Source organism: Burkholderia aenigmatica (assembly GCF_902499175.1).
Classification (GTDB): Bacteria; Pseudomonadota; Gammaproteobacteria; order Burkholderiales; family Burkholderiaceae; genus Burkholderia; species Burkholderia aenigmatica.
This window is the reverse complement of sequence record NZ_CABVQC010000030.1, coordinates 1-92,970: the sequence shown is the minus strand read 5'-3', so window position 1 is coordinate 92,970 and position 92,970 is coordinate 1. Positions and strand designations below refer to the sequence as shown.

Here is a 92,970-nt window from a genome sequence, read left to right as displayed (position 1 = left end):
GGCGGCTGCGCGCGGCCGCCGCGCATCGTGCATTCGTCGCGCGGCGGCTGAGCCCGGGCGGCGCGGCCGACCTGCTCGCAATGAGCGTTTTCGTCGATGCGCTCGAAGCCGACAGGGAGGCGCGATGACGCTGGCCATCCTCTGTTCGGGGCAGGGCGCGCAGCGCGCGGACATGTTCGATCTCACCGGCACCGCGCCGCAGGCCGACGCGCTGTTCGCGCACGCCGGCCGGCGCCTCGGCGACGATCCGCGAACGTGGGTCCGCCAGGCCGGGCCGGACGCACTGCGCGAAAACCGTGCCGCGCAGATCCTCTGCACCGTCCAGGCGCTCGCGGCCGCCGCGCTGCTCGATGCGGTGTGGCCGCGCCGGCGCTGCGTCGCCGGCTACAGCGTCGGCGAAGTTGCGTCGTGGAGCGTGGCGGGGATGATTGAACCGGAAGCCGCGCTCGACCTGGCCGATGCGCGTGCGCGTGCGATGGATGACGCGAGCGGCGGCGACGAGCGAATGGTGTTCGTGCGCGGCCTGACGCGCGCGCAGCTCGCGCGGTTGTGCGACGGCCGCGACGCGGCGATCGCGATCGCGAACCCCGGCGACGCGTTCGTGGTCGCGGGGCGGCAGGCCGATGTCGATGCGGTGGCCGACGACGCGTCGCGCGCCGGCGCGCTGCGCGTCGCACCCGTCTGCGTGCGGATCGCGTCGCACACGCGCCGGCTCGCCGCGGCCGTGCCGGTGTTTCGCGCGTCGCTCGCCGCGACGCAGGTGCGGCGGCCGCTGCCGGGCACGCGGCTGTTTTCGGGGATCGACGGTGCATCGGTGCTCGACGTCGACGCGGGCCTCGACAAGCTTGCGCGGCAGATCGCGGAGCCGGTCGAGTGGGCAGCCTGTCTTGCCGCCTGCGTGGAGGCCGGTGCGACCGCGTTCCTCGAGCTCGGCCCCGGCCGCGCGCTGGCCGAGATGGCCGGTGGCGCGTATCCGGCGCTGCCGGCGCGCAGCCTCGCGGATTTCCGCTCCGTCGACGGCGTGGCGAGCTGGCTCGCACGCGTCGCGGCGGGCTGATCGGCGGCGTGAAAAAGGGCCTGTAACCCGTTCGCCGGGCACCGGTTTTGCGCTGTGTGTTGCGCCGGCGCAGCAGGATCGCAACCGGCGCTTGCCACCCGAATTGGCGTCGCTACAATGGCGCCCGCCATGAGACCCGCCGCCTTCCTTCTCGCCGCGCTTTGCTGCGCGCCGAGCGCCCATGCCGCCCAGATTCCGTCCGATGCCGCAGCGGTCGGCACATACTTTTCGTATGACAATGCCGCGGCCGACGCGACCGTCGACCTCATCGGGCAGGCGCAGCGCCGCGTGCTGCTGGCCGGCTATACGCACGTGCCGCCGGCGGTTGCGAGCGCGCTGCGCGCGGCCCGCTCGCGCGGGATCGAGGTGCGCGTCGTGCTCGTGCGCTCGCCGCGCGCGGGCAGGTACAGCGGCGCGGGCTATCTGAAATCGTCGGGTATCGACGTGGCGATCGATTCGCGGCACGGCGACCCTGCGCCGCGCTTCGTGATCGTCGACGACAGCGTCGCGCTGACGACGCTGTCCGAAGGCGCAACCGCGCATGCGGAAACGGTGAACGTGTTCCAGCGTGCGCCCGAGCTTGCGCAATCCTATGCACAGTCGTTCTGGCGGCTGTACCGGCAGGCCGGCGGCCTCTGACCCTTTCCTTCGGCGCCGCGCGCGCCGGTGTGACCCTGCTTGCATCGGCGCGGCCGATGAACCATGCTCGTTGACAGGCGCCGACGCGGGTTTCGCGCATCCGGCGCAACGGCAGGGAGCCGATCGTGTTCGAGTGTTTTGCCGATCGCGCCGACGCGGGCTGCCAGCTGGCCGGCGCATTGCGCGATTACGCGGGGCGTGGCGATGTCGTCGTGCTTGCATTGCCGCGCGGCGGCGTGCCCGTCGCGTATCCGGTCGCGTGCGCGCTGCATGCGCCGCTCGACGTGCTGGTCGTGCGCAAGCTCGGCGTGCCGTACGATCCCGAGCTCGCGATGGGTGCGATCGCGACGGGTGGCGCGATTCATCTGCAGCGTTCGGTGCTCCGCTCGATGAACGTGTCCAGCGAGCAGCTCGCCGATGTGATCGCGCGCGAGACGGCCGAACTGCATCGCCGCGAAGCGCTGTATCGCGGTGCCGCGGCGCCGCTGCCGGTCGAAGGGCGCATCGCGATCGTCATCGACGATGGTGTCGCGACCGGCGCGTCGATGCGTGTCGCGCTGCAGGCGTTGCGCGAGCGTCATCCGGCGCGGATCATCGCGGCTGCCCCGGTCGCGCCGGCGGGCACACGGCATGCGTTCGACGATCTGGCCGACGCGTTCGTCACGGTGACGCTGCCGCTGCCGTTCTTCGGGATCAGCCAGTTCTACGCGCGCTTCGAGCAGACGAGCGACGACGAGGTACGCGCATTGCTCGGCGCCGCCCGGCTCTGACGCGGTATCACGTCCGCCTGAGGCGGCGTGGGCGAGGGCGGTGGGTTTCGGCCCACGCGAACACGCGCTGCAGCATCGGATGGACGTCCCCGTGCCAGCGCGCTCCCGTAAACAGCCCGTAGTGATCGCAGTCGTCGATGTCGATGCGGTAGCGCTCGTCGTCGGCGAGGCCGCTGCACAGGTCGAGCGCCGCATGCGTCTGGCCTGCGCCCGTGACCTTGTCGCATGCGCCTTCGACGGTTAGCAGCGCGATGCGGCGCAGCGCGGCCGGCTCGACGCGCTGGCCGCCCACGTCCCACGTGCCGTGCGCGAGGCTCATGCGCTGGAACACGATGTCGACCGTATCGAGGAAATACTCGGCCGGCATGTCGAGCAGCGCCGTGTATTCGAGCAGCGCCCGCCGCGCACCGGCGAGCCCGGCCATGTCGAAGCGCGACGCGGCTAGCGCGTAGGCCTCGATCAGCGTCAGGAAGCGCTGCGGGTACACGAGCGCGATCTCACCCTGCTGCAGATAGGTCGGAAATACGCGACGGCCGTGCCCTGCGAAGCCGGGCGGCACGATGTCGATCAGGTGGCGGTGGCACCAGTCGAGCGAGTGGGCGGCGGCGGCGGTGCCGAGCGCACTCGGATTCCGGCGCGCGTCGAGCGGGCCGCCGATCAGCGTGACGCTCGCGGGTGGTGCGAGGCCGCGAGCGGCGCGCAGGGCGAGCGCGCCGAGCACCGGCACGGTCGCCTGGCACACGGCGACGACGTGCAGCGGCCGGTCGTCGTGCGCGAGCCCGTCGACGAAGCCGTCGAGCATCGCGACGTACTCGTCGAGCCCGAAGCAGCCCGATGCGAGCGGCACGTCGCGTGCATTGCGCCAGTCGGTCACGCAGACGTCGCCGTCCGCGAGCAGCGTCTCGACGGTTTCCCGCATCATCACGGCCGCGTGCCCGGCGAGCGGCGCGCACAGCAGCACCGTGCGTCGCGGATCGGCGCGCGTGAAGCGCCGCAGGTCGCAGAACGGCGTGCGCGCGACGACGTGCTCGCCGACGGACGGCCAGTCGATGTCGAAGCGCGGGGGGCCGTCCGGCGGCCCGAGCAGCGGCTCGAACAGGTCGTCGTAGCATGACGACGCGGCATGCGGCAGCGTGGCCGCGGGCCACGCGTCGAACGCGTGCCGCGTCGCCGCGCGCCAGGCGCGCATCCATTCCCGCTGCTGCTCGACGAGGGCATACCACATGGCGAACCTTGGGGCGGAAGGGGCGTGAACTTGCATTATGGTCACTGTGGCCGGACAACGTGAGCCCCGCGCGCGGTCGGCAGATGCGTATCAAGCGCACGAGCGCGCTAGGCGAAGCCACACGACGCTGCTACAGTCGTCGATCCCATTCCCCTCAAGCGGAGCGTTTGCGATGAAGCTGATCGGCATGCTGGATTCCCCGTTCGTGCGTCGTGTCGCCATTTCGGCGAAGCTGCTCGACCTCCCGTTCGAACACGAGTCGCTCTCGGTGTTCCGTCATTTCGAGCAGTTCCGGGCGATCAACCCGGTCGTCAAGGCGCCGACGCTCGTGACCGGCGACGGTGCGACGCTGATCGACTCGTCGCTGATCGTCGACTATCTCGATCACCTGGTCGCGCCCGAGCGGCGCCTGCTGCCCGATGCCGCCGATGCGCGGCTGCGCGCGCTCGTGCCGGTCGGCTTTGCGCTGGCGGCCGCCGAGAAGACCGTGCAGGTGGTCTACGAGCAGGCGTTGCGTCCGGCCGACAAGCAGCACGCGCCGTGGCTCGAGCGCGTGCTGAGCCAGATCGAGGGCGCATACGGCGCACTGGAACCGCTCGTCGCGGCCGCGAACGGCTGGTTCGGCGGTGCGCGCCTGCTGCAGTCCGACGTGACGGTCGCGGTGGCATGGCGCTTCACGCAGTTCATGGCGGCCGATTACCCGGTGCTCGCGCGGATCGATCCGGCCCGTTATCCGGCACTGGCCGCGCATTCGGCGCGGGCGGAAGCGCTGCCGGCGTTCGTCGAAACGCCGCTCGTCTAGGTGTCGCGGCGGCGCGCGACGCGGCCCCGTGCCGTTGCCCGCCGCCCGCTCGGCCTTGTCCGGCAAGCCTTTGCCGATTGTTCGCAGCGGCCGACAAGTGACTTCGCATTCGTGCTGTTTATCCGGAAGCGGCCAGTCCCTAGAATCCACTCCATCGAATCATGCCTTGCCTGATGGAGCCGATGATGAAAGCCCTGATCGAATCGAGCCTGTACCACCCGTCCGTCGTGTTGCCGCTTGCCGCGCTGACGCAGTTGATGGTCGAGCGCGATTTCAATCTCAGTCAGGTCGGGCTGATCGTCGCGGCGCGCGGTGCGCAGGCAGCCGTGTCGCGCTCGCGCGCACTGATTTTCTGCCGCCACTGCGAAGCGCAGGCATGACGGTGCGCGCGTCGCATGGATGAAAAAAAGCCCGGCCGGCGCAAGCCGGTCGGGCGGATCGGGTTCGATCGGGCCCCGGCTTCGGCCGGGGCTTTTTCATGGGTGACGCTCAGGCGCGTGCCGGCGACACGACACCGTACATGTCCGATTCGTCGTCCTCGCGCATCTGGCGCACGAGCTGGTGGGCTTCGCGGCGCGTCGCGACCGCCGGCGGCGAGCCCTTCAGCGGCTGGCGTGCGGTTTCGGCGAGCGCGACGACCGACACGATGCCGATCACGGCGGCGCCCATCATGTAGTACGCGGGCATCATCAGGTTGTGCGTGACCTCGACGAGCCACGCGGTGACGAGCGGCGTCGTGCCGCCGAACAGCGACACCGACACGTTGAAGCCGATCGCGAGCGCGCCGTAGCGGATCTCGGTCGGGAACAGCGCCGGCAGCGCCGACGGCATCACGCCGGTAAAGCACGACAGCAGCACGCCGAGGATCAGCAGGCCGCCGAACACCGACGCGGTGGTGCCCGCATGGATCAGCATCATCGACGGGATCGACAGCGCGAGCAGCCCGACACAGCCGGCGAGCATCACGGGCTTGCGGCCGATCCGGTCGGACAGGCGGCCGGCGGCGAGCGTCAGCGGCATCATCAGCACCATCACGATCAGCACGAGCACGAGGCTGTGCGATTCGTCGAAGTGCAGCGTCGACGACATGAAACTCGGCAGGTACGACAGCACCATGTAGTCGGTCACGTTGAAGATCAGCACGAGGCCGACGCACAGCAGAAGGGCACGCCAGTTGCGCATCAGCGTTTCGCGGAAGCGCGCCTTTGGCACGGCCTTGTCCTGCGCTTCGCGCTCTTCGGCCTGGCGCTTGAACGCGGGCGTTTCCTCGAGCTTCATCCGGATGTAGAGACCGATCAGGCCGAGCGGGCCGGCGATCAGGAACGGCACGCGCCAGCCCCACGACAGCAGCGCTTCCTGCGACAGCGACGCGGTGAGCAGCGCGACGACGCCGGCCCCCATCACGTAACCGATCAGCGTGCCGAACTCGAGGAAGCTGCCCATGAAGCCGCGGCGCTTGTCGGTCGAGAATTCGGCGATGAAGGTGGCTGCGCCACCGTATTCGCCGCCGGTCGAGAAGCCCTGCACCAGACGCGCGACGAGCAGCAGCACGGGCGCCATGATGCCGATCGACGCGTAGTTGGGGATCAGGCCGATCGCAAAGGTGCCGACGGCCATCATGATCATCGTGGCGGCGAGCACGCGCTGGCGGCCGATGCGGTCGCCGAGCGGGCCGAACACCATGCCGCCGAGCGGGCGCACGAGGAACGCGGCTGCGAACGTGCCGAAGGTCGCGAGCAACTGCGCGGACGGGCTGCTCGACGGGAAGAACACCTTGCCGAGCGTGACGGCGATGTAGCTGTAGACGCCGAAGTCGAACCATTCCATCGCGTTGCCGATGGCCATCGCGCTGACGGCGCGCTTGAGGAGGCTCTGGTCGACGACGGTTATGTCGTCCGCGACGAGCGGAGCTTCGCCGGACGACGAAGCGGAGGAGGAAGCAGCGGTCGGGCTGACGTGTGTTGCGGTCAAGGTCATGCACTCCTTTGACTGCGCCGAACGGGCGGGCCGTCCGACACGGTTTGCCGGCGAGCGCGGTGTCGTGTGCTGCGCGTCGGGGCAAACCTTTAAGCACTTACTGCACAACAGGCGGTAAAGGGCCGAAAGGGGCTGCTTCGACGCGGGCCCGATGGGCCGTCGCGACAGTGCGCTCATGAAGAATGGGCCGCGTGATGCTGGCGGCAGATGCCGGTGCGGACGATGTCCGGCGTTCCGGCAAGCGCCCCGAAGGGGCAACGAAACGAGAAAAGCGGGCCTGTCGGGCGGGCTTTCCTGTGGATGCAATTTCGGTCGAAGGGCCGGCCCGCAACGCGCGGACGGACTTCTCTCGAAATCGAATAGACAGAGATTGAATGTTGAAACAGGCGACATGATAGCACGATGACGGATGATCGTGCAAATTGCCGGGAAACGCCCGTCTGGCGGGGGATCCGGCTAGGGCGGCTCGGGTATGATCGGCGGCGCGCGGCGGGGCCGTGCAGCCCCCGGTGACGGGGGGCGAATTCACGAGGAACCGGATGACCGAACTGATGAGGATCGCGGCGCTGTTCGCCGCCACCGCGCTGGCCGAAATCGTCGGCTGTTACCTGCCGTGGCTCGTGCTGAAGGCGGGCCGGCCGGTGTGGCTGCTGGTGCCGGCCGCGCTGTCGCTCGCGCTGTTCGCGTGGCTGCTGACGCTGCACCCGAGTGCGGCGGGGCGCACCTATGCCGCGTACGGCGGCGTGTATATCGCGGTGGCGCTGGTCTGGCTGCGGGTGGTCGACGGCGTCGCGCTGACCCGCTGGGACGTGGCCGGCGCTGCGCTCGCGCTCGGCGGCATGGCGGTCATCGCGCTGCAGCCGCGCGCGTGAGCGCGGCCGCGGCGCGTGCCGCGTGCCGTGTGGGTCAAGCCGTTTCGGCGGCGCCCGCGTCGGCGGACTTGCGCCATATGCAGGTACCCTTGACCGACTTGTCGAGTTCGTCGAGTTGTGTCTGGTGCGCGGCGAGCTCGTCGTCGCTGGCCGCCACCACCGGCAGGTCGAGCGACGCCAGCGCGACACGCTGACCGTTGGCGCCGCCGCCGTGGGCCGCTTCGTCGTCGAGCATGTCGATCACGAGGCTGTCCTGGCCGCGCGTCATCGCGAGGTACACCTCGGCGAGCAGTTCCGAGTCGAGCAGTGCGCCGTGCAGCGTACGGTGCGCATTGCTGATGCCGAAGCGGTCGCACAGCGCGTCGAGCGAGTTGCGCTTGCCGGGGAACATCTGCTTGGCCTGCACCAGCGTGTCGATCACGCCGCCGCACTGCTCGGTGAACGGCGGCAGGTCGAGCCGCGCGAATTCGGCGTCGAGGAAGCCAAGGTCGAACGGCGCGTTGTGGATGATCAGCTCGGCGTCCTTCACGAAGTCGCGGATCTGGTCGGCGACTTCCGCGAATTTCGGCTTGTCGCTGAGGAATTCGGTCGTGAGCCCGTGCACCGCCAGCGCGCCCGGATCGCTGTCGCGCTCGGGGTTCACGTAGAAGTGCAGGTTGTTGCCGGTGAGCCGCCGGTTCAGCAGCTCGACGCAGCCGATTTCGATGAGGCGGTCGCCCGTGCGGGCGTTCAGGCCGGTGGTTTCGGTATCGAGAATGATCTGGCGCATGTCGGGAAAAACGTAAAAAACAGGGGGCGGCCCGCGTTCAGGCCGTGAGCGATTCGACGCCGCGATTCGCGAGCGCATCCGCGCGCTCGTTTTCGGGATGGCCCGCGTGGCCCTTGACCCAGCGCCACTCGACTTCGTGCTGCGCGACGAGCGCGTCGAGCCGCTTCCACAGGTCGGCGTTCTTCACGGGCGTCTTCGCCGCGGTGACCCAGCCTTTCTTCTTCCAGCCGTGGATCCACTCGCTGATGCCTTTCTGCACGTATTGCGAATCGGTATGCACGATCACCTGGCACGGCCGCTTCAGCGCTTCGAGCGCGGCGATCACGCCCATCAGCTCCATGCGGTTGTTGGTCGTGTTCGGCTCGCCGCCGAACAGCTCCTTCTCCTTGTCGCCGTAGCGCATCAGTGCGCCCCAGCCGCCGGGGCCGGGGTTGCCCTTGCAGGCGCCGTCGGTATAGATGTCGATGGTATCGGTAGTCATGAATGTTCTTGATGAGTGGTCGGGGAGGCCGCCGGCGTCAGGCCCGGTGCGAGCACGGGCTTCTTCATCCGGATCTGGCCGACGAGGCGCATGCCACGCACGCGCTTGACGGCCGTCACCATGTAGACGGCGCCGAAGATCGGCCACCAGCGGTCGCCGGCGGCCTCCATGAAGCCGTAGCGGGCCAGCCACTTGTCGGTGACGAGCGGCGGCCGGTAGCAGCCGAAGCGGCCGCGTTCGAGGTCGAAGCCGAGCAGCTTGATCCAGTCCTTGAGCCGGATGAACGCGATCTGGTCGCGCGTGGCCGGCACGAACGGACGGTTCGCCATGCGCCCGAACGATTGCCGCATGCCCCACAGGCTGAGCGAATTGAAGCCGGTGATCACGAGCTGGCCTTCCGGCATCAGCACGCGCTCGGCCTCGCGCAGCAGGCGGTGCGGGTCGGACGTGAATTCTAGCGTGTGCGGCATCACGATCAGGTCGACGCTCTGCGACTCGAACGGCAGGTCGAGCAGGTCGCACCAGGTCGTGCTGCGGTCGGCGGGCGCGTGCTCGGGCGCATGCGCTTCGCGCGCCCACGGATACTGGTACGGCGCGCTCGCGCCGCTCGCCGGATCGAGCACGAGGCCGCGATACGGCATGCGGTTCTCGCGCAGCGCGTCGAGCTGCGGCAGGCCGAGCTGCAGCGCGTGGAACCCGAAGACGTCGGACACGATCCGGTCGAGCTGCGCCTGTTCCCAGCCCAGCACGTAGCGGCCGGGCGGTGAGTCGGTCCAGGCGGGCCAGTCTATAATTTGACGGTCAGACATAACGATGATTGCGCGCCCATGAACGAGCTGGAATACGTGCCGGTTCCGGCATTCGATGACAACTATATCTGGCTCGTCTCGGACGGCCGCGATGCGATCGCCGTCGATCCGGGTGAAGCCGCGCCGGTGCGCCGGGTTCTTGCCGAACGAGGCTGGCGGTTGACCGCTATTTTACTCACGCACCATCACGCCGACCACGTCGGCGGTGTCGCGGCGCTGCGCGATAGCCAACCGGACGATGTGCCGCTGCCCGTTTACGGCCCGGCCGCCGAGGCGATCGGCGTGGTCACGCAGCCGCTCGAAGGCGGTGCGCGCGTGACGCTCGACGCGCCCGCCGCGACGTTCGACGTGCTCGACGTGCCGGGCCATACGCGCGGCCACATCGCGTATTTCCAGGCGGCCGGGCAGGGCAACGCGGCGCCGCACGTGTTCTGCGGCGACACACTGTTCTCGTGCGGCTGCGGCCGTCTGTTCGAAGGCACGCCCGCGCAGATGCTCGCGTCGCTCGACGCGCTCGCGGCACTGCCGGGCGACACGCACGTGCATTGCGCACACGAATACACGCTGTCGAACATCCGCTTCGCGCTCGCATGCGAGCCCGGCAATGCGGCGCTCGCCGCGTGGCGCGACGACGCGCAGGCGCGGCGTGCGCGCGGCGTGCCGACCCTGCCCACTACGATCGCGCATGAGCGTGCCGTTAACCCGTTCATGCGTGCGGACAGCGATGCGATCCGCGCGACGCTCGAGGCCGAACTGCACGAAACGGTGCCGGATCGTCTGACGGCGTTCACGCTGATGCGCGAGTGGAAAAACCGGTTCCGATGACGATTTTCGGAGGACTCCAAAGCTCAAGCGGTATCTGTAAAAATTGCTCCAAATGTAGGATTTCGCTGAGTTTTCGGTGTTTTTATTGACGTGAAGCACGCACTTCCGTAGTATCGCCTGCAATTTCCAGCCGTCGGAAGCAGAGATTTTCATGCGACTTATATTGAGTGCGATGGTGGTTCTGCTGCTCGCCGCTTGTGCGAGCCAGGCCCCTGTCGCCAACAACGCCGCCGATTCGCAGGCGACGTCCAACTACCTCCGTAAATCAGCCACCGCCAAAGAAACTGTCGACGTCGACAAGCAATCCGTCGGCGACCTGACCAGTGCAGACTCCGATCTCTGGGGTCGCATCCGCCGCGGTTTCCAGATGCCCGACCTGCAGACCGACCTCGTCGACATGCAGACCACGTGGTACACGCAGCGCCCGGATTACGTGCAGCGCATGACCGAGCGCTCGCAGAAGTACCTGTACCACATCGTCGAGGAGCTCGAAGCGCGTCACATGCCGACCGAGCTCGCGCTGCTGCCGTTCATCGAGTCCGCGTACAACCCGCAGGCGCTGTCGGTCGCGAAGGCGGCCGGCATGTGGCAGTTCATGCCCGGCACGGGCCGCACGTACAACCTGAAACGCAACATGTGGCAGGACGAGCGCCGCGACGTGCTCGCGTCGACGAGCGCCGCGCTCGACTACCTGTCGCGCCTGCATGACATGTTCGGCGACTGGTATCTCGCGCTGGCCGCGTACAACTGGGGCGAGGGCAACGTGCAGCGCGCGATCGCGCGCAACCAGGCGGCCGGCCTGCCGACCGACTACCTGAGCCTGCGGATGCCGAACGAGACGCGCAACTACGTGCCGAAGCTGCAGGCGGTGAAGAACATCATCGCGAATCCGCAGCAGTATGGCCTGACGCTGCCGGACATCCCGAACCACCCGTATTTCGTGACGGTCACGACGTCGCGCGACATCGACGTGGCGGTGGCCGCGAAGCTCGCGAACCTGTCGCTCGACGAATTCCGCTCGCTGAACCCGTCGTTCTCGAAGCCGGTGATCCTTGGCGCGACCGAGCCGCAGATCCTGCTGCCGTTCGACAACGCGTCTGCGTTCGAGAAGAACCTGAAGGCCTACAACGGTCAGCTTTCGTCGTGGACCACCTATACGGTCAGCGAACGTGCGCGTCCGGCCGCGATCGCCGAGAAGATCGGTGTGGACGCCGATACGCTGATGTCGATCAACAAGATCCCGGCCGGCATGCGCCTGAAGCCGGGCTCGACGATCGTCGTGCCGCGCGGCGATGACGACGACGAAGACATCAGCGCGGACGTCGCCGAAAACGGCGCGCTCGCGATGGAACCCGACGTACCCGATACGCGCAAGATGTTGATCCGCGTGCGCCGCAAGCAGTCGATGGCGGCGATCGCCGGCCGCTACGGCGTGTCGGTCGGCCAGCTCAAGGCGTGGAACCGCACGCACCGCGATCTCGTGATGCCGGGCCAGGCGCTCGTGCTGCACGTGCCGGTCGGCCGTTCGGTGCCGGCGGAACCCGGCCCGGAGCGGATCGCGACGTCGGCCGCCGGTGCGCACATCGAGCGCGCGAGCCTGGCGGTAGGCGGCAAGTCGCACGGCGCGAAGCGCGGCGCGGCGAAGCCGGCGGCCAAATCGGCGAAGGCGGCCCCGGCCAAGGCCGCTGCGCACAAGGGCAAGAAGAAGTAACGCAGCCGCGAACGCATCGTGCGGCCGGCCTGGTTCGCACGATTGCGCTATCATCCGACGAAATGCGACGAAACGCCGTCACCGAGGTGACGGCGTTTTTGTTTGTGCGCGGCGCGGGGGCGCTGCTTCGAATGCCTTCATATAACAAGGGGAAGTGATGTCGTCGGTGCAGGTGAGGGTGCTCGCGCTGTTTTCGGTCGGGTATTTCGTGTCGTACGTGTTTCGCGGCGTCAATCTGGGCTTCGCGCCGTTCGTCACGCACGAGCTCGGGTTGTCGGCCGCCGATCTCGGCCTGCTGACCAGTCTCTATTTCCTCGGCTTCGCGGGCGCGCAGATCCCGGCCGGCGTGATGCTCGACCACTTCGGCTCGCGCCGCGTGACAGCTGGCATGCTGCTGTTCGCGGCCGCTGGCGCGGCCGTGTTCGGCGCCGCGCACAACCTCGGCACGATGATGGTCGGCCGGCTGCTGATCGGCGTCGGTGTATCGGTGTGCCTCGGCGCGGCGTTCAAGGCGCTCGCGCAGCATTTCCCGGTCGGCCGGCTGCCGCTCGTCAACGGCCTCGTGATGGCCGTTGGCGGCCTCGGCGGCGTGATGGTCGGCTCGCCGCTGACCTGGCTGCTCGGCTGGACGAGCTGGCGCGCGATCTGTTTCGGTCTCGCGGTGCTGACGGTGATCGTCGCGGCATCGATCGGCTTGGGCGCGCCGGAAGCGAAGCAGGTGCGCCATCAGGGCGGGCTCGTGAGCCAGTTCAAGGGCACGTGGCATATCCTGAGCAGCCGCGCGTTCTGGAAGATCTCGTCGTTCTCCGTCGTCACGCAGGGCGTGTTCTACGCGATGCAGTCGCTGTGGGTCGGGCCGTACCTGCGCGATGTCGCGGGGTTCGATGCGCCGCATGCCGCGCGCCTCGTGTCGGTGCTCGGCTTCGCGATGATGGCCGGCTGCGTCGGCTTCGGCGCCGCGGCGCGGGTGCTCGAGCGGCGCGGCGTGTCCGTGTACGCGTTCTGCGGCGTCGGCATGGCGCTGTTCGTCGCGACGCAGGCCGCGATCGTCGCGGGCGTGCCGTTGCCGCCGGCCGTGCTGTGGGCGGCATACGGAATGTTCGGCGGTGTCGGCATCCTGACCTACGCGGTGATGGCCGGGCATTTCCCCGCTCATCTGATCGGCCGCGCGAACACGACGCTCACGCTCGTGATCTTCCTGCTGATCTTTGCGTTCCAGATCGGCGTCGGCGCGGTGCTGTCGCACTGGCCCGCGTTCGACGGCCGCTATCCGGCCGCCGCGCACTTCACCGCGTGGGGCGTGCTGCTCGCGCTGCAGCTCGCGAGCGCGGTCTGGTACGTCTGGCCCGCGCGCGGCGCTGGTCAAGCACACTGATCCGGCGGTACGCTGGCGGGTAGGGCGGCCGCGGAAACGGGGCCGCAGCGCGTTGCGTCGCGCCGCCGGGCATGGTGAGCGCGCGATCGGACGGCCAAATCGATTGAAGATAGGGCCATTTTCAGGCTATAATTTGAAAGTTTGTGCTGATCAACCTCGCACCCTAGCGCCTACCTCATTCATCCCGTTCATCCGCCGCACGCCGCCAGCCGGGCGATGCCGTGAAGCCTCGTGCGCCATGCGCCGGGTTCGCGTCTCGACAAAGCAGGCCGCGTCCAGCAAGCGACCGCGCGCGCCCACGCAGCGCGGCGCTCGCGCGGCAGGGTAAACAGGTCGGCAGCAGGGTGTTCCCCAAGGAGCCTCCCGTGTTGCCGTCTTTTACTCCCGCCTTGCTTGCACTCGCCGACGGCACGGTCTTTCGTGGTTATTCGATCGGGGCCGAAGGCCACACGATCGGCGAAGTCGTGTTCAATACCGCGATCACCGGCTATCAGGAAATCCTGACTGATCCGAGCTACTCGCGCCAGATCGTCACGCTCACCTACCCGCATATCGGCAACGTCGGCGTCAACGCCGAAGACGTCGAAGCCACGAAAGTCCATGCCGCCGGCCTGATCATCCGTGATCTGCCCGCGCTCGCCTCGAACTTCCGCATGGACCGCACGCTCGGCGACTACCTGCGCGACGAAGGCGTCGTCGCGATCGCCGGCATCGATACCCGCAAGCTGACCCGCATCCTGCGCGACAAGGGCGCGCAGAACGGCTGCATCCTGACGGGCTCGGACGACGAAGCGAAGGCGATCGAGCTCGCGCGTTCGTTCCCGGGTCTCGCAGGCATGGATCTCGCGAAGGTCGTGTCGACCACCAAGCCGTTCGAGTGGAAGCAGACCGAGTGGAAGCTCGGCAGCGGCTACGGGATGCAGGAAGCGCCGAAGTACCGCGTCGTCGCGTACGATTTCGGCGTCAAGTACAACATCCTGCGCATGCTCGCGGAACGCGGCTGCCACGTGACGGTGCTGCCGGCACAGGCGAGCGCGGAAGACGCGCTCGCGCTGAATCCGGACGGCATCTTCCTGTCGAACGGCCCTGGCGATCCGGAGCCGTGCGACTACGCGATCGCGGCCACGAAGCAGTTCATCGAGCGCGGCGTGCCGACCTTCGGCATCTGCCTCGGCCACCAGATCATGGGCCTCGCGGTCGGCGCGAAGACGCTGAAGATGAAGACGGGCCACCACGGCGCGAACCACCCGGTGAAGGATCTCGGCGACGGTCGCGTGGTGATCACGTCGCAGAACCACGGTTTCGCGGTCGATGCGGATTCGCTGCCGGCCAACGCGCGCGTCACGCACGTGTCGCTGTTCGACGGCACGCTGCAGGGCTTCGAGCTGACCGACAAGCCGGCATTCTGCTTCCAGGGCCACCCGGAAGCGTCGCCCGGCCCGCACGACATCGGCTATCTGTTCGACCGTTTCACCGCGCTGATGGACGCGGCGAAGCAGCGCAACGCTTAACGTCACCGACGCAACTGAAGGACGGGAGATTCACATCATGTTCGGCCACGCACTCGGCATCACGGATATCTGGACCTACGTGTTCGGCGTGATCTTCATCATCCTGCTGCCGGGGCCGAACTCGATGTACGTGCTGTCGCTCGCGGCGCAGCGCGGCGTGAAGGCCGGCTATCGCGCGGCCTGCGGCGTGTTCGTCGGCGACACGGTGCTGATGGTGCTGTCCGCCGCCGGCGTCGCGTCGCTGCTGAAGGCGAACCCGCTGCTGTTCTCCGTCGTCAAGTACGGTGGCGCCGCGTATCTGCTCTACATCGGCACCGGCATGCTGCGCAGCGCGTGGCGGAAGCTGCGCGCGCCGGCGAATGCGCCGGCCGATGCGCCGCCCGCGGTGGACGGCGAGCGGCCGTTCCGCAAGGCGCTGATCGTGAGCCTGCTGAATCCGAAGGCGATCCTGTTCTTCATCTCGTTCTTCATCCAGTTCGTCGACCCGGCATTCCCGCATCCTGCGCTGTCGTTCGTCGTGCTCGGGGCGATCGCGCAATGCGCGAGCTTCCTGTACCTGAGCACGCTGATCTTCGCGGGTGCGCGGCTTGCCGAGCACTTCCGCCGCCGCCGCAAGCTTGCAGCAGGCGCGGCGAGCAGCGTGGGCGGCCTGTTCATCGGTTTCTCGGTGAAGCTTGCGCTCGCCACGATGAGCTGAGCGCAGCCGGCCGACCCACGACAACGATTACTTATTGAATTCACCAGCCATGCCAAAACGCACAGACATCAAGAGCATCCTCATCATCGGCGCCGGCCCGATCATCATCGGCCAGGCGTGCGAGTTCGACTATTCGGGCGCGCAGGCTTGCAAGGCGTTGCGTGAGGAGGGCTACAAGGTCGTTCTCGTCAACAGCAACCCGGCGACGATCATGACCGACCCGAACACGGCCGACGTGACCTACATCGAGCCGATCACGTGGGAAGTCGTCGCGCGCATCATCGAGAAGGAGCGCCCGGACGCGATCCTGCCGACGATGGGCGGCCAGACCGCGCTGAACTGCGCGCTCGACCTGCACCACCACGGCGTGCTCGAGAAGTTCGGCGTCGAACTGATCGGTGCGTCGCCGGAAGCGATCGACAAGGCGGAAGATCGCCAGAAGTTCAAGGACGCGATGACCAAGATCGGTCTCGGTTCCGCGAAGTCGGGCGTCGCGCACTCGATGGAAGAGGCGACCCAGGTGCACGCCGAGATCATGGCGCTCACCGGCGGCAGCGGCTACCCGGTCGTGATCCGTCCGTCGTTCACGCTCGGCGGCTCGGGCGGCGGAATTGCATACAACCGCGAAGAATTCGAAGAGATCTGCAGGCGCGGCCTGGATCTGTCGCCCACGCGCGAGCTGCTGATCGAAGAGTCGCTGCTCGGCTGGAAGGAATACGAGATGGAAGTCGTGCGCGACCGCGCCGACAACTGCATCATCGTCTGCTCGATCGAGAACCTCGACCCGATGGGCGTGCACACCGGTGACTCGATCACGGTCGCACCGGCACAGACGCTCACCGACAAGGAATACCAGATCCTGCGTAACGCATCGCTCGCGGTGCTGCGCGAGATCGGCGTCGACACGGGCGGTTCGAACGTGCAGTTCTCGATCAACCCGAAGGACGGCCGCATGGTCGTCATCGAAATGAACCCGCGCGTGTCGCGTTCGTCGGCGCTTGCATCGAAGGCCACCGGCTTCCCGATCGCGAAGGTCGCGGCGAAGCTGGCCGTCGGCTACACGCTCGACGAGCTGAAGAACGAAATCACCGGCGGCCAGACGCCGGCATCGTTCGAGCCGACGATCGACTACGTCGTCACGAAGATCCCGCGCTTCGCATTCGAGAAATTCCGCGAAGCCGATTCGCGCCTGACCACGCAGATGAAGTCGGTCGGCGAAGTGATGGCGATCGGCCGCACGTTCCAGGAATCGTTCCAGAAGGCGCTGCGCGGCCTCGAAGTCGGTGTCGACGGTCTCGACGAGAAGTCGACCAACCGCGACGAGATCGCGATCGAGATCCACGAGCCGGGCCCGGACCGTATCTGGTATGTCGGCGATGCGTTCCGTATCGGCATGACGGCCGAGGAAATCTTCGCGGAAACCGCGATCGATCCGTGGTTCCTCGAGCAGATCGAGCAGATCGTCCTGAAGGAAAAGGCGCTCGGCGGCCGCACGCTCGCATCGCTGACGTTCGACGAGCTGCGCTACCTGAAGCAGAGCGGCTTCTCCGACCGCCGCCTCGCGAAGCTGCTCGGCGCGACGGCGGAAGACGTCCGCAAGCGCCGCGTCGAACTCAACGTGCGCCCGGTCTACAAGCGCGTCGATACCTGCGCGGCCGAGTTCGCGACGAAAACCGCGTACATGTACTCGACCTACGAGGACGAGTGCGAGGCGCAGCCGACCACCAACAAGAAGATCATGGTGCTGGGCGGCGGCCCGAACCGGATCGGCCAGGGCATCGAGTTCGACTACTGCTGCGTGCACGCGGCGCTCGCGATGCGCGAGGACGGCTACGAAACGATCATGGTCAACTGCAACCCGGAAACGGTGTCGACCGACTATGACACGTCCGACCGCCTGTACTTCGAGCCGCTGACGCTGGAAGACGTGCTCGAGATCGTCGACAAGGAAAAGCCGGTCGGCGTGATCGTCCAGTACGGCGGCCAGACGCCGCTGAAGCTCGCACTCGACCTCGAGGCGCACGGTGTGCCGATCGTCGGCACGTCGCCGGACATGATCGACGCGGCCGAAGACCGCGAACGCTTCCAGAAGCTGCTGCAGGACCTCGGCCTGCGCCAGCCGCCGAACCGCACCGCACGCGCCGAAGACGAAGCGCTCGCGCTCGCGGAAGAGATCGGCTATCCGCTGGTCGTGCGCCCGTCGTACGTGCTGGGTGGCCGCGCGATGGAAATCGTCCACGAGCCGCGCGACCTCGAGCGCTACATGCGCGAGGCCGTGAAGGTGTCGAACGATTCGCCGGTGCTGCTCGACCGCTTCCTGAACGACGCGATCGAGTGCGACGTCGACTGCATCTGCGACGGCGAAGCCGTGTTCATCGGCGGCGTGATGGAGCACATCGAGCAGGCGGGCGTCCACTCGGGCGACTCGGCATGCTCGCTGCCGCCGTACTCGCTGTCGAAGGAAACCGTGGCCGAGCTGAAGCGCCAGACGGGCGCGATGGCGAAGGCGCTGAACGTGGTCGGCCTGATGAACGTGCAGTTCGCGATCCAGCAGGTGCCGCAGGCAGACGGTTCGAAGCAGGACGTCATCTACGTGCTGGAAGTGAACCCGCGCGCATCGCGCACGGTGCCGTACGTGTCGAAGGCAACCAGCCTGCCGCTCGCGAAGATCGCGGCGCGCGCGATGGTCGGCCAGAAGCTCGCGCAGCAGGGCGTGACGAAGGAAGTCGAGCCGCCGTACTTCAGCGTGAAGGAAGCGGTGTTCCCGTTCGTCAAGTTCCCGACCGTCGATCCGGTCCTCGGGCCTGAAATGCGTTCGACCGGCGAAGTGATGGGTGTCGGCCAGACGTTCGGCGAAGCGCTGTTCAAGTCGCAGCTCGCGGCCGGTTCGCGCCTGCCGGAGTCGGGCACGGTGCTGCTGACCGTGATGGACGCCGACAAGCCGAAGGCCGTCGAAGTCGCGCGCATGCTGCACGACCTCGGCTACCCGATCGTCGCAACCAAGGGCACGGCTGCCGCGATCGAAGCGGCCGGCGTGCCGGTGAAGGTCGTGAACAAGGTGAAGGACGGCCGTCCGCACATCGTCGACATGATCAAGAACGGCGAGATCGCGCTCGTGTTCACGACGGTCGACGAAACGCGCCAGGCGATCGCCGATTCGCGTTCGATCCGCATGAGCGCGCAGGCGCACAAGGTCACGTACTACACGACGATGTCGGGCGCGCGCGCGGCGGTTGAAGGCTTGCGCTACCTGAAGGATCTGGAAGTCTATGATTTACAAGGTCTTCACGCTCGCCTAAACTAAGCAGTCAGTTACCTGTCGAAGCAACACGTGCCGCGATTAGGCGGTGTTTCCAGTGCATCGGAAACGCGCTTAATCGCGGTGATTTTTTTTATAGCCGTTTTTAGCGATTGAGCCGTTTATGAGCACCATTCCGTTGACAAAGCGTGGCGCAGTGCAACTGCGCGATGAATTGCAGCGCCTCAAGTCGGTCGAGCGGCCGGCCGTGATCAACGCGATCGCGGAGGCCCGCGCACAGGGCGACCTGTCCGAAAACGCCGAATACGATGCCGCGAAGGAAAAGCAGGGCTTCATCGAGGGTCGTATCGCGGAACTCGAATCGAAGCTGTCGGCCGCACAGGTCATCGATCCCGCCGGGCTCGACGCCGACGGCCGAGTGGTCTTTGCCGCAACGGTTGAACTTGAGGATCTCGAGTCGGGCGACACCGTCAAGTACCAGATCGTCGGCGACGACGAAGCCGATATCGATCACGGCCTGATCTCGGTCAGCTCGCCGATCGCTCGCGCGCTGATCGGCAAGTCCGAAGGCGACGTCGCGGCCGTGCAGGCACCGAGCGGCGTGCGCGAGTACGAAATCATCTCGGTCAGCTACATCTGAAGCGGGGCGACGTGATGCCGCATCGCGTGTTCCGTCTGCTGTCGGCCGTGTGGGTCGGCAGCCTGCTGACGATCGGGTATGCGGTCGCGCCCGTGCTGTTCAAGACGCTGGAGCGGATGACGGCCGGTTCGGTCGCCGCCCAGCTGTTCCGTATCGAGGCGATCCTCGGTGTCGTGTGCGGCGTGCTGCTGCTCGCCTTGTCGAACCAGCAGGTGCGGCGCGGCAGCAGCGAATATCGCCGCGTGCGCTGGGTCGTCGCCGCGATGGTCGTGTGTGTGCTGGTCGGGTATTTCGCGCTGCAGCCGTTCATGAACGCGCTGCGGGTGGCCGCGATGGATGCGGGCACCGATATCGCGAACTCGCCGTATGCGAGCCGCTTCGGGATGCTGCACGGCGTCTCGAGCGTGTTCTATCTCGTCGAGAGCGTGCTGGGGCTGATGCTGATCTGGCGTCTGCCGGCGCGCGACGCCTGACGCGAGTGCCGCGCAGGCCCGGTCGATGCCGGGCCCGCGGGCAGGGCGGTGGCACGGGCAGCCGTGCCGTGCCGATGCTTACTTGTCCTGGAACGGACGCTTCGTGCTGGCCTGGCGCTTCTTGGCGCGCTTCACGTTACCGCCTGCCGTCACGCGCTCGTTGCCGCGCACGACGACCTTCGTCGGCTTCGGGCGACGCACGGGGCTTGCGTTCGGCGACACCTTGACGACCTTGACGGTGCGCGGTGCACGGCCCTTCTTGTCGTCGACGGCTTCGGCCGCGCTCGGCAGCGTGCCGGCACGACGGCCGCGGGCCGGGGCCGCTGCGGCGGCTTCGGGCTTCCAGATCACCAGCAGCTTGCCGATGTGCTGGATCGGCGCCGCGCTCAGGCGATCGCAGATCTCGTCGTAGATCGCGATACGCTCGTCGCGCTCGTCGCCGAACACGCGGATCTTGATCAGCTGGTGCGCGTCGAGGTGCACCTTGATTTCCTTCAGCACGGCGTCGGTCAGCCCTTCGGCGCCGATCAGCACGACGGGCTTGAGCGCATGGGCCTGGGAGCGCAGCGCGGAGCGCTCGGCGGGAGAAAGCGAAAGGGCGGGCATGGAAATGTCGAAATCTAAATAAGGGCGCGCTGACTGAATAGCGATCGCGGGAAGTTACCGCGTCAGCCGTGCGCCGAAACCACGTAAAATCGCGGCGTGGGCCCGAAAAGGGGCCGCAGCCGCGCGAAGAAGACGCGTATTATCCGCTAAAAGCGCGGCTTCACGAAGCAATTGGCAGCAATCTCTCTCTCGAATGGCAAAAAACCGCTTTAACCAGCACTGGCTGCACGACCACATCAACGACCCCTACGTCAAAATGGCGCAGCGGGAGGGCTATCGCGCGCGCGCCGCGTACAAGCTGAAGGAAATCGACGAGCAGGACAAGCTGATCCGTCCGGGCCAGGTGATCGTCGACCTCGGCGCGACGCCGGGCAGCTGGAGCCAGTATGCCCGCAACAAGCTCGCGCAGGGCAAGAAGCGTGACGCGGAACGCGAAGGCGGCATCGACGGCACGATCGTGGCGCTCGACATCCTGCCGATGGAGCCGATCGCCGACGTCCACTTCCTGCAGGGCGACTTCCGCGAGGACGAAGTCCTTCACCAGCTCGAGGAAGTGCTCGAAGGGCGCGACGTAGACCTTGTTATTTCCGACATGGCCCCCAACCTCTCTGGCGTGGCCTCGGCGGACGCGGCGCGCATCGAGCATCTGTGCGATCTGGCGCTCGAATTCGCGCAGAATCATCTGAAGCCGGACGGTGCGCTGCTCGTGAAATGTTTTCACGGCAGCGGCTACAGCCAGATCGTCGAGAAATTCAAACAGCAGTTTAAGACCGTCGCGCCGCGCAAGCCGAAGGCGTCCCGCGACAAATCGTCCGAAACGTTCATTTTGGGTCGGCATCTGAAACGTCCGCGCTGATGCGCAACGGGGTGCCGCAAACGGGCTCCGGCCCTTGCCAGACAAGCGAAGCGCTATCGCGGCGGTTGTCAATGCTTATGGCGAGGGTGGTCGGACTGGATTAGAATGACCGAGGGGCGCCGCAAGGAAAATGTAGGCGCTCGTCTACGAGTGAAGGAGTGGTGCTTTGAACAACAATATGTTTTCGAAGGCAGCGGTGTGGCTGGTGATCGCACTGGTGCTGTTTACGGTGTTCAAGCAGTTCGACAAGCCCCGCGTCCAGGAAGGCGTGTCCTATTCGCAGTTCATGGACGACGCCAAGAACGGCAAGGTCAAGAACGTCATCGTTCAGGGGCGCAACCTCACCGTCACTCCGGCTGATGGCCAGAAATACCAGATCGTGTCGCCCGGCGATATCTGGATGGTTGGCGATCTGATGAAGTACGGCGTGCAGGTCAGCGGCAAGGCCGATGACGAGCCGAACGCGCTGATGTCCGCGCTGTACTACCTCGGGCCGACGATCCTGATCATCGTGTTCTGGTTCTACATGATGCGGCAGATGCAGGGAGGCGGCAAAGGCGGCGCATTCTCGTTCGGCAAATCGCGAGCGCGGCTGATCGACGAGAACAACAACGCGGTGAACTTCTCCGACGTCGCGGGCTGCGACGAAGCAAAGGAAGAAGTGTCCGAGCTCGTCGACTTCCTGCGCGATCCGCAGAAATTCCAGAAGCTGGGCGGTCGCATTCCGCGCGGCGTGCTGCTCGTCGGCCCTCCGGGTACCGGCAAGACGCTGCTGGCCCGTGCGATCGCGGGTGAAGCGAAGGTGCCGTTCTTCAGCATCTCCGGTTCGGACTTCGTCGAAATGTTCGTCGGTGTTGGCGCGGCTCGTGTGCGCGACATGTTCGAACAGGCGAAGAAGCATGCACCGTGCATCGTGTTCATCGACGAAATCGACGCGGTCGGTCGCCATCGCGGCGCCGGCATGGGCGGCGGTAACGACGAACGCGAACAGACGCTGAACCAGATGCTCGTCGAGATGGACGGCTTCGAGGCGAACTCGGGCGTGATCGTGATCGCGGCAACCAACCGTTCCGACGTGCTCGACAAGGCGCTGCTGCGTCCGGGCCGTTTCGACCGCCAGGTCTACGTCGGTCTGCCGGATATCCGCGGCCGCGAACAGATCATGCGCGTGCACCTGCGCAAGGTACCGATCGCGAACGACGTCGATGCGGCAGTCATCGCGCGCGGCACGCCGGGCTTCTCGGGCGCCGATCTCGCGAACCTCGTGAACGAGGCCGCACTGTTCGCCGCACGCCGTGGCAAGCGCATCGTCGAGATGCAGGATTTCGAAGACGCGAAGGACAAGATCTTCATGGGTCCGGAGCGCAAGTCGGCCGTGATTCGCGAGGAAGCGAAGCGTGCGACCGCTTATCACGAGTCGGGCCACGCGGTGATCGCGAAGCTGCTGCCGAAGGCCGACCCGGTGCACAAGGTCACGATCATCCCGCGCGGTCGCGCGCTGGGTGTCACGTGGCAGCTGCCGGAGCATGACAACGAAACGTACTCGAAGGACTACCTGATGGACCGCCTCGCGATCCTGTTCGGTGGCCGGGTGGCGGAAGAGCTGTTCATGAACCTCGTCAGCACTGGCGCATCGGACGACTTCAACAAGGCAACGCAGACGGCACGCGCGATGGTGGCCCGTTTCGGCATGACCGACGCCCTCGGGCCGATGGTCTACGTCGACGACGAGAACGATGCATCGCCGTTCGGCCGTGGCTTCACGCGCACGATCTCGGAAGCGACGCAGCAGAAGGTCGATTCGGAAATCCGTCGCGTGCTCGACGAACAGTACGGCCTTGCGCGCCGCCTGCTCGAAGAGAACCGCGACAAGGTCGAAGCGATGACCGCCGCGCTGATGGAGTGGGAGACGATCGATGCCGATCAGATCAACGACATCATGGAGGGCCGTCCGCCGCGCTCCCCGAAGAGCTCGCCGGCTGTCGGCGGCGATTCGTCGGGCGGTGGCAGCAGCGCCGAGGTGAAGCCCGGCAACGCGCCGGCACCTGCTTCGCCGGCGGCATAATCTCCGCTTTAGCGCTTTAGCGCCGTTCACGGGCTGGTGTGGCTTCACACCGGCCCGTTTTGCATTCATTCACGCCAGTTGCTCGTGTCCGATTCCGCTGTTTCCCCGTTCACTCCTGCGCCACTCCAGTGCGGCCGCTTCGAACTGACGTTCGAACGCCCGCTCGTGATGGGCATCCTCAACGCCACGCCTGATTCATTCTCCGACGGCGGCCGCTTCCTCGCGCGCGACGATGCGCTGCGCCAGGCCGAGCGGATGATTGCTGAAGGCGTCGACCTCCTCGATATCGGCGGCGAATCGACGCGCCCCGGCGCGCCGCCCGTGCCGCTCGACGAGGAACTCGCGCGCGTGATCCCGCTCGTCGAAGCGCTGCGGCCGCTGAACGTGCCGCTGTCGATCGATACCTACAAGCCGGCCGTGATGCGCGCGGCGCTTGCCGCCGGCGCCGACCTGATCAACGACATCTGGGGGTTCCGCCAGCCAGGGGCGATCGACGCGGTGCGCGAGGGCAACTGCGGGTTGTGTGCGATGCATATGCTGGGCGAGCCACAGACGATGCAGGTCGGTGAACCCGATTACGGCGACGTCGTGGCCGACGTGCGCGATTTTCTCGCCGCGCGCGCGCAGGCGCTGCGCGACGCGGGGATTGCGCCGGAGCGGATCTGCGTCGATCCCGGGTTCGGGTTCGGCAAGGCGGTCGTCGACGACAACTATGCGCTGCTGGCCGCGTTGCCGGACACGGCGCCCGCGCGGCCCGACGGGCGCGCGTATCCGATCCTAGCGGGCATGTCGCGCAAGTCGATGCTCGGCGCGGTGATCGGCGGCAAGCCGCCGATGGAGCGCGTCGCGGCGAGCGTGGCGGCTGCATTGTGCGCGGTCGAGCGCGGGGCGGCGATCGTGCGCGTGCACGACGTCGCGGCGACGGTCGATGCGCTGAAAATCTGGAATACCGTGCGCGAAGTCGCACGGCAACGATAAGTCAGAAAACGAAGGAGGAAGGACCCCATGGGACGTCGATATTTCGGCACGGACGGCATTCGCGGCACGGTGGGCGACGCACCCATCACACCGGATTTCGTGTTGCGTCTCGGCTACGCGGCCGGCAAGGTACTGGCCAGCTCGGCCGAGGTCGCGGCAGGCTCGCGCCCGACCGTGCTGATCGGCAAGGACACGCGCGTGTCGGGCTACATGCTCGAAGCCGCGCTCGAGGCCGGGTTCTCGGCGGCGGGCGTCGACGTGATGCTGGCCGGCCCGATGCCGACGCCGGGCGTCGCGTACCTGACGCGCGCGCTGCGCTTGTCGGCGGGCGTGGTGATCAGCGCATCGCACAACCCGTATCACGACAACGGGATCAAGTTTTTCTCCGCCGACGGCAACAAGCTGCCGGACGACACCGAAGCCGCGATCGAAGCGTGGCTCGACAAGCCGCTCGAATGCGCGTCGTCCGACGGTCTTGGCAAGGCGCGCCGCCTTGACGATGCGGCCGGCCGCTACATCGAGTTCTGCAAGAGCACGTTCCCGGCCGCGTTCAACCTGCGCGGGCTGAAGCTCGTGATCGACTGCGCGCACGGTGCCGCGTACCAGATCGCGCCGCACGTGTTCCACGAACTCGGCGCGGACGTGATCCCGATCGGCGTCGCGCCGAACGGTTTCAACATCAACGACGGTGTCGGTGCGACCGCTCCGGACGCGCTGGTGCGCGCGGTGCGCGCGAACCACGCCGATCTCGGCATTGCGCTCGACGGCGATGCGGATCGCCTGCAGGTCGTCGACGCGACCGGCCGGCTGTACAACGGCGACGAACTGCTCTACGTGCTGGTGAAGGACCGGATCGCAACCGACGGCAAGGTCGAAGGCGCGGTCGGCACGCTGATGACGAATCTCGCCGTCGAAGTCGCGCTGCAGCGCGAGGGCGTGAAGTTCGTCCGTGCGGCGGTCGGTGATCGCTACGTGCTCGAGCAGTTGCGCGAGCATGGCTGGCAGCTCGGTGCGGAAGGTTCGGGCCACATCCTGTCGCTCGACCGGCACTCGACCGGCGACGGCATCGTGTCGGCGCTGCTCGTGCTGGCCGCGCTCAAGCGCAGCGGCGAGACGCTCGCGCAGATGCTCGACGGCGTCACGCTGTTCCCGCAGAAGCTGATCAACGTGCGGATGAAGCCGGGCGCTGACTGGAAGGGCAGCACGTCGATTCGCGCCGCGATCGATGCAGCCGAAGCTGCGCTGGCCGGCAGCGGCCGCGTGCTGATCCGTGCATCGGGCACGGAGCCCGTGTTGCGCGTGATGGTCGAAGCGCAGCAGGCGGCCGATGCGGTCCGCCATGCGGAGGCGATTGCCGACGCGGTGCGTGCTGCGACAACCTGACGCACCGGCCCGGCGCGGGGGCGGTCAAGCGTCCGCGCCGGGCAAACCGGCGAACCTGTATGCGGCGCCTTCGGGGCGCCGCGATTTCTTCAGACGCAAAGGTTTGCGATACCTATAAGAAGGGGGCCTCGACCACCGCACGCCGCGGTCGAAAAATCGTCGGACCCCTGGTATCGGGCGAGCCACGAGCGGAGGCTTTTCGTCCTGCGGATGCTGCGCTACCATCCGCTCGCCCCCATGCGAAACGGGCCGTCATCCCGTCCCTTCCTGGCCGGCAATTCTTGCCGCCAGCGCCGCTCCGGCGCCGTCCGGGCGCCGCGCGCGCCGCACCTGCTACTCCCTTTCAACCAGTCATGTTACTGTCACGCCAGTTTCATCGATTGTCACATTACCGTCATGAGGAGCCCCTAACCTTCGCGGTGCCGTAGTCATCCGCTCACACACTGGAGGTCTCATGAAATTGATGCAAACCGCGATTGCCGGCCTGGCTGGCGCGCTTTTCGCCGTCGCCGCTCACGCTGCCGACATCACGGGCGCAGGCAGCACGTTCGCGATGCCGATCTATACGAAATGGGCTGCTGACTACCAGCAGACCGGCGGCGCGAAGGTCAACTACCAAGGTATCGGTTCGTCGGGCGGCCTGAAGCAGATCGTCGCGAAGACGGTCGATTTTGCCGGTTCGGACGCTCCGCTGAAGGATGACGAGCTCGCAAAGGAAGGCCTGTTCCAGTTCCCGACGGTGGTCGGCGGCGTGGTGCCGGTCGTCAACGTGCCGGGCGTGAAGGCTGGCGAACTGACGCTGTCGGGCCCGGTGCTCGGCGACATCTACCTCGGCAAGATCAAGAAGTGGAACGATCCGGCGATCGCCGCACTGAACCCGAAGGTCAAGCTGCCGGACACGGACATCGCCGTGGTTCGCCGCGCTGACGGTTCGGGCACCAGCTTCATCTGGACGAACTACCTGTCGAAGGTCAACGACGAGTGGAAGTCGAAGGTCGGCGAAGGCACGACGGTCAACTGGCCGACGGGCACGGGCGGCAAGGGCAACGACGGCGTCGCAGCGTTCGTGCAACGTCTGCCGGGCGCAGTCGGCTACGTCGAATGGGCGTACGCGAAGAAGAACAACATGGTCTACACGGCCCTGAAGAACTCGACGGGCGCAGTGGTCGAGCCGAAGACGGAAACGTTCAAGGCCGCTGCTGCTGGCGCGAACTGGTCGAAGTCGTTCTACCAGATCCTGACGAACCAGCCGGGCAAGGAAGCATGGCCGGTCGTCGGCGCGACGTTCGTGCTGCTGCACGCAAAGCAGGACAAGCCGGAGCAGGGCGCGGAAACGCTGAAGTTCTTCAGCTGGGCGTTCAAGAACGGCGAGAAGGCTGCTGACAGCCTCGACTACATCTCGCTGCCGCCGGCGGTCGAGACGGAAATCCGCAAGCAGTGGAAGGCCAAGGTGACGGACGCTTCGGGCAAGTCGGTCGCCGCCGAGTAAGCATTGCAGCGGTTCGCTGCCCGGCCGTGCCGGTCGGGCAGTGTGTGCGGTAAAGCCGGACGTTACGGCGTCCGGCAATCAAAAGCAGGCACCCATGTCTGATATTTCCTATACGTCCTCACGGTCCGCCGACGTTGGCCAGCAACGCGCGCCGAGCCGCCTCGGGGATGTCGTATTCGGCGGTCTTGCACGGCTGGCCGCCATCGTGACCCTGCTGCTGCTCGGCGGGATCATCGTTTCCCTGATCATTGCGTCGATGCCGACCATCGAGAAGTTCGGCCTCGGCTTCCTGTGGCAATCCGAGTGGGATCCCAACTCGGACATCTACGGCGCGCTCGTGCCGATCTACGGCACGATCGTGACGTCGATCATCGCGCTCGTCATCGCGGTGCCGGTCAGCTTCGGCATCGCACTGTTCCTCACCGAGCTGTCGCCCGTGTGGCTGCGCCGCCCGCTCGGCATCGCGATCGAGCTGCTCGCCGCGATTCCGTCGATCGTCTACGGCATGTGGGGCCTGCTCGTGTTCGCGCCGATCTTCGCGGAGTATTTCCAGAAGCCGATCGGCCGCCTGTTCAAGGACGTGTGGATTCTCGGCCCGCTGACCGCCGGCCCGCCAATCGGTATCGGCATCCTCGCCGCGGGCGTGATCCTCGCGATCATGATCATCCCGTACATCGCGTCGGTGATGCGTGACGTGTTCGAAGTCACGCCCGTGCTGCTGAAGGAATCGGCGTACGGCATCGGCTGCACGACCTGGGAAGTGATGTGGAAGGTCGTGCTGCCTTATACGAAGACCGGCGTGATCGGCGGCGTGATGCTCGGCCTCGGCCGCGCGCTGGGCGAGACGATGGCCGTGACCTTCGTGATCGGCAACACGAACCTGCTCGACAGCGTGTCGCTGTTCGCGCCGGGCAACAGCATCACGTCGGCGCTCGCGAACGAATTCGCGGAAGCGCAGCCGGGCCTGCATACGTCGGCGCTGATGGAACTGGGCCTGATCCTGTTCGTGATCACGTTCATCGTGCTGACCATCTCCAAACTGCTGCTGCTTCGTCTCGAGAAGGGAGAGGGCAAGAAATGAGCGAGCCCATCATGAATTTCCCGGGGCCGGACGGCGCCGTGCTCGACGCGATGCGCAACCGCCTGCAGCGCAAGCGCAAGGCCGTCAACGCGATCGCGCTGACCGCGTCGCTCGGCGCGATGGCTTTCGGCCTGCTGTGGCTCGTGTGGATTCTCTACACGACGGTGCATCTCGGCATCGGTGGCCTGTCGTTGCAGCTGTTCACGGAATCGACGCCGGCCCCGAACACGGAAGGCGGCGGTCTCGCGAACGCAATCGTCGGCAGCCTGCTGCTGTGCGGCTTCGGTACGCTGGTCGGCACGCCGATCGGTATCCTCGCGGGTGTCTATCTCGCCGAATACGGCCAGAAGAACCTGCTGGCGAGCACGATCCGCTTCATCAACGACATCCTGCTGTCCGCGCCGTCGATCGTTATCGGCCTGTTCGTGTACGCGATCGTCGTCGCGAAGTCGGGGCGCTTCTCGGGCTGGGCCGGCGTGATCGCGCTCGCGCTGCTGCAGATTCCGATCGTGATCCGCACGACCGAGAACATGCTGAAGCTCGTGCCGAACGCGCTGCGCGAAGCGGCCTTCGCGCTCGGCACGCCGAAGTGGCGCATGGTGCTGAAGATCACGCTGCGCGCGTCGGTCGGCGGGATCATCACGGGCGTGCTGCTCGCAGTCGCGCGGATCGCCGGCGAAACGGCGCCGCTGCTGTTCACCGCGCTGTCGAACCAGTTCTTCTCGTGGGACATGAGCCAGCCGATGGCGAACCTGCCCGTCACGATCTACAAGTTCGCGATGAGCCCGTTCGCCGAATGGCAGTCGCTCGCATGGGCGGGCGTGTTCCTGATTACGCTCGGGGTGCTCGGACTCAACGTCCTGGCGCGTTCGATCTTCTCGAAAAAGTAACGGCGGAGCAATCCGATGAATATGGCAGAAAGCCACCTGAATCCCGTCGAGCGCACCGCTGCGCCCGCCGGCACGCACGATGCGGCACACGGCCGTCCGCTCGAGCCGCTGAACGCGAAGATCGAGGTCAACAACCTCAACTTCTTCTACAACAAGTTCCATGCGCTGAAGAACATCAACCTGAGCATTCCCGAAGGGAAGGTGACGGCGTTCATCGGTCCGTCGGGCTGCGGCAAGTCGACGCTGCTGCGCACGTTCAACAAGATGTTCGCGCTCTATCCGGAGCAGCGCGCCGAAGGCGAAATCCTGATGGACGGCGAGAACCTGCTGACGACGAAGCGCGACATCTCGCTGCTGCGCGCGCGGATCGGCATGGTGTTCCAGAAGCCGACCCCGTTCCCGATGTCGATCTACGACAACATCGCGTTCGGCGTGAAGATGTTCGAAAAGCTCACGCGCTCGGAAATGGACGACCGCGTCGAGTGGGCGCTCACGAAGGCCGCGCTGTGGAACGAAGTGAAGGACAAGCTGAACCAGAGCGGCTACGGCCTCTCGGGCGGCCAGCAGCAGCGTCTGTGCATCGCGCGCGGCATCGCGATCCGCCCGGAAGTGCTGCTGCTCGACGAGCCGTGCTCGGCGCTCGACCCGATCTCGACCGGCCGCATCGAAGAGCTGATCGCGGAGCTGAAGAGCGACTACACGGTCGTGATCGTCACGCACAACATGCAGCAGGCCGCACGCTGCTCGGATTTCACGGCCTACATGTACCTGGGCGAGCTGATCGAATTCGGCGAGACCGAAAAGATCTTCATCAAGCCGGTGCGCAAGGAAACGGAAGACTACATCACCGGCCGCTTCGGCTGATGACGGAGAACAACAGCCATGTCGGATAAACATCTGTCGAGCCAGTTCGACGCGGACCTGAATGCCGTGTCGTCGAAGGTGCTGGAAATGGGCGGGCTCGTCGAGTCGCAGATCGTCGGCGCGATGCACGCACTGAACGAATTCGATCGCGATGCGGCCGAGAAGGTGATCACGAACGAAGAAGTCCTGAACGCGATGGAAGTCGACATCGACCAGGAATGCGGCAACATCATCGCGCGGAGGCAGCCTGCCGCGCGTGACCTGCGTCTTTTGATGTCGATTTCGAAAACGATTACGAACCTCGAGCGCGCAGGCGACGAGGCGGAGAAGATCGCGAAGCGCGTGCGCCGCCTGGTCGACGAGCCGGCCGCGCGTACGGTCAACATCGCCGAGATCAAGGTGTCGGGCGAAATGGCCGTGACGATCCTGCGCCGCGCGCTCGACGCGTTTGCGCGTCTCGATACGGTGGCCGCCGCGCAGATCGTCAAGGACGACAAGGAAATCGACCTGGAATTCCGTGCATTCGTGCGCAAGCTCGTGTCGTACATGCAGGAAGATCCGCGCACGATCTCGGTCGGCCTCGAATACCTGTTCATCGCGAAGGCGATCGAGCGGATCGGCGACCACGCGAAGAACATCGCCGAGTTCATCATCTACATCGTGAAGGGCACGGACGTGCGGCACCAGCCGCGCGACACGCTTGATCGCGAAGCCAACAGTTAATCGACTCCGTACAGGGGAAAAAAGAGGTGCCGATGCCCAGCAACATTCTCGTCGTTGAAGATGAGCCCGCGATTTCCGAACTGATCTCGGTGAATCTCCAGCACGCCGGTCACTGCCCGATTCGGGCGTACAACGCCGAACAGGCGCAGAACCTGATCAGCGACGTGCTGCCCGATCTCGTGCTGCTCGACTGGATGCTGCCGGGCAAGTCCGGTATCGCGTTTGCGCGCGACCTGCGCAACAACGAACGGACCAAGCACATCCCGATCATCATGCTGACTGCACGCGGCGACGAGCAGGACAAGGTGCTCGGCCTCGAGATCGGCGCGGACGACTACGTGACGAAGCCGTTTTCGCCGAAGGAGCTGATGGCGCGGATCAAGGCCGTGCTGCGCCGCCGCGCGCCGCAGCTGACCGAGGACGTCGTGTCGATCAACGGCCTGCGCCTCGACCCGGCCACGCATCGCGTCGCCGCGCACGGGGAAGGCAACGAGATCAAGCTCGATCTCGGTCCGACCGAGTTCCGTCTGCTGCATTTCTTCATGACGCATCCGGAGCGCGTGCACAGCCGCACGCAATTGCTCGACCAGGTGTGGGGCGACCACGTGTTCGTCGAGGAGCGCACCGTCGACGTGCACATCAAACGATTGCGCGCGGCCTTGAAACCGGCCGGCTGCGATGCGATGATCGAGACCGTGCGCGGCAGCGGCTACCGGCTCGCCAAGCACGCGTAACGTATCCACGCATGCTGTGTGCCACGGCATGCCGTTCATTCTTTCGGGCGCTGAATCATGAACATCATCTGGGCGCGCTTTCTGGTGTCGCTCGTGCTGCTCGTGCTGATCGGCGTATTGGTCGGCGTTTTTGCCGGCCCGACCGCGGGCCTCGTGTTCGTCGTCGTGATGCTGGTCGCGCAGGGCTTTTTCAGCACCTTTCATACGCAGCGTCTGTGGCGCCTGCTCGATGCACCGGTCTATGGCGAGGTGCCGAGCGCGCCGGGCATCTGGGGCGAGATCTACTATCGTCTGCACAAACTCGCGAAGCAGTGGCACGCGCAGGTGCGGCAGGTCGAGCAGCAGCATTCGCGGTTCATCCAGGCGATCCAGGCGTCGCCGAACGGGGTCGCGATGCTCGACGACCATGACCAGATCGAGTGGTGCAATGCGATCGCCGAGGTTCATTTTGGCCTCGACGCGAAGCGCGACCTGCGCCAGCACATCACCAACCTGGTACGCCATCCCGATTTCGTCCGCTATCTGAACGCGCAGCATTACGACGAGACACTCGTGATGCACGGCATGGGCGACGCGCGGCAGAACGTGCTCGCCGTGCAGGTGTTTCCGTACGGCGAGAATCGCAAGCTGCTGCTCACGCAGGACATCACGGAGCTCGAGCGTACCGATGCAATGCGGCGTGACTTCGTCGCGAACGTGTCGCACGAGTTGAAGACGCCGCTTACCGTGCTGTCGGGTTTCCTCGAGACGATGCGCGAGCTGCCGCTGAACGAGGAAGACCGTGCGCGCTATCTCGAGATGATGGAGCAGCAGGCATCGCGGATGCGGCACATCGTCACCGACCTGCTGGTGCTCGCGAAGCTCGAGGGCGAGAGCAAGCCGCCGCTCGATCGCGCGATCGACATGCGCGCCGTGTTCGACCATCTGAAGGAGGACGCGCAGACGCTGTCGAACGGGCATCACGATATCGTGTTCTCGATCGACGAGACGCTCGGTGTCACCGGTGCGCAGACGGAACTGTTCAGCGCGTTCGCGAATCTCGTCACCAACGCGATCCGCTATACGCCGGACGGCGGCAAGATCGTCGCGACGTGGCGGCGCGAAGGCGCGCAGGGCGTGTTTTCCGTCACGGACAGCGGCTTCGGCATCCCGGCCGCCGACCTGCCGCGGCTTACCGAACGCTTCTACCGCGTCGACCGCAGCCGTTCGCGCGACACGGGCGGCACGGGGCTCGGGCTTGCGATCGTCAAGCACGTGCTGCAGCGGCACGACGCGCACCTGTACGTGCAGAGCGAGGAAGGGCGCGGCAGCACGTTCACCGCGCGGTTCCCGGGCTCGCGCATCATCGCGATCCGGCCGGCCGCGTACGAGGCATGAGCGCGTAACGGTATCCGTCGCTCGTTCGGCGAGCGGCGGCCTGCTGGCTCCACCATGAAAAAACGCAGCCCGCGGGCTGCGTTTTTTCATGGCGATGCGGCGCGCGACTCGCGTCGCGCTGCGGGTTCAGGAGCAGAACTTCCCGAGCAACCCGAGTTGCGCGTTGCGGATCGTCTTGCCGGCGCGGCGCCGGCGGTAGTGGCCGTCGCTGTGCATCAGCCACGCCGACTGGTTGTCGCCGAGGCATACCGACAGGCCTTCGGCGATCACGCGCCGCTTGAGCTTCCGATCGCGAATCGGGAACGCGACTTCGACGCGGCGGAACAGGTTGCGGTCCATCCAGTCGGCGCTCGACAGATAGACGTCCTCGGCGCCGTTCGCGTGGAAATAGTAGATCCGGTGGTGCTCGAGGAAGCGGCCGACGATCGAGCGCACGGTGATGTTTTCCGATAGCCCCGGTACGCCGGGCTTCAGCGCGCAGACACCGCGTACGATCAGGTCGACCTTGACGCCGGCCTGCGACGCTTCGTACAGCGCGGCGATCACCGTCGGCTCCAGCAGCGCGTTCATCTTTGCGACGACGCGCGCGCGTTTGCCAGCGCGTGCATTGTCGATCTCCGCGCGGATCGCGTCGATGATGCGCGGATGCAGCGTGAACGGCGACTGCCACAGCTCGTGCAGCGTGAGTTCGCCGCCGATGCCGGTCAGTTGCTGGAAGACGTGATGGACGTCTTCGCAGATCTTCTGGTCGGCCGTCATCAGCCCGAAGTCGGTGTAGAGGCGTGCCGTGCGCGGGTGGTAGTTGCCGGTGCCGAGGTGCACGTAGCGGCGCAGCGACGCCTTGCCGGCCTGCACGACGCGTCGCACGATCAGCATCATCTTCGCGTGGCACTTGTGGCCGACCACGCCGTACACGACATGCGCGCCGACGGCTTCGAGCTGCGACGCCCAGTTGATGTTGGTTTCCTCGTCGAAGCGCGCGAGCAACTCGACGACGACGGTCACTTCCTTGCCGTTGCGCGCCGCTTCCATCAGCGCATCCATCAGCGGCGAATCGGTGCCGGTGCGGTAGATCGTCTGCTTGATCGCGACGACGCTCGGATCCTTCGCGGCCTGCTGCAGCAGTTCGAGCACCGGCTGGAAGCTCTCGTACGGGTGGTGCAGCAGGATGTCGCCGTTGTCGATCGCGTCGAACATCGTCGGCGCGTTCGTGATCGCAGACGGGGTCGATGCGGTGAACGGCGTGAACTTCAGGTCGGGGCGGTCGACGAGATCGGGAATCTGCATCAGTCGCACGAGGTTCACCGATCCGGCCACGCGATAGCAGTCCTTCTCGCCGAGTTCGCTTTCCACGAGCAGGCGTCGCACGATGTGCGGCGGCGTGTCGGCCGACACCTCGAGGCGCACCGCGTTGCCGAGGTGGCGCGCGGGCAGTTCGCCCTGCAGCGCGACGCGCAGGTTCGTGATTTCGTCTTCGTCGACGAACAGCTCGCTGTTGCGCGTGATGCGGAACTGGTTGCAGCTCTTCACGACGAGTTGCGGGAAGAGTTCGCCGACGAAGCGCTGCATGAACGAGCTGAGCAGCACGAAGCCGTGCTCGAAGCCCGACAGCGCGTGCGGCATGCGCACGACGCGCGGCAGTGCGCGCGGTGCCTGCACGATGCCCATCACGGCCTGGCGGCCGAATGCGTCGCGGCCTTCGAGCTCGACGACGAAGTTCAGGCTCTTGTTCAGCACGCGCGGGAACGGGTGGGCGGGATCGAGGCCGATCGGCGTCAGCACGGGCAGCAGCTCGTCGAGGAAGTAGCGCCGCGCCCATTCGAGCTGCTCGTCGTTCCACGTGTCGCTCGCATGGAAGTAGATGCCTTCCTGTTCGAGCGCGGGCAGCACGGTTTCGTGCAGCATCGTGTACTGTCGGTGGACGAGCCGCTGCGCGCGTTCGACGACGAGATCGTAAGCATGTTGTAACGACATGCCGTCGGGCGTCAGCGCGCCGGGGTTGTCGCGGATCTGCTCCTGCAGGCCGGCCATCCGGACTTCGAAGAATTCGTCGAGGTTGCTGCTGGTGATGCAGATGAAGCGGAGGCGCTCGAGCAGCGGGACTTGAGGATCGGCTGCCTGGGCCAGCACGCGCTCGTTGAAGCCGAGGATGCCGAGTTCACGATTGAGAAGCGGGTAACGGACGGACATCGGCAGAGTAGGGGGTGATTCGGGCGATGATTCGAAAGGACGCTCGGAAACTCTCACGGTACGATGACGTGCTGATGACGGTAGTGTATTTATATCGGGAAATTCTACGCTGTAACCGTTTCGTCTCATAAATGTTTCGACGATATGCAAACGAGCAGTGTGCATGCCCGTGAAGCGTGGCAATGGCAAGCGTTCCACGCTTAAAATGTCGCCTTTGATTGATCGCCCATGGCTGTCGCACCGGCCGCCGTGGGAGAACGCGCACGGAGCCCCCTTCTGATGGTTACAACCCCCCACTTGCTGGCTGCCGTGGATCTCGGCTCGAACAGCTTCCGGCTGATCGTCGGTCGCGTCGAGGAAACGTCGGCGGGCAGCCAGATCTATCCCGTCGACGCGCTGCGCGAGCCCGTCCGGCTGGCCGCCGGCCTGTCGAGCGACAAGATGCTCGATCGGGCGTCGCAGGAGCGTGGCTGGGAGGCGCTCAAGCGGTTCGGCGAGCGCTTGCGCGATTTCCATCCCGACCATGTGCGCGCGGTGGCGACCAACACGCTGCGTGTCGCGAAGAACGCGGGCGAATTTCTCGGCGAGGCCGAAGCAGCGCTCGGTTTCCCGATCGAAGTGATTGCGGGCCGCGAAGAAGCGCGCCTGATCTATGCGGGCGCCGCGCACTCGGTGCCGGCGAGCGCCGGCAAGCGGCTCGTCGTCGACATCGGCGGCGGCTCGACCGAATTCATCATCGGCTCGCACTACACGCCGATCGTGATGGAGAGTCTCTATATCGGCTGCGTGAGCCACAGCCGCACCTTCTTCCCTGCCGGCAACGTCGACGAATACACGATGCGGCAGGCCGAACTCGCGGCCAAGCGCGAGATCCAGATCATCTCGAGCGAGTACAAGAAGGCCGGGTGGGATCAGGCGATCGGCTCGTCCGGCACCGCGCGCGCGCTCGCGGAGCTGGTCGAGGCAAACGGCTTCAACGATCCGGGCATTACGCACGGCATTTCACGCGGCGGTCTCGAGCGCCTCAAGCGTGCGCTGATCAAGTCGGAGAACGTCAACCGGCTGAAGCTGATCGCACTGAAGCCCGACCGCGTGCCGGTGCTCGCGGGTGGCCTCGCGATCATGCTCGCGGTGTTCGAGGAACTCGGTGTCGATTACGTCGATACGACCGACGGCGCGTTGCGCCTCGGTGTGCTGTACGACCTGCTCGGCCGGACGCAGCACGAGGACATGCGGGCGGTGACCGTCGAGGGCTTCACGCGCCGCTACGGTGTCGATCGCGCGCAGGCCGAGCGGATCGGCGCGCTGGCAGTGCGTTTCTACGACGAGCTCGAGGAAGCCGACGACGAAGCACGCGAGGAAGGGCGGATGTTCCTCGGCTGGTCGGCCGCATTGCACGAGATCGGCCTGTCGATCTCGCACAGCGCGTATCACAAGCACTCGTCCTATATCGCGAGCAACGCGGACATGCCGGGTTTTTCGCGCACCGACCAGGCGCGCCTCGCCGCGCTCGTGCTCGGTCATGCAGGCAAGCTCGGCAAGCTGTCGCAGGCGCGCGAGGTCGAGTGGCCGCTGCTGTTCTGCCTGCGGCTCGCTGCGCTGCTGTGCCGGCGCCGAACCGATGCAGGGCTGCCGGACATTTCCGTTTCGCAGATGAAGAAGGGCGGCTATGAAGTGCGCCTGCCGAGCGCGTGGGTCGAGCAGAACCCGCTGACCGACTACAGCCTCAGCCAGGAGGCAGCCGAGTGGGAGAAGGTCGGTATCCCGTATCGCGTGGTGTATACCGGCGCGTAAAAGGTCGAGAGCGGGGCCGGGAGGGGCCGGGCAGCAGGATGGCTTGCTGCCCCACCGGATAGCCGCTCGATCGTCCTGGCGGCCGCTCAGTCCGACGAGCAGACGATCGCGGTCAGGAACGGAAACGCCTGCCTGACGGTCGCGTCGCTGCCTGCCTTGCGCACGGCTTCCTCCACCGCGCTCTTCGTGCCGCGCACCACGACACCGTAGGCCCAGTCGCCGATCGGCGTGCCGTCGCCCGTGCGGAAGATCGGGTCGTTCGCCTGGTAACCGAGTACGACATACACGCCGAAGCCGTACGCGGTCAGCGAGTGGCTCGTGCGGAATGCATTGACCGAGTTCGATTCGACGTGCATCGGCTCAGACTGGATGTCGCCGGCGGCGAGCAGCGGCGCGACGAACTTGTGGCCGGTCGAATGGCAGTCGAGCGCGTCGTCGAGCGCCTTGGCCGACGCGGAGCCGCAGGTTGCCAGTGCGAGCAGCGATGCGCAGAGGGCGGTCTTGAGAATGTTGTTTTTCATGCGCGGATGCAGGTTGTCCACGCGCATTATCGCGTGTTCCGGTGAGCGCCGTGTGCGAGCTGCGGGTGGCTCGTTGGCCGTATGCCGTCGGCAAACCGACGGGCCGACCAGGCGGGCGCTCGATGATTTCCAACCTGTCTTTCCACGAACCTGACCGACGATGAAGTTATCCCGACTTGCCGCATGCGCATTGATCCTGGCCATGACCTCGGTGACTGCGGCGCATGCGCGAGATCTCGACAAGCGTGACCCCGACCGCGCGCAGATCCTGGCAGCCGTCCATCGGCTGAACGACCGCGATCCGAACCTGAAGGACTATCGCTATGTCGTCGTCGATCTGCTGAAAGACCGTGACGCCGCGTTCTTGTGCGTTGCATTGGCGGAAAAGGACGGCGGCTTGATATTGACGGACGACCAGGCCGGGATCATGACGTTCGCGCTGGAAAACCGTCACCCGCAATGGGTGGCGATCAATCTTGGCGGTGTCGGATTTGCTGCCGGCGCGAGGCCCGTGCAATCGGATTGCGTGGTGGACGGCCGTACCGTGAATACGCGGGCCGATATCGATGCCGCATTGAAAGCGAAAGGCCGCAAGCCGTTTGCTTCGCGCTGACCGTCGAAAAGTGTTCGCCGAAGGGGGCGTTGTAGCGTCGACGCCCCAATGGATCCCTACAATGGATTGAGGCGAGGCGGGAATCCCGATCGGCGTTTCAAGGGCCCGGAAATGGAAAAGGGGCTACGGCGTTAACCGTAACCCCTTGATTCCTTTGGTCGGAGCGATAGGATTCGAACCTACGACCCTCTGATCCCAAATCAGATGCGCTACCAGGCTGCGCTACGCTCCGACGAGCCAAAGAGTATAGCGTTGAATGAATGATCAGGTCAATCCCGATATGCGGGTAAATGCCGCGGCGGCGAACCGGCCGAATTTGCGACAATTCGCACGGTAATCGGTCGGCCCGGACGCATGGGCGCGGGCCGCTCGCCGAAGCAAGGAGAACATCATGATGAACCTGATCCTGTGGCGCCACGCCGAAGCCGAAGACTACGCGACGAGCGATCTCGCGCGCCAGTTGACCGTTCGTGGCCGCAAGGACGCGCAGGCGATGGCCAAATGGCTGCGTGGCCGGCTCGAGACGAATACCGTGATCCTCGCGAGCCCGGCGGCCCGCACCGTGCAGACCGTCGAGGCACTGACCGACCAGTACCGGACGGTCGACGCGCTCGCGCCGGGCGGCAGTGTCGACGACGTGCTGGCGGCGGCCGGCTGGCCGGAAGGCATCGCGCCGACGGTCGTGATCGTCGGGCATCAGCCGACGCTCGGCAGCGTCGCCGCGCAACTGATCGCCGGCGGCGACGACAGCTGGAGCGTCAAGAAGGGCGGAATCGTGTGGCTCGCGAGCCGCACGCGCGACGGCAGCCGGCAGGCCGTGCTGCGGGCGGTATTGACGCCCGACCTGGTGTGAGGCCCGCCTGAAGCGCTTTGTAGGGATTCATCATACGGTTTCGCAAGCTTTCTGCTAAAGTCAATTCGGCGACACGTCATTGAAAGGACATGGTCGTGCCACATAACGGTCACGGCCGATTACTACATTGGCGGGCATGTCGTCCTATTCCTTACGACCAGGAAAGCCTAATGCGAGAACTGCCGACGCCTACGCTCCCTTTTGCCTCGCTGCCCCTCGACACGTCGCGGCGCCACCTGCCGCGCGCTGCTGAAACCGTCACATCGGAGTATCGCCTGCGCGCCGCGTGGGCGCGTACGGAAGACGAATTGCGCGAAGCCCAGCGCCTGCGTTACAGCGTGTTCGCCGAAGAGATGGGCGCGCAGGTCAGCGGCCCCTCCGGTCTCGACGTCGATCCGTTCGATGCGTACTGCGACCACCTGCTGGTTCGCGATCTCGATACGTTGAAAGTCGTCGGCACGTACCGCGTACTGCCGCCGCACCAGGCCGCGCGGGTCGGCCGCCTGTATGCCGAAGGCGAATTCGACCTGTCGCGCCTCACGCACCTGCGCGGCAAGATGGTTGAGGTCGGCCGCTCGTGCGTGCACAGCGACTACCGCAGCGGCGCCGTCATCATGGCGCTGTGGGGTGGCCTTGGCGCATACATGATGCAGAACGGCTACGAGACGATGCTCGGCTGCGCGAGCGTGTCGATGGCCGACGGTGGCCACTATGCGGCGAATCTGTACCAGTCGCTGTCGGCAGGCTCGCTGACGGCGCCCGAGTATCGCGCGTTCCCGCACACGGCCCTGCCGGTCGACGAACTGCAGACGGGCACCGTCGTGGCGCCGCCGCCGCTGATCAAGGGTTACCTGCGTCTCGGCGCGAAGATCTGCGGTGCACCGGCCTGGGATCCCGATTTCAACTGCGCGGATTTCCTGACGCTGTTCCGACTCTCCGACATCAACGCGCGCTACGCCCGCCACTTCCTGGGCTGAGCCGTCTGAACCGCATCGCGCCCGTCCGGGCGCGCGCAAGCGAACGCCGTCGCGTGGCACGAGCCGCGCGGCGGCGTTTGTCCATCTGATCGATGTGTGTGAGTCGGACCCTGTTAATTTCGGCGATACGCAATCACCGGCGTGCCGCGAAAGGCACGTTCGCGAACGGCCCGGAGTAGGGCCGGACGGCAGCGGCGCGCTTAGTGCTTGCGCCGCCAGTCGAGCAGGTGGTGTTCGGCCATCCAGTGGTGGATCATCCCTTCGCCGTCATGGCTGCGCTTGTATTCGCGCGACTCGAAGAACGACAGGGCGACGAGCACCATCAGACCGACGAACAGGCCGATCAGGCCGGCAATTTCTTCAGACGACATGGCAGCCTCCTTTCCACGGCACAGCGCCATGCGTACATAGTAGGACATGCGCGGCACGACTCCGAAGCAGGATTTCCGCTAGACTCGGCGCGGTCCCGGCGTGCGATGGGCACGCCGCTTTCCGGAGCCCTACCCGATGACCCGTTTCATGCTGGCCGTGCTGGCCGCATCTTTTCTCGCCGCCTGTACCAGCGATCCGCATCAGGCCCGTCGCGGCCATCCGCCGGAAGATCCGGCCGACTACCATGGCGTGCCGACCGACATGACGCCGCCGTCGATGCTCGACGCGCCGCCGCCGAAACCCGTGCAGTAACGGCCGTTTCGGCCCGCTGTCAGGCGCGGACCGCGGGCACGTCGGTGCCGATGTGCCGCAACAGTCCCGGAAGGTAGCGCGCCAGCGTTGCGCCGCGTGCGGCCATGAACAGCAGCAGCGCGAACCAGAGGCCGTGATTGCCGAATGTGCCGACGGCAGCGAGTGTGGCCACGACGAAGATCGAGAATGACGCGACCATGGCGCGCATCAGCGATTGCGTCTGCGTGGCGCCGATGAAGACGCCGTCGAGCAGGAAGCCCCAGACCGACACGATCGGCGAAATCGCGGCCCACGGCAGGTAGCGCAGCGCAACGTCGCGGATCTCGGTCTGGTCGGTCAGGCGCGCGATGATCCAGCCGCCGGCGGCCCAGTACACGAGCGCGAACAGCAGCGCGCCGAGCGCCGACCAGAACAGCGTGACGCGCACGGCCTGCCGGAAGGCGCGGCGGTCGCGCGCGCCGGCCGCCGCACCGACGAGTGCCTCGGCCGCATGCGCGAAGCCGTCGAGGCCGTACGCCATGAACGTCTGGAAATTCAGCAGCAGCGCGTTTGCCGCGAGCGTTGCATCGCCCTGTTTTGCACCGAGGTGCGCGAACCAGCCGAATGCGCCGAGCAGGCACAGCGTGCGCAGGAAGATGTCGCGATTGAGCGCGATCAGCCGCTTGAGCGCGACGCGGTCGGCGAGCGCACGCGCGACGATCGGGGCGAGGCCGCGCGGCCGCAACCGCCACAGGATCCATGCACCGAGCGCGAAGCCGCATGCGTCCGCGGTGGCGGTCGCCGCGCCGATGCCGGCGATGCCCCAGCCGAAGCCGTAGACGTAGAGCAGCACGGCGCCGATGTTCACTGCGTTGATGAACACCTGCGAGACGAGCGCGAGCCGCACGCGCTGCATGCCGAGCAGGTAGCCGAGCACGACGTAGTTCGCGAGCGCGAACGGCGCGCTCCAGATCCGCGCGTGACTGTAGGCAAGCGCCGTCGCGCGGACGGCATCGCTGCCGCCGAGCGCGGACAGCGCAAATGACAGCAGCGGCACCTGCAGCGCAAGCACCGCGACGCCGAGCGCGGACGCGACGATCAACGCGCGCAGCAGGTTCAGGCGGATCCCGGCGGCATCGCCGGCACCATGCGCCTGCGCGACGAGGCCGGTCGTCCCCATCCGCAGGAAACCGAACCCCCAGAACACGAAATTGAAGAACAGCCCGCCGAGCGCAACGCCGCCGAGGTATTGCGCGCCGTCGAGGTGGCCGGCGACGGCCGTGTCGACGGCACCGAGGATCGGCTGGGTCAGGTTCGCGAGGACGATCGGGAATGCGAGCGCGAGGACGCGCCGGTGCGTGACAGTGGCCGAGGCGGCCGAGCCCGTGCCGGCGCCGTGCGGTAACGCGGATTCGGACATGGCGGACGCGTCAGGCGCGTTCCTGCACGCAGACCCACGGCGAGACGACGACCGCCCACAGCTCCGGATTGCGCGTCGCATAGTCGGCGGCGGTTTCGGCCGGCATGCGCGCGACGAGGCCCGACGACAGCCAGCGCGTGACCTGTTCGGCATCGTCGTCGGCAACCGCTTCCGCGACGCTGACGAGATCGAGGTCGCGTGCAACGGACAGCAGCTTGCCCTGCGCGAAGAAGCGCTCGAGATCGCACCAGTCGATCTTGGCGGTTTCGCCGAGGAGTTTGGCGTAGAGCGGGCTGTGCGACGCGCCCGCGTCGGAGTGGTGATCAGAGGACATCGTTTTCTTGGAAAGACTGCGTGGTGGCGCCACTATAAACCATCCGGCCGGGCGGGCGGCGCGGGTGGCGGCCGGCTTATGCGTCGCGCAGCGCGCGGCGCACGATCTTGCCGGTTGCGGTCATCGGCAGGCTGTCGACGAACGCGATCGCGCGCGGATACTCGTGCGCGGCGAGGCGCGTGCGCACGTGCGCCTGCAGCGCCTGCACGAGCGCATCGTCGCCGGTGTGGCCGGGATTCAGCACGACGAATGCCTTGACGATCTCGGTGCGCGTCGCGTCGGGCACGCCGACGACGGCCGCCATCCGCACCGCCGGATGCGTGAGCAGGCAGTCCTCGATCGGGCCCGGGCCGATCCGGTAGCCGGCGCTCGTGATCACGTCGTCGTCGCGGCCGACGAAGCGCACGAAACCGTCGGCGTCGATCATGCCCGTATCGCCGGTGAGCAGGTAGTCGCCCGCGAACTTGTCGCGCGTCGCGTCGGCGTTGCGCCAGTATTCGAGGAACATCACCGGGTCGGGGTGGCGCACCGCGATGCGCCCTTCGACGCCGGGCGGCAGCGGCGTGCCGTCCGCGTCGACGATCGCGACCGCATGGCCGGGCACGGCCTTGCCGATGGCGCCCGGCTGCGCATCGAACAGCGCCGCGCACGACGACAGCACCATGTTGCACTCGGTTTGCCCGTAGAACTCGTTGATCGTCACGCCGAGTGCGTCGCGCCCCCAGGCCGTCAGCTCGGTGCCGAGCGACTCACCGCCGCTCGCGACCGATTTCAGCGACAGCGCGTAGCGTTCGCGCGGTGCCTCGACGGTGCGCATCAGCTTCAGCGCGGTGGGCGGCAGGAACGCGTGGGTGACGCCGTGCCGTGCCATCAGTGCGAACGCCGCGTCGCCGTCGAATTTCTCGAAGCGGCGGGCGAGCACGGGCACGCCGTGATGCCATGACGGCAGCAGCACGTCGAGCAGGCCGCCGATCCATGCCCAGTCGGCGGGTGTCCAGAACAGGCGCGCATCGCGCGGGAAGCACTGCTGCGACATCTCCACGCCCGGCAGGTGGCCCAGCAGCACACGATGCGCGTGCAGCGCGCCTTTCGGCTTGCCCGTCGTGCCGGACGTATAGATGATGACCGCGGGATCGTCGGCAGCCGTATCGGCCGGCACGAAGTCGGGCGTTTCGGCGGCGAGCGCCGTGTCGTAGCGCAGCACGCCCGGCGTGTCGGGCGCATCGTCGCCGATGCAGTAGACGGCATGCAATGTCGGCAGCTGTGCGCGCAGCGGCGCGATTTTCGCGTAGCCGGCCGCGTCGGTGACGAGCGCGGCCGCCTCGCTGTTCGCGAGCCGGTATTCGAGCGCATCGACGCCGAATAACGTGAAGAGTGGCACCGCGATCGCGCCGAGCTTGTAGGCGGCGAGGTGCGCGATGGCCGTTTCGGGCCCCTGCGCGAGAAAGATGCCGATGCGGTCGCCACGTCGCAGGCCGGCGCGCACAAAGCTGTTCGCGAGCCGGTTAGAAGCATTCCTCAGGTCGTCGAACGTGAGGCGGGAAACGTCGCCTTGCGCCGTTTCGTGGATCAGCGCGAGGCGTCCGCTGCCGTCGGCCCATTTGTCGCAGACGTCCACGCCGATGTTGTAGCGCGCCGGAACGTCCCATGCGAAGCGGGAGAGCAGGTCGTCGTAGCGGTCGGTGGCGGGCAGCATCGCGTTGTCTCCTGTGCGGCGAGCGTGGTGTCGGGCGGAAGGCTTACATCAGGGTTTCACGCAGGCGAATCCACAATGACGTCTGAGGGCATGGAATCTTCGTACTCGTCCAGTAGCACTTGGCTCAGTGCACGATTCCACAATGACGCATAAGATCACGAAAAAACAGTGTGTGACCATGGATTTGCTTCTGATAGCTGCGGGGTTCAGCCTGATCGGGATCGGCCTGCTGGTAGCGTTTGCGCGTCACGTCGATCCGTTGTCCGGCCGTTTCACCGGACGTCTGCGCAAGCGCTGACACCATCTTTCCCGATGTTTGCCGCGACGGCACGCGATGCGCGCCGGCATCGCGTGTCGCCTATCGGGCGCTCAGCGCGCCGGCAGGTAGCGTGACGGGTCGATCGATCGGCCGCCGTAGCGCACCTCGAAATGCAGCGCGACGCGATCGCTGTCGCTGTTGCCCATCTCGGCGATCGACTGCCCCTGCGTGACCGACTGGCCTTCCTTCACCAGCAGCGCGCGGTTGTGCGCGTAGGCGGTCAGGTAATCGGCGTTGTGCTTGAGGATGATCAGGTTGCCGTAGCCGCGCAGCCCGTTACCCGCATAGACCACCACGCCCGGCGCCGCCGCGACCACCGGCGTGCCCGGCGAGTTCGCGATGTCGATGCCCTTCGATTTCGAGCCGTCGAACGTGCGAACCACGTTGCCGGCTGCCGGCCAGATCAGCGCGATGCTCGTGGCCGGCTTGACGGCCGACTCAACCGGCGCGGAAGGCGCGGGGCGGGCCCGGCCGGCGCTGCCGGTACCGGTGGTCGACGGCGTCGATGTGGTGGTCGTGCCGGGCGCCGGCGCGACGCGCAGCACCTGGCCGACTTCGATCGCATCGGGGTTCGTCATCTGGTTCCAGCGCACGATGTTCGATACCGACGTACGGTTGTCGCGCGCGATCTTGTAGAGCGTATCGCCGCGCTCGACGCGATAGAACCCGGGGCCGACAGGCGCGGAGCCGCACGCGACGAGCAGGGCGGCGCAGGCGGCTGCGAAGAGTCGCTTCGTTGTTGTTCCGAACATTGAACCTCGCAAAACCCTGCCGCTCGTGACGCGGCAGGCAACACAAAACGTCCGATTTTAACGGGTTCGACCCGCGCACCGCAGTTTGGGCCGTTGCCGGGGCCGTCGCGCGCCGGTTCGGCGCGCTGCGTATTGACGTCTCGGCGGGCGTGTCAGCCGGCGAGCGGGAGGACGCGAATCCTCAGCGTGGCCGTTTCGGTCGCGCCCGGCGCGAGCATACGCAGCCCGAGGCCGTTGTGGATCGCATCCGGCAGCCCGAGCCACGGTTCGACACAATAGAAGTCCGAATCCGGCTTTTCGGTCCAGGTCGTGACCGCGTACCACGGGATCGAGCCCGGCACGTCGAGCGCGATCTCGATCGTGCGGCGGCGGCCCGGCATCACGATGCGCACCGGCGTGGCCGCCGCGCCGTCGAGGCAGTGGAAGCGGTCGAGAATGTCCGGGTTGTCGAGGCGATAGCGGGCTTCGCCCGGTTCGGGCGTACTGATCGAACCGTCCGGGAGCTGCGCGCAACGATGGGTCGGCGGCAGTTCGAGCGTGGTTTCGGCGCGTTCGCCGTGCGGCAGCGCGAAATAGAAATGGTGGCCGGCGTAGTAGGGCAGCGGCGTGTCGCCGCGATTGGTCGTCGTCAGGGCGACTTCGAGCGTGTGCGAGTCGGCCAGCCGGTAGGTCGTTTCGAACCGGAAATCGAACGGGTAGCTCGCCCGCAGCGCGTCGGTCGCGTCGAGCGTCATCGACACCGCGGCGCCATCGGCCGACGGTTGCGCGGCGAACGGCAGGTCGCGCGCAAAGCCGTGCATCGGCAGGTCGCGCACCACGCCGGTGGCGTCGCGCCAGCGGCCGAGTTCACCGTCGACGCGGTGACGGCCGAGGAACGGGAACAGCAGCGGGTTGCCGCCGCGCACGCGCGCGAGATTGCTCCAGTCGGCAGTTTCCGGCCAGAAGATCACCGGTTCGCCGTCGACATGCCAGGACAGCAGGCGGCCGCCGAATTGCGGAGCGACCCTGACGAGCGATGGGCCGGCGTGAAGTTCGTGAATCTCGTGTTGCTGGAAGGTCGGCATGGCGAATCGGGGTGGGCGGGTGGACGGGAACGGCGCGCTCCATTATCGGGCCGTGGCGGCTCGGGGAAAACCCTTCTCGGGAAATCGCGAGTTTTTAAGACTGTCAACGGTCGGGATAATGCCTCTAAACCGGTGAGGTTGCCGGGTCATGACACTTCGTGGAGGGGGCCATGGATCTGGCAATGGCAATGGGTATCGCACTGTTCGGCATGTTCACCGGCAGCACGGTATTATTTTTCTATCAGCTCGGCCGCTGACGGCAATTCCTGCCGAAGTCGAAAGGCCCGCCATGCAAATGGCGGGCTTTTTGCTTTCTGTGTGCTTACAAATTGCAAGCGTTTGTGTGCATTGCCGCAATACCCTGCCAAATGCCTTGGCGCGGTAATCCTGGCTCGGCATAATCGGGGCGCGTTTTTTCGGACGCGCATCGCGTCGTCCGCTTTTCTCCCCGCTTAATCTTCACTAAAAGGATCGACGCGTGAGTCTCTGGTTTCTGGTATTCCTGAGCGTCCTGCAGGGCGTCACCGAACTCTTTCCCGTCAGCAGCCTTGGCCATACGCTGCTCGTGCCGGCACTGTTCGGCATGCACATCGACAAGCACGCACCGCAACTGCTGCCGTTCCTCGTTGCGCTGCACCTCGGTACCGCGCTGGCGCTGCTGTGGTATTTCCGCGCGCGCTGGATCGCGCTGATCAGCGGCTTCTTCGCGCAGCTCGGCGGCCGCAAGAACGACGACGGGCACCTGATGTGGGCGCTCATCATCGGTACGATCCCGACCGGTATCGTCGGGCTGCTCCTCGAGAAGCGCATCGAACGCGTGTTCCACGACCTGCGGATCGTCGCGATCGCGCTGATCGTGAACGGCGTGTTGCTGTGGCTCGGCGATCGCATCCAGCGCAGCCGCGCGCATCAGGCGCCCGAGAAGATGACGTTCAAGCAGGCGTTCTTCGTGGGTCTCGCGCAGATCGGCGCGCTGATTCCGGGTTTCTCGCGCAGCGGGCTGACGATGATCGCCGGCAATGCCGCGGGGCTGACCGCGGAGAAGGCCGCGGAATTCTCGTTCCTGCTCGGTACGCCGATCATTTTCGCGGCGGGGGTGCTCGAGCTGCCGAAGCTGTTCCATGCACGCGACCAGCTCGCCGATGCGCTGCTCGGCGGCGTGCTGACGGCGATCGCCGCGTACCTGAGCGTGCGGTTCCTGATGCGCTATTTCGAAGGGCGTGGCCGGCTGGCTTCGTTCGGCGTGTATTGCGTGATCGCCGGCGTGTTCTGCCTCGGCTGGTTCATGATGCATCCGCAGCCGGTTTGATGTCGCTGCGGTCCATCTCGCGTGATGTGACGCGATGATCGGGTATAATTTCGGGCTCGGCTTCATGCCGGGCCCGTTTTGTTTCGGGGCTTCGAGGTGGGTGGTTCTGCTGCCGCTTGAAGTCTTGTGTCAAATTCGGCCCGCGCCGGCCGTGTCTTTTCTCCCCGACCGCCCTTAGCTCAGTTGGATAGAGCAACGGCCTTCTAAGCCGTAGGTCACTGGTTCGAATCCAGTAGGGCGGGCCAACTGGATCCCTCGAAGACCGTCACCGGTCCGCCCCAAGCTTCCCAACCCCCTCACTCAACCGTCACCGATTTCGCCAGATTCCTCGGCTTGTCGATATCCGCACCGCGCAAACATGCCGCGTGATACGCGAGCAGCTGCAACGGCACGACATGCAGGATCGGCGACAACAACCCGTAGTAATCGGGCATCCGCAGCACCGACACACCTTCGCTGTTGTCGATCCGCGTATCGGCATCGGCGAACACGTAAAGCTGCCCGCCGCGCGCGCGCACTTCCTGCATGTTCGACTTCAGCTTCTCGAGCAGCGCATCGTTCGGCGCGATCGTCGCAACGGGCATCGTGTGCGTCACGAGCGCGAGCGGCCCGTGCTTCAGCTCGCCCGCGGGATACGCTTCCGCGTGGATATACGAAATCTCCTTCAGCTTCAGCGCACCTTCGAGTGCGATCGGGTAGTGCAGCCCGCGCCCGAGAAACAGCGCGTTCTCGTGCTGCGAGAATTCCGCCGCCCAGCGCTCGATCTGCGGCTCGAGCCCGAGCACGTCCTCGAGTGCGCCAGGCAGCCGCCGCAGTTGCATCGTATAGCGCGCAAGCTGCGCATCGTCGACGTAGCCTCGCAGCCGCCCGAGCGTGACCGCGAGTATGAACAGCGCGACGAGCTGCGTCGTAAACGCCTTGGTCGACGCGACGCCGATTTCCGGGCCGGCCCGCGTCAGGAAGCGCAGGCCGGTCTGCCGCATCATCGCGCTGGTCGGCACGTTGCAGATCGCCAGCGTGTCGATATGGCCGAGGGCCTGTGCATACTTGAGCGCGGCGAGCGTGTCGGCGGTCTCGCCGGATTGCGACACGCTCACCACCAGCGTATTCGGCATCGCGAGCGCGTCGCTGTAACGGTATTCGCTCGCGATCTCGACCTGTGCGGGCACGCGTGCGATCGTTTCGAGCCAGCGGCGCGCGGTCAGGCCGGAGTAGTGACTCGTGCCGCACGCGAGAATCAGCACGTTGTCGATCTGCTCGAACGCCCGCGCGGCGTCGGGGCCGAATACGGCCGGGGCGAACAGCCCCGCATCCGGGATGGTCGCGGCCACGGCCTGCGGCTGCTCGAAGATCTCCTTCTGCATGAAATGCCGGTACGGCCCGAGTTCGACGGCGGCCTGCGCGGAGGAGATGGTCTGTACCGCACGCTCGACCGGCGCGCCGCCGCGGTCGAGCACGCGCACGCCGCCCGGCGTCAACTCGACGATGTCGCCTTCCTCGAGAAAGATGAAGCGGTCGGTGATGCCGGCCAGCGCGAGCGCATCGGAGGCAAGAAAGCATTCGCCGTCCTTTACGCCAACGACGAGCGGCGAGCCGACCCGCGCGCCGATCAGCCGCTGCGGCTCGTGCTTGCTGAACACCGCGATCGCGTAGGCGCCGTGGAGCTGCGACGTTGCCGCGCGCACGGCGGCAAGCAAATCGCCGCGATACTGGCTGTGGATCAGGTGCGCGACGACCTCGGTGTCGGTCTGGCCATCGAATTCGTAGTGCGCGTCTGAAAGTTGCTTGCGCAACGTTTCGTGGTTTTCGATAATGCCGTTGTGGACGAGCGCGATTTCATCGCGCGAGAAGATCGGATGCGCGTTGCAGGTTGCCGGCGCGCCGTGCGTTGCCCAGCGCGTGTGCGCGATGCCGGTGCTGCCGGTCAGGCCGGCGGTACGCACGTGCGCGTCGAGGTCGGCGACCCGCGACACGCTGCGCTCGCGACGCGCCTGCCCGTCGACGACCGTCGCCACGCCGCATGAGTCGTAGCCGCGATATTCGAGACGACGCAAACCTTCAATCAGAATCGGGACGATGTCCCGTTGCGCGACCGCGCCGACGATGCCACACATGACACGTCTCCTTCCCTTGTAGTCATCATGGACCGCGCGCACCGTTGCGTCAGCGCGATGCGGTCGCCGTTGCCGCCGCCGTCGTGAATCCGCATCGAGCGGGGATGACGGGGGCGGCCATCCGTTTTTCGAATGCCAGATAAAGCGACTCCTCCAGTACGTTCCAGTGCGCGCCGTGCCGGTATGGCGCTGATCGCGCTTGCCAGCAGGCGACCGTGCCCCAATCGTTCATCTTGACCGCGACCAGCGCGATCAAACCCCACGGATAATCGGTGTCGGCGAGTTGCGGCCAGCTCTTGCCGTACTTCCTCATCCACTGCGCGTAGATCGTCTCGCCAGATTGTTCGGGAACCTGAATATCCGACAGAAGCGGGAGGATCTGCGCGATCTTCGCAGGATAAAAACTCGTGTCGCTGACCTGCTGCGTGCTGGCGCGAAAGCCGGATTCCGTGCCGCGCCAGAACACCTTCAGGATCGCGGATGCCAGCCGGTCGGCGCGCTGGCTCCAAGGGCCCGCGTGCGTGTAGTCGGCGCGCCGGACGTAGTACGCAGAGAGTGCCTGGAACGCGCTGTGTACCTCGACGTTGTCCATCAGCAACGCGACGTGCAGTGACGACGAGATCTGATAGACGCCGGAGGGTTTGTCGAGCAGCGTGTCCAGATGCAGGCCGGCCCGGTTCATGCTCAGCTCCCACGCGGCAGGCAAGCCGTCAGGTGGCGCAAAACGGGCGAGCAGTTCGATCCAGGTCGCCATCATTGCGTCGTCGGTTTCCGCATCGGCACATGCGCGGTAGCGGCTGTTCTTCACGCAGTAGCGCTCGAAACCGCCATCCGGACGCTGGCGCGGCAGCAACCATGCGATCCACGCGAGTGCAGCCTGACGGGCGTCGAGCTGCGCGTCGGACGCGGCGAGCAGCGCTTTCGCCGCGAAATACGGGTCGATGCCGACGCCGTTCTGGCGCACGGTGATCGCGCCGTCGGTACGCTGGTACATCCCGTTGAGCCGGAGTTCCGCGGCGCTCGCGTGCAGCGCGAAGCCACACGCGGCGATACAGCAGGCGACGTGCCACCGGCGGCACAGCGCGACGGTGGCCGCTATGCGCGCGCGTGAGGTCGGGCAAAGCGCGGGCCGGTTCATGGTCTTGGGCGCCTGCGCGGCGGTCCTGTTCAATCGTCGCCGGGCGCGGCGTTGGCCGCGTCGCACCTGGCGAGCGCGTCGACGTTGTGGCTCGGTTCACCGTGGCGCGGGTGAACCCGAGGCGGGTACCGATAGTTGCGTCCACGGGCCGGTTCTTTACAGCGGAGCCGGAACCAGGCTCGCGGATCGCGCGTAATTCAACAGGACACGTCGGCACGTTCGGCACGCAGGAGCGCTTGTCTGTCGCTCCAGGTGGACGCGTTGCATTTCGCCCCTGCTTCGTTGCTTGGGCGTCCCCGTTCGTCCGCTGTCGGGCGGGCGCTTCGGGGCACACCTGACTGTCATTAAGCAAGGCGTGAGCCATCGGCCGAGATGCCGCGCGCAGCAAGGGGCGGGGGTGGCGTCCGGATGCTTGGCGCGGACGGAGGCGGCGGATTTTGATTCATCGAAGAATCAGCGTGCACGGGCCGAATACCCGAGCGCGATCGGCGTCGCGGCCCGTAAGCGTCATGCGTCGAGCGAATTGTCTGCCGAACCTGTGCGACCTCGGCCGCACGACTATGCGCGGTGACGTGCATCGCGTCGTTCGTTGCGTGTGCATCGGCCGGAATGTCGCTGTGTTCCATGAGAGCGCATGCGTTGCATGGACCGGAATCTGATGCAACACGCCAGTTCCGGACCCGCGTTACACATTCGCAACATTTCCCACCCTCTTGATTCGTGCGACGTGAACGACGTTGCGTGCCGGGTAAATCCCTCGTGCATGACCGCGGCCGAGGGGGCGATGGCGCCGCCCGCTGCGCAGACAAAAGTGGCGGATCAAGGAAGCGCAACGCGCTTCGAGAGATGCGTGAGATGCGATGAGCGACGAACGCTCGACGTGGGGTCGCGATTCGTCGGACGACGTCGCCGAGGGAACCACGCGACTGCCCGGATAGGTGCCTGTATCGCGTGTATCCGGCGCTGCGACACGCGTAGCAGTTGTGAAACATTCCGTCGCGCGCTGCGTGTGCGCGGTGCGCGCAGTGTGAACCGCACACGGCTGCAGGGCGGCTGGTTTGAATATTGCTGTAGTGGTGTGGAAGGGAAGTGAACAACAGACGTGACGCCAGGCTCAGCGAGGAAAGACTCATGACGTGACTGATCAAGTGCAACGGGACGCCGGTAGTACGACGATTCGCGTGGCGTAGACCACGCGGACCGGGCGGCGCGCTCGCTCCGCGACATCGCAACGTGTCGATCGCGTGCGAGTACGGGAGGCGCCGCCTGAATACATGCTTCGCGCCACGGGCAGGGTCATTCAGCGCGAAATGGCTCAACGAGGATAACGATGAAGAAGATTTTGCTTGTGTTCGGGACTCGGCCGGAGGCCATCAAGATGGCGCCGCTGGTGCGTGCATTGAAAGCACAAGCGGGTGTCGACGCCAGGGTATGCGTGACCGCGCAGCACCGCGAAATGCTCGATCAGGTGCTGACGCTGTTCGACATCAAGCCCGACTACGATCTCAACGTGATGCGCCAAAGTCAGACCCTGACCGACGTGACGACGGGCATTCTGCAGGCGATCGGCATCGTCTTCGACGAATTGCGTCCGGACGTCGTGCTGGTACACGGCGATACGACGACCACGCTTGCGGTCAGTCTTGCGGCGTTCTACCGCTATCTGCCGGTCGGGCACGTGGAGGCCGGCTTGCGCAGCGGCGACATCTGGTCGCCGTGGCCTGAAGAGTTGAATCGCCGCGTGACCGACGCGGTGTCGTCGTGGCATTTCGCGCCGACCGGGCAGGCACGCGACAACCTGCTCAGCGAGGGCGTACCGGGCGGGGCGGTCGTGCTGACCGGCAATACCGTGATCGACGCGCTGCACGAGGTCAAGCGCATGCTCGATTGCACCGCGGCGCTGACGGAGCGGGTCGCGGGACAGTTTCCGTTTCTCGAACCGTCGCGGCGCGTGGTGCTGATCACCGGCCATCGTCGCGAAAGTTTCGGTGAGCCGTTCCAGAATTTCTGCGATGCGCTGTGTACGCTGGCGAACCGCTATCCCGATGCGCAGTTCGTCTATCCGCTGCACATGAATCCGAACGTGCGGGAGCCGGCGCGCGCACGGCTCGGCCATGTGGCGAATATCTACCTGATCGAGCCGCAGGAATATCTGTCGTTCGTATTCCTGATGTCGCGCGCGCATTTCATCATCACCGATTCGGGCGGCATTCAGGAAGAAGGGCCGGCACTGGGCAAGCCGGTGCTGGTCACGCGCGAGACGACGGAGCGGCCGGAAGCGATCCAGGCCGGTACCGCTCGGCTCGTCGGAACCAACCAGGAGCGGATCGTGTGGGAGGCCTCGCGCCTGTTCGACAGCGAGAGTGCGTACGGGGAAATGGCGCATGCGAGCAATCCGTACGGCGACGGTCATGCGAGCGAGCGGATCGTTCACGCGCTGATGCGTAATCCGGGGGCACCCACGAAGGCGACGAGCTTTTCGATGGGGACGTCGGAGATGCCGCTCAATCCGCTCACGCTAGGGTTGCAGGCGCTGAGGTCGCGCTGAACGTGCGGTTGCATGAAGCGCCTGCGCTCGGCTTCGACACCATGTGAAGCTGACGGTGTTTCGTTCATGATTCGTCAGGCCCGGCGGCGCGAGACGGATGATGCCGGACTTGATCGAGACGGTGCGTTTCGATCGCGCCTATCCGGCTTTCGCGTGCCGGAGCGCAGGTTGCGCAGAAGCTGGTGGACGACCGCGTCGTCGCGGTAGTCGGCGACATCAATTCGGGCGTGTCCATATTCGCGGGATGTTCCGCCCGGGCATGGTGCTCGACCCCTTGGGCACGCACCACATCCGTCGTGGCAGAGCGGCTACCTCACGCGCCCATCGCTCGCCGGGACCGACGTGCCAGTCGGTCCCGGCTGCATGATGCACGTCATGCGTCATCGATTCCCCTTCGACCTTTCCCCGTTTCGCCACGTCAGTGCTGCTACGCACCGTCTGCGCAAAACTGCCGCACATCAGTTAGAGTTGGAGCCCGGGCCATTCCGCATACGATTCCGGCTCCCCGGCGCGATGCAGACGCCGCCGGAGCTGAACATCGCACGCAGGTGCCGCGATTCGCGGCGCCGTTTCTGGCAGTCCCGACAGGGTTGCGTTGCCTGAATGACGGTTGGCATGGGGCAGAATCCGGGCGGGTGCGTGTCCGCTATCAATCCGGATCGCGTGTCCGATAGCCATCCTCGGCCAGCCGTACCGATAACGACGCATTGACTGCCGGTTCTGCCGGCGGAGCAGCCTACACGACGGCACCGGGCCGGCGCAGCAGAACGCACCCGCCGCCGTTCGAATCCCCACCGGGCACCCGTGGTGCGATGCGGGCGCCTCGACCAGGAGGTGAACGATGATCACGCTGACCGTCAACGGTAGCGAACAGCACTTCGACGGCAATCGCGACATGCCGTTGCTCTGGTATCTGCGCGATGTCCTCGGCCACACCGGCACGAAGTTCGGCTGCGGCATGGCACTGTGCGGTGCGTGCACCGTGCACCTCGACGGCGTCGCGATCCGGTCGTGCATCACGCCCGTCGCGGCCGCTGCCGGCAAGCGCGTGACGACGATCGAGGGCCTGTCGACCGATCTGACCCATCCGCTGCAGCAGGCCTGGCAGGAACTGAACGTCGCGCAGTGTGGCTACTGCCAGTCCGGGCAGATCATGCAGGCCGCGTCGCTGCTGAAGACGAATCCCCATCCGACCGACGCCGACATCGACGATGCGATGTCCGGCAATATCTGCCGCTGCGGCACCTACACGCGCATTCGCGCGGCGATCCGTCTGGCCGTGCGCCGCGGAGGTGCCGCATGAGCGCGCCCGAACTCTCCGTCCAAAACGAAAGCCGCCGTGCGCTGCTGCTCGGCTTCGCGTCCGGCGGGCTGCTGCTCGCGTTCGGCGTGCCGTCGCTCGTGCGCGCGGCCGTGCCGGTGCAGCCGCCCGTCAGCGCGAATCCGCAGTACGGCGGCGCGGGGATGCCGCACGGGTTGCGCGACGATCCGCACCTGTTCGTCGCGATCGCGCCGGATGGCACGGTCACCGTGACCTGCATCCGCTCCGAGATGGGGCAGGGCGTACGCACGAGCGTCGCGCTCGTGGTGGCGGACGAGCTGGGCGCGGATTGGGCGCGCGTGAAGGTCGCACAGGCCGTCGGCGACGAGCCGCGCTACGGCAACCAGAACACCGACGGATCGCGCAGCCTGCGCCAGAGCTTCGCCGCGCTGCGTCGCGCGGGCGCGGCCGCGCGCACGATGCTCGAACAGGCTGCCGCTGCTGCGTGGGGCGTCGATGCGCGTCAGGTCAAGGCGACGGTGCACGAGGTCGTCGACACGAAGAGCGGGCGCAAGCTTGGTTTCGGCGAACTGGCGGCGAAGGCAGCGGCGCTGCCGGCGCCGGATCCGGCATCGGTGGTGCTGAAGGCGCCGGCCGAATTCCGCTATATCGGCAAGGGCGAAACGGCGCTGATCGACGGGCGCGACATCGTCGGCGGCCGCGCGCATTACGGCATCGACACGCGGCTCGACGGGATGCTGTATGCGGTCGTCGCGCGACCGCCGGCCTACGGTGACACCGTGGCGTCGTTCGACGCGTCGGCAGCGGAGAAGCTGCCGGGTGTCGTCAAGGTCGTGCAGCTTGCGCCGACGCCGCTGCCGTCCGGTTTCCAGCCCCTTGGCGGCGTGGCCGTCGTCGCGCGCGATACGTGGACAGCGATCCAGGCGCGCGCGCAACTGAAGATCGACTGGAAGCGCGGGCTCAACGCGACCTACGACTCGACCGCGTATCGCAAGACCCTCGAAGCGGCGGCCGCGCAACCGGGCGACGTGATCCGCAACGACGGCGACGCGGCGGCGGCGCTGGCCGGCGCCGCGAAACGCGTGCGTGCGACGTACTACATTCCCCATCTCGCGCACGCGACGATGGAGCCGCCCGCGGCTGTCGCGCGCGTGGCGGACGGCCGCTGCGAAGTGTGGACCTGCACGCAGGCGCCGCAGACCACGCGCGACGAGATCGCGAAAGCGCTCGGGTTGCCGACGGAGCGCGTGACGGTCAACGTGACGCTGCTCGGCGGCGGTTTCGGCCGCAAGTCGAAGCCCGACTACGTGGTGGAGGCGGCATTGCTGTCGAAGGCGGTCGGCGCGCCCGTCAAGCTGACGTTCACGCGCGAGGACGACATCGCGCACGACTATTTTCATGCGGTGTCGCTCGAAGCGTTCGACGGCGGGATCGACGCGTCGGGGAACGTGGTCGCCTGGCAGCATCGCACGGTCGCGCCGTCGATCCAGTCGACGTTCAGGGCCGGCGTCGCGCACGAGCAGCCGGGCGAGCTCGCGCAGGGCATTGCGGACCTGCCGTTCGCGATTCCGAACGTTCGGATCGAGAATCCGGCCGCGGAAGCGCACACGCGGATCGGCTGGTTCCGCTCGGTCTACAACATCCCGCATGCGTTCGGCATCCAGAGCTTCGTGTCGGAGCTGGCGCACGCGGCCGGCCGCGACCCGAAGGATTTCCTGCTCGAACTGATCGGGCCCGCGCGGCGTTTCGAGCCGCACATCGCGGTGAAGAACGTGAACTACGGCGAGGATCCGGCGCTGTATCCGGTCGATACCGGGCGGCTGCGGCGCGTGGTCGAGACGGTCGCGCGCGAAGCCGGCTGGGGGCGCAAGCTTTCGAAGGGGCACGGGCTCGGGATCGCCGCGCATCGCAGCTTCGTGTCGTATACGGCGGCGGTGTGCGAGGTGCAGGTCGATGCCGACGGCAAGATCACGGTGCCGCGGGTCGACATCGCGATCGACTGCGGGCCGCAGGTCAATCCGGAGCGTGTACGCTCGCAGCTCGAGGGCGCGGTGGTGATGGGGCTCGGCATCGCGTTGCACGGCGAGATCACGTTCAAGGACGGCCATCCGGAGCAGAGCAACTTCAACGGCTTCCAGGTACTGAGAATGAACGAAGCGCCGCGCGAAATCCGCGTGCATCTCGTCGCGCCGGACGATTTTGCGACGCCGCTGGGCGGCGTGGGCGAGCCGGGCCTGCCGCCCGTCGCGCCGGCGCTGACCAATGCGATTTTCGCGGCGACCGGCACGCGCATCCGCAGCCTGCCGGTTGCCGATCAGCTCGCGAAGCCCCGGGCAGGGTGACACAATCCCCAGGCCGGGCCGCATCGTGCGGCCCGGTACGCATCCATCCTTGAACGAGGAGTGTCGACGTGGCCTCATCCGATGTCAGCGTGAAGCAGGCAGTTTCCCCCACCGAATGGGACGCGCGAGTCAACCTGGCGGCCGCTTACCGCCTCACCGCGCTGTTCGGCTGGGACGATCTCGTGTTCACCCATATTTCCGCGCGCGTGCCCGGCCCGGAGCATCATTTCCTGATCAACCCGTACGGGATGATGTTCGACGAGATCACCGCATCGTCGCTGGTGAAGGTGGATCTCGACGGCCGCAAGGTGTCCGAATCACCTTACCAGATCAACCCGGCCGGTTTCACCATTCACAGCGCGGTGCACGCGGCCCGCGACGACGCGCTGTGCGTGATGCATACGCATTCGATCAACGGCGTCGCGGTGTCGGCGCAGGAAGCGGGGCTGCTGCCGCTGTCGCAGCAGTCGCTCGGCGTGCTGGCATCGCTCGGCTATCACGACTACGAGGGCATTGCGCTCAACGAGGGCGAGAAAGCGCGCCTCGTGCGCGATCTCGGCGCCAACACGAACCTGATGCTGCGCAATCACGGCCTGCTGACCGTCGGCGCGACGCCGGCAGACGCGTTCGTCGCGATGTACTTCTTCGAAGCGGCCTGCATGATCCAGGTCCGCGCGCAGGCCGGCGGCTCGGCGTTGTTGCCGATCGGGCAGCCGATTCTCGACGGCATCAAGCAGCAGATCGCCGCAGTGACGCGCGGGATGGGCGCCGGGGCGCTCGTCTGGCCCGGCTTGCTGCGCCGGCTCGATCGACGCAATCCCGGTTACGCAGACTAGCGCATCCGTCGTTGTCGTTTTAGAACGACCGTGCTAAATTCCTGCCAGCCCTTGCAGTCACGGAACCCTTCATTCGGCTGACGAAGCCGGCCCCGGGAGGCAGCACGATGAGCTTGTTGATGTCGCGACGCGATCTCGCGTTCCTGCTGTATGACTGGCTCGACGCGGAAGCGCTCGTCGCGCTGCCGCGTTACGCCGAGCACAGTCGCGAGACGTTCGACGCGGTGCTCGATACCAGCGAGCGGATTGCGGAAGACCTGTTCGCGCCGCATGCGGCGCGTGGCGATCGCGAGGAGCCGCAGTTCGACGGCGAGCGCGTGACGCTGATCCCGGACGTCGAACCGGCGGTGCGCGCCTTTGCGGACGCCGGGTTGATCGCCGCGGGCCATGACGAAGCGCTCGGCGGCATGCGCTTGCCGAAGCTGGTCGAAGCCGCGTCGTTCCTGTTCTTCCAGGCCGCGAACATCGCGACGGCCGCCTATCCGTTCCTGACCGTTGCCAACGCGAACCTGCTCGTCGCGCACGGCAGCCCCGCGCAGATCGACGCGTTCGCGCGCCCGGAACTGGAAGGGCGCTACCTCGGCACCATGTGCCTGTCGGAACCGCAAGCCGGTTCGTCGCTGTCCGACATCGCGACGCGCGCGGATTTCGAAGGCGACTCGCCGCTCGGCCCGCGCTACCGGCTGACGGGCAACAAGATGTGGATCTCGGGCGGCGAACACGAGCTGACGGAGAACATCGTCCACCTCGTGCTCGCGAAGATTCCCGACGAACATGGCCGGCTGCTGCCCGGCACGCGCGGGATCTCGCTGTTCATCGTGCCCAAGTACCTGCCGGGCACCGACGGCGCCGCGCAGGGCGAGCACAACGACGTGGTGCTCGCCGGGCTGAACCACAAGATGGGTTACCGCGGCACCACCAACTGCCTGCTGAATTTCGGCGAAGGCACGCGTTACCGCCCGGAAGGGCGCGCTGGCGCGATCGGCTATCTGGTCGGCCAGGCGAACCACGGCCTCGCTTACATGTTCCACATGATGAACGAAGCGCGCATCGGTGTCGGCGCGGGCGCGGTGGCGCTCGGCTACACGGGTTATCTGCACGCGCTCGACTACGCGCGCAACCGGCCGCAAGGGCGCCCGCTCGGGCCGACGGGCAAGGATGCCGCCGCGCCGCAGGCGCCGATCGTCGAACATCCGGACGTGCGGCGCATGCTGCTCGCGCAGAAGGCCTATGTCGAAGGCGGTCTCGCGCTGATCCTGTATTGCGCGAAGCTGGTCGATGAAGCACGCGCGCACGACGACGCAGCCGTGCGCGCCCATGCCACGCGCCTGCTCGACATCCTGACGCCGATCGCGAAAAGCTGGCCGTCCCAGTGGTGTCTCGCGGCGAACGACCTCGCGATCCAGGTGCACGGCGGCTATGGCTACACGCGCGATTACGCGGTCGAGCGGCTCTACCGCGACAATCGGCTCAATCCGATTCACGAAGGCACGCACGGGATCCAGGCGCTCGACCTGCTGGGCCGCAAGGTCGCACAGGACGATGGTGCGTCGCTGCGCGCACTCGATGCGCGGATCAGCGCGACCGTCGAACGTGCGCGGACGCTCGATGACGGCCTGCGCGAGCACGCCGACGCGCTGGCGCGGCGCTGGGCACGGCTCGGCGATGTCACGCGACAGCTGAGCGCGATCGGCGATCCGCAGGCGCGGCTCGCGAACGCGAGTGTCTATCTGGAAGCGTTCGGCCATCTCGTCGTCGCGTGGCTGTGGCTCGACGTGACGCTTGCCGCGCACGGGAAAGCCGACGATTTCCACGACGGCAAGCGTGCGGCCGCCCGCTACTTCTTCAACTGGGAATTGCCGAAAGTGGATGCGCAGCTCGACCTGCTGGCGAGTGTCGACACGACGACGCTCGAGATGCGCGACGCGTGGTTCTGATCATTGCTTCACCGACAGTCCGGAATGCCGACGAGGTCGCGGATGCCGATTCCACCGGCTGTCGCGTACTCGTCGTGAACCGGCCGTGCGGGTGTGCCCCGCAGGCCGACCCGATGCCAGCCTACGCCGCACAAGGAGAGAGACGAACATGAAAGCCCTGTTGTGTACCGCATTCGGCCCGATCGACAGCTTGCGCATCGAGGACGTCGCGATTCCCGAGCCGGCCGCGGGCCAGGTCCGGGTTCAGGTGAAGGCCGCATCGCTCAATTTCCCCGATGCGCTGATCGTCCAGGGCTTGTATCAGGTGAAGCCGGCGCTGCCGTTTTCGCCGGGCGCGGAATTTGCCGGCGTGATCGACGCGGTGGGCGAGGGCGTGACTGCGTGGCAGCCCGGCGATTCGGTGGTCGCGTTCACCGGGCACGGCGGGTTCGCCCAACAGTGCGTGGCCGACGTGCACCAGATTGCCGCACTGCCGCCGGGCATGACCTTCGAGCAGGGCGCGGCGCTCGTGCTCGCGTACGGCACGTCGCTGCACGCATTGCAGCAGCGTGCGCGGCTGCAAGAAGGCGAGACGTTGCTCGTGCTGGGCGCGGCGGGCGGCGTTGGCCTCGCGGCGATCGAGATTGCGAAAGCGCTCGGCGCGCGCGTGATTGCGGCGGCGTCGAGTGCGGACAAGCTGGCACTGTGTCGTGAAGCGGGCGCCGACGAGACGATCGACTATTCGACCGAAGACTTGCGCCGCCGTGTGGACGAATTGACCGGCGGGCGCGGTGCCGACGTCGTCTACGATCCGGTGGGCGGCGCCTATAGCGAGGCGGCGTTGCGCGCGACCGCCTGGCACGGCCGGTTCCTCGTGGTCGGCTTCGCGGCCGGCGAGATCCCGAAGATCGCGCTGAACCTGGCGCTTCTCAAGGAGCGCGACATTCTCGGCGTGTTCTGGGGCGATGCGGTGCGCCGCGACCCGAAGCAGCACGTCGCGAACATGCGGCTCCTCGCCGAATGGTTCGCGGCCGGCAAGGTGCGACCCGCGATCACCGAGCGCGTGTCGCTGGCCGGTGCGGCCGACGCGATCGCGCGGATGGCGAACCGGCAGGTGAAGGGCAAGGTGGTGATCCTGCCGGACGCGTGATCGGGACCCGCGTGCGGCGGCGCAACGTGCGCCGCACGCGTCTTGCTGGCGCGCTGCATCGCGACACCCGTGCGGCTGCTACGCGATTCGGTTCAGTTCGTCGAAGCCCGCGACGAGCGCATCGAGCAGATGGCGTACGGCGGGCACCATCCCGCGCCGCGACGGGAAGATCGCGTGGACGAGCGCCGTCGGCGCAGACAGCGCTGGCATCAGGTGGATCAGCCGGCCGGCCTGAAGATCGGCATTCACCAGTTCGCGCGGCAACTCGGCGACGCCAATACCGTCGAGCGCGGCAAGCCGCAGGGTCGCCAGGTCGTCGGTGGCCAGCCGGGGCCGGTGGGTGAAGGACAGCGTGTGCCCGTCGGTGTCCGTCAGGTTCCACACGAACCGGTCGCCGCTGCCGGCCGTTGATACCGTCGGCCAGTCCTTCAGGCTGTCGATCGACTCGGGTGCCGGAAACCGCGCGGCCAGTGCCGGGCTCGCAACGAGAATCCGGTACGACAGCCCGAGCTGCCGGACCGCGAGATCGGTGTCCTCCAGCGGCGGAACCCTGACGCGGATCGCGAAATCCAGCCCTTCCTCGACCACGTCGACACGCCGGTTGGTCGCATCGAGTTGCACCTGAACCTGCGGATTGCTCTCGATGTATCGCGAGACGATCCCGGCGACACCCGAACTCAGCAATCCGACCGGGCAACTGATGCGCACCGTGCCCTGCGGCTGCGTGCGCGTGCGGTCGACGATGTCCTTCGCGGCCTTCGATTCCGCGACCAGCGCGACGCAATGCTGATGGAACTGTCGCCCGGTTTCCGTCAGCGACAGGCTGCGGCTCGTGCGATTGAGCAGCCGCACGCCGAGTTCTTCCTCCAGCGCACGAATGCGCCGGCTGAGCTTCGAGGTCTGCGCGCCGAGGCTGCGGGCGGCAGCCGTAAAGCTCCCGTGTTCAACCACTTCCGCGAACAGCCGGAGATCGTTCAGATCGGCGATGGGATTCATGGGGGGCGGCTCTGTCCGTTCAGATCGTTCTACTGGTGGCAATGATACGTTGCGATTCCGGAGATATGCGAGCGATCTTTGCGAAATTAGCATTCATCCAACGTTCGGTGTCGTGCAGAAACCGGCAAGGCACCGCCAGGCATCCGCCCGTCGTTCGGGCTGCAGGAAAAGGAGGAGGACATGTTGACGCATCGGCGCTGGGCATCACTGGACAACGCGAATCACGGCTGGCTGCGCGCGAAATTCCATTTCGCCGTGACGGCCGACGGCACGCCCGAGCATGCGCCGCTGGGCCCGCTGATCGTGTGGAACGACGACGAGATCGCCGTCGGCGGCGGGTTCCCGATGCACGGGCACCGCAACATGGAAATCATCACGTACGTGCGGCAGGGCGTGCTCGGGCATCGCGACACGCTCGGGTCCGAAGGCACGATCAGCACGGGCGACGTGCAGGTGATGAGCGCCGGCACCGGCATCCGGCATGCGGAATTCAACCGGGGCGACACGCCGCTGAAGCTGTACCAGATCTGGCTGTTGCCCCGTTCAAACGGCGGCGCGCCCGGGTGGGGCACGAAGCGGTTTCCGAAAGGCGACCGGTCCGGGCGTTTCGTCGTGCTGGCGAGCGGCCATGCCGGCGACGAAGGCGCGCTGCCGATCCGCGCCGACGCACGCGTGCTCGGTGCGACGCTGAAGGCGGGCGAGCAGGTCAGGCAGGCATTGGGGGCGACGCGCCGCGCGTATCTCGTCGCGGCATCGGGGCGCATCGAAGTGAACGGGGAACGCGTGGGGCCGCTCGACGGCGTCGCGATCACGAACGAGGCCGCGCTCGACATCGTCGCGGTCGAAGATTCCGAGCTGGTGATGGTGGACGCCGGCTGAATGCCTTTATTTATCAGTCCACCGAATCATTTATTTTCAGGAGTTCATCATGGATCGTTACAAGTATCTTCCGCTTCTCGGCCGCATTCTGATCGGCGCGCCGTTTCTGATGAGCGGGTTGAGCAAGCTCGCCGCACACGCGGCCACCGTCGGCTACATCGCTTCCGTCGGCCTGCCGGCGCCATCGCTCGCCTTCGTGGTCGCGGTGCTCGTCGAAGCGGGCGGCGGCCTGCTGCTGATGTCGGGTTACCGCGCCCGCCCCGTGGCGCTGGCGATGGCGCTGTTCAGCGTCGTGACCGCCGTGTTCTTCCACCACAACTTCGCCGACCAGAACCAGATGATTCACTTCCTGAAGAACGTGATGATGGCCGGCGGGCTGCTGCAGATCGCGTACTTCGGCGCGGGCGCGTTCAGCCTCGATGCGCGGAACGCCCGCACCGCGTTGCGTATCGCACCGGCTGCGTGAGCCGGGCCGGCCGGTGCGCGTCATCAAGGCGAACCGATCGCGCGCACCGCAAACAAGCCTCCCGGCCGAACGTCGTCGATTCCTCGCGACAAGCGCCCGTCGGAGTCAATCCTTCGGCAAGCGCAGCACGTCAAGCGCCTGCTGCGAATATTCGACCCAGAACCGCTCGTTCGCGATGCCGGCCTGCAGTACCAGATGCTGAAGGCGCTTCGTGCGCGAATCGGCGCCTTCCGAAAAATCGCGCGCCTCGATCCGCAGATACAGGTCGAGCTTCTCCTGGTGCAGCGCGATGCGCCGCCTGATTTCGTCCTCGAGGCCGGCCGGGCCGAGCACCGCTTCCGCGCGCAGGCGCACCATCAATGCTTCGCGCAGCGGCGTCGGATCTTCCGGTTAGGCGATCCAGCGCCGCAACTCCTTCTTGCCGGCCGGCAGGATCCGGTACGCGCGCTTGCGGCCGCGCCCCGATTCGGCCGGCAGCGATTCGACCCAGCCCGTTTCCTCGAGACGCCCCAGCTCGCGATAGATCTGCTGGTGTGTCGCCTGCCAGAAATAGCCGATCGAACGATCGAAGCGGTCGGCGAGTTCGGAGCCTGAACCCGGGCGTTCGGCAAGAGCGGTGAGGAGTGCGTGGGGCAGGGACATGTCGGATCGGAGGAGGCCGCGGAATGAATCGCATCTTGCCATATCGGGGCCACAGTACAAGATGACGGATGCGTTTATGCAACGGGTTGCATAAACGAAAGTGGTGAACTACTATCTGTGCAACTTGTTGCATAAAAATGGAGACACCCCATGACACCGCGTTATCCGCATCTGACGACCCCGCTCGAACTCGGCTTCACGTCGCTCAGGAACCGGGTGCTGATGGGGTCGATGCACGTCGGCCTCGAGGAAGCGCCGAACGGCTTCGAGCGGATGGCGGCGTTCTATGCCGAGCGCGCGCGAGGCGAAGCCGGCCTGATCGTCACGGGCGGATTCGCGCCGAACGAGCGCGGCCGTCCGGCGCCGGGCGGCGCGATGCTGACGACCGAGGCGGAAGCCGATCGTCACCGTGTCGTGACGCGCGCGGTGCACGCGGAGGGCGGCAAGATCGCGCTGCAGATCCTCCATTTCGGGCGCTACGCGTATCACCCGGCGCTCGCCGCGCCGAGCGCGCTGAAGGCGCCGATCAACCCGTTCACGCCGCATGCGCTGAGCAGCGATGAAGTCGACGAGACGATCGCCGATTTCGTCCGATGCGCGGCGCTCGCGCAGCATGCGGGTTACGACGGCGTCGAGATCATGGGGTCGGAGGGCTACCTGATCAACGAATTCATCGCCGCGCGCACGAACCATCGCGACGACGCATGGGGCGGTGCCTACGAGAACCGCATCCGTTTCCCGGTCGAGATCGTGCGGCGCGTGCGCGAGCAGGTCGGCACGAACTTCATCCTGATCTACCGGCTGTCGATGCTCGATCTCGTCGAAGGCGGCTCGACACTCGACGAGGTGATTCGGCTCGCGCAGGCGATCGAGTCGGCCGGTGCGACGATCATCAATACGGGCATCGGCTGGCACGAGGCGCGCATTCCGACCATCGCGACCAAGGTGCCGCGTGCCGCGTACGCGTGGGTCACGCGGCAGCTGATGGGCAAGGTCGGCATCCCGCTCGTCGCGACCAACCGGATCAATACGCCGGAAGTCGCCGAGCAACTGCTCGCCGATGGCTATTGCGACATGGTGTCGATGGCGCGGCCGTTTCTCGCCGACGCCGAATTCGTCCGCAAGGCGCGGGAAGGGCGGCCGGACGAAATCAACACGTGCATCGGCTGCAACCAGGCATGCCTCGACCATACGTTCAGCGGCAGGATCACGTCGTGCCTGGTGAATCCGCGCGCGTGCCATGAAACCGAGCTCGTGATTCGCCCCGCGCCGCAGCGCAAGCGGATCGCCGTGGTCGGCGCCGGGCCGGCGGGCCTCGGCTTCGCGGTCACCGCGGCCGAGCGCGGTCATGCGGTGACGCTGTACGAAGCCGGCGCCGAGATCGGCGGCCAGTTCAATATCGCGAAGAAGGTGCCCGGCAAGGAAGAATTCAACGAGACGCTGCGGTATTTCCGCCGGCAGATCGAACTGCGCGGCGTGACGCTCTACCTCAACACGCGCGCGACCGCCGAGATGCTGTTGCAAGGCGAATTCGACGAAGTGGTGATCGCGACGGGCATCGTGCCGCGTACGCCGCCGATCGACGGCGTCGGGCATGCGAAGACGCTTGGTTACCTCGACGTATTGCGCGACGACAAGGCGGTGGGCCGCAGCGTCGCGATCGTCGGCGCCGGCGGCATCGGTTTCGACGTTGCGGAATATCTCGTCCATCGCGCAGGCGGCGAACAGGTCGACGTGGACGGGTTCCTTGCCGAGTGGGGCGTCGACCGGTCGTATGCGAACGCAGGCGGCTTGCGCCATGCGCGGCCCGAGCCGGCGGCACGGCAAGTCCATCTGTTGCAGCGCAAGGCGTCGAAAGTCGGCGACGGGCTCGGCAAGACCACCGGATGGATCCACCGCACGGCACTGAAGGCGCGCGGCGTCGGGATGTCGTCGGCGGTGACCTACCGGCGCATCGACGACGAAGGCTTCCACGTGACGATCGACGGCGTCGAGCAGACGCTGCCGGTGGACAACGTCGTGATCTGCGCGGGGCAGGAGCCGTTGCGCGAACTGGCGGAGCAACTGGAGGCCGCCGGGCGCAAGGTTCACGTGATCGGCGGCGCGCACGAAGCCGCCGAGCTCGATGCGAAGCGTGCGATTCACCAGGGCACGACGCTTGCCGCCACGCTTTGAGACTGATTCGCTTCTTTTCCGCCCGACGAGACAGGAGACTTCGATGACGAACGCACCGCAGCACCTTCAACCCGCTGTCGCGCAATCGCTCGACAAGTGGCATGCGATGATCGAACACAAGGATTTTGGCGCACTGGAATCGATCGTCCATCCGGACGCCGTGTTCCGTTCGCCGATGGCGTTCAAGCCCTACGGGCCGGCGCCCGCGCTATTGCTGGCGCTGCGCACGGTGATCACGATCCTCGAGAAGTTCACCTATCACCGCCAGTTCGTCACCGACGACGGCAAGAGCGTGGTGCTGGAGTTCAGCGCGGCCATCGGCGACAAGGCGCTGAAGGGGATCGACATGATTCGCTTCGACGACGAAGGACGGATCGTCGAATTCGAGGTCATGATCCGGCCGTTCAATGCGCTGCAGGCGCTCGGCGCGGAGATGGGCGCACGGCTCGGGCAGCAGTTGCCGACGTTCAAGATCGGCGGCTGAGTGGGGCGATCGCGGGGCGGCGGCGGCCGCGCTCAGCGCGCGAGTTGCGCCCGCGCGAGCCGGCCCAGGCACCGGACGCCGTCCTCGATGCGTGCGTTCCACACATGCCCCGCGCTCAGGCGCAGGCAATGGCGAAAGCGCCGGCTGGCGGAGAAGATGTCGCCCGGCGCAAAGCAGACGCCCTGTTCGAGCGCGGCATCGAACAGCGCGCGTGAATCGAATCGCTTCGGCAGTTCGAGCCAGAGCACGAAACCGCCGGCCGGCCGGCTCACTTTCGTGTCGGCCGGAAAGCTGGCCTCGATCGTGCGCGTCATCCGCGCCAGGTTGTCCTCGAACACGCGCCGGATGCGGCGCAAATGCGCGTCGTATGCGCCGCTCGCGAGGAAGTCGGCCAGCGCGACCTGTGGCAACACCGGGCCGCACAGGCTGAGCGCAAGCTTGCGTTCCATCACCTGCTGAGTGCGAGCCCCCGCCGCGATCCAGCCGATCCGGTATCCCGGCGCGAGGCTCTTCGAGAACGAACTGCAGTAGATCGTATCGGCCTCGCTGTCGAGTGCGCTGAACGGCCTCGGCCGATCCCGCCCGAAGTGGATGTCGCCGTACACGTCGTCTTCGATCAGCGGCACCCGATGGCGTGCGAGCAGCGCAAGCAGCGCCCGTTTGTCGTCGTCGCTCATCGCGGAGCCGAGCGGATTGCCGAAGCTCGACGACAGCACGCAGGCGGCGATCGATTCCGATTCGAGCCGCTGCGCGAGCAGGCCGACGTCGACGCCGCGCAGCGGGTCGGTCGGCAACTCCAGCGCCTTCAGTCCCAGCGCCTCCAGCGTGTGAAGCAGACCGAAGTAGGTCGGCGATTCCACCGCGATCGTATCGCCGCGCGTTGCCACGGTATTCAGCGCGAGCGTCAACGCCTCGGTGCAGCCATTCGTGACGAGGATGTCGTCGGCGGACAGCGGGTGCCCGAAGCGCATGGCACGCCGCGCGATTTCGCGGCGCAGCGCCGGTTCGCCGTAAGGCGCGCAATACACGTTGTAGCGCGTGCCATGCTGGCGCGCCGCGCGAGCGAGGGCGAGATCGAGCCGCTTCGATTGCAGCAGCGCCGGATCGGGCACCGCACATCCGAGCGGCACGAGCGCCGAATTGGCCGCGTGTTCGAGCATCGCGGCGACGGCGCCGCTGATCGACACCGTCGATGCCTTTGCGCGCGAGCGCGATGCGCTCGGCAATGCAAGCGTGCCGCCGCGTGCGGCCGCGACGTAGAAGCCCGACTGCGGCCGCGATACGAGGATGCCGCGATCTTCGAGCAGGCGGTATGCCTGCAGCGCGGTGGAGACGCTGATGCGTTGCTGTTCGCTGACGGCACGCACGGACGGCAGCCGCGTGCCGGGTGCCAGCGTACCGTTCTCGATCATGCCGACGATGAGGTCGGCCAGCTGCCTGTAGCGGAATGACGTTTGCGTTTCCATGGGACACCAGCGACAGGGAAGTGTCTGATTATCGACCGTTCGACGAGCGTGCGTCACGCAGAATTGTGTTGATCCAATCGACAGAAAATTGTGGCTGTTATGGTTTTTGTGCGAACGCTACGATGGCGGTGTTTCGATCCATCGATCGGCCATTGCGAGGCTTGCCCATGCAGACGACCCAAGCGTATTCCAGTGAGTGGCGCGGACGATTTCCGCACAACGAAATCATCTCGCTGCTCGACGTGAACCGGACCTTCAACCTGGCGGAGAGCACGTCGCAAGACCTGACGGTCGGCGAGCTGCTGGATCTGGCCGGTGTCGAGGCGGTCCGTAACCTGAAGCTCGGCTACAGCCAGTCGGCGGGTGCTGCCGTGCTGCGCGACGCGATTGCCGATATCTGCCATGTGCCGGCTGAGCAAATCGTGACGACGCAAGGTACCGCGCTCGGGTTGTTTCTGCTGGCCTATGAAGTGTGCCGGCCCGGCGACGAGGCCGTGCTCGCGACGCCGTGCTTTCCGCCGAGCCGCGACTGCCTGGTCGGCGCCGGCGCGACGGTGCGTGAAGTGCGGTTGTCGTTCGAGAACGGCTACCGGCTGGACCTCGCGCAGTTCGACGCGCGCCTGTCGTCGAAGACGCGGCTGGTCAGCATCGCGTCCCCGCAGAATCCTGGCGGCGTTCAGGCATCGCGCGCCGAAATCGATGCATTGCTGGCGTTGATGGCGCAACGCTGTCCGGACGCGATACTGTTCATCGACGAGACCTATCGCGAAGCGACTTATGGCGAGACTGCCGTGGCTGCCAGTTTCGCGGGTGTCGATCCGCGCATCGTCACGGGTTCGTCGGTGTCGAAAGCGCTGGGCGCACCTGGTCTGCGCACGGGGTGGCTCACGGTGGCCGACGCGGGGCTTCGGGCGCGTCTGCTCGTCGCGAAGCTGAATACGGTGATCTCGGGTTCGGTGCTCGACGAGACGCTGGCCGCAACCGTGTTGCGCAACCGCGAGCACGTGCTCGCGCCACGCCGCCGGCTGCTTGCCGGCGCGCTCGATACACTGTCCGGCTGGTGCGAACGTGAAAGGCGACGTGTCGAGTGGGTGCGGCCGGACGCTGGCGCACTGTGCTGCGTGCGGTTGCGTCAGGAGGCTTTCGACGAGCAGGCAGTGTCGCGCTTCTGGCAGGTATTGCCTGACCACGACGTACAGCTCGCATCAGGCACGTGGTTTGGCGAAAGCAGCCGCGTGTTCAGGCTGGGGTTCGGCTATCTTCCGCCAGAGCGTTTCCAGCCGGCGTTGTCGGCGCTGTCGCAGGCGATGGATGCAGCGGTTGCATGAATCGGGCGCCCGGCGTCCGGGCGCGGCGAACATCATTGAACGTCAGGAGTGGAACCATGAAGGTAAGGATTGCGTACATCGAGGAGCCGCCGTTCTACTGGACGGCAGAAGACGGTACCGTGACCGGCGCGGATATCGAGCTGGCCGAGGTGGTGCTGCGCGCGATCGGCGTGACGGACATCGAATATCACCCGACGTCGTTCGATGCGCTGCTGCCGGGGGTGCAGGCCGGGCGCTGGGACATGAACGTGCCGATCTTCGTGACGGCCGAACGGGCGCGGCACGTGGCGTTCAGCGTCCCGGTGTGGGCGATCGGCGACGGCTTCGTGCTGCAGGCCGGCAACCCGAAGCGGCTGACGAGCTACGCGGCCGTCGCGGCCCGCAGCGATGCGCGGCTGGGGTGCGTGACGGACCAGGTGCAGATCGATTCGGCAAAGGCGGCCGGCGTGAGCGACGGCCAGATCGTCATCTTCAAGGATCAGGCCGACGCCGTGGCTGCGTTGCTGGCGGGGCAGGTCGACGCGTTCGCGAGCACCGCGATCGGGGCCCGCGCGGTCGCTGACACGGACGAGCGGCTGGCGGCCGTCTCGCACGAGCTTGGTGCGGGTGCAGCCGCGCCCGTTGGCGGATTTTCATTCAGCAAGAACAGCGACGCGCTCGTGCAGGCCGTGAATGCGAAGCTGCGCGAGTATTCGGCTCGGCCGATCATCGCGAGCGGACGGCGAAGTACGGCTTCACGCGCACGGAAATCGACGGCGTGGTGGAGAACGGCGGCGCGAAGTCGTAATGCCGCGCGCGGTGTCGACCGTCCGTACGGTCGACACCGCCTGCGTGATCACGCCGCCGAAGCCTGCGTCAACCGCTCGACGAACCAGTCGCAGACGACTGCGGTTCGCTCGGACGCGTGGTTGTAGATCGTGTGCTCTCCGTCCGGCCAGACCCTGAGCGTCGCATCGCCGGAGGTCGCCGCATCGAGAAACGGCTGCTGATCGTCGAGCCGGATCAGCGGATCTTCACCGCCGTGCAGCACCAGCAGCGGACACGTGATGCGGTCGCGCTCGGACGAGAAGCTCATCCGCGCGAAGTTCGCCGCGACCGCATCGGGATCGTCGTTGCCGAGCATCGCCGCGGCCTGTTCGACGAAGGTGCGGAACGGCAGCAGTGTCGGCGCCGCGAGTGCGCCATTCACGCAACAGGCGGCGATCCGGTGGTCGCTCGCAGTGGTCGAAGCGGCCCACAATCCGCCGATGCTGTTTCCCCAGATGCCGATCGGCCCGGGCACGCGATCGGCGACGTGATCGACGAAGCGCCGGTATGCGGCGCTCATGTCGACGTCGACGAAGATCCGCTGTTCGAGCCGCGTCTCGCCCTGGCCCGGCCCCTCGGCGAGCAGCGTCGCGAGGCCGCGCGCGGCGAGCGCGCGTGCGATCGGCCAGTACGCGAAGCCCCAGCCGCTCTGGCCGCCGAACACGATGACGGTGCCGCGTACGCGTTCGGTCGGCGGCCGGACCAGCCAGCCGATCAGGTGCGCATCGCCGAACGGTACTTCGACACGTTCGATGCGCTTGTCGGACCAGCGCGCGAGACCGTGCGACGCGTCGACGAGCCGCGCATAGAGGGCGCGCTTGCGCGGCACGTCGTGATTGAACGCCATCTGCGCAAACAGCAGGTTCGCGGTGGCCATCGCCTGCGCGTCGGCGGCTGTGACCAGGTGGCCGGCATCCGCGGCCTGGGTGGCGCGCGCGAGTTGCGCGTCGGCCAGCGCTTCGGCCGCGACATCCCATGGTTCGCCTGCCGACGTGCGCGCATGCAGCGCCGTTGCGTCGGCATAGTCCATCCCGCAGTCGAGCAAGCGCGTGACGGGCATCGCGCGTTGCAGGGACAGCGCGAACGGTGACAGTTCGGTCGTCATGCGTAGGTCTCCTTCACGATGCGTGGGTGACGGCGGCGGCTGCCGACGCGGCGGACGGCTCGCTCGACGCGGCGGACCCGTGCAGCTTGTCGCGAAGCGAATCGACGAGCGCGCCGAGGTTGCGCAGGTCGGCCACCGAACCGAACACGACGAAATCGGGCCGCGCGATATACGCGCCGATCCCGTGCGCCTGCATGAACGCTTGCTGCTCGCCGTCGAGATCGACCACCGCATCCGGTGCACTCACGTCGTCGGACAGCACGGCCACGTGGCAGCCGAGCCGCGCGAGGAACGCGCGCTGCGCGTCGTCGAGGTATCGGGAAGGGTGTTCGCGCGCGACGAGCTGGAATCCCCGGCCGACCACGTCGTCGAAACGGCCTTCGGCTGCGCCGCGGCGAACGCGCCCTTGCGGTGCGGGCGCGCCGGTCGTCGGCAGGCGCGTGCCGTCGGCTTCGTCGTGCACGATACCGTGCTCGATCTTCGGGAACGGCGGCATCGGCGGCATGTTGCCGGCGCGGAACGCCGCGTCGCGCTCGGCGACCTTGCGCGGATCGTCCTCGTTGACGACCTGCCCGAGAAACAGCGACATCTGCGTGATCGCGGTCACGTGCGGGCGGCGCTCGGTTTCAAACGTGTCGAGCAGGTCGGAGGAGGCGCGCCCGGTCAGCACCAGGTCGAGCTTCCACGCGAGGTTGAACCCGTCGCGCATGCCGGAGCACGCGCCTTGTCCCATGTACGGCATCATCGTGTGCGCCGCATCGCCGGCGAGCAGCACGCGGCCGTCGCGCCAGCGTTCCGCCATGCGCGTCTCGAACGTGTAGACGACGTGGCGCAGCAGCGTCAGGTCGTCCGGGCCGTAGCCGTAGTGGTCGTTGAGCCACTTCCAGCCGGCTTCTTCCGTTTCCCATTCGTCGGTCGATTCGTTCGGCAGCACGCGCAGCTCGAACCGTGTGCGCTTCGTGCCGATCGGCATGTGCATGTACGCGCGCGACGGATCGCAGTAGATCGTCGTGCGTGCGCAGCCGTCGCCGAGATCGCGCTTGTTCTCCGAATCGAGATTGAGCCAGCGCTCGTTGTAGCCGAAATCGGATCGTTCGATGCCGAGCGTGCGGCGCACGAAGCTGTTCGCGCCGTCGGCGCCGATCACGTAGCGGGCGCGGATGGCACGCGGCTTGCCGGTCCATTGCGCGTCCTGGCTGCCGCGCGACGGATGCGCGGTCAGCGTGACGCCGTCGTCGTCCTGCAGCAGCGTGTCGACTTCCCAGCCGCGCAGGATCGTCACGTTCGTGAAGGTGCTGGCGCGCGCGTCGATCGCGTCCTCGATGTCGGGCTGGTAGATCGAGATGTGCGCGGGATAGCCGCATGCGCGGCCGGTCCAGTTCAGTTCGAGCAGCAGGTCGCCGTTCGCGTCGCGGTAGTGATAGGTGTCGACGGCCTTCGCGTTGCGCAGCGCGTGATCGACGTCGGCGCTGGCCTGCACGATGCGCGCGGTTTCGCCGTCGATGTGCGTGAGGCGCGGCAGGCCGTAGGGCGTCGGCCAGCGTTCGAGGACGATCACGCGATGGCCGGCGCGGCCCAGCATCGATGCGGCGACGAGGCCGGTCGGGCCGTAGCCGACGATGGCGATGTCACAGTGTTCGACGGTGCTGTCGCCGTGCGCGCTCGATTCGGTATTCATATGGGATGTCTCCATGACGGGGTCGTTTGTTGGTGTGTCGTGCGGTCGGCTCAGCGCGCGGTCGAGCCGGGCAGGTTGCCGTCGAACGCGTCCTGCAGCAGCGCGCGCAGGCCGTCGCGTTCGATCGGGCGCGGGTTCCAGTACGGATTCGCGGCGGCGAGATCGGCGGCGCGATCGAGGTCGGCTTCCTGCATGCCGATCGCCTTCAATGAAACCGGCGCGCCGTTGTCGAGTGCCAGTGCGTAGAGGCCGCGTGCGGCGTCGTTCGTGCCGATCGCGCGGGCGATCCGCTGCATCGCATCCGGCGCGTGCGCGGCGTTGTACGCGAGCGCATGCGGCAGCACGACCGTATGGGTCGGCGCGTGCGGCAGGTTGAAGCTGCCGCCGAGCGTGTGACAGAGCTTGTGGTGCAGCGCCATGCCGACGTTGCCGAGCACCATGCCGCACAGCCACGCGCCGTAGAGCGCGTCGCTGCGTGCGCCGAGGTCGGCGGGGTCGCGCCGCACGCCGGGCAGGCCGCGCGCCAGTGCGCGAATGCCTTCTTCGGCGACGAGGCTCATCACCGGATTCGTGTTGTTCGCGTAGAGGCCTTCCGCCGCATGCGCGATCGCATTGAGGCCGCTCGTCACGGACAGCTCGACGGGCAGCGTGACGGTGAGCGCGGGATCGTAGATCACCGTTTTCGGCAACACGCGTGCGTCGGAGCCCGTGCGCTTGAGGCCGCCTTCGGTCAGGCCGTAGATCGGCGTCATTTCGCTGCCGGCGTAGGTCGTCGGGATCGCGAGGATCGGGAGGCTGCTTTCGAGCGCGATCGCCTTGCCGAGGCCGATCGTCGAGCCGCCGCCGATCGCGATCGCGCAATCCGCGTCGCACGACCTCGCGAACGCCTGCGCATCGCGGGCGATTTCGATCGGCACGTGCATCGTCGCCCGATCGTAGAGTCCGGCCGCGCGCGCACCGAGCCGCTCGACGATGCGTTGCGCGAGGTCGCGCTGTTCCGGCGTGCAGAGCACGATTGCGCGTTGCGCGCCCAGTTCCAGCACTTCGCGTTCGAGATGATCGAGGCTGCCCGCGCCGAAGATCACGCGGGCGGGACGTGCCTGGTAGATGAAGTTCATGTCGTCGTCACTCCGTTGCGTAATCGACCTGATGGCGCGCGATGCGCAGGCCCGTCAGTGCGTCGCGTACGCGTGTGTGTTCAGGATGCGTCGCGTAGACGTCGAGCGCTTCGCGCGACTCGAAGTCGGCGACGAGAATCAGGTCGCACGCGTAATCGGCCGCGCTGAAATCCGCGCCGACCTCGAGGTGCGTCATGCCCGGAATCCGGCCACGCAGGCTTTCGAAGGCGGTCTTGACGGTGGTGCGTGCCACCGCGCGCTCCGGTTCGGTTGCGCCCGCAACGTTCCACATCACGACGTGGCGGATCATGCGGCGCGCTCCGCGGGATTGAGCACGAAGTCGTAATCGAGCGTGTAGAAGGGCGTGTCCATGCGCGATCCGTCCGGCGCGAGGCCGGGCGCGTGCCGGACCCAGTCGGCGACGAGCGTCGAGCGCACGCCGAATACCGCATCGGAGTCGAGATAGCGGTCGCCGTCGCGGAACACGTGCGTGATCAGCGTTTCATAGCCGCGTGCCTCGATCATGAAGTGCAGGTGCGCGGGGCGCCACGGGTGACGGCCGAGCGCGTCGAGCATCACGCCGACGGGGCCGTCGTGCGGAATCGGATACGGCTCGGCGAGGATCGAGCGGAATGCGTAACGCCCGTCGGCGCCGGTGCGCAGCCGGCCGCGCGCGCGGTGCGTGACCGATCCGTCGTCGGCCGGGAGTTGCACGTCGTAGTGTCCGTCTTCATCGGCTTGCCAGACTTCCAGCGACGCGTGCGCGATCGGCGCGCCGTCGATTGCGCGCACATGGCCCGAGACGAAACAGGGCTCGCCGCATGCGCCGTTCGCGATGTCGTCGAACATCCCGAAGTCACGGCTGCCTTCGACGTAGAACGGGCCGAATACGGTCGCCTCCGTGCAGCCGGCCGGCTTCGCATGGTTCTGCGCGGTGACGAGGGTCGACAGCCCGAGCACGTCGGACAGCAGGATGAACTCCTGGCGCTTGTCGTCGGTGATGTGGCCGACGGCGGTCAGGAAGCCGACCGCGGTCTGCCATTCGGCCTCGGTGAGCTTCGTCTCCCGCGCAAACGAATGCAGGTGCTGGACGAGACTGGTCATGACCGTGCGCAACCGCTCGTCGCGACAGCCGCTCAGCGACGCGATCACGGCCTGCGTGATGGTGTCTTCGTTGAGATTGCGCATAGGGGTTGTCTCCTGATGTCGTTGGATGGCGCGTTGACGTAACATTAATTCCTCCTTGAATCGTAAAAAAGATGGTTTGGAGGAGTTTTGTTCTCCGCCAGCTGGAAGAATCGAACGCATGGACAAGTGGACGCAGATCGAATTTTTCGTTCAGGTCGCCGAGCTGGGCAGCCTGTCGAAGGCCGCCGAGCGGCTGGGGATGTCGAGCGCGGCGGCGAGCCGCTGCCTGAACGCGCTGGAGGAGCGGCTGGGTGCGCGGCTCGTCGAGCGCACCACGCGGCGCCTGTGGCTGACCGACGCCGGGCACGAGTACCACAGGCGCTGCGTCGCGATCCTGATGGAACTGTCGGAGGCCGATGCGGCGGTCAACGAGGCGAGCGTCAATCCGGCCGGCACGCTGCGCGTGACCGCTTCGGTATCGTTCGCGTCGATCTATATCGCACCGGCGTTGCCCGAGTTTCACCGGCGCTACCCGAACCTGAACGTGCAGATCGTCGCGGCGAACCGCTACCCGGATTTCATCGAGGCCGGCATCGACGTGGCGATCCGCACGCGCGAGCATGAGGCGGATTCGGGCATCACGGTGCGCAAGCTCGCCGAGACGCGGCGCGTGCTGGCCGCGTCGCCCGGGTATCTGGCGAAGCACGGCGCGCCGACGACGCCCGATGCGCTGTGCGACCACCGGCTGCTGGTCTACAACCTCGCGAACGATCCGTACGTCCTGCATTTCCGTCACGGCGCAAGGAAGCAGTCGGTCACGATCAAGAGCGTGCTCGATGCGAACGAAGGGCAGGTGATCCGCGCCGCGGCGCTTGCGGGCCTCGGCATCCTGATCCAGCCGCTCTACATCATTCACGACGATATCGTCGCGGGGAAGCTGGTGCCGGTGCTCACCGACTGGCAACTGCCGGCACTCACCGTCAACATCGCGTACCAGAGCCGCCGTCACCAGCCGGCGAAGATCCGCGTCTTCACCGAGTTCCTGATCGAGCGTTTCGAACGCCTCGGGCTCGCGCGCAAGTGGAAGGACGTCGGCCGCTGATCGCCGGCCGGCGCTGCGCCGTCGAGCATTTCTCCGTGTGACGGAGAACTGTTCTCCCGAACGTCGTCTTTTTCGCCGCTGTCGTGCGCTTTACATTGCGTCTCCCCGGGCCTGCGATGCCCGGCTCGCGATAACACGACAACAATCCGGTCTGGAGACGACATGAAATTCGCATTGCGACGGGTGCCGTTGGCACTCCTGATCGCCGGGGCCATTCAGGCTCCGGCGTCGGCCACGGAGAACGGGCAGATCAGCTATCCGTTCGGCGTCAACACGGTACTGAACGGGATGCTCCCGCCGCCCGGCAACACGCAGTACTTCAACTACGCGCTGTACTCGGCATCGAACCGGTTTGCCGGGCCGGACGGCGGCAGCGCGGTGCCGGGGTTCCACCTGAACGTCGTCGCGGAAACGCCGCGCGTGGTCCACACCTGGGGCGCGACCTTCGGGCCGTTTTCGCTGTCGAGCAGCGCGATCGTGCCGATCGTGCACCTGCATCTGTCGACGCCGGGCGGCAGCGGAAACCGCACATCGCTCGGCGACGTGATCCTCGAGCCGTTCATGATCAACTATGCGAACGCATCGAAGACTTTCTTCGCGTTCTTTTCGCCGTCGTTCGCGGTGCCGACCGGCGCGTATGCGGCGAACCGGATCGCGAACACGGGGCTGAACACGTATGCGTTCCTGCCGTACGTCAGCACGACCTGGTTTCCGGGCCGCGACTGGGAGATCTCGACGACCACGCTGCTGGAGCTGAATTCGCCGAACCATGCGACGCACTACCACTCGGGTGCGGTCGCCGTGCTCGACTACCTGGTCGGCTATTCGCTCGACCGGCGCGTGCAGCTCGGCGTGCAGGGCACGTTCCTGAAGCAGTTCACCGACGATACGCAGGACGGCATCAAGGTCGCGTCGGACGGCTTTCGCGGGCAGTCGGTCGCGATCGGCCCGCAACTGCGGGTCATGTGGGGGCCGGCATCGGGCGTGGTCGTGAAATACCAGCACGAGTTCGCGGTGCGCAACCGGCCGCAGGGCGACAAGCTGTGGGTGCAGTTCAGTTTCCCGTTGTAGACGCGGCGCGCGCCGCCCGTCGGCAGGGCGGCCGGCACAACCTGACAAATTCCTGACGAATCAGGTTGATATTTTGTATCATCTGACGTTTTGCGTCGCTGGCCGCCCGGGCTACCGGGTGCGGCCGCGTGCGACGACGCCAAACGAAGATCGATACGACGTGACGAGCACCAGATATAACCCGGCGCGCGGGGAGCGGCACGCTGCCGCGCCGCGCCGGCCCACCCGCGCGTGGCGCGCACGCGGCTGCACGACCCTGCTGGGTTGCGCGATGGCGACCTCCGGCGCGATGGCCGCCGAAGCGGCCGCACCCGCACCGGACGAGCGGCATGCGCTGCCGGCGATCAACGTCAGCGCGCAGTCGGCACCGGCCGACCCGCTGACGCAACCGCTCGAAACGGGCTCGCGGCTTGGGCTCGCGAGCCTCGACACGCCCGCGAGCGTCGAGACGGTCACGGCCGCCACGATCGACGCGCGCGGCGATCGCACGGTGCTCGATGCGGTGACGCGCACTGCAGGGTTCGCGAGCGCGATGGCGCCCGGCACGGGGGGTACCGCCTTGAGCGTGCGCGGCTTCGGCGGGCAGGAATCGGTGATGACGCTGCTCGACGGCGTGCGGCTGATGCCGGCCGCCGGCACGATCACGTTCCCGTTCGATACGTGGTCGGTCGAGCGCATCGAGGTGCTGCGCGGCCCGGCGTCGGTGTTGTACGGCGAAGGGGCGATCGGCGGCGTCGTCAACGTGGTGCCGAAGCGGCCGCAGCGCACGCGCGAGACGACGCTGCAGGTCGGTGTCGGCCTCGACGGTGCGAAGCGCGCCGCGTTCGACACGACGGGCGCGCTCGACCCGCGGCTGTCGTATCGCTTCTATGCCAGCGATGCACGCGCGAACGGCCTCGCCGAGCGGGCCGATACGCATACGACGGCCGTCGGCGGCGCGCTGAAGTTCGACGTGAGCCCGAAGCTCACGTTGACGCTCGACTTCGACTACGGCCGCCAGATGCCGGCGACCTACTATGGCGTGCCCGCGCCGAACGGCGTGCTCGATCCGACGCTGCGCAAGCTCAACTACAACGTCGGCGATGCGACGATTTCCTACTACGACCAGTGGACGCGCCTGTCGGCCAGCTACCGGCCGACGGCCGGCGTGACGATCGACAACCAGCTCTACTACCTGACGTCGAACCGGCACTGGCGCAATGCGGAATCGTATGCGCTCGATGCCGCGACGGGTCTCGTCACGCGCAGCGACTATCTCGACATCGGCCACCACCAGCGGCAGATCGGCGATCGGCTGAGCGCACGCTTCGACGGCACGCTGTTCGGCCGTGCGAACCGCTTCGTCGTCGGCACGGAATTCAGCCAGATCACGTTCAGCGGCACCAACAATGCGCCGTACGGCGGCGAATCGACGGTGCCCGCGCACGGCTTCGATCCCGGCGTGTTCACGAGCCCCGACCCGACGGTGCCGCAGTTCAGCTCGCGGGCGCGGCAGGTCGCGGTGTTCGCCGAGAACCGGCTCGAAGTGCTGCCGCGGCTCGCGTGGGTGAGCGGCCTGCGCTACGACCACATCGCGTTCAACCGCGAGCAGGCGGCGACCGGCGCGGGCTTCGACAAGCGCTTCGCGAACGTCGGCTGGCGCACGGGCTTCGTGTTCGAAGTCGCGCCGACACTCAGCGCGTATGCGCAGTACACGACGGGCGCGGAGGGGCTCGGCTCGCTCGTGACGCTCTCCGCGTCGCAGGCGAACTACCGGCTCGCGACCGGCGAACAGTGGGAAGCCGGCGTCAAGCAGACGCTGCTCGACGGCCGCGCGTACTGGACGTTCGCCGTGTACGACATCACGAAGCGCAACCTGCTGAGCACCGATCCGTTCAATCCCGCGCTGCGCCAGCAGGTCGGCCGGCAATCGTCGCGCGGCATCGAGCTGACGGGCGGCGCGCGGCTGCCGCACGGCTGGACGGTCGACGCGAACGTCGCGCTGCTGCGCGCGCGCTATGACGAATTCAACCAGAAGGTGGGTAGCGCGACGGTGTCGCGCGCCGGCAATGCGCCGGCCAACGTGCCGCAGCAGACTGTAAACCTGTGGCTCGGCTGGGCGTTTGCCGAGCGCTGGCAGGCGAACGCGGGCGTGCGTTACGTCGGCGCGACGTACGGCGACGATGCGAACCGCGTGCAGGTGCCGTCGTACACGGTGTTCGATGCGTCGCTGCGCTGGCAGCCGACGTCGCGCACCGAGCTGGCGCTGTACCTGCGCAATCTCGCGAACCGCACGTATGCGGTGACGACGTCGAACGGCGGCGAGCAATGGCTGCTCGGCCCGTCGCGCTCGGCGGAGCTCGTCGCGACGATGCGCTTCTAGTGCGGCGCGACGAGCCTCCCGTGACGCACATGCTCGACATCGAACGCGTGAGCTGGTCGCCCGGCGGCGCGATCACCGTGCTCGATTCGGTCACGCTGAGCGTGGCCGAAGGCGAGTTCGTCGGGCTGGTCGGCCCGAACGGCAGCGGCAAGACGAGCCTGCTGCGCTGCGTGTTCCGTTACGCACGGCCCGATGCCGGCCGTGTCGCGCTCGACGCGCAGGACGTGTGGCGCATGCGGCCGCGCGCGGTCGCGCAACGCATCGCGGTGCTGCAGCAGGAGACGCCGGACGATTTCGGGCTGACGGTCGACGAACTGGTCGGCATGGGGCGCACGCCGCACCTGCGGCCGTTCGATGCGGAGTCGGCGGACGATCGCCGGATCGTCGAATCCGCACTGCACGACGTCGGCCTCGTCGAGCGCCGTGCGCAACGCTTCGCGTCGCTGTCGGGCGGCGAGAAGCAGCGCGCGCTGCTGGCCCGCGCGCTCGCGCAGCAGCCTGAATTGCTGCTGCTCGACGAACCGACCAACCACCTCGACCTGCGCCATCAGCTCGAACTGCTCGCGCGCGTGCGGCGCCTCGGCATCGCGACGCTCGCCACGATTCACGACCTCAATCTCGCGGCCGCGTATTGCGACCGGCTCCACGTGCTCGCGCATGGCCGGATCGTCGCATCGGGCACGCCGGCCGACGTGCTGACCGAAGCGCTGCTGCGCGACGTGTTCGGTGTCGCCGCGCTCGTCGATCGCCATCCCGTCACGGGCCGGCCGCGCATTACGCCGCTTCATCCGGAATGACCGCCATGCCGCTTCCTGTCTTGTCCTCCGCCTTGTCGTTGTCGTCCGTATCCCGCCGGCTGGTTGCCGCGACCGTGCTCGGCTGCGCAGCCGTTCAGGCGGGGGCCTATCCCGTTACCGTGCGCAGTTGCGATCGCGACGTGACGTTCGAGCGCGCGCCGACGCGCGCGGTGAGCAACGACGTGAACCTGACCGAGATGATGCTCGTGCTTGGCCTGAAGGACCGGCTCGTCGGCTACACCGGCATCGGCGGCTGGAAGACGGGCACCGCGCGCGTGCGCGACGCGCTGCGCGGCGTGCCCGAACTGGCGAGCCAGTATCCGTCGCTCGAGGTGCTGGCGGCCGCGCGTGCCGACTTCTATCTTGCGGGCTGGAACTACGGGATGCATGTCGGCGGCCCGGTGACGCCCGCGACGCTTGCCCCGTTCGGCATCCGCACGTACGAGCTGACCGAATCGTGTTCGCACGTGATGAAGCAGGCGGCCGCGTCGTTCGACGACGTGTTCCGCGACCTGAACAATCTCGGCCGGATCTTCGGCGTCGACGCGCGCGCCGCGCAGGTCGTCGCCGCGATGCGTGCGCGTCTCGCGGCGGTATCGCGTGCGATCGGGCATCCCGAGCCGCTGCGCGTGTTCGTCTACGACAGCGGCACCGACAAGCCGATGACGACCGGCGGGCTCGCGATGCCGACCGCGCTGCTGGCGGCGGCCGGGGCACGCAACGTGATGGCCGATCTGCCGCGCAGCTGGACGCAGGTGAGCTGGGAAAGCGTGGTTGCGCGCGATCCGCAGGTGATCGTGATCGTCGACTATTCGGCCGTGACGGCGGCGCAGAAGCAGCAGTTCCTGCTGAGCCAGCCTTCGCTCGCGCGGGTGGCTGCGATCCGCGACAGGCGCTTCATCGTGATTCCGTACGATGCGGCGACGCCGGGCCCCGAGAACGTCGCGGCCGTCGAGACGCTGGCGCGCGCGCTGTATCCGGCCGCGTTCGCGGGGCCGGCGCGATGAGCGTGCCCGTGCGTGCGTCGCGGCCCGGCGTGCGCGTGGTGCTGCCGGTGCTGGCGCTGCTGCTGGTCGTGTCGATCGTCGCGTCGGCCGCGTTCGGGCCGGCGCCGATCGCGATGCCGGCCGCGGTGCGGATCGTCGCCACGCACATCGTGTCGGCGTTCGGCGAGGCCGGCGCGTTCGCGGCGGGGGCGGGCGACGACAGCATCGTCTGGCTGATCCGGATGCCGCGCGCGCTGCTGGCCGCGATCGTCGGCGCGACGCTGGCCGCCGTCGGCGTCGCGCTGCAGGCGGCGACCGCGAATCGCCTGGCCGATCCGCACCTGCTCGGCGTGAGCGCGGGCGCGATGCTCGGCGCCGTCGCGGTCACCGTGATGGCCGGTGCGGCATTTGGCCCGTTCACGCTGTCGGCCGCGGCCTTCGCGGGGGCGCTCGCAGCGACCGCCTGCGTCGTCGCGCTCGCTTACCGGCGCGGCCGGCTCGAATCGGACCGGCTGCTGCTCGCGGGCGTCTCGGTGTCGTTCATGATGGCCGCGTTCGGCAACCTGCTGCTGTATCTCGGCGACCAGCGCGCCGCATCGTCGGTGCTGTTCTGGATGCTTGGCGGCGTCGGGCTCGCGCGCTGGGATCTGCTGCCGGTGCCGGCCGTGTGCGCGGTGCTCGCCGGCGGCGCGTTGTACGCGCGCCGGCGCGAACTGAATGCGCTGATGTCGGGCGATGCTGCCGCGGCCGCGCTTGGCGTGCCGAGCGCGCGGATGCGGCGCGAGGTCTTCGTCGTCGCGTCGTTCGCGACGGGGGCGATGGTGGCGGTGAGCGGCGCGATCGGCTTCGTCGGGCTCGTGACGCCGCATCTGTGCCGTCGCGTCGTCGGCGCCGAGCACGGCAGGCTGCTGCCGGTGGCCGCGCTGACCGGCGCGATCCTGCTCGTCTGGGCCGATGTGGCCGCCCGCACGCTCGCGGCGCCGGAAGATCTGCCGATCGGGATCGTGACCGCGATGTTCGGCAGCCTGTTCTTCGTCGCGTTGCTGCGCCGCAGCTGAGCGGCGTTGCTCACACCGGCGGCAGGCGTCCGGACAGTCGAGCGGTCAGGCGAGGGCAGCGAGGGTGCCTGCCGCGCGCGTCATTGCCGCGGGATGGCCATGCCCGCGCTGCCGCCGAATGCGTCGGCATGGGCGAGGGCGCCCGGCATGTCGAACAGATTGTCGGGCACCGTTCGCGCGGGCAGCGTGATCACGAAGCGTGCGCCGCCGAGCGGCGAATCCTCGAGCCGCACGTCACCGCCATGTACTTGTGCGACCCGCCGCACGATCGCGAGTCCGAGCCCGAAGCCGCCGGTCTGCCGGTCGCGGCTGGAGTCGAGCCGCTGGAACGGTTCGAACACGCGGGCGCGTTCGGCGGCCGGAATGCCGGGGCCATCGTCGTCGACACTCAGTACGAGCGCGCCGGACGCGTCGCTCTCGGCGGCGAGCAGCACCGTGCGCGACGCGTAGCGCGCGCCGTTACGGATCAGGTTCAGCAATGCGCGGGCGACCAGCTTCGGGTCGCACACGTGGGCGGCGGGTGCATCGAGCGTCGACACGTCGAGCGAGATGCCGCGATCGGCGATGTCGTTTGCGACGTTGCCGGCGACGCTGTCGATCAGCGCATCGACGACGACTTCCATCGGCGCGAGCTCGCTCGCGCCCTGTTCGAGCCGGCCGATCGTCAGCAGCTCGGTGACGAGCTCGTCGAGTTCGCGCACGTCGCGCCGCAGCGCGTCGCGGCGTTCGCGCATCCGTCCCGTTTCGTCAGGCTCGGCGAGCAGCGCGAGCCCGAATTCGAGCCGCGCGAGCGGCGTCTTCAGTTCGTGCGAGATGCCGTGCATCATTTCGCGCTGCTGCTTGATCGATGCCTCGATGCGCTCGGCCATGTCGTTGAACTGTTGCGACAGTTCGTAGATGTTCGACTTGCCCGACAACTTCACACGTGTCGACAGCGTGCCGGCGCCGAATGCGCGTGCGGCATCCTGCAGCTTGCGCAGGTCGCGCCAGTGATAGTGAATCCACAGCACTACCGCGAACAGCGTGCCGAGCGCGAGCAGCAGGTACGCATAGATCCGGATGTCGAGATCGGACGCTTCGATCGGCCGCGCATGCAGGACCGACCCATCCGCGAGCGGCATGTAGTAATCCTTGCCGTTATAGCTGATCGCAATTCGGCCGGCATTGAGATCGCGCAGCGGCGTGCCGCTCAATTGCGCACGGGCGGCGGTCATCGACAGGAAGCCGAACCCTTCGTTGCCGTGTTTCGCGAGCTCGCGCAACGCAAGCTCGCGCTGCGCGCCCGGATGGCGTTCGAGGTAGTCGTTGAGCACGAACGCATAAGTTGTCAACGAGTCGCGCTGCGCCTGCGCGCTGCGATCGTAGAAGATCCGGTCGAACGACAGCTGGATGAACAGGATCGACGCGGCGACGAACAGGATGACGACGAGGTACAGCCGAATCAACGGGCGGAGCATTTATTCGTCCCACGCAGAAGGGCTGAACAGGTAGCCGCGGCCCCAGATCGTCTTGATCTTGTGCGGCTCCGACGACGCATCCTCGAAGCGGCGGCGCAGCTTCGAGATGCCGGAATCGACCGAGCGGTCGAGCCCGTCGAACTCGATCCCGCGTAGCTGCTTCAGGATGTCGTCGCGGCTCAGCACGGTGCCGGCCGCGCGCGCAAGGATCAGCAGCAGGTTGAACTCGGCGGTCTTCAGGTCGACCGGATCGCCCCGCCATGTGACGGTGCGGTTTGGCGGCGAGATCGCCAGCTCGCCGAACACGAGCGCTTCGGGTGCGGCTACGGGTGCTTCGGTGGCGGCCGGCTGCGCGCGGCGCAGCAGTGCGCGGGCGCGTGCGACCAGCACGCGCGGCTCGATCGGCTTCGTCACGTAGTCGTCGGCGCCCGTCTCGAGGCCCGCGACCTGGTCGTAGACGTCCGCGCGCGCGGTCAGGATCAGCACGGGAACGTTGGTGAACGCGCGGATGCGCCGGCAGACCTCCATCCCGTCGAGGTTCGGCAGCATCAGGTCGAGTATCACGAGGGCGGGCTGGTGCTCGCGCACCGCCGCGACGGCGAGGTCGCCGCGCCGGACGACCGTCACCGCGAATTCATAGCCGTCGAGGTATTCGCGGACGAGCTGCGCAAGGCGGTCGTCGTCCTCGATCAGCAGTACGCGGTATTTAAGCGGATCTTCGTTCATGGTCTCCTCGGATGCACGCGCCACTTCACATCCGGGCAAGCCGGTGTGCGGCGCGGCACGCGAATTCTACCGGCTCACCGACGGCCGGGGGAGCGGGACGACAATCTCGAACAATCGAACACAATTGAGCACAGATTCCCCGAAGATTCAGGACAGTCTCGGCGCAGGGCGGCACCTAGACTGCGGGCTCCGTCACTACTATCTCAATATTGTGCGCCCAATACTCCGCCGCTACCGCTATTGCATGCCGCTCGCCGGCCTGACCCTCGCCGCCGCCGCCCACGCGGAAAACCAGTATTCGCTGTCGCTCGGCGGCGGTTTCGCGCCACGCTATCAAGGCAGCAACCAGTACCGCGGCGTCGTTGCGCCGGGCTTTTCCGCGAAGTTCGGCAACGGCTTCTTCATCGACAGCACCGAGGGCGCCGGCTACCGGCTGGACCTGCCGCACGGCGCGTTCGTATCGGCGGCCGTGAGCTATGATGCGGGCCGCACCGACGAGAACCGGTTCGACATGCCGGGCTCCGACTACCTGAAGGGCATGGGCCGGATTCCGGGCTCGGTGCTGGTCGGCGTGCGCGCGGGCGTGACGTTGTTCAACGCGGCGGAACTGAGCGTCACGATCGACACCCCTGTGACGCACACGTCGCGCGGCGTGTCGGGGCACATGGATCTCGCGGTGCCGGTGTTCAAGACCGCGCAGCACGAGATCATCGTGACGGGCACCGTGCATGCGGGCTCGGGGCGCTATACGCAGACGTTCTACGGCGTGACCGACGCACAGTCGATGACGAGCCGGTTCCGGCCGTATTCGACGAGCGGCGGGATCGACAGTGCGTCGATGGCGGTCGCGTGGAACTGGACCCTGTCGCAGCACTGGTCCGTGCTCGCGACCGGCGGCGTGACGCGGCTGCTCGGCCGCTACGGCGACAGCCCGATCGTCCAGTCGCGCAGCAACTACTACGGCATCGTGGGCGCGACCTACAAGTTCTGAGTAGCCGTCCGGCGAGTCGACTGGAATGAAGCGAACTGTCCCGACGCGTGCTGGTTTCGACCATGCCGTCGAGCACGGTCAGGCGCTTGCGCGTGCCGTCTCGCCGCGCAGCGTGCGGTAACATGCAGGCGGCTTCGGCACCAGGCCGAGGTGGCGACGCCGGTGCGCCGAAGCAGCGCGGCCGGCGGGCGCGAAGCCGCGGTTCGCTGGCCGGCAACCGTCCGGAAACGGCCGGCGCCGCGCGGAACCGATCATGCATGCAACGCCCGGTCGGCGCTGGCATGAGGACATGAACCCGATCCACCGGGCGCGAAAGGGAGAAACCGATGAAGAAGACGATCGCGATGATGATGGCGCTGGTTGCGAGCGCAACGTTTGCGGGATGTACGGACATGAAGACGAGGAATGCGACCGCAGGCGGCATGGTGATGAATGGCGAGCCGGCAGGCACGTCGCAGGCCTGCAAGGCAGACGCAGGGCCGGACGACGCACTGGTCGGCAAGACCGAGGCCGATGCGACGGCGCAACTGGACGGCTGCCTGTGGCGCGTGCTCGAACGCGACGGCAAGGCGCTGCCCGGCACGATGGATTACCGGCAGGAACGCCGCAATCTCGGCATCCGCGACGGCAAGGTGATCTGGGTGCGGCGCGGCTGACGCGTTGCAGCCTGCACGAAACGGCGCGTGGCTGAGCGGGCCGGTGCGGCGGACGTCGGACGGCGCACCGGTAACCGGTTCGCGTATCGACGTCGATTCATTCCGTCGCGAATCGCTTGCTGATCGAACTTGAATTCAGGAACGAAGGCCGGCAGGCGGTGCTCATCGATGGTCCGGAAACCTGGACGGACAATCTCGCGATTCCGAGCCGGCAATATGTCGAAGTCCAGGGAAGTAACAGCGCGGGTGCCGAGTTCAGGATCCGCCTCGACAGCAAGTATCTGATCGATGCATCGCGGCGCTACGCCAGCGAAATCGCAGTCAAGCCAGGCGAAGCGATCCGTGTTGGATTCGCGGTTCCCTTTGACGCGTTGTCGTTCGACCGCGATTCGTCCATCCAGCGGGTGGAAACCGGCACCTACGATTTTGTCGGTCGCATGCGGGGCAATTTCGACAAGCCGGACGAGATGGCCGGCAGGTTCTTCACGTGGACGGATCCGGTTCCGTCGGTCGGTTTGACGCGGGAGTGACATGATGCAGACTGAACACCCGTCGCGCGCGACACTGGCGGTCAGGAAGGGAAACGATGCGCGTCGCGCGGGAATCCGGGCGGGTGGAATCAGGGGGCGCCTGCCATGTTTTCTGATGGTGGTGTTTCTGTTCGGCATGATGTTGGCCGCAACGGCAGAAGCACGCGAGGACTACTTCACGATACGCAACAGCCCGGGGCAGATCAAGCCCTCGCCTCCAATGGCATTCACGGTCGACGGCGATCGCGTTGCTTACTATTCGCTCGGACGGGATCTGGACATCATGCCGCCGGCGAAATATTCGGGCATCGGAAAATACACGGCACAACTGACGGATCAATACAGGACGAAGCTCGACCAGCTGAAGCGGATCCTGGCCGGAGGCGAGATCGCTTCGGTGCCGGGCCGGAATATCGGATCGGTCCTCGCGTATTCGTTCGATCTGAATGGAAAGCGTTACGAGGGTAATCTTCAGTATCGATACAGCGACCCGATCGGCGGCACGCTATCGTTTTTGTACAGTCTTGCACAGGACCTGCTTGACCGCGGCACGCCGGAAATCAATCTGCGCCCGGCGTTCACCGCGCATGCCGCGTCGGGAAATCTGGTGGTCGAGGTGGTGTTCGGAAATGACGGGGCACAGGAAGTGGTCATCGACGGTCCCGAGAAATGGTTGCCGCAGCGGGTAGACCCGAAAAAGCAATATGTTTACATCGGTGCGCTCAATGACGCCCGTGTCGGCTTCGACGTCCAACTTGTCGAGAAGTACCTGAGTCCCGCTTCCCGTCCCTACGCGTCCTCCATTTCCGTCAAGCCGGGACAGCGGGTGAAAGTCGAATTCGTCGTGCCGTACGACGAGCTGACGTTCGATCCGGGTTCGTCGGCGCAACAGATTCAAGGGGGCACCTTCCTGATGGTCGGCGTCGCAAACGTCGACATCCAGTCGCCCGCGGCAATGAAAGGCAAGGCATTCATACGGATGGACGAACAACCCGCCGTCGATTTGACCGAACGGTAAGGCGTGCATTGATGCATCGACGCCAGTCACTGAATGTATCGCCTTTCGCGAACCCCGAACCCACCCATCATGTCGCCCCGATCCGATCTCGGTCGGATTCCACCAGACGAGCGACGGCGATTCGAGCGGCAGTATCCGGCAGTTCGTGAGTGCGCGTCGCGGGCGCCAATGTGGGCGCCGACGTACAGGGCGCGATCGGGCAACGACTGAGCGGCATGTCGGCGATGACCGATGCGGTGCCCGGCGCTCACGGCGGCGGCACGCTCGTCGCCATTGCGATGAACGGGTTCAATCGCGGGGACGACGCACGCAATCGGTTCGGTCCGCCATGACCGGAAGTCAGCAGCAACGACGCAAGTTTGTGAGGATATCGATGAGATTCAGGGCAGGGATGCATGGTTTGGCGCTGGTCGGGCTGGGTGTGCTCGCGGCATGCGGCAAGCACGGCGTCGATGCGTCGGCGGAGCCGCACAACGTGTGCGTCACCGGATATAACGAGTACGGCCGCAAGCTTCACGAGTTCTGGCTCGACAACGAGCACAAGTCGGGATGCTTCGGCAATCCGTCGGCACGGGAAGACGGCGAGGCCTTCGGTGGCGGCGGCGGATTCGCGTGCGGCTGCAAGGTGACGCCCGGGCAGAAGGTGAAGCTGTTCTGGGAGTTCGCGCAGCCGCTGGACGACATTCAGCGCGGCATTCAACCGGAACGCAAGACGATCGACGTGACGATCCCGCAGCCGGAATCGTCGACGTCGCGCTATCTGCGCGTGTATTTCCGCAAGAACGGCACCGCCGAGTTGCAGTGGGTCGACGACATGAACGCGCCCGAGCTCAAGCCGACTCAGGAGAAATGAGCACCACGGCCGAAATCAACCTGAAGAAGGATGCCGCAAGCGCGGAGACGGATCGCGTCAAGGCGAAAGCCGAGCAGGTGCTGTGGGTCAGCTTCTATTAGACGTCTATCACTCGCTGGTGTCGTCGGTAGGTATCGGCACCGTCCGGTACGACGGCCGCTCGATAGCGGCCAGGGCGTGGCGCATGCCGGTTGCCGACGCGCAACCGGCCCGCGCGTTACTTCGAGATGTACCAGAGCGCGTCGGTGCTGACACGCGTAGCCGGCGTCGTCGCGGCCGGTGCCTGGGGCGTGGCGGCAGGCGGCGTATTCGACGTCACCGCGGTGGGCCACGTGGCCGGCGCGTTCGACGTGGATGAGGGCGTGGCCGTGTTCGCGGCCGTTGCCGTTCCCGACGTCGACGGCGTATTCAGGTACCACAGCGCATCGGTCGACGCCGAGCGTTTTGCAGCCGTTGCGGCTGTCGCAGCCGGACTGGCTGCCGCATTCGTCGCCGCACCGGCCGGCTTCTTCGAAGAAGCGGCGGCCGCCGCCGCACCTGCCGTACCGGCCTGCGCCGTCATGCCTGCGCCATTGCCCGCGCCACGCTGCGCGCGCGCCTCGAACGGCCCGAGCTGGAAGATTAACGTTTGCGCGGGACGCGTCAGAACGGCATACGGAAACTGCAGCTCCCACGACATCAGCACGCGCCCGGCCGACGTCTCGGTGAAGATCGCCGGCACGTGCTTCATGTCGCTGAACTGCACGTAAATCCGCGCGCCGTCGTCGAAGACCTGGGTCGGTTTCGCCTGATCCGCACCGGTGACCGACCATCCGAAGTTGTACGTGCCGGCCGGGCCGGCGGGGCCGCCTTGCGGCGGAGGCGGCGGGGCCGGCGAGATCGTGCGCGGGCGTGTGACCCCTTGGGGCGCGGACACGCTCAGGCTCGCGAACGGGTTGTACGCCTGGGCCTGTTGCGGCGGCGTAAAGGACGGTGGAAGGATAGGCATGGGTGTATCCGGCGAATCCGGCATGGTCCGGATTGCATCATAGACCTTGCGCGCATACGCGAGGCGCTTGTCGGGCGACGCGGCGTTGTACGCGCCGATCGCGTTCCAGTTGGGGCCGAGCTGGCGGATGTTCTGCGACAGGATCCACGCGCCGACATACGCGTTCGTGCACGCGTCGAACAGGCTCTCCCGCGTGATGCCCTCGCGCGCGAGCGTCGGCAGCCACGTGCTGTTGATCTGCATCAGGCCGATGTCGACCGTGCCGTTGGTATTCGTGTTGAGCGCGTTCGGATTCATCCCCGATTCGACTTGCGCGATGCCGCGCATCAGGCTGACGCTCACGTGCTGGAACGCGGCCGCGTCGTCGAGGCAATCGGCCCGTGCGACGCCGGCGAGCGCGCACGACATCGCAATCGTCGCGGCGATTTTCAGCGTTTCTCGGCTGATCGAACGGGTTGTCTGACGCGGCATGGCAGGATGGGGCGGAATCCGGCCGCCCGGTGCAAGGAAATTACGCAGACGCGAAGTGTGCCATAGCGAGCCGGCAAATGGCTCACGTCAAACTTTCCTTTGCATTTGCCCATGCGTTCGCCACGCATTTTTATCGCGTCCGATCACGGGGTTCAGCGAAGCATTATCGGTAAAAATGGCCGGATTTTCGTGCGAATGCCGGGGCAGTGGGGGGGGCGGGAATACTGACGCGTCGCGTCATTCGCTTGGGGAAGTCGGTGCTGAATCAAACCGGATGGAAATCGCGTGGCAGTCGATATCCGGGCTGAAAGAGCGATGAACCGGCGATCCGGAAACAACGGCGGCCGAAGCCGCCGTGCCGGTTCATGCGGATACACCGGCCGCGCGGCGCGCAGCCGGCCGTCTGGCATCAGAAGCGGTGACGCAGGCCGAGGTTGACCATCGTCTGCGAGCTCGTGCCCGCATAGCCGTACGAACCGATCGACGCCTGCGCGGCCATCGAGCCGCCCTTGCCGTCGCCGGTCTGGCCGCTCGCGTGTTGATATGCGGCGGTCAGGTAGACGTCGGTGCGCTTCGACAGGTTGTAGTCCGCGCCGGCCGATACCTGGTGATAGGTGGCCGACGTGTCGCCGCCCGAGCGCGTGTAGCTGTAGCCGACGCCGACCAGCAGCGCAGTCGTCGCCTGGTAGTTCACGAAGCCTTGCCCCGTGTTGTAGTGCTCGTTCGAGCCGAACACCGAGCTTCCATCACGGCGGTACTGCGCGTTGCTGTAGCCGAGGCCGAACGTGAACGGGCCCGCGACGTACTGGCCCGCGATGCGCGCGATGCCGATCGAATGCGCGCTCGCATAGCCGTTGTTGATCGGGCCGTCGAACGTGCCGTCCGACGAGCTGGTCCAGCCGCTGCGCACGGTGTTCGACGCGGGGCTGTTGGTCGTGTGGAAGTAGCCGCCCGCGACGCTGAACGGCCCGTTGTTGTACGACACGGCGGCCGAATACGAATTTGCGGCGCCGGTGCTGCCGGCGATGCCGCCGAACGAATACATCGCCGAGAACTGCAGGCCCGAATAGACGGCCGACGTGTACTTCACCGCGTTGTCGACGCGGAAGCTGTTGTCGTAGTTGTCGACGTCGCCCGGCGTTGCGAACACGCTGCCCAGATAGTTGTCGGCGGTGATGCCCTGCACGAGATCGACGAGCGGATCGTACTGGCGGCCGAACGTGAGCGTGCCGTAGCGGTCGCTCGTCAGGCCGACGAATGCCTGCCGGCCGAACAGGCGGCCGCCCTGGCCCTGCCGGCCGCTGCTCGGATCGAAGCCGTCCTCGAGCTGGAACAGCGCCTTCAGCCCGCCGCCAAGATCCTCGGTGCCTTTCACGCCCCAGCGGCTGCCGGCCAGGTTGCCCGCGCTGCTGTTGCCGAGCATCCACGCGTTGTCCTTGCCCTGCGCATGGTTCACGTAGGTGATCGACGTGTCGATCACGCCATACAGCGTGACGCTCGACTGCGCATGCGCAACGGGTATCGCCGCGAATGACGCGATGGAAATCAGCGAGAGGGTCGTGCGTTTCATGTCATCTCCTTGCGCATTGGCTTGTGTTCGTGATCCGGAATGGCAGGAGACTACCGAGCTCGATTAAAACGGGAAAATGAAATTCTCTTTTGTGGCCTGAGAAAGACAGGGATGTGCTCTGATCGATGCGATCGACGGATTTGAATTGTTGAAAAATGCGTATCAATTGGCGGTTATTTTGCGATTTCGCCATTGCGACTTGCATATCTCGCGATAATTCCGGGCAATTGGGGGAGGAATTAAGGCGGCCGGGGTATTGCTATTGATACGTCAAATAATTATTTAATGAATCGAATTGGCCGGGTGTGGCGAATGTGTTAGCGACGCGTCGCGCGCGCCCGGCGACGGCATCGCGGCGTGGTCGCCCATTCCCGTCTCATTGCCGCGGCGTGCGTGGAACACCGTGCCTGGGCTCTCACGGCGTGACCGGCAGGAGCACGCTGCCCGCCAGAGCGCGGCAGCACCCACCACCCCCACCGAAACCCCGGCCGCCTGTCTCGTTTTGTATATAATAATCATTCTCATTTACAAAACCGTTGACGCCTGCGCACCCCGGAACCCGGCCATGTCTGCTGACAAGCTGTCTCTCCATCGAGAAATCGACGCCCTCTACACCGGCCATCACGCGTGGCTGCGCGGCTGGTTGAGCCGGAAGCTCGGTTGCGCGCACCGCGCGGCCGATCTGGCGCACGACACGTTCATGCGGCTGCTCGCGCGCGACGAGCCGATCGGCGCCGACGAGCCGCGCGCGTTCCTGACGACGGTCGCGCAGCGCGTGCTGAGCAACCACTGGCGGCGCGAGCAGATCGAGCGCGCGTATCTCGATGTGCTCGCGCAGCGCCCTGAAGCCTATGCGCCATCGCCGGAGGAGCGGGCCGTCGTACTCGAGACGCTGCTCGAAATCGACCGGCTGCTCGACGGCCTGCCACTCGCGGCGAAGCGTGCGTTCCTGCTCGCGCAACTCGATGGGCTCACGCAGGCCGAGATCGCGCGCGAACTCGGCCTGTCGCTGGCGACGGTGAAGCGCCATCTCGTGAAGGCCGGCGCGCAGTGCTTCTTCGCGATGGCGGCCTGACCGATGGCCGCCCCGGGAGTGCCGGCGGTGCCGCCGGAGGTTGCGCGGCGCGCGGTCGAATGGTGGGTCGACCGGCAGGCCGGCCAGACGGGCGACGCGTTCGACGCGGCGCTCGCGCGCTGGCGCGCGGAGGATCCCGCGCACGACGCGGCATGGCGTCATATCGAAACGATGCAGCGCAGGTTCGGCGGGCTGGCGGCCGCGCTCGACCCGCAGGC

Annotated in this window: 85 protein-coding genes, 2 tRNA genes and 2 pseudogenes; 60 read left to right on the top strand and 29 right to left on the bottom strand. The window is 66.7% G+C overall.

Features of this window, described 5'->3' with window-relative positions; genetic code table 11:
- The 4 genes from BDO18943_RS21975 to BDO18943_RS21960 form a co-directional block, all read left to right on the top strand.
- The coding region (locus tag BDO18943_RS21975; protein ID WP_175024014.1) for a triphosphoribosyl-dephospho-CoA synthase at nucleotides 1-128 on the top strand (128 nt) is incomplete at its 5' end.
- Complete coding sequence (locus BDO18943_RS21970) at nucleotides 125-1,057, top strand: acyltransferase domain-containing protein (protein ID WP_175024013.1); 933 nt, start codon at nucleotides 125-127, stop codon at nucleotides 1,055-1,057. The genes BDO18943_RS21975 and BDO18943_RS21970, both read left to right, overlap by 4 nt.
- Nucleotides 1,058-1,174: 117 nt before the next feature.
- Nucleotides 1,175-1,696, top strand: a complete 522-nt coding sequence (locus BDO18943_RS21965) for a phospholipase D-like domain-containing protein (RefSeq protein WP_043182250.1) — start codon at nucleotides 1,175-1,177, stop codon at nucleotides 1,694-1,696.
- Nucleotides 1,697-1,821: 125 nt separating this feature from the next.
- Nucleotides 1,822-2,466: a phosphoribosyltransferase gene (locus BDO18943_RS21960; RefSeq protein ID WP_175024012.1), complete on the top strand. Its 645-nt coding sequence runs from the start codon at nucleotides 1,822-1,824 to the stop codon at nucleotides 2,464-2,466.
- Between the two features lie 7 nt (nucleotides 2,467-2,473).
- Here BDO18943_RS21960 and BDO18943_RS21955 read toward each other — a convergent pair whose 3' ends face one another.
- Nucleotides 2,474-3,691 (bottom strand): polyhydroxyalkanoate depolymerase, encoded by a 1,218-nt coding sequence (locus BDO18943_RS21955; RefSeq protein ID WP_175024011.1) that lies wholly within the window; start codon nucleotides 3,689-3,691, stop codon nucleotides 2,474-2,476.
- Nucleotides 3,692-3,863: 172 nt separating this feature from the next.
- Here BDO18943_RS21955 and BDO18943_RS21950 point away from each other — a divergent pair, with 172 nt between their 5' ends.
- Both BDO18943_RS21950 and BDO18943_RS21945 read left to right on the top strand, forming a co-directional pair.
- Nucleotides 3,864-4,493 carry a glutathione S-transferase family protein gene (locus tag BDO18943_RS21950; protein ID WP_175024010.1) on the top strand — a complete coding sequence of 210 codons (630 nt, stop codon included), beginning with the start codon at nucleotides 3,864-3,866 and terminating at the stop codon, nucleotides 4,491-4,493.
- A gap of 173 nt (nucleotides 4,494-4,666) precedes the next feature.
- Entirely contained in the window at nucleotides 4,667-4,873 is a 207-nt protein-coding gene (locus tag BDO18943_RS21945) for a hypothetical protein (RefSeq protein WP_174957200.1), read from the top strand.
- 109 nt (nucleotides 4,874-4,982) lie between these two features.
- Here the strand turns inward: BDO18943_RS21945 and proP are convergent, their stop codons facing one another.
- On the bottom strand, nucleotides 4,983-6,470 hold the full coding sequence (proP, locus tag BDO18943_RS21940; protein WP_175024009.1) for a glycine betaine/L-proline transporter ProP: 1,488 nt from the start codon (nucleotides 6,468-6,470) through the stop codon (nucleotides 4,983-4,985).
- Between the two features lie 539 nt (nucleotides 6,471-7,009).
- Between proP and BDO18943_RS21935 the strand changes: the two genes are divergently transcribed.
- Nucleotides 7,010-7,342, top strand: coding sequence for a YnfA family protein (locus BDO18943_RS21935; protein ID WP_089450241.1), 333 nt, complete (start codon nucleotides 7,010-7,012; stop codon nucleotides 7,340-7,342).
- Nucleotides 7,343-7,376: 34 nt separating this feature from the next.
- Here the strand turns inward: BDO18943_RS21935 and dnaQ are convergent, their stop codons facing one another.
- From dnaQ to BDO18943_RS21920, 3 genes are read right to left on the bottom strand one after another with little or no spacing between them, the layout of a single operon-like run.
- Entirely contained in the window at nucleotides 7,377-8,111 is a 735-nt protein-coding gene (gene dnaQ / locus BDO18943_RS21930) for a DNA polymerase III subunit epsilon (protein WP_175024008.1), read from the bottom strand.
- 37 nt (nucleotides 8,112-8,148) lie between these two features.
- On the bottom strand, nucleotides 8,149-8,592 hold the full coding sequence (gene rnhA / locus BDO18943_RS21925) for a ribonuclease HI (RefSeq protein ID WP_039347704.1): 444 nt from the start codon (nucleotides 8,590-8,592) through the stop codon (nucleotides 8,149-8,151).
- Nucleotides 8,589-9,401, bottom strand: a complete 813-nt coding sequence (locus tag BDO18943_RS21920; protein WP_186248481.1) for a class I SAM-dependent methyltransferase — start codon at nucleotides 9,399-9,401, stop codon at nucleotides 8,589-8,591. The genes rnhA and BDO18943_RS21920 overlap by 4 nt, the downstream gene beginning before the upstream one ends.
- Nucleotides 9,402-9,419: 18 nt before the next feature.
- On the opposite strand from BDO18943_RS21920, the gene gloB reads away from it, so the two are divergent.
- From gloB to BDO18943_RS21880, 8 genes are all read left to right on the top strand, one after another.
- Entirely contained in the window at nucleotides 9,420-10,226 is an 807-nt protein-coding gene (gloB, locus tag BDO18943_RS21915; RefSeq protein ID WP_089450242.1) for a hydroxyacylglutathione hydrolase, read from the top strand.
- A gap of 151 nt (nucleotides 10,227-10,377) precedes the next feature.
- The gene (locus BDO18943_RS21910; RefSeq protein WP_175024007.1) at nucleotides 10,378-11,937 is read left to right on the top strand and encodes a transglycosylase SLT domain-containing protein; all 1,560 of its coding nucleotides are present in this window, start codon (nucleotides 10,378-10,380) and stop codon (nucleotides 11,935-11,937) included.
- Nucleotides 11,938-12,094: 157 nt separating this feature from the next.
- Entirely contained in the window at nucleotides 12,095-13,312 is a 1,218-nt protein-coding gene (locus BDO18943_RS21905; RefSeq protein WP_175024006.1) for an MFS transporter, read from the top strand.
- Nucleotides 13,313-13,677: 365 nt separating this feature from the next.
- Nucleotides 13,678-14,823: a glutamine-hydrolyzing carbamoyl-phosphate synthase small subunit gene (gene carA, locus BDO18943_RS21900; protein ID WP_043182271.1), complete on the top strand. Its 1,146-nt coding sequence runs from the start codon at nucleotides 13,678-13,680 to the stop codon at nucleotides 14,821-14,823.
- Between the two features lie 37 nt (nucleotides 14,824-14,860).
- Nucleotides 14,861-15,520, top strand: a complete 660-nt coding sequence (gene leuE, locus BDO18943_RS21895) for a leucine efflux protein LeuE (protein WP_089450244.1) — start codon at nucleotides 14,861-14,863, stop codon at nucleotides 15,518-15,520.
- A 49-nt stretch (nucleotides 15,521-15,569) separates the two neighbouring features.
- Nucleotides 15,570-18,824, top strand: a complete 3,255-nt coding sequence (gene carB / locus BDO18943_RS21890; protein WP_175024005.1) for a carbamoyl-phosphate synthase large subunit — start codon at nucleotides 15,570-15,572, stop codon at nucleotides 18,822-18,824.
- 118 nt (nucleotides 18,825-18,942) lie between these two features.
- The gene (greA, locus tag BDO18943_RS21885) at nucleotides 18,943-19,419 is read left to right on the top strand and encodes a transcription elongation factor GreA (protein ID WP_043182276.1); all 477 of its coding nucleotides are present in this window, start codon (nucleotides 18,943-18,945) and stop codon (nucleotides 19,417-19,419) included.
- A 14-nt stretch (nucleotides 19,420-19,433) separates the two neighbouring features.
- Complete coding sequence (locus tag BDO18943_RS21880; RefSeq protein WP_021163361.1) at nucleotides 19,434-19,892, top strand: DUF4149 domain-containing protein; 459 nt, start codon at nucleotides 19,434-19,436, stop codon at nucleotides 19,890-19,892.
- A 78-nt stretch (nucleotides 19,893-19,970) separates the two neighbouring features.
- Here BDO18943_RS21880 and BDO18943_RS21875 read toward each other — a convergent pair whose 3' ends face one another.
- A complete protein-coding gene (locus tag BDO18943_RS21875) occupies nucleotides 19,971-20,498 on the bottom strand; it encodes a YhbY family RNA-binding protein (protein ID WP_043182278.1) in 528 nt (175 codons plus the stop codon).
- A gap of 193 nt (nucleotides 20,499-20,691) precedes the next feature.
- Between BDO18943_RS21875 and BDO18943_RS21870 the strand changes: the two genes are divergently transcribed.
- The 11 genes from BDO18943_RS21870 to phoR all read left to right on the top strand — a co-directional run bounded on the left by BDO18943_RS21870 (nucleotide 20,692) and on the right by phoR (nucleotide 32,938).
- A complete protein-coding gene (locus BDO18943_RS21870; RefSeq protein WP_043182280.1) occupies nucleotides 20,692-21,354 on the top strand; it encodes an RlmE family RNA methyltransferase in 663 nt (220 codons plus the stop codon).
- A gap of 166 nt (nucleotides 21,355-21,520) precedes the next feature.
- The gene (ftsH, locus tag BDO18943_RS21865; protein WP_069247647.1) at nucleotides 21,521-23,419 is read left to right on the top strand and encodes an ATP-dependent zinc metalloprotease FtsH; all 1,899 of its coding nucleotides are present in this window, start codon (nucleotides 21,521-21,523) and stop codon (nucleotides 23,417-23,419) included.
- Nucleotides 23,420-23,503: 84 nt separating this feature from the next.
- Entirely contained in the window at nucleotides 23,504-24,397 is an 894-nt protein-coding gene (gene folP, locus BDO18943_RS21860) for a dihydropteroate synthase (protein ID WP_456151300.1), read from the top strand.
- A 27-nt stretch (nucleotides 24,398-24,424) separates the two neighbouring features.
- Nucleotides 24,425-25,780, top strand: a complete 1,356-nt coding sequence (gene glmM / locus BDO18943_RS21855) for a phosphoglucosamine mutase (protein ID WP_043182285.1) — start codon at nucleotides 24,425-24,427, stop codon at nucleotides 25,778-25,780.
- 454 nt (nucleotides 25,781-26,234) lie between these two features.
- A complete protein-coding gene (gene pstS / locus BDO18943_RS21850) occupies nucleotides 26,235-27,269 on the top strand; it encodes a phosphate ABC transporter substrate-binding protein PstS (protein ID WP_043182286.1) in 1,035 nt (344 codons plus the stop codon).
- A gap of 94 nt (nucleotides 27,270-27,363) precedes the next feature.
- Nucleotides 27,364-28,350, top strand: a complete 987-nt coding sequence (pstC, locus tag BDO18943_RS21845; RefSeq protein WP_175024003.1) for a phosphate ABC transporter permease PstC — start codon at nucleotides 27,364-27,366, stop codon at nucleotides 28,348-28,350.
- Nucleotides 28,347-29,240, top strand: a complete 894-nt coding sequence (gene pstA / locus BDO18943_RS21840; RefSeq protein ID WP_175024002.1) for a phosphate ABC transporter permease PstA — start codon at nucleotides 28,347-28,349, stop codon at nucleotides 29,238-29,240. Before pstC ends, pstA begins: the two co-directional genes overlap by 4 nt.
- Nucleotides 29,241-29,255: 15 nt before the next feature.
- On the top strand, nucleotides 29,256-30,104 hold the full coding sequence (pstB, locus tag BDO18943_RS21835) for a phosphate ABC transporter ATP-binding protein PstB (RefSeq protein ID WP_043182291.1): 849 nt from the start codon (nucleotides 29,256-29,258) through the stop codon (nucleotides 30,102-30,104).
- Between the two features lie 18 nt (nucleotides 30,105-30,122).
- Nucleotides 30,123-30,827: a phosphate signaling complex protein PhoU gene (gene phoU, locus BDO18943_RS21830; RefSeq protein ID WP_175024001.1), complete on the top strand. Its 705-nt coding sequence runs from the start codon at nucleotides 30,123-30,125 to the stop codon at nucleotides 30,825-30,827.
- Between the two features lie 32 nt (nucleotides 30,828-30,859).
- Nucleotides 30,860-31,561 carry a phosphate regulon transcriptional regulator PhoB gene (gene phoB / locus BDO18943_RS21825; protein ID WP_043182296.1) on the top strand — a complete coding sequence of 234 codons (702 nt, stop codon included), beginning with the start codon at nucleotides 30,860-30,862 and terminating at the stop codon, nucleotides 31,559-31,561.
- 57 nt (nucleotides 31,562-31,618) lie between these two features.
- The gene (gene phoR / locus BDO18943_RS21820) at nucleotides 31,619-32,938 is read left to right on the top strand and encodes a phosphate regulon sensor histidine kinase PhoR (RefSeq protein WP_175024000.1); all 1,320 of its coding nucleotides are present in this window, start codon (nucleotides 31,619-31,621) and stop codon (nucleotides 32,936-32,938) included.
- Nucleotides 32,939-33,064: 126 nt separating this feature from the next.
- Here the strand turns inward: phoR and ppk1 are convergent, their stop codons facing one another.
- A complete protein-coding gene (gene ppk1 / locus BDO18943_RS21815; RefSeq protein ID WP_175023999.1) occupies nucleotides 33,065-35,128 on the bottom strand; it encodes a polyphosphate kinase 1 in 2,064 nt (687 codons plus the stop codon).
- A 279-nt stretch (nucleotides 35,129-35,407) separates the two neighbouring features.
- Here ppk1 and ppx point away from each other — a divergent pair, with 279 nt between their 5' ends.
- A complete protein-coding gene (ppx, locus tag BDO18943_RS21810) occupies nucleotides 35,408-36,922 on the top strand; it encodes an exopolyphosphatase (RefSeq protein WP_043182302.1) in 1,515 nt (504 codons plus the stop codon).
- An 86-nt stretch (nucleotides 36,923-37,008) separates the two neighbouring features.
- Here ppx and BDO18943_RS21805 read toward each other — a convergent pair whose 3' ends face one another.
- The gene (locus BDO18943_RS21805; RefSeq protein WP_043183119.1) at nucleotides 37,009-37,443 is read right to left on the bottom strand and encodes a hypothetical protein; all 435 of its coding nucleotides are present in this window, start codon (nucleotides 37,441-37,443) and stop codon (nucleotides 37,009-37,011) included.
- Between the two features lie 190 nt (nucleotides 37,444-37,633).
- Here BDO18943_RS21805 and BDO18943_RS21800 point away from each other — a divergent pair, with 190 nt between their 5' ends.
- A complete protein-coding gene (locus BDO18943_RS21800; RefSeq protein WP_175023998.1) occupies nucleotides 37,634-38,056 on the top strand; it encodes a hypothetical protein in 423 nt (140 codons plus the stop codon).
- Nucleotides 38,057-38,211: 155 nt separating this feature from the next.
- Here BDO18943_RS21800 and BDO18943_RS21795 read toward each other — a convergent pair.
- Nucleotides 38,212-38,288: transfer RNA gene (locus BDO18943_RS21795), tRNA-Pro, on the bottom strand.
- A gap of 159 nt (nucleotides 38,289-38,447) precedes the next feature.
- Here BDO18943_RS21795 and sixA point away from each other — a divergent pair.
- Entirely contained in the window at nucleotides 38,448-38,909 is a 462-nt protein-coding gene (gene sixA, locus BDO18943_RS21790; protein WP_175023997.1) for a phosphohistidine phosphatase SixA, read from the top strand.
- A gap of 170 nt (nucleotides 38,910-39,079) precedes the next feature.
- Nucleotides 39,080-39,886: a GNAT family N-acetyltransferase gene (locus tag BDO18943_RS21785; RefSeq protein WP_011351620.1), complete on the top strand. Its 807-nt coding sequence runs from the start codon at nucleotides 39,080-39,082 to the stop codon at nucleotides 39,884-39,886.
- Nucleotides 39,887-40,086: 200 nt separating this feature from the next.
- Here the strand turns inward: BDO18943_RS21785 and BDO18943_RS21780 are convergent, their stop codons facing one another.
- A complete protein-coding gene (locus BDO18943_RS21780) occupies nucleotides 40,087-40,257 on the bottom strand; it encodes a hypothetical protein (protein WP_175023996.1) in 171 nt (56 codons plus the stop codon).
- Nucleotides 40,258-40,393: 136 nt separating this feature from the next.
- Between BDO18943_RS21780 and BDO18943_RS21775 the strand changes: the two genes are divergently transcribed.
- A complete protein-coding gene (locus tag BDO18943_RS21775) occupies nucleotides 40,394-40,570 on the top strand; it encodes a hypothetical protein (protein WP_175023995.1) in 177 nt (58 codons plus the stop codon).
- A 19-nt stretch (nucleotides 40,571-40,589) separates the two neighbouring features.
- Here BDO18943_RS21775 and BDO18943_RS21770 read toward each other — a convergent pair whose 3' ends face one another.
- The 3 genes from BDO18943_RS21770 to BDO18943_RS21760 all read right to left on the bottom strand — a co-directional run bounded on the left by BDO18943_RS21770 (nucleotide 40,590) and on the right by BDO18943_RS21760 (nucleotide 43,999).
- A complete protein-coding gene (locus BDO18943_RS21770) occupies nucleotides 40,590-41,969 on the bottom strand; it encodes an MATE family efflux transporter (protein ID WP_175023994.1) in 1,380 nt (459 codons plus the stop codon).
- Between the two features lie 10 nt (nucleotides 41,970-41,979).
- On the bottom strand, nucleotides 41,980-42,303 hold the full coding sequence (locus tag BDO18943_RS21765) for a DUF2288 domain-containing protein (RefSeq protein WP_175023993.1): 324 nt from the start codon (nucleotides 42,301-42,303) through the stop codon (nucleotides 41,980-41,982).
- Between the two features lie 76 nt (nucleotides 42,304-42,379).
- Entirely contained in the window at nucleotides 42,380-43,999 is a 1,620-nt protein-coding gene (locus BDO18943_RS21760; protein ID WP_175023992.1) for an acyl-CoA synthetase, read from the bottom strand.
- Between the two features lie 142 nt (nucleotides 44,000-44,141).
- Between BDO18943_RS21760 and BDO18943_RS21755 the strand changes: the two genes are divergently transcribed.
- Nucleotides 44,142-44,297, top strand: a complete 156-nt coding sequence (locus tag BDO18943_RS21755; RefSeq protein WP_155291875.1) for a hypothetical protein — start codon at nucleotides 44,142-44,144, stop codon at nucleotides 44,295-44,297.
- 71 nt (nucleotides 44,298-44,368) lie between these two features.
- Here the strand turns inward: BDO18943_RS21755 and BDO18943_RS21750 are convergent, their stop codons facing one another.
- Together BDO18943_RS21750 and BDO18943_RS21745 are read right to left on the bottom strand one after the other, a co-directional pair.
- Nucleotides 44,369-45,070 carry a peptidoglycan DD-metalloendopeptidase family protein gene (locus BDO18943_RS21750; protein WP_175023991.1) on the bottom strand — a complete coding sequence of 234 codons (702 nt, stop codon included), beginning with the start codon at nucleotides 45,068-45,070 and terminating at the stop codon, nucleotides 44,369-44,371.
- A gap of 152 nt (nucleotides 45,071-45,222) precedes the next feature.
- Nucleotides 45,223-46,134, bottom strand: a complete 912-nt coding sequence (locus tag BDO18943_RS21745) for an aldose epimerase family protein (RefSeq protein WP_175023990.1) — start codon at nucleotides 46,132-46,134, stop codon at nucleotides 45,223-45,225.
- 478 nt (nucleotides 46,135-46,612) lie between these two features.
- On the opposite strand from BDO18943_RS21745, the gene BDO18943_RS21740 reads away from it, so the two are divergent.
- Together BDO18943_RS21740 and BDO18943_RS21735 are read left to right on the top strand one after the other, a co-directional pair.
- Entirely contained in the window at nucleotides 46,613-47,443 is an 831-nt protein-coding gene (locus BDO18943_RS21740; protein ID WP_043182315.1) for an undecaprenyl-diphosphate phosphatase, read from the top strand.
- 168 nt (nucleotides 47,444-47,611) lie between these two features.
- Nucleotides 47,612-47,688, top strand: a tRNA-Arg gene (locus BDO18943_RS21735).
- A 51-nt stretch (nucleotides 47,689-47,739) separates the two neighbouring features.
- Here BDO18943_RS21735 and glmS read toward each other — a convergent pair.
- Together glmS and BDO18943_RS21725 are read right to left on the bottom strand one after the other, a co-directional pair.
- A complete protein-coding gene (gene glmS, locus BDO18943_RS21730) occupies nucleotides 47,740-49,557 on the bottom strand; it encodes a glutamine--fructose-6-phosphate transaminase (isomerizing) (protein WP_175023989.1) in 1,818 nt (605 codons plus the stop codon).
- 49 nt (nucleotides 49,558-49,606) lie between these two features.
- On the bottom strand, nucleotides 49,607-50,695 hold the full coding sequence (locus BDO18943_RS21725; RefSeq protein ID WP_175023988.1) for a prenyltransferase/squalene oxidase repeat-containing protein: 1,089 nt from the start codon (nucleotides 50,693-50,695) through the stop codon (nucleotides 49,607-49,609).
- A gap of 1,330 nt (nucleotides 50,696-52,025) precedes the next feature.
- On the opposite strand from BDO18943_RS21725, the gene wecB reads away from it, so the two are divergent.
- From wecB to BDO18943_RS21695, 6 genes are all read left to right on the top strand, one after another.
- Nucleotides 52,026-53,243 carry a non-hydrolyzing UDP-N-acetylglucosamine 2-epimerase gene (gene wecB / locus BDO18943_RS21720; RefSeq protein WP_175023987.1) on the top strand — a complete coding sequence of 406 codons (1,218 nt, stop codon included), beginning with the start codon at nucleotides 52,026-52,028 and terminating at the stop codon, nucleotides 53,241-53,243.
- 841 nt (nucleotides 53,244-54,084) lie between these two features.
- Nucleotides 54,085-54,546, top strand: a complete 462-nt coding sequence (locus BDO18943_RS21715) for a (2Fe-2S)-binding protein (protein WP_175023986.1) — start codon at nucleotides 54,085-54,087, stop codon at nucleotides 54,544-54,546.
- The gene (locus BDO18943_RS21710) at nucleotides 54,543-56,867 is read left to right on the top strand and encodes a xanthine dehydrogenase family protein molybdopterin-binding subunit (RefSeq protein WP_175023985.1); all 2,325 of its coding nucleotides are present in this window, start codon (nucleotides 54,543-54,545) and stop codon (nucleotides 56,865-56,867) included. The genes BDO18943_RS21715 and BDO18943_RS21710 overlap by 4 nt, the downstream gene beginning before the upstream one ends.
- 68 nt (nucleotides 56,868-56,935) lie before the next feature.
- The gene (locus BDO18943_RS21705; RefSeq protein ID WP_175023984.1) at nucleotides 56,936-57,703 is read left to right on the top strand and encodes a class II aldolase/adducin family protein; all 768 of its coding nucleotides are present in this window, start codon (nucleotides 56,936-56,938) and stop codon (nucleotides 57,701-57,703) included.
- A gap of 107 nt (nucleotides 57,704-57,810) precedes the next feature.
- Entirely contained in the window at nucleotides 57,811-59,640 is a 1,830-nt protein-coding gene (locus BDO18943_RS21700; RefSeq protein WP_175023983.1) for an acyl-CoA dehydrogenase, read from the top strand.
- A gap of 148 nt (nucleotides 59,641-59,788) precedes the next feature.
- Nucleotides 59,789-60,769 (top strand): NADPH:quinone oxidoreductase family protein, encoded by a 981-nt coding sequence (locus tag BDO18943_RS21695; RefSeq protein ID WP_175023982.1) that lies wholly within the window; start codon nucleotides 59,789-59,791, stop codon nucleotides 60,767-60,769.
- Between the two features lie 78 nt (nucleotides 60,770-60,847).
- On the opposite strand, the gene BDO18943_RS21690 is transcribed toward BDO18943_RS21695, so the two are convergent.
- A complete protein-coding gene (locus tag BDO18943_RS21690) occupies nucleotides 60,848-61,765 on the bottom strand; it encodes a LysR substrate-binding domain-containing protein (protein WP_175023981.1) in 918 nt (305 codons plus the stop codon).
- Between the two features lie 180 nt (nucleotides 61,766-61,945).
- On the opposite strand from BDO18943_RS21690, the gene BDO18943_RS21685 reads away from it, so the two are divergent.
- Together BDO18943_RS21685 and BDO18943_RS21680 are read left to right on the top strand one after the other, a co-directional pair.
- The gene (locus BDO18943_RS21685) at nucleotides 61,946-62,644 is read left to right on the top strand and encodes a pirin family protein (protein ID WP_175023980.1); all 699 of its coding nucleotides are present in this window, start codon (nucleotides 61,946-61,948) and stop codon (nucleotides 62,642-62,644) included.
- A 49-nt stretch (nucleotides 62,645-62,693) separates the two neighbouring features.
- Nucleotides 62,694-63,110 carry a DoxX family protein gene (locus tag BDO18943_RS21680; RefSeq protein WP_175023979.1) on the top strand — a complete coding sequence of 139 codons (417 nt, stop codon included), beginning with the start codon at nucleotides 62,694-62,696 and terminating at the stop codon, nucleotides 63,108-63,110.
- A 105-nt stretch (nucleotides 63,111-63,215) separates the two neighbouring features.
- Here BDO18943_RS21680 and BDO18943_RS21675 read toward each other — a convergent pair.
- Nucleotides 63,216-63,752 (bottom strand): annotated as a pseudogene (locus tag BDO18943_RS21675) (PadR family transcriptional regulator).
- A 150-nt stretch (nucleotides 63,753-63,902) separates the two neighbouring features.
- On the opposite strand from BDO18943_RS21675, the gene BDO18943_RS21670 reads away from it, so the two are divergent.
- Together BDO18943_RS21670 and BDO18943_RS21665 are read left to right on the top strand one after the other, a co-directional pair.
- Nucleotides 63,903-65,927, top strand: a complete 2,025-nt coding sequence (locus BDO18943_RS21670; protein WP_175023978.1) for an oxidoreductase — start codon at nucleotides 63,903-63,905, stop codon at nucleotides 65,925-65,927.
- A gap of 43 nt (nucleotides 65,928-65,970) precedes the next feature.
- Complete coding sequence (locus BDO18943_RS21665; protein ID WP_175023977.1) at nucleotides 65,971-66,411, top strand: nuclear transport factor 2 family protein; 441 nt, start codon at nucleotides 65,971-65,973, stop codon at nucleotides 66,409-66,411.
- 32 nt (nucleotides 66,412-66,443) lie between these two features.
- Here the strand turns inward: BDO18943_RS21665 and BDO18943_RS21660 are convergent, their stop codons facing one another.
- A complete protein-coding gene (locus BDO18943_RS21660) occupies nucleotides 66,444-67,877 on the bottom strand; it encodes an aminotransferase-like domain-containing protein (protein WP_175023976.1) in 1,434 nt (477 codons plus the stop codon).
- Nucleotides 67,878-68,044: 167 nt separating this feature from the next.
- On the opposite strand from BDO18943_RS21660, the gene BDO18943_RS21655 reads away from it, so the two are divergent.
- The gene (locus BDO18943_RS21655) at nucleotides 68,045-69,205 is read left to right on the top strand and encodes a pyridoxal phosphate-dependent aminotransferase (protein ID WP_175024018.1); all 1,161 of its coding nucleotides are present in this window, start codon (nucleotides 68,045-68,047) and stop codon (nucleotides 69,203-69,205) included.
- A gap of 56 nt (nucleotides 69,206-69,261) precedes the next feature.
- A pseudogene (locus BDO18943_RS21650) lies at nucleotides 69,262-69,992 on the top strand (transporter substrate-binding domain-containing protein).
- Nucleotides 69,993-70,040: 48 nt separating this feature from the next.
- Here BDO18943_RS21650 and BDO18943_RS21645 read toward each other — a convergent pair.
- Genes BDO18943_RS21645 through BDO18943_RS21625 form a run of 5 tightly spaced genes read right to left on the bottom strand, consistent with a single transcriptional unit; the run spans nucleotide 70,041 to nucleotide 75,101 of the window.
- Entirely contained in the window at nucleotides 70,041-71,117 is a 1,077-nt protein-coding gene (locus tag BDO18943_RS21645; protein WP_175023975.1) for an alpha/beta hydrolase family protein, read from the bottom strand.
- Nucleotides 71,118-71,130: 13 nt separating this feature from the next.
- Nucleotides 71,131-72,810 (bottom strand): bifunctional 3-(3-hydroxy-phenyl)propionate/3-hydroxycinnamic acid hydroxylase MhpA, encoded by a 1,680-nt coding sequence (gene mhpA, locus BDO18943_RS21640; RefSeq protein WP_235996154.1) that lies wholly within the window; start codon nucleotides 72,808-72,810, stop codon nucleotides 71,131-71,133.
- Between the two features lie 35 nt (nucleotides 72,811-72,845).
- Nucleotides 72,846-73,913, bottom strand: a complete 1,068-nt coding sequence (locus tag BDO18943_RS21635) for a maleylacetate reductase (protein ID WP_175023974.1) — start codon at nucleotides 73,911-73,913, stop codon at nucleotides 72,846-72,848.
- A 7-nt stretch (nucleotides 73,914-73,920) separates the two neighbouring features.
- Nucleotides 73,921-74,223, bottom strand: a complete 303-nt coding sequence (locus BDO18943_RS21630) for a Dabb family protein (RefSeq protein WP_175023973.1) — start codon at nucleotides 74,221-74,223, stop codon at nucleotides 73,921-73,923.
- Nucleotides 74,220-75,101 carry an intradiol ring-cleavage dioxygenase gene (locus tag BDO18943_RS21625; protein WP_175023972.1) on the bottom strand — a complete coding sequence of 294 codons (882 nt, stop codon included), beginning with the start codon at nucleotides 75,099-75,101 and terminating at the stop codon, nucleotides 74,220-74,222. Before BDO18943_RS21625 ends, BDO18943_RS21630 begins: the two co-directional genes overlap by 4 nt.
- Before the next feature lie 118 nt (nucleotides 75,102-75,219).
- On the opposite strand from BDO18943_RS21625, the gene BDO18943_RS21620 reads away from it, so the two are divergent.
- The 6 genes from BDO18943_RS21620 (at nucleotide 75,220) to BDO18943_RS21595 (ending at nucleotide 82,417) form a co-directional block, all read left to right on the top strand.
- On the top strand, nucleotides 75,220-76,143 hold the full coding sequence (locus BDO18943_RS21620) for a LysR family transcriptional regulator (protein WP_175023971.1): 924 nt from the start codon (nucleotides 75,220-75,222) through the stop codon (nucleotides 76,141-76,143).
- A gap of 162 nt (nucleotides 76,144-76,305) precedes the next feature.
- Nucleotides 76,306-77,214 (top strand): SphA family protein, encoded by a 909-nt coding sequence (locus BDO18943_RS21615; RefSeq protein WP_175023970.1) that lies wholly within the window; start codon nucleotides 76,306-76,308, stop codon nucleotides 77,212-77,214.
- Between the two features lie 271 nt (nucleotides 77,215-77,485).
- Entirely contained in the window at nucleotides 77,486-79,576 is a 2,091-nt protein-coding gene (locus tag BDO18943_RS21610; RefSeq protein WP_175024015.1) for a TonB-dependent receptor, read from the top strand.
- A gap of 20 nt (nucleotides 79,577-79,596) precedes the next feature.
- A complete protein-coding gene (locus tag BDO18943_RS21605) occupies nucleotides 79,597-80,373 on the top strand; it encodes an ABC transporter ATP-binding protein (protein WP_456151299.1) in 777 nt (258 codons plus the stop codon).
- The gene (locus tag BDO18943_RS21600; protein ID WP_175023969.1) at nucleotides 80,370-81,380 is read left to right on the top strand and encodes an ABC transporter substrate-binding protein; all 1,011 of its coding nucleotides are present in this window, start codon (nucleotides 80,370-80,372) and stop codon (nucleotides 81,378-81,380) included. The genes BDO18943_RS21605 and BDO18943_RS21600 overlap by 4 nt, the downstream gene beginning before the upstream one ends.
- Nucleotides 81,377-82,417: a FecCD family ABC transporter permease gene (locus BDO18943_RS21595; protein ID WP_175023968.1), complete on the top strand. Its 1,041-nt coding sequence runs from the start codon at nucleotides 81,377-81,379 to the stop codon at nucleotides 82,415-82,417. Before BDO18943_RS21600 ends, BDO18943_RS21595 begins: the two co-directional genes overlap by 4 nt.
- Nucleotides 82,418-82,497: 80 nt before the next feature.
- On the opposite strand, the gene BDO18943_RS21590 is transcribed toward BDO18943_RS21595, so the two are convergent.
- Entirely contained in the window at nucleotides 82,498-83,874 is a 1,377-nt protein-coding gene (locus tag BDO18943_RS21590) for an ATP-binding protein (protein WP_175023967.1), read from the bottom strand.
- The gene (locus BDO18943_RS21585; protein WP_175023966.1) at nucleotides 83,875-84,600 is read right to left on the bottom strand and encodes a response regulator; all 726 of its coding nucleotides are present in this window, start codon (nucleotides 84,598-84,600) and stop codon (nucleotides 83,875-83,877) included.
- A 244-nt stretch (nucleotides 84,601-84,844) separates the two neighbouring features.
- On the opposite strand from BDO18943_RS21585, the gene BDO18943_RS21580 reads away from it, so the two are divergent.
- The 6 genes from BDO18943_RS21580 (at nucleotide 84,845) to BDO18943_RS21555 (ending at nucleotide 88,648) form a co-directional block, all read left to right on the top strand.
- A complete protein-coding gene (locus tag BDO18943_RS21580) occupies nucleotides 84,845-85,591 on the top strand; it encodes a MipA/OmpV family protein (RefSeq protein ID WP_043182380.1) in 747 nt (248 codons plus the stop codon).
- 326 nt (nucleotides 85,592-85,917) lie between these two features.
- Nucleotides 85,918-86,247, top strand: coding sequence for a hypothetical protein (locus BDO18943_RS21575; RefSeq protein ID WP_175023965.1), 330 nt, complete (start codon nucleotides 85,918-85,920; stop codon nucleotides 86,245-86,247).
- Between the two features lie 116 nt (nucleotides 86,248-86,363).
- Nucleotides 86,364-86,777, top strand: coding sequence for a hypothetical protein (locus BDO18943_RS21570; RefSeq protein WP_175023964.1), 414 nt, complete (start codon nucleotides 86,364-86,366; stop codon nucleotides 86,775-86,777).
- Between the two features lies 1 nt (nucleotide 86,778).
- Entirely contained in the window at nucleotides 86,779-87,795 is a 1,017-nt protein-coding gene (locus BDO18943_RS21565) for a hypothetical protein (RefSeq protein ID WP_186249031.1), read from the top strand.
- A 149-nt stretch (nucleotides 87,796-87,944) separates the two neighbouring features.
- Nucleotides 87,945-88,127 carry a hypothetical protein gene (locus BDO18943_RS42705; RefSeq protein ID WP_235996152.1) on the top strand — a complete coding sequence of 61 codons (183 nt, stop codon included), beginning with the start codon at nucleotides 87,945-87,947 and terminating at the stop codon, nucleotides 88,125-88,127.
- A 41-nt stretch (nucleotides 88,128-88,168) separates the two neighbouring features.
- Nucleotides 88,169-88,648, top strand: a complete 480-nt coding sequence (locus BDO18943_RS21555) for a hypothetical protein (RefSeq protein ID WP_175023962.1) — start codon at nucleotides 88,169-88,171, stop codon at nucleotides 88,646-88,648.
- Between the two features lie 217 nt (nucleotides 88,649-88,865).
- On the opposite strand, the gene BDO18943_RS21550 is transcribed toward BDO18943_RS21555, so the two are convergent.
- The gene (locus BDO18943_RS21550) at nucleotides 88,866-90,107 is read right to left on the bottom strand and encodes a lytic transglycosylase domain-containing protein (RefSeq protein WP_175023961.1); all 1,242 of its coding nucleotides are present in this window, start codon (nucleotides 90,105-90,107) and stop codon (nucleotides 88,866-88,868) included.
- Nucleotides 90,108-90,516: 409 nt separating this feature from the next.
- A complete protein-coding gene (locus tag BDO18943_RS21545; protein ID WP_175023960.1) occupies nucleotides 90,517-91,677 on the bottom strand; it encodes a porin in 1,161 nt (386 codons plus the stop codon).
- Nucleotides 91,678-92,242: 565 nt separating this feature from the next.
- On the opposite strand from BDO18943_RS21545, the gene BDO18943_RS21540 reads away from it, so the two are divergent.
- A complete protein-coding gene (locus BDO18943_RS21540) occupies nucleotides 92,243-92,752 on the top strand; it encodes a sigma-70 family RNA polymerase sigma factor (protein WP_175023959.1) in 510 nt (169 codons plus the stop codon).
- Nucleotides 92,753-92,755: 3 nt separating this feature from the next.
- The coding region (locus BDO18943_RS21535) for a FecR/PupR family sigma factor regulator (protein WP_175023958.1) at nucleotides 92,756-92,970 on the top strand (215 nt) is incomplete at its 3' end.

What these genes read in the sequence shown, in the direction of transcription:
- BDO18943_RS21970 (WP_175024013.1), top strand. Translation starts at nt 125, where the DNA reads ATGACGCTGGCCATCCTCTGTTCGGGGCAGGGCGCGCAGCGCGCGGAC.
- BDO18943_RS21965 (WP_043182250.1), top strand. Translation starts at nt 1,175, where the DNA reads ATGGCGCCCGCCATGAGACCCGCCGCCTTCCTTCTCGCCGCGCTTTGC.
- BDO18943_RS21955 (WP_175024011.1), bottom strand. Translation starts at nt 3,691, where the DNA reads ATGTGGTATGCCCTCGTCGAGCAGCAGCGGGAATGGATGCGCGCCTGG.
- BDO18943_RS21950 (WP_175024010.1), top strand. Translation starts at nt 3,864, where the DNA reads ATGAAGCTGATCGGCATGCTGGATTCCCCGTTCGTGCGTCGTGTCGCC.
- BDO18943_RS21945 (WP_174957200.1), top strand. Translation starts at nt 4,667, where the DNA reads ATGGAGCCGATGATGAAAGCCCTGATCGAATCGAGCCTGTACCACCCG.
- proP (WP_175024009.1), bottom strand. Translation starts at nt 6,470, where the DNA reads ATGACCTTGACCGCAACACACGTCAGCCCGACCGCTGCTTCCTCCTCC.
- BDO18943_RS21935 (WP_089450241.1), top strand. Translation starts at nt 7,010, where the DNA reads ATGACCGAACTGATGAGGATCGCGGCGCTGTTCGCCGCCACCGCGCTG.
- dnaQ (WP_175024008.1), bottom strand. Translation starts at nt 8,111, where the DNA reads ATGCGCCAGATCATTCTCGATACCGAAACCACCGGCCTGAACGCCCGC.
- rnhA (WP_039347704.1), bottom strand. Translation starts at nt 8,592, where the DNA reads ATGACTACCGATACCATCGACATCTATACCGACGGCGCCTGCAAGGGC.
- BDO18943_RS21920 (WP_186248481.1), bottom strand. Translation starts at nt 9,401, where the DNA reads ATGTCTGACCGTCAAATTATAGACTGGCCCGCCTGGACCGACTCACCG.
- gloB (WP_089450242.1), top strand. Translation starts at nt 9,420, where the DNA reads ATGAACGAGCTGGAATACGTGCCGGTTCCGGCATTCGATGACAACTAT.
- BDO18943_RS21910 (WP_175024007.1), top strand. Translation starts at nt 10,378, where the DNA reads ATGCGACTTATATTGAGTGCGATGGTGGTTCTGCTGCTCGCCGCTTGT.
- BDO18943_RS21905 (WP_175024006.1), top strand. Translation starts at nt 12,095, where the DNA reads ATGTCGTCGGTGCAGGTGAGGGTGCTCGCGCTGTTTTCGGTCGGGTAT.
- leuE (WP_089450244.1), top strand. Translation starts at nt 14,861, where the DNA reads ATGTTCGGCCACGCACTCGGCATCACGGATATCTGGACCTACGTGTTC.
- carB (WP_175024005.1), top strand. Translation starts at nt 15,570, where the DNA reads ATGCCAAAACGCACAGACATCAAGAGCATCCTCATCATCGGCGCCGGC.
- greA (WP_043182276.1), top strand. Translation starts at nt 18,943, where the DNA reads ATGAGCACCATTCCGTTGACAAAGCGTGGCGCAGTGCAACTGCGCGAT.
- BDO18943_RS21880 (WP_021163361.1), top strand. Translation starts at nt 19,434, where the DNA reads ATGCCGCATCGCGTGTTCCGTCTGCTGTCGGCCGTGTGGGTCGGCAGC.
- BDO18943_RS21875 (WP_043182278.1), bottom strand. Translation starts at nt 20,498, where the DNA reads ATGCCCGCCCTTTCGCTTTCTCCCGCCGAGCGCTCCGCGCTGCGCTCC.
- BDO18943_RS21870 (WP_043182280.1), top strand. Translation starts at nt 20,692, where the DNA reads ATGGCAAAAAACCGCTTTAACCAGCACTGGCTGCACGACCACATCAAC.
- glmM (WP_043182285.1), top strand. Translation starts at nt 24,425, where the DNA reads ATGGGACGTCGATATTTCGGCACGGACGGCATTCGCGGCACGGTGGGC.
- pstS (WP_043182286.1), top strand. Translation starts at nt 26,235, where the DNA reads ATGAAATTGATGCAAACCGCGATTGCCGGCCTGGCTGGCGCGCTTTTC.
- pstC (WP_175024003.1), top strand. Translation starts at nt 27,364, where the DNA reads ATGTCTGATATTTCCTATACGTCCTCACGGTCCGCCGACGTTGGCCAG.
- pstA (WP_175024002.1), top strand. Translation starts at nt 28,347, where the DNA reads ATGAGCGAGCCCATCATGAATTTCCCGGGGCCGGACGGCGCCGTGCTC.
- pstB (WP_043182291.1), top strand. Translation starts at nt 29,256, where the DNA reads ATGAATATGGCAGAAAGCCACCTGAATCCCGTCGAGCGCACCGCTGCG.
- phoU (WP_175024001.1), top strand. Translation starts at nt 30,123, where the DNA reads ATGTCGGATAAACATCTGTCGAGCCAGTTCGACGCGGACCTGAATGCC.
- phoB (WP_043182296.1), top strand. Translation starts at nt 30,860, where the DNA reads ATGCCCAGCAACATTCTCGTCGTTGAAGATGAGCCCGCGATTTCCGAA.
- phoR (WP_175024000.1), top strand. Translation starts at nt 31,619, where the DNA reads ATGAACATCATCTGGGCGCGCTTTCTGGTGTCGCTCGTGCTGCTCGTG.
- ppk1 (WP_175023999.1), bottom strand. Translation starts at nt 35,128, where the DNA reads ATGTCCGTCCGTTACCCGCTTCTCAATCGTGAACTCGGCATCCTCGGC.
- ppx (WP_043182302.1), top strand. Translation starts at nt 35,408, where the DNA reads ATGGTTACAACCCCCCACTTGCTGGCTGCCGTGGATCTCGGCTCGAAC.
- BDO18943_RS21805 (WP_043183119.1), bottom strand. Translation starts at nt 37,443, where the DNA reads ATGAAAAACAACATTCTCAAGACCGCCCTCTGCGCATCGCTGCTCGCA.
- sixA (WP_175023997.1), top strand. Translation starts at nt 38,448, where the DNA reads ATGATGAACCTGATCCTGTGGCGCCACGCCGAAGCCGAAGACTACGCG.
- BDO18943_RS21785 (WP_011351620.1), top strand. Translation starts at nt 39,080, where the DNA reads ATGCGAGAACTGCCGACGCCTACGCTCCCTTTTGCCTCGCTGCCCCTC.
- BDO18943_RS21780 (WP_175023996.1), bottom strand. Translation starts at nt 40,257, where the DNA reads ATGTCGTCTGAAGAAATTGCCGGCCTGATCGGCCTGTTCGTCGGTCTG.
- BDO18943_RS21775 (WP_175023995.1), top strand. Translation starts at nt 40,394, where the DNA reads ATGACCCGTTTCATGCTGGCCGTGCTGGCCGCATCTTTTCTCGCCGCC.
- BDO18943_RS21770 (WP_175023994.1), bottom strand. Translation starts at nt 41,969, where the DNA reads ATGTCCGAATCCGCGTTACCGCACGGCGCCGGCACGGGCTCGGCCGCC.
- BDO18943_RS21765 (WP_175023993.1), bottom strand. Translation starts at nt 42,303, where the DNA reads ATGTCCTCTGATCACCACTCCGACGCGGGCGCGTCGCACAGCCCGCTC.
- BDO18943_RS21760 (WP_175023992.1), bottom strand. Translation starts at nt 43,999, where the DNA reads ATGCTGCCCGCCACCGACCGCTACGACGACCTGCTCTCCCGCTTCGCA.
- BDO18943_RS21755 (WP_155291875.1), top strand. Translation starts at nt 44,142, where the DNA reads ATGACGCATAAGATCACGAAAAAACAGTGTGTGACCATGGATTTGCTT.
- BDO18943_RS21750 (WP_175023991.1), bottom strand. Translation starts at nt 45,070, where the DNA reads ATGTTCGGAACAACAACGAAGCGACTCTTCGCAGCCGCCTGCGCCGCC.
- BDO18943_RS21745 (WP_175023990.1), bottom strand. Translation starts at nt 46,134, where the DNA reads ATGCCGACCTTCCAGCAACACGAGATTCACGAACTTCACGCCGGCCCA.
- glmS (WP_175023989.1), bottom strand. Translation starts at nt 49,557, where the DNA reads ATGTGTGGCATCGTCGGCGCGGTCGCGCAACGGGACATCGTCCCGATT.
- BDO18943_RS21725 (WP_175023988.1), bottom strand. Translation starts at nt 50,695, where the DNA reads ATGAACCGGCCCGCGCTTTGCCCGACCTCACGCGCGCGCATAGCGGCC.
- wecB (WP_175023987.1), top strand. Translation starts at nt 52,026, where the DNA reads ATGAAGAAGATTTTGCTTGTGTTCGGGACTCGGCCGGAGGCCATCAAG.
- BDO18943_RS21715 (WP_175023986.1), top strand. Translation starts at nt 54,085, where the DNA reads ATGATCACGCTGACCGTCAACGGTAGCGAACAGCACTTCGACGGCAAT.
- BDO18943_RS21710 (WP_175023985.1), top strand. Translation starts at nt 54,543, where the DNA reads ATGAGCGCGCCCGAACTCTCCGTCCAAAACGAAAGCCGCCGTGCGCTG.
- BDO18943_RS21700 (WP_175023983.1), top strand. Translation starts at nt 57,811, where the DNA reads ATGAGCTTGTTGATGTCGCGACGCGATCTCGCGTTCCTGCTGTATGAC.
- BDO18943_RS21695 (WP_175023982.1), top strand. Translation starts at nt 59,789, where the DNA reads ATGAAAGCCCTGTTGTGTACCGCATTCGGCCCGATCGACAGCTTGCGC.
- BDO18943_RS21690 (WP_175023981.1), bottom strand. Translation starts at nt 61,765, where the DNA reads ATGAATCCCATCGCCGATCTGAACGATCTCCGGCTGTTCGCGGAAGTG.
- BDO18943_RS21685 (WP_175023980.1), top strand. Translation starts at nt 61,946, where the DNA reads ATGTTGACGCATCGGCGCTGGGCATCACTGGACAACGCGAATCACGGC.
- BDO18943_RS21680 (WP_175023979.1), top strand. Translation starts at nt 62,694, where the DNA reads ATGGATCGTTACAAGTATCTTCCGCTTCTCGGCCGCATTCTGATCGGC.
- BDO18943_RS21670 (WP_175023978.1), top strand. Translation starts at nt 63,903, where the DNA reads ATGACACCGCGTTATCCGCATCTGACGACCCCGCTCGAACTCGGCTTC.
- BDO18943_RS21665 (WP_175023977.1), top strand. Translation starts at nt 65,971, where the DNA reads ATGACGAACGCACCGCAGCACCTTCAACCCGCTGTCGCGCAATCGCTC.
- BDO18943_RS21660 (WP_175023976.1), bottom strand. Translation starts at nt 67,877, where the DNA reads ATGGAAACGCAAACGTCATTCCGCTACAGGCAGCTGGCCGACCTCATC.
- BDO18943_RS21655 (WP_175024018.1), top strand. Translation starts at nt 68,045, where the DNA reads ATGCAGACGACCCAAGCGTATTCCAGTGAGTGGCGCGGACGATTTCCG.
- BDO18943_RS21645 (WP_175023975.1), bottom strand. Translation starts at nt 71,117, where the DNA reads ATGACGACCGAACTGTCACCGTTCGCGCTGTCCCTGCAACGCGCGATG.
- mhpA (WP_235996154.1), bottom strand. Translation starts at nt 72,810, where the DNA reads ATGGAGACATCCCATATGAATACCGAATCGAGCGCGCACGGCGACAGC.
- BDO18943_RS21635 (WP_175023974.1), bottom strand. Translation starts at nt 73,913, where the DNA reads ATGAACTTCATCTACCAGGCACGTCCCGCCCGCGTGATCTTCGGCGCG.
- BDO18943_RS21630 (WP_175023973.1), bottom strand. Translation starts at nt 74,223, where the DNA reads ATGATCCGCCACGTCGTGATGTGGAACGTTGCGGGCGCAACCGAACCG.
- BDO18943_RS21625 (WP_175023972.1), bottom strand. Translation starts at nt 75,101, where the DNA reads ATGCGCAATCTCAACGAAGACACCATCACGCAGGCCGTGATCGCGTCG.
- BDO18943_RS21620 (WP_175023971.1), top strand. Translation starts at nt 75,220, where the DNA reads ATGGACAAGTGGACGCAGATCGAATTTTTCGTTCAGGTCGCCGAGCTG.
- BDO18943_RS21615 (WP_175023970.1), top strand. Translation starts at nt 76,306, where the DNA reads ATGAAATTCGCATTGCGACGGGTGCCGTTGGCACTCCTGATCGCCGGG.
- BDO18943_RS21610 (WP_175024015.1), top strand. Translation starts at nt 77,486, where the DNA reads ATGGCGACCTCCGGCGCGATGGCCGCCGAAGCGGCCGCACCCGCACCG.
- BDO18943_RS21600 (WP_175023969.1), top strand. Translation starts at nt 80,370, where the DNA reads ATGACCGCCATGCCGCTTCCTGTCTTGTCCTCCGCCTTGTCGTTGTCG.
- BDO18943_RS21595 (WP_175023968.1), top strand. Translation starts at nt 81,377, where the DNA reads ATGAGCGTGCCCGTGCGTGCGTCGCGGCCCGGCGTGCGCGTGGTGCTG.
- BDO18943_RS21590 (WP_175023967.1), bottom strand. Translation starts at nt 83,874, where the DNA reads ATGCTCCGCCCGTTGATTCGGCTGTACCTCGTCGTCATCCTGTTCGTC.
- BDO18943_RS21585 (WP_175023966.1), bottom strand. Translation starts at nt 84,600, where the DNA reads ATGAACGAAGATCCGCTTAAATACCGCGTACTGCTGATCGAGGACGAC.
- BDO18943_RS21580 (WP_043182380.1), top strand. Translation starts at nt 84,845, where the DNA reads ATGCCGCTCGCCGGCCTGACCCTCGCCGCCGCCGCCCACGCGGAAAAC.
- BDO18943_RS21575 (WP_175023965.1), top strand. Translation starts at nt 85,918, where the DNA reads ATGAAGAAGACGATCGCGATGATGATGGCGCTGGTTGCGAGCGCAACG.
- BDO18943_RS21565 (WP_186249031.1), top strand. Translation starts at nt 86,779, where the DNA reads ATGATGCAGACTGAACACCCGTCGCGCGCGACACTGGCGGTCAGGAAG.
- BDO18943_RS21555 (WP_175023962.1), top strand. Translation starts at nt 88,169, where the DNA reads ATGAGATTCAGGGCAGGGATGCATGGTTTGGCGCTGGTCGGGCTGGGT.
- BDO18943_RS21550 (WP_175023961.1), bottom strand. Translation starts at nt 90,107, where the DNA reads ATGCCGCGTCAGACAACCCGTTCGATCAGCCGAGAAACGCTGAAAATC.
- BDO18943_RS21545 (WP_175023960.1), bottom strand. Translation starts at nt 91,677, where the DNA reads ATGAAACGCACGACCCTCTCGCTGATTTCCATCGCGTCATTCGCGGCG.
- BDO18943_RS21540 (WP_175023959.1), top strand. Translation starts at nt 92,243, where the DNA reads ATGTCTGCTGACAAGCTGTCTCTCCATCGAGAAATCGACGCCCTCTAC.